A 115343-nucleotide genomic window follows, 5' to 3' on the forward strand; every position below is an offset into this window, starting at 1 on the left:
TAAAGTCTTGGTCCCGTTAATCACGTTCGTATTATTGACTATTCCAAGAAATCTCTTGGACCCGTCACTAAGCACATCTCCGATTCCTTCAATCTACTCAACAACCTCTCGGGTTGCTGTCCCTTGATCGCGGCTTACTTGGCTCTTCGCGTTTAGCGTTTCGTTTTCGGCCGTCCCTCTCAGGAACGACGCCAATTATAGAATTTTCAGAAACATTTGCAAGGGGGTTTTTGCAGAAAAATTCGCATTTTTTTCTTATTTTCGCAAAAAACGGGAATAACACGACTCTTGCGCAGGGAGTTACCCGAGAATTCACAAACTATTCACAACTTTCTTTAAGCGTTTTTTGAAATATTGGACAAAATCGCCTCAAAAGGGCCATTTTCCATATCAATAGAAGTACAGTTCATCTGGCCGCGGAACCAGGTGAGCTGTCTTTTGGCGTAATTGCGGGTCTTTTTCTTGACTTCTGCGACAATTTTCTCCATTTCGGAGGCACTTTGCGCCTGCAAGAGCTCGCGATAGCCCAAACTTTGCCATGCCGGAGCGCTAAGCGGCACCACTTTAGAAAGTTCCCGGGCTTCTTCGACCCAGCCGTCTTTAATCATCTGGTTGACGCGGGAATCGATTCGTTTGTACAAAACATCCCTTTCTCGCTGCAACCAAAAAACAGGCACCGTCCCAATTCCGCCTTCACGTTCCTTCTGGAATTCCGAAAGTTTGCGACCCGTCGCCTTGAACACCTCAACGATACGAATCAGGCGCTGAACGTTATTCGATTCAACGCTTTGCACAAGCTCCGGGTCCATTTCCATCGCCATTTTATACAAATTATCAGCACCTTGGATTTGCGCAAACTCTTCCAACTCACGACGCACACCTTCAGGCACCGCAGGAATCTTGGGAAGTCCAAGCATCAGACTTTGCAAATAAAGCCCTGTTCCGCCGACCAAGATGTATTTCTTGTCGGGATTTTCGGCCGTCAAGTTTTTAACCTGACGGCAGAATTCCCCCGCCGAAAATGTTTCGGTAGGAGGCAAAAAATCAACCAGGTGATGCTTGACGCGCTTAAGGCTAGCCTCGTCCGGCTGCGCCGTGCCTATGGAAAAGCCTTTGTACACCTGCCTGGAATCGACACCAATGATTTCGGCATCAAACGATTCCGCAAGCCGCAGGGACAATTCCGATTTTCCGATTCCGGTCGCACCGACCAAGGCAAATAAAATAGGCATACCGGCAATTTAGTTATATTAACACCTACCATGGGAAAAATGAAACACGTTGTCGCCATAATAATCGTTTTGGCAGTCTTAATCGGAGGCTTCGTCTATCTACTGCCCAAGCTTTCCGAGTTGCCGTTACTCAACGGCATCAAGGGTATCGGACAAACGACTAAAGACACGACCGACATTCAAGCTCCGGCACAAGATACGCTCTCCTTTGAAGAAAAAATGAAACTGGCTCTAGATCCATTGGAGGTCAGCTATTCCAAGCGCAAAAAGCGCCACATCTGGACCATGGGCGGTGGAGAAACCGTCATCACCTATCTTTTACAGATGCAGCGCTTTGTGAAAAAGGCGGGCGGAAAAGTCCTTTATATGGAAGAACTCTACAACAACAACGAAGTCTTCCAGGCCGCTAGAGTAGACTTACTCAAGGACAACGGCGATTCACTGAATATCGAAATTCAGGTTTCCCGCAACGAGTTCAAGTTGGGGGCGTCTTTACTGGCAGTCGCGTTCCAAGTCACCCAACTGACCCCCGAGTTAGTAACGGCCCTAAGGAAGTTGGAATATCCCTACGACTTACTGATTCCGCCTTTTGGCCTAAGCGATGACGAATACCGCTATTTGGATAAAATCTACAACAGGAACATCACGCTTTGGCTCACGCTTGAATCCACCAAGTTGAACAAGGCTCACAACAAATTAAGACCCTTGCGCATACACCATACCGAAGAACAAATCGAAGCCGTGATTGGCGATGCCCACGCCAAATTCCCTGAAGCACGCGGCATTGTTTCGCGCTATGGCGAACAGGCCGTAGAACACCGTCAGCTGTTGCAAGCTATTTTGAAACCCGCCAAAGACCATAAGCTTTGGTTTATGGACATTTCTGCAAACAAGCGTTCTATCGTTTCGCAGACTTGTAGAGAACTCGGCATGACCTGCAAAGACGCCGTAGCCTACAACCCCGAAAACAGTTCCCTCGACGATTACACCAAGGCAAAAATCAGGGAAGCCAAGCGCAACGGGCTTGCCGTCATGATACTTCCCCTCAACGCAACTTCAATCAACAAATTAAGCGATTTGCAGGAAAAAGTAAAGAGCCAGGGTACCACGCTCATAAATTTATCTACCTTTATGAAGAAATGACAAGGAGTCTTGTATGACCGTAAAACTTGGATTTAACGTTGACCATATCGCCACCATCCGTGAAGCTCGCAAGATTTGCGAACCGGATCCGATTGCCGCTGCCGTACTTGCAGAACTTGCAGGCGCCGCAGGCATTACGATGCACTTACGCGAAGACAAGCAACACATCCAAGACCGCGACGTACAGTTGTTGCGTAGAACGGTCACCACCAAGATGAACTTGGAAATCAGCCCTGTCCAGGAAATGGTCCAGGTAGCAATTAACAACCAACCCGACACCGTGACTCTGGTTCCCGAGACTCATACGGAACTTTCCACCGAAGACGGTCTGAATGTGGCAGCCAAGGCGGGCGACCTCATCAAGCCGATTATGACCCTCAAGAACAACGACATTTCGGTAGGCGTGTTCATTGACGCCGAAACCGAACAGGTCAAGGCAGCCAAGAAGATTGGTGCCGACTTTGTCGAGTTCAATACCGGCAAGTACGCCACCAGTTGCACTCTCGGAAGCGCCGAAGAAGTAGAGCGCGAAATTTCAGCCCTCGAAGACATGACGGTGCTCGCCCGCAAGTACGGACTCAAGGTGAAGGCCGGGCGTGGCCTCAACTACCGCAACGCAGCGGCTATCGCAGCAATCGAAGGCATCGATGAAATCATTGTCGGCCACAGCATCGTAAGCAAGGCCGTCATGGTAGGCATCGACCGCGCCGTGCGCGACATGGTAGACTTGATTAAAGGCTAAGTTTTTCTAGTTCCTTTTACCAGGATCTTTCAAACAATTGATTTAGAGGGGTATCTACATGAATCGCGGCTTTACGCTCGTTGAAGTTTTGGTTGTCATTGTCATTCTTGGCATATTGTCGGCCATCGGCATTCCGAAAGTTTTCGGACAAATTGCAAAAGCCAAGGCTAGCGAAATACCTATTGCCGCTGGGTCTTACATTAAGCTCCAGGACGCACACATCGCCCACAAAAATAAAATTGGAACTTGGACCAGCATCGGTTTTATAGCTCCGGGTGGCGGTACAACCAACAACTTTCAATATTCCGGATGCATATCAGACGACATGGATTTGGAATCCAACGAAAGCATCATCGGATTCAAGGCTTCAAACCTCACGAACTTGAACGAATGTCCTGCCGGAAACGTTTGGGCAGTCTCGATGACGCCTACAGGAAGTCACGTTGACTACCAACAGATTCTTTCGAATGCATCTTGTCAGCCCCTAACTGTTTCATGGGCCGTAGGTGAAATTACCGCTTGCAGCGCCGCCGCAACAAACACCAACACCAATAACGGTAAAGGACAGAAACAAGACTAATAGTCCTTATACTCCACATTCTGAAGTACAAGTCCTTGGGGCGGCGCCCACGTGCGTTCGCCCTTGAATTTTTTCTCGAAAATAGTCTGCACCGTTCCAAGAGGAAGCTTGCCGCGGCCCACATCAAACAAGGTCCCCACCATGGCTCGCACCTGGCGGTGCAAGAAACGGTTTCCCTTGATATGGAACATGCAACTCCAGTCGTTCAGGCGTTCTAGCCTGAATTCCGTAAGGATACAGTCCGTCGGCTTGCCGTCGTTTCGGGGAATACAGAAATCAATAAAGTCATGATGTCCCAAGAAGGATTCCGCCTCCTTGGCCATAGCATCTAGATCGAGATTCAAAGAACCGCACTCCCAGCCAAAGTCGCGCAACAAGGCCACGGGACGAGTATAAATGGTATACTGGTAATACCGGTTCAAGGCGTCGTAACGCGAATGGAAATCGGCCGCACAGGGTTCAAGATCGCGAATACGAATAAGTCTTTGAGTAAGACCGTTGATTGAACGGACCAACTTTCCGCAATCAATTTCACCGTCATAATCAAAATGCACACACTGGCCACGGGCATGCACTCCTGTATCGGTACGGCCGGACCCGGTAATACGCACCGGCACACGCAGTGCAACCGCAAAAGCCTCTTCGAGAGCAGACTGAACTGTAACGAATTTGGTCTTTCCGCCTTCGTTCTGGGCTTGCCAGCCATAAAAAGCCGACCCCAGGTATTCACAGCGGAATCGATAACGCATTAGCCCATGGCTTCCTTGATGACCGTTTCAACCTTTTCCTGAGAAATCTTCAGGCTGGAGGCTATAGCCGAGGCCGGGAAGCCACGACGGGACATCTGGAGAATCTTCACCTTTTCGTTGGACTCACGATCAAAGCGCGTGATTTCAAGCGGGCTTTTAAGGTTCGGGTCGCCCGTAAGGTTACGGCTCTGGGCACGCAGCTTCATGGTGCGTTCACGGGAAAGTCCGCGGGGAGCGCGCAACACATCGGAAAGGTTCTGCATGGCAGAAGTAATCCGTTCCTTGGCCGTAGGCCTGAGTGCAGGCTTGCTATCGGGAGTACCCGTCAAAATCTTGTTTTCGGGAACGCCATTTTCGTCTTCGAATTCCACCTTAGGGTTTTCGTCAGAAGGCGATTGCTTGGCTGCAGCGGCCTGAGCCATCGTTTCACGTTTCTGTGCCGCATATTCTTCGGCATCGGCAATAATGGAACGTTTTTCGCGGCGAGGACGAGGCGGAATGGTCGCGTCATCGAGAATTGCCTTAGGTTCCTTGAACCGTTCGGCCTTAATGGCTTCCATTCGGCGGGTAATGATTTCCTGACGCTTCCTGAGAACCAGGACCAGGATCGCCACGCAAACACCGATAGCCAAAATTCCACCCACAATCCACTTGACAATATCGGAGGTACTAGAGGGAGATTCGGCCGAAGCCCCATCTGCAGATTCCATTGCGGGAGCGACACGCATAGAGGAAAGCACTTCCCAAGCGGAGTCCAATTGCAAACGAATCGTTACCTGCTGATCGGGGTTAGCCTTCGCGTTCCAAAGCGCATGTTCCAGAGAATCAATTTTAGAGCGTGCTGTCAGATAGGCGTCGGCATCAAAGGAGTTCCGGGAACCGGAGAAATCCATCAACAGATATACAGCCAAAGCGGAAGCCAAGACGAGCAACACGACGGGAGCTAAAAATTTTTTCATAGCCTAAAAATAGTAAAAAAATGAAAATATGCCCAACGGGACTCGTTGAGAATGTTGAAGATTTCACAACGCTTTTCAAGAAAGATCGGCCAGCCACCCCTTTTTTCAAGCCATCCTTTTCTATCTTTGTACTCAAGAACTCTTTGTTCTCCTCCTAACCCCCAAAAAGCTCAGCTGACGCAAGTCAGCTGAGTTTTTTTCATAAAAGAAATCTGCAAAGCCCAGGACTTTGCAGATGAATTAACAAAAAAATCACTTAGGAACCTTGTTCTAATGCTTTTTGCCTAAAGCATCGGCGAGAATCACGCGGTTTGCTCCGGATTGGATTGCCATCTGCATGGATTCGCCGGCGGCCATCAGCAAACCACGGGCATCGCCTGCATGGACAGGCATTACGGCAACGCCAATGCTGAGGGTGGTTTCGAGAATCGTCTCGCCGTAGGCAATCTTGAGCTGGGAAATCTCATGACGGATACGTTCTGCGCGGTCCCTCGTAATCTTGAGGTCGGCACCCGGCAGAATCACGCAGAACACTTCGCCCTCGTAGCGGCACGGGATGTCTTCGTTGCGAACGTAGCCCGGCAGACGCTGTCCCAGTTCCCACAGGAGCTGTTCCACCGCATGGCGGCCACGCTGATCCTGAATCTGGCTCACGGCATCCGGATAAAGCATAATCAGACCGATAGGCGAACGATGTCTGGTCGCAGCCGACACTTCACGAACCAGGGATTCTTCCATGTAGCGGCGATTGAAAAGCCCCGTCAGGCTATCACGAATGCTGTGCTGTCTATAGCGAGCGCTCAGGTTCTGGTTGGCGACATAAAGTCCTAGCGTAGTAGCCACGGCGCTCACCTTGGCATGCCAGTCATCCATAGACTCGTTATCGGGCAAAACATCGGTCTGCAAAGAGAAAATACCGAAATGTTCTTCGCTACCTTCAATAGGAGCGCAGAAAGAGACTCCATGGGGATGAAGGTGTAAATGAGTACAGCCACCATTCACGCTCGGATTCGAATAATCCGTAATGACAATGTCACCGGCATCAAAACTGGCACATTCCACCGGGCGGATGACATCGTCGCTAATGACCGTTTCACCAAAAGAGAGCACCTTGTGCAGGTCCGTCTGGGTTCCGGCATACATGTACAAAATTCCAGAAGCGTTGGGGAACAGCTGCGGAAGTACCTGTTCAAGGGCCTTGATTACCTCGGGAACAGGACGGTCCTTCAAGAGACAGCGCGTATACTTTTTCCAGGCATCCAACGGGAACTTGACACAAATTTCGTCAACTTTTTTGGCTAGAGCTTCCTTGGAAGATATTGCTCCCGTCGGGAGAGGCATGTCTTCAGGTTCAGGCTGTGCGGCAAGGGGATCGGGAATTGTCGCCGGAAGTTCCGAAGTCATGGACAACTTGGAATCCTTGATGGAGTAAAGAGCTTCGTTAAAGTCTTCTTCGGCAATGTCAAGTTTTCGCTTGCACACATTGTAGAGAACCAGACCAAGGACTGCGCCCCAAGCCCCGATAAAGACGAACTTGCCTCCAACGGGAACCGTCGTTTCGGGCACAAAGAATGCGACGACGACACCCGCGACAAACGTAACCAACCAAAAGAAATATGTTAGCATGCTCATGTTCTTAAATGTAATTAAAAGGACGCCTTTGGCGCAATTAACTATTTCTAGTTTCTAGTATTTTTTTACTACAAAATGCTGATTACACAAGCTTTTCGAGTAACTTGGAACTCAGAACTAGCAACTCAACCTATTTAAGGCTCTATTTTCTACATTTTGACCTATGACCATCCTCGAAAAAATAGCTCTTGCCCTCCCCGCCGTCGAAAGTCCTGCTAGATACATGGGCGGCGAAGCCAACAGTGTCGTCAAAGACCACAGCCAGATGCTTTGCAACATGGCCTTCGTGTTCCCCGACAAGTACGAAATCGGCATGAGTAATAACGGAATCCGCATTCTGTACCATGTGATCAACCGTGAGCCGGACTTGCTGTGCGAAGTCTCTTTTGCCCCGTGGGAAGACATGGCGAAAGAAATGGAAAAATACGATATTCCGCTGTACAGCTACGCAAGCTACACGCCGGTACGCGATTTCGAGGTGGTGGGCATGACGCTCCAGACGGAGCTCAATTTTACGAACGTCCCCTACGTACTTGACATCGCCCGCATTCCCGTGTGGCAGAAAGACCGCAAGGAAGAAGACCCGATTATTGTGGCTGGCGGCCCCGCCATGGCAAACCCCGAACCGGTTGCCGACTTCTTTGACGCCTTCATGATCGGCGATGGTGAAGACATGATTGTGAAGTTTTTGCGTTGCGTTGGCGAAGGCCGAAAGGCGAAACTCCCCCGCGCAAAGATTCTAGAGAATTTGTCTGAAATCGACGGCGTGTACGTACCGAGCCTACGTCCCGTCATCACCAACGAATTTGGCGACATCGTTCCGGCTGAACCCGCCAAGGGCAGCTACCAGAATACCAACGGCGTTCGCAGGCAGTTCATTCCGGTGATGGACCCGAAGAACTACCCCATCAAGAACCTGATTGCAAACATGCAGTTGGTGCATAACCGATTCAGCGTAGAAGTCATGCGCGGTTGCGCCCAGAGTTGTAGGTTCTGCCAGGCAGGAATCTGGTACAGACCTTGCCGCGAGCTCGACCCCGATGATGTTTTGGATATCGCCAAGGCTGGCATCAAGGCGACCGGCGAACGCGAACTGGGACTCCTTTCGCTCTCCACCGCCGACTACAAGCCCGTGGAAGGTCTCACCGACTCCATTATCGATGACCCGTTCTTCGACACCGTGGACGTGAGCCTCCCGAGTATCCGCGTGAATGCCTTCGGTGAAACGCTCGCCCAGAAGATTTCAGCCCTCAAGGGCGGCCGCAGCGCGACCTTCGCTCCCGAAACAGGCTCCGAACGAATCCGCAAGATGATTAACAAGACCATCAGCGACCAGGACATGTACAACGCCGCCGAGCACGCCTTCAGTAGCGGATTCAACAAAATTAAGTTGTACACAATGATCGGTTTCCCGACAGAAAATGAGCAGGACATGGAAGCGTTCTGCAACCTAATCGAGAACCTCGTGAAAATCGGTCGCAAGTACCTGCGCGGATGCCAGATAGCCGTAAGCATGGGCATTCTGATTCCGAAGTCGTTTACGGGCCTGCAATGGGCGCCCTTCATGGACAAGGAAACCGCCCTCAAGCACATCCGTTATGTGCGCGAACGCTTCTTCCGTCACCCGAACGTGAAGGTCAACTGGGCCGGCTGGGAAACGAGTTTCCTCGAAGCCATTTACAGCCGCGGCGACCGCAGACTCGGTCCCGTGATTTATGCCGCCTACAAGAAGGGAATCATTTTCGAAAGCGACTCCTACCGTTTTGACTTCGAAAAATGGCAGCAAGTCTGGGAAGAATGCAACTACGACACCAGCTGGGTGTACCGCACGCGAGAAAAAGACGAAGTATTTCCCTGGGATTTCATTCACGCAGGAACCAGCAAGCAGTACCTGCGTGGCGAATGGGAAAAGGCCTTCAAGGAAGATTCCGCCCCGGTGCCGAACTGCAAATGGGGCGACTGCCAGAAATGCGGCATCCCCGGCTTTGGCGCTGAAATCAAACTCGCGGACGACCCGGTGCGCCACAAGGCCCCGAGCCGTACGCCCGAAGAAATCAAGAAACTTGTCGCCGAACGCCGCCCCACGCAAAAGAGCTGTCACAGCTACAAGATTACCTTCAAAAAAACTGGCCTCAGCCGATTCCTGCCGCACCAGAACATGCTCAGCTTCTTCGAGCGCACCTTCCTTTGCGCAGGAATCCCTATCAAGTTCAGCGAAGGCTTCAGCCCGAAGCCACGCATTTCGAACATGGGCGCACTCCCCTTGGGTCTTGAAACTTATTGCGAAGTCATCAGCGTTGATTTGCTGCAGCCGCTTGATATTTCCAAGGAAAACTTGCCGAAGATCATGGCCGAACTTTCGAGACCGTTCCCGCGCGGTATGGAAATCGTGAACATTGAGCCGCTCAAGGAAAAGCTGTCGAAGCACATGCCGACGGCGATGATTTATTCATTCACGCCCGAACAAATGCCCGAAGGCATCATGGAAAAGTTCGAAAAGAAGACGCTCCCCGTGGTATTAAATCACCGCGGCCAGGAAATCAATTTGAACGAACACTTGCTCGGAATCCAGATTGCAGGCGGCGCCATCATCACCAAGGTGAAATGCAATAACATGGGCACGACCGTGAGCCCGTTCAACATTTATGCAGCCTTGATGGGCGTGGAATTCGACCCGAAAAAACTTGACGAAAGCTCCCGCCGCTACCTCATCAAGAAAATCGCAATGGAATTTTAAAGGATTCCACTGAGTTTAGCGGTTCGGTCTTTATTCTGCAGGTAGGATGATTTCAATGTGGCGGGTACTCACGTTCAGGAAGTGAGTACGGAACAGGTCCTTTTCGCTCCTGTCACTCACGCGCACCTGCGTCACAGCGATAAAGTCCTTGTTTTCGCGGATGTAGTCCGTGAGACGTTCATCGCGGAGCGTATCGATTTCGCCCGTGATGATAAAGCTGTCGGTCCAAATTTTTACTAGCATGTTATAAATATAAAGTTTTTTTTGTTTGCAAGTAGAAAAAAAGCGTTTTTTTGTTGCTTTTTGGCATTTTGAGTGTATTTTAGGGATATAATACAGATGTTGGCGTACCCAACCAAGGAGTTTACCATGGCAACGAAAAAGGCAATCAAACTGACCCCCGGCAAAATGATTTACCACAATCTGGAATTTATCGATAGCGATGTCGGGCGCCCGATCAGAATTCTTTCCGAATTCATGGGTCCTTACCAGATTTTTGCGCAAGAAGGTATCAAGAACACCATCGTGTTCTTCGGTTCCGCCCGCATACTCCCCATGGCCGAACTCAAGAAACGCCAAAAGAGCTGCAAAAACAAGACCGAACTTGCGCGACTCAAACGACTGGAAGCCGTCGCCGAATACTATGACGCCGCACGCGAACTGGGCGCAAAACTCGGCCGCTGGGCAAACAAGCAACACGACCACGGTTTTGCGGTGATGACCGGTGGCGGTCCGGGCATTATGGAAGCGGGCAACCGTGGCGCAAACGACGTAGGAACCTCTTCGATCGGTTTAAACATCAAGCTTCCCTTTGAGCAGCACCCGAACCCCTACATCGATGACGATCTGAACCTGCAATTCCGTTACTTCTTTATCCGTAAGTACTGGTTCATGAAGATGGCAAGAGCACTCGTCGTATTCCCAGGAGGCTTCGGAACGCTCGACGAAATGTTTGAACTCCTGACGCTGATTCAGACTAAAAAATACGGCGACAAGATGCCCGTCGTGATTTACGGCAGCAAATACTGGAACAAAGTCATCAACTGGAACTACATCGCCGACACAGGAATGATCGACAAGGAAGACCTCAAGTTGTTCCATTTCTGCGACACCGTTGAAGATGCTTACAATGTCATTACGACGGCACTCGAAAAAACGATGGAATAAATAAACAAGCTACTTATATGCAAGGTGTCGCTCGGCGGCACCTTGTTTTGTTTTGGGGATTAGCTAAATTTGGGGCATGATTCGAAACATTCTGGCAGAAACTTTAGATCGAGTATCTAGAAATTTGGCTCTCCGCCCGAACTACACCATGGAAGAATACCAGCGGTGGTTCGACCAGAATCCCGAATACATGCACAACGGTGCCATGCAGCACATTCAACTGATAGAGCCCCTGACACTCGAAGGCACCAACAACCTGTACCGCGCCCAGTACTGGCTGGAACACCCGAACGACCCCAGCCGCTACGTGGAACAAGAAATTGTCGTCAAAATTTGCAAGTTCTGGGCAAGCCCCGGCAAGAACAGGCTCCACCGCCTGAACAGCCTCTTAAGCGCGTTCCAAGATGAAATCCGCATCAACAACCTGATTCACGCCACCAATATCGAAGGCGTGGTCCAGAGCATGGGCGGCGGCATTGCCGGCAGACACCCTTACCTCAAGATGGAGTTTATTAAGGGTTGCTCTCTGGATAGGCTATTCAAGAAAGAACTAAGTGACGACGAAATTTTGCACCGAGTCGCCCAACTCGCCTACCTGGCCAACACGATTAGCCAGCTGCATTACTACCAGGTGGTCCACAAGGATTTAAAGCCCAAGAACCTTTTGCTTTGCCAGAATCCGCAGCACAAGAACAATCACAAGATTCTCGTGTGCGACTTCGGTTACGCCCAGGCGAAAATGCGCGACACAATCACTGAATACGGTGGTCAAATGACGCCTTGCTACAGCGCGCCCGAACAGGCCATCATGGGCGAAAACCTGTCGGCATCGGTGGACTACTTCAGTTTCGGCATCATTGTGCACGAATACCTGACTGGCGAAAAACTGTTCCCGCACGCCATGGATATTTTCATTGAAGACGGTTACCGCATTACCGACCGCTACCTGGAATACCTGAAGACCGGCCGCGAAAATCGCTTTAGCGACCCACGATTCCCGGAACTTGCGCAGTGGATAGACAACCTCACCATTTTCGACAGCTTTGAACGCATGCAGAGCTGCCCGAACTTGTTTGATATTGCTCACAAATTGCGCGAACGTGTAAACGCCCAAGGCTACCGCGACGTGAACACGGACTTCTTGTGGAATCAGCTGCGCGAATACAACCGCTTTTAAGAAAAATAAAATTTTCATTTTCATATTCATTAGTATATATTCAAGATATGAATAAGTCCTCTATCTCGAATATTACTGCTCTTTTGAAGAAAATTAAGCCAATCCATTACTTGGTGGTTTTGGCAATTATAGGCATCGGCATTTTTAACGCCGTCACCGGAATCATGCCGCAAATCAAGCAAAGCAGCTACGAAAAGGGAATCGAAAAATCCTTTGACAAGTGGTGGGAAGAAGAGGGCGCAAACCAGTTCAAAATCGTCGGAATCGAACCGACCGAAAAAGTCCGTCAAGAAGAATTCGAACAATTCCGCAACAGGGCCTTTGCCTTGAAGCCGTCTTACATTGTCGAAGACCGCATCGAAATCATGAAAAAGGATTTCCGCGAGTGGTGGGAAATCAGGGGCGGCAAAGAAGAATTTATAGCAAAGCACAACCGCTACCCGGGCGAATCAGACTTTAGAAGCGAACTTGCCGAATGGATCGACAACTACACCGACAAATTCCCTCGCTACAACATGGCGTTTGTCCCCAAGAAAGAACAGTACGACCGACTGCTCACCAGCTGGATTCTGTTCCCGAGCACGTGGAGCTACATTCTGTTCGCGGTACTTTTCATGTTTACGCTTATACGTTTGGAAAAACGTTGGCAATGGTTTATTCTGTGGGGCTGCATTGTCGGCTGGACCCTCTGTGGCGGCATCTTGGTAAGCATCATGACCGGCACGAGTTTCTTTGACCACTACAGCGGTGAACGCTACATGGGCATGAGCCTGACGATTGCGTTCTTGCTCGGAGCGACTGCATTTGCCCCACGCAAGGAACTGACATCGCAGTCGGTTTCAGCCGTTTGTATTACCGGACTCTTGCTCGACATGGCAGTCAACTGGTTTATCAATCCGAACATTTTCGGGGCTGTCACAGTGCTTTCACCGATTGCCTTTGGCGCAGGCGCATTTGCCGGATTAAAAATCGAAACCCGCCGCAAGACCCGTTATGAACTCAAGCAAGAGGCTTTGCAAGAAAGAGCCCGTCGCATTGAAAAGCGCAACCCCATGGCCGAGTTGAAGAACAAGACTCGAACCATGATTCAGTCGGGCATTGAAAACGCCAAGGGCGGTCGCCCCGAACAGGCTTTCAGCCTACTCACGCAATCGATGGTCCAACTCTTGCAGGAACACCCTGTCGACAAGGCTACAGTACTTTCTCTGGCCGACAGCATGAACAAGCTCTACATCGAAATCTCGAGCAACCAGTGGCTTGAATGGGGCGAAATCGCCAAGGCGAAAAACGCGCCCGAAGCGGCAATCATGCTTTTGAAGAAAGGACTTTCGCTCGAGAAAGACAAGAACTTCGCAAGGCGCGCCCTTTATATTTTGGGCGAGACATGCGTAACGAACAAGATTGAGACTGAAGACGGAATCAAGCGCTTGCAGAAAGTAATTGAAATGAATTCGACCGACATTCTCGCAAAGCAGGCGCAAAGAATCTTGGACAACGTCAAGAAGCAATAATTACCGATTCTTTTCGTTGTTCGTTATTGTATATATCGGCGCTTGACGGCGCCATTCTTTGTATATTCCACCACCATCACATGCGCAGCAGGCATCTTGGCAGGCTTCTGGTAGCCCGAGAATAGCGGGCGGCCTTGCAAGTCGAAGATGCGGTAGAAGGCCGTTTCTGCCTCGTTGCCGAGATTCATGCGCTGGGCAATTGCGGTAGTCCCGCTGCTGGATTCTACGACTTCGGACGAGCTGGATTCAGGTTCCGCGCTCGACGAAGATTCTACACTCGACGACGATTCCGCGACTTCGGACGAAGACGATTCGGGCTCAACCGTTCCCTCGACCGTAAACGTGACGTATTCCGACATCCAGGTGAGCCCGGAGTTGTCCGTCACGACAGCAACGGCAGAATGCATACCCGGAGCAAGGCCCTCGGCATTTACCTGGTAAGGCGACGCCGTCGCAGAACCGACTAAAGTCGTTCCGACATAAAAATCAACCTTCTTGACAGAGCCGTCGTTATCCTTAGCAGTGGCACTCAAGGTGACAGCCTTGCCGGCATCGAACTTGGCCCCTGCAGAAGGTGCTGTCATAGAAACACTTGCCGCCTTGTTGCTCTGGCCAAAGCCCTGGTTGTATTCGGGCATCTTGCCGTAGCGGCCTCCCACACCTGCTAGGCTCGGGATTTCTTTCGGGAGATTTGCAACGGTGCGTTTTTCGAAACTGTAGCTCGGGTTGAAAGTTTGCGCCTGCGGAACGCCCTGCGTCACCGTACCGTTGTAGCGGTGCTGCTGTTTGGTTCCGCTCCCGAACGTGACTCCGCTAAAGTAAACGTAGCCGTTGTCGCCCCATTCGGCAAGGTAACCGTTGCCGTTATCGATATAGCTATTCTCGTAGCGTACGTAGGCCTTCGCGCTTGCACTATGGCCGTTTGCACCCGCCACAAAGAAGCGGTTGTAGTCCACATACTGGTTGTACAAATGCACCTGCGAACCGTTGCTTTCGCCCGTCACCTTCGGCACGCGGCCATAAGTATTGTGCCAGTAGTTATTTGCATAAGTCAGGTGGGCATCTTCGACAAGTGCCATGTAAGGATCGGTTCCCCAACAGTTGAAATCGTTTGCGCCGTCAAAATCCAGGTAACTGATGGTGGCGTCGTCCACGAATTCCATGTCCATACCGTCGCTAATCCACTTGTAGCTGATGTGGTCGGCCCAGAAGCCCTTCACATGCTTCGACGCGGTGCCTACCGTTTCAAGGCCGTCACCGCCTTCGATCAAGTGCGGGTTCACGTCGTAAATGCCGAGGTTACGATAAATGTGGTTGTAGGAGCCTTCGTTACTGCGCACCACTATGGATGCGCCACGCAGGTTCGCGCCGCGACCCATGCCCACGAGACTCTTGTTCGGCTTGGTGGTAATCCAGTTGCTCCACGCCTGCAGATTGTCCGACTCCTTCACGATTTCAAGTCCGGATTCGCCGAGGCTTGCGCAACTGTTCTTTTCGAAGGCGATGCGGTAAAACTTGTTCGTCTTGCCCGTCACGCGGTTCTTCTCGCTGCAAGTCGTGCGGCACCAGGTACGCCCCTGCTTGTTCGCCTCGGTTACCGCATTGCGCATCTGCCTAAAATCGTAAGTACCTTCGGGCACAAGGATTGTCACCGCATCGTTACTCTGCAGGTACTTGCGGATGCTTGCGGAATCGCTCGCGAAAACGATATTGCCGGCAGCACCGCCCGTCGTAGAAGCGCCAAATCCTTCGGCCTTCACGTTGAACGTGAACAGCAGAACGGCCGTCGGGTCGGTTTCGGCAGAAGTCCAAATCCACTTGGCCTGCGTATTCGCGGCAAAACCATTCAAGGTTGCACCGCTCGGGAGCTTGTTGCTTGCGTAGTTAAGGGTTGTCGCACCGCCCCACTGGCTAAGGTCGCGGCCCTTGTTTTTCCACGAGTTGTTGCTCACTGCAGGCTTTGATTTCCAACCACTGCCGGAATAGTAAGACTTGTCCAGGTCGTCAATCTGCACCATGACGCCCGGAGCACCCTTGCCGTTCACGCCCACGACCGAAATTGCATTTTCACCGGGAAGGAACGTCATCGGCACAAAGCGCACGCGGCCCGCCTGGTTGTCCTGCGCAAGGAGAGCGCCATTGTGGTAGAGCCTGTAGCCGCCATCGGCTACGATCCAGATACCCGGACCTTCGCCCGCATTATACGTCGCGGCCACCAGCTGCGAACCCACCTTGTCGCCGCCACCGTAAGCCACTTCAGAAGGGAGTTGAACCACTTCTGTCGCAGGGACAGCGGCATGCACCGCAGAAATTCCAAAAAGCGAGACAAAGCCCGCTAAAGCCAACCCAACATCCTTTTTTACTCCCATTTTTTCCTCTTTTTGTAATATTGCCTTTTATAATCTAATTTTGGCACTTTTGTTTTCAAAACGTTATCCACCAGGCCCATTAATATGTGTTTGGTCATTGACAACGATTGTAAAAGCTCCTTTTACGCAAAAAAATACACTCCTATCGGAGTGCTGGGTAGTTTTTTTGAAATTTAGGGTTGTCCGTAGACTACGGCCAAAAAACGCCGACATGTTTCCATTTTTAATGTATTTTATAAATTATAATAATAAAATTTTACTTTACATTTGCAAATATTTATCTAACTTTAGCAACATGAGCAATGTTTCCATAATTAGTGTATTTATGTACTTTGATTACCGGGATTATATCCGGGCCGTTGTGGAAGCATTGCAATCCAGAGGGCAGTCCATCCGTTCCATTCAAGAAAGCGCCGGAGTCTCGGGTTCCGCCTTTTTCAACCGCATTCTAGACGGATCCCGCCCGCTTTCTGCTGCAAACGCAAAGACTCTCGCCAAATCCTGGGGGCTTTCCGACGAAGAATCCGAATACTTTCTGACGCTAGTCCGCTTCGGCAACGAAAAAAACGTGGACGAGCGCGAAAACCTACTCAAGAAACTCCTCGCCGTACGTGCAAAAAATCAGGAATACGAGCTCCAGGATTCCGCCCTCAAGTTCTTTTCGAAGTGGTACTACCCCGTCTTGCGCGACCTGTTGCCGCTCCTCCCCGCAAACACCCCCGCCGAGAAAATCGGCCGGATGTTCACGCCCGCGCTTCGCGCCCCGCAAGTGCAAAGCGGAGTCAAGTACCTGAAGGATGCCGGATTCGTTTCTTTGAACGATAACGGAACCTACCATGTCGAGCAACCCACCATCTCGACGCCACCCCGCGTGCGCTCTACCATTCTGCGCAAATACCATTTAAAGAACCTCGAAGTCAATAGCGATGTTTACGACCTGTTCTCGAGCGATGACCGCAGCATCACCAGCGTAACCTGCAGCCTTTCCAAGGAAAGTTTCGAAAAGGTTCGCGAAGAAATCGCCAAGCTTCGCGAAAAAATTTTGGCCATGTCCCGCGAAGAAAAGAACCCCGACCGCGTCTGTCATGTCGGATTCCAGCTCGTGAATCGCGCCAAGGTGAAGGAGGGCAAATAATGAAGGTTATTCTCGCCCTTTCGCTTTTCGCAGCCAGCCTCGGCATCGCATTCACCGCCTGCAGCACAAGTGAAAATTCTGTCGCAAACGGCACAGGCAGCAACGCCGGCGAAACCGAAATTGCCGGCATCGTTACAGCCACCAATCACGGAATGCCCCTCAAAAACGCCGTCGCCCGTGTATGGATTTTAAACGAGGATTCCATGCTTGTCGCCTACGAAGACTCCCTTGACGACAACGGCATTCTCAAGATTAACTCCGCCGCCTTGAGCGAAAAGAAGGCCCCCGTCCAGTTGCTCGAAATGCGCTCCGGCGACTCGCTTTCCATTATGCGCTGGGTTGACTTCGAACGCAGTCCGGAGCAGAATCTCGCCATCGCCCAAAGCGAAAGCCTGAAAGGCATCATCACCAATAACGGTACCGCCGTCGAAAACGCAACCGTAAGCATTCTAGACCAAACCGTCACCACGGACGCACAAGGATACTTTGAATTCAGCGGCTTGCCTGCAGGCGTGCACTACGCCTTCGTTGAAGGGTATTTCGGCAAATTCTCTTACCAAATGGAAACCGGCCTAAGCGATGGCGCCACGACAAATCACATCAACATCGCCGACAGCATTTTCACCGTTGTCGAAGACTTTGAAAATTGGAAACACAGACAGACCTTTATCGGCAAGAGTTTTGGACAAGGTTGGTGGTTTATTTGCACCGACTCCTTGCAAGGCGGGAACAGCCGCGTCGCCGAAGGCATCGATAGCGACAAGATTCTCGTTACCGGCGACAGCGCCAAGAGCGGAAGCAGCCTGCACTTGATTTTCGATATCGATCAGGAAACTAAAGGCCATTACGGCGTCGCAGGGTTCTCTATCGGCGACGATTTTGACGAAGACGACATGTTCGCTTTCTACGACTTGCGAAGCGCCACCGCCATTTCGTTCGACGCCAAGGGCAGCGGAAAGATTTCGTTGCAAATCACCAAGCGCGGCAACGACGGCAAACGAGACTTCCACCAGACAGCCTTCGTGACGCTCAGCGACGAATGGGAACATTTCACTTTTACCGCCGACGATTTCGACACGGAACTTATCGCCGTCAACACCATCAACATCTTGGTGACCGAAGACGCAGAGATTTTCTTGGACAACATTCGCTTTGACGGCATTTCGCCGAGCATGTGGCCAAGCCTCGGAATGCGATTCTAGAATTTTCACATATAGGAGTGTGCTTTATGAAAAAGACAAATATAGGCATAGTAGCCTTGTGCGCCCTCGCTTTTACAAGCAGCGCGTTCGCCACCATTCAACCCATGCGCGTCGGCCCCGTTAGCCAATACGGCGCTTTGCAAAGCGGCAAGAATTCCGCTGGCGAAGGCCGCATTTACGGCAGCGTGCAAGGCGTCAAGGACGGCGCCGAAGTCCAGGTTCGCGGAATGAGCCTCACTTGGAGTCAGTACTGGCCGTACGGCAGCAGCTTTTACGGAAGTTCCTTTATCGATACTCTGGTCGGCTCCTGGAACGTTGAACTTGTCCGCTCTGCCATGGGCGTCGTGCCGCCTTGGGGACACGGAAGCTACATGACCCGCCCCGAATATTTCGAATCGCAGATGGACACCGTAGTTCAAGCCGCTATTCAAAACGACATTTACGTTTTGATTGACTGGCACAGCGAAGGCGGCTACTACAACTGCATCCATAAGGGAACAAAGCCAAAGTACGAATTCAACGACAACAAGACCTGCTTTACCGCAAACGATGCTGCCGCCTTCTTCGGGCGCATGGCCGAACGCTACGGCAAGTACCCGCATGTCATTTTCGAAATCTACAACGAACCCGTGAGTGAATCCTGGGCAGACCTGAAAGCCTACGCCGACACGGTCATCAGCGCTATCCGCAAACATTCGAAGAACCTGGTAATCGTCGGAACCCCGATGTGGTCTTCTATGGCAGGCGATGCCGTAGCTGCCCCCGTACAAGACGATAACGTCGCCTACACTTACCATTTCTACGCCAACCTGCATCAGACTTCTAGCCACTTGTCCAGTTCCAACAAGGCGATGGAAGCCGGCCTTAGCGTATTCGTAACGGAATGGGGCGGCATCGATGAAATCTTCACCAAGGAGGCCCACAAGACCGAACTTGAAAAATTCCTCGCATGGACCAACGAGAAGAAAATTTCTTGCGCCAAGTGGGATGTCGAAAAGCCCTTCCTCGAAAACAACGATGTCGACAATTATATCAAAGAAAACATTTTGCCCGCAAAGACCACTTACCAAAAAAATCTGAACTGGGAAACCGAAATCAGCGACAAGTTGCCCAACTTGATTACATACGGCGCCGGCACCGATATTCCGGGCAAGTGGAGCAGCACCAGCGACATTGACGACTACGGCGACGAACAGGGCGACAAGGGTAATTCCACCTTTACCGACAACTCTACCGAAACTACCGTGAAAATGGACAACATGAAGCTAGACACCGTCGGTACCGGCTTTGATTACGCCCCGTACATTCGCGCAGAATACACGTTCGACGGCGAGCCCGATTTGTCCAAGTGCAAAATGGTTAGCTACCGCTACAAAGGAGCAAACCACCAGTTTATCCTCTACTACGATTGGAACGCCAGTATCGATGTCTTTGGCGAAGGCGCCTGGGACTACCCCTTTGTCGAAATGCCGTACGCACCCGAATGGGAAACGGTCTACGTGGATTTAGGCTGGATGATGAGCAACGGCTGGCAGGCAGCACTCCCGCTGACCCCGGTTCTTTCGGCGGCGACCGCGTTCCGCTTTAATGTAACAAACGACTTTTTTGACACCTCGCTTTGGGTCGAAAACATCAAGTGCATCGAAAGCGTCGAAGGTTACACGCCTGTAAAAATCCCCACAAACACAGACGCCGTCCAAACGCAGACTGCAAAGGCAAATTACCGCATAAACACCAACGGTTTGAACATTGTCGCCACCGGCATCAAGAACGGCACGCATTACTCGCTTTCGAACATTCTCGGACAAACACTACGTTCCGGCATCGCAAACGCAAGCAGCATTAAGCTGAGCGCACCGCAGGCAGGCCGCTACATTCTCCGCCTCGGCAATTCCGTCCACCCGATTTCAATCAAGTAAGCAAAAGCCTTTCCCCGAAACAAAAGGGAGCATGAGCAAAAGCGCCTCGGCATCCGCCGAGGCATCTTTATTTGATTAATCGATAATTTGAATTCCTTCGAATACGATTTCGTCTATATCGAGGCGAGAGCCTTCGGATATGAAGACGCTGAATATGCCAATCTCTGTCGAAATTTCGTCCCAAGCGACCTGGTAATTTTTGTCGTCCAAAAGCTCGTCACCGGGCCGAAGGACCAATTCCGTCCATTCGTCGTTCGCCGTCGCAATCCACAACGCCTTGTTATAGTTGTTGTTTTCAAGTTGACGGTAATGTTCAAGCGCAACGGCAAACCGACAGTCCCCGCGAACCTTCATTCGAACCGCAGAAAGCGCACTCAAATCGTAGTAACCGGAATCAAGCCCAAGATGCGTCCCGAGCATGACATAGGCCGTATCTTGAATGGCATACTTTAACGAGAGATACTTCCCGCCGGCACCGTCATCTACAAGCGCGCCCGCAAAACCGCCGGCACTGTCAGGACTTTCAAAGGTCGCCCCCTTGTGCGGCATGTAGTACCAACCGTAATTCGGGTATTTCTTTGCCAAATTATTCAGGTTGTCGCCATCGTCGAAATCTTCGAAGACGTATTCGCGGGTAACATTTGAAATACGGATGAGCGTATCTACAGAAGCACCGGCATCAAGCGAAACATCGGCAACAGGCTGATCATCCGCAAGAAGCGTATATAGGCCCGCAGGAACATGCGAGAAGACAAACTCGCTTCCATCATTTTTTGCCCAATAGGGAGTCGCATCAAGCATCACGACACTGCGCGAAACTACAGAATCAGAGGCCGCAGCCCCGGTACGCACCGTAAGCGATACAGACGGCAAGAGTTCAATTTCGTCTGCCATGGAATCTACCGCATCGAGTTTTGACCACACCATGAGCGAGGAGTCCTCGCCGGCAATCCCTTCGACATAGCACCTTGCGTTCTGACACTGGTCAGGTTCAGTCTCGAACTGCACCATTCCGGAATCATCCGCAGTAGCGGTTTCCAACGCAGAAACATAGGACGGGAGGAACTGCGTCACATCCTGGATATTCACGTCTTCGGACGGACTTTCCGCAGGAGTGAAATCAGCACGCTGATACAAGGTGACGCGCGCCTGCGGTATAGGCATGTGCGCCCCATCGAATGCAACGATGGCGATTCCGTTTGTCGTCTCGCTCGTGGCTCCCGCAGTTTCGGGCCCACTGTCGGAACAGCCCGAAAACATCGTCAGAATTAGGCCGAGCGCGAAATAAAATAATTTTTGGATCCTAAACACCTGGAGCATTTTTACCGTTCTTCCTTTTTCATCATCGGGAACAACTGAAAATTTAATTGATAAACGCTATCGCATATTTGCGCGGGCATCGCATTGACCACATTTACGATGGATTTTCGCGTTTCGGCAAGAATATCGCGGATTTTTTGGATTTGATTCGAGTCAAGCGCCATGGTAAGCGTGCTTATATCGCGCTTTTCCTTCGGGGTATTGGCAATCGAATCGCGCGCCAATTCCGCGATACAGCCCTGGTAGTCGCTAATGGTTGCACTCAGCCAATGTTCCTGCGTACGGAGGTGCGCCTCGGTGGGTTCCACGCGGCCATCCTTGCGTTGGCGGGCAAGTCCCAACTGCAACAGCGCCTCAACGGCTTTCTCAACCTGAGAGGCGGTGAGTTTCGGAATGCATGCCTCGGCGAGTGCGGCGGCATTTTGCGGGCCACGATAATCAAAGACATCGAGCGCCGAACGGATCATCGGGTAGTACCACTGCTGAAAATAGCGGTAACGAGCCTCGTCTAGCTCACGGCAGACGGCCGGGCGCATTTTCTGGAGCGTCTCAAAATGCTTGCGGACATCTTCGTCGGTCTTCGCCTTGCCATAGACGACCATTTCGCGGAAGTATTCCGCCTTCGCCTCCTTGAAACGGAAAAATTCAACGAACGGTTCAATGCCTTTAGAAGACACATGGCGCTTTCCCTGTAAAATTTTTACAAGGAGACTTGCGTCAACGTCCACAGCAGCGGCAAAAACCCGATAGCTGAAGGTCGGATCAAGCGACTTTTCGAGTTCGTAAAAATCCTGCAGAAATTTACGGTAGTCGGTGTAGTCGTATATGTTGATTTTATTTCTTGCGAACATGGTTGGCCAGCCCCAATAATATAGATTCTATTATTGAAATATTCAATTTTTTTCAATCAATTTTTATCAAAATTTTAAAGACATGTTGACATTTTTGTCCACATACAGCCGAAAAAAAACTTACTGAAACTCTTTCATGAACATAAATTTAAGGCACAATGGTGTATCAAGGAGTTACTATGTTTAAAAGGAAATTGTCCGTCATTCTTGCGGCAACCCTCGCAACCACAGCCTTCGCAGCCAAATACGAAGCTGAATCGGCAACCGTATCTAGCGAAGCAAAAATTGTCAACAGCAGCGGCGTCTCTGGCACAGGGTACGCAAGCCTCCAAGAAGGCTCGATCACCTTCACGGGAGTCACCGCAGAAACCGCAGGCAAGTACACGCTCACCATCCATTACAAGGCGGGTGACTTCAAGGCAAATTACCTCAAGGTGAATGGCGCCACCGCAGGCACCATCGACTTCGCGGCAACGACCGGATGGGCAGACATCACAACGGCCGTCACGCTCAAGGCAGGTGCAAATACCGTCGCTATCGAAAAATACTGGGGATGGATCGACGTGGACTACATCGACATTTCTGCCTACGAATCAAAGCCCTTCAAGCTCTCCACAAGCCCGGTCACCCCGAACGCGACCGAAAGCGCAGTAAAGCTCTACAATTTCTTGCGCGAAAACTTCGGCAAGAAGACGATTAGCGGAATCATGACCGGCGACATGAGCGGCTACACACTGGGCGCCGATTTCAAGACTCACGACGATGTGAAGTACATCTACACGCGTACGGGCAAGTACCCGGCGCTCGTCGGTCTCGACTTCCTTTTCGCAACTGGCCCGAACGCGTCTCAAGGCTGGAACATGGAATACACCGACAAGGCGATTTCCATTGCAAAAGGCCTTTGGAAGGCTGGCGGCATCCCCGCATTCACCTGGCACTGGAAAGATCCGCTCGACAAGAAGGACGCCTTCTACATCCAGAGCGCAGCCAACGGCGGCGAATACACGGACTTCGACTTCTCTACGGGTTTCAAGCCCGGCACCACCGAATGGGACACCGAAAGTGCGGCCTACAAGGGAATTGTCGCCGACATTGACCATATTGCCGATTACTTCCTCGAACTGCAGAAAGAAGGCGTTGCAGGCATATTCCGCCCCCTGCACGAAGCGGGCGGCAAGTGGTTCTGGTGGAGTATCAATTCGGGCGACCAGTTTGCGGCCCTCTACCGCCTGGTATTTGACCGCATGGTGAAGGTCAAGGGAGTGAAGAACATGATCTGGGTATTCAACCCAGAAGGTTCTACCGTCACCTCCTGGGATCCGGGCAGCGAATACTACGACGTGCTTTCCATTGACATCTATAACAGCGCCAATGACCATTCCAGCAACGCAAGTTCTTTTGACAAGTTCAAGAGCGCATCGAACGGCACGAAGATTCTTGCACTCAGCGAAAACGGGCCCATTCCCGACGTGAACAACATGCACACCGACGAGGCCGTATGGAGCTGGTGGATGCCGTGGTACAGCACCTGGAGCGGAACCTGGCCCGGCCAGACGAAGGATGCCGTGTGGAAGAGCAACATGGGTGACGAACGTGTTATTTCGCTCGAGGACATGCCCGGCTGGGACAAATACAAGCCCAACCAGGATACCTCTACGACGCGTCTTGCAAAGGTATCGCCATTCTACGGTCCTGCAACAACAATCGGCATCTTTGACATGAACGGCCACTATGTGGGACTCACTACGCAGGGACTTCCGCAGGGGCGCTACATCGTGCGTCAAAGAATCCAGGGACGCAACTTGAATGCGGTATACATCAAAAAATAACTATTGAGTCGGTTTCAACGAATTTTAAAGGCGACGCGAAAAAAATGAATACACAACGGGGGTTGGAGTTTATTTTTTGAGCGTCGCTTTTTTAAATTGGAGTGTTTATGGGTTGTTTTACTTTAAAAATGGCGAACACAACCGCAGCTTTTTTGTTATGCGGAATGTGCGCCTCTTACGGGATTACCCCGAATAAGTTGGTTTCTGGCGGTTTGCCGGCTCATACAGGAGCCACAACGACAGATTACCTGACGGACGGTTACTTGACCAACTGGAAGAGTAGCAGCGCCAAGGAAATCGCGTTGAACGTGGGCGAAGGCCCCCAAAAGCTCTTGATCAACTGGGAATCGTTCGGCGATTGTGCCTGGGCGACCGATTTCACGAGCGGTTGTGGGCATAGCGGCGTCGCACTCTCGAATTTCAAGATTTTGACCTCCGCAAATTCCACTGACGGTAGCGACGGCGATTGGGAAATTGCAGCCACAATCGTGAATAACCCCGTAATGGCACGCGGTGTAACTATTGACTTTGCGGGCAAATCCTGGTTCAAGTTCGCAAGCGAAGGCGACGTGGGCCAGATTCTTGAAATTGAAGCCTTTGACATGAGCAATGGCGGCACCGACACTTGGTTCTTTATGGGCACGAGCATCAGCCAGATGGGAATCAAGCAGCAGGATACCGATTCCACCACAGCGCAGCTCATTCATGCAAGATTCCCCGAATACACGCCCGCCATGTTGCGCGGAGGCATCGGCTGCATCAACAGCACCGAGGTCGTCGAGCACTTGGGCGAATACCTGGAGTACGCAGGTAACGTGAAGTTCTGGGCAATCGAAATGGGCACGAACGACGCCTGGGGCGGTGGCGATTGGAACCTGAACACTTACGTGAGCAACATGCAGACGATTATCGACTCTGCAAAGGCTCACGGAATCACGCCCGTGATTGCACGGATTATAGCAACCGATTCCGCCAAGGCAGGTTGGCAGATCAATCCGGTATTTTTGAAGGCCGTAGACAAACTTGTCGAAGACAACAATCTGCCTGCAGGCCCCGATTTTTACGCCTACTTCAAAGAGCATCCGGAACAACTCGCCAGCGACGGTGTTCACCCGAATGGCGAAACGAAGGGTGGGCAAGCCATGCACCACTTGTGGGCCGAAGCGCTCGCTCCCTTGTACGCTGCAGGCGACACCGCAACCACAAAGCCAGACTCCACCACGGCTTTAAAAGTTGCAAGCAAGTTTGTCGCACCTCGAATTTACGCACAAGGCAAGAACATCGTCGTCGAGGGCAATTCCCATAACGCAACCTCCGTCACCCTTGTTTCTGCGACAGGGCAAATTGTTTCCCAAAAGGCTCTCTTGCAGAATTATGGACAAGTGCAATTCGAAAACCTTCCGACGGGTCAGTACATAGCCATCATCCGGGGCCAAAACGCAGTCCAGACAAGTACCGTACAGGTAAAGTAAAAACACAAATCTTCTTAAACCAAACAAAGAGGCTCTCCGAACGGAGTGCTTCTTTTTTAAAGCGCAGACATAGGTGTTGACATATTTGTCCACAGTAAAAGAATAAATACAGTCTTTTCCTTTTAGTTTAAGTTTATATTAGAACCGGTTAAGGATGTAGACTCGATGGGGGTGCGTATGCACAAGTTTTCCTCGGGTGTTATAGCGGTTACCATTATCGCTGGGATGTTTGGAGGTTGCTCGGAATCGCCCGAAAGTGGGTTAACTCCCCCCGCCGAGGGCGATTCCCCAGCAACGACTCTTCCGGATTCGTCAAACGCTGATTCTCTTCAGGAAATCAGCTCCGGAGCCATTGCTGGCGAAGTCAGCACCTATTCATCGAGCGGACTCACTGCAACAAGTTCATCGGACGTCTTGTTTATTAGCTCCTCCTCGTCCGGTGAACTTGTAGCCTCTCCAAGTTCTTCAAGCGGAACCGGATTTTCATATATTGCACCCGCAAATTTTACCGATACCGTAAACGGTGTCTTATTTGACATGGTTCATGTTCCGGGAGGTTCGTACACACGCGGGTGCGACAACTGCGCCGAACAAGACAAAATTTACGAGACTCCCGCGCACAAGGTAACCGTCAGCGACTACTTTATCGCCAAAACCGAAGTCACGGTCAGCCAATGGAACGCCGTCATGGGCGGCAAGAAAAACGCATGGGAATCAGAAAACGCCCCCAAAATAGGAGTAAGCTGGTTTGATGCGAACAATTTTGCTTGTAAATTAGGGCAATTGACAGGCAGGCAATACCGCCTGCTTACCGATGCCGAATGGGAATTTGCTGCTCGCGGAGGTAAGGATGGGATTGCCGACAGCTTCAAATTCTCAGGAGGCAACGCCATTGACGATGTCGCCTGGTACTCCGAAAACAGCGGCGGCACGGCACACGATGTTGCCACCAAAAAGCCTAACAAGCTCGGGCTTTACGACATGAGTGGCAATTCCTGGGAATGGGTGTACGACTGGCTCGTGGGCTATACCGCAGGCGACAAAGTCAACCCGGTACAACTCACGGGTTCTGGCAACAAGACGCGACGTGGCGGCAGTTACGGCGAACCTGCCGAATTCGCTCGGGTGAGCCGCAGGGCTATCCGTAGCCGCGATGGCGCCGCCGACATGGGATTTAGGCTAGGGGCCTCTACTGAACTTCCGCCGGGAATGATTAGCGCCTGCGAAGCGGCGAACCCGAGCGACGCGGTTTGTGCCGGAGACAAAAACCGCGACTGCCGCCTCATTACCGCAGCCGACGAAGCCTGGATCAGCGATGACTACACCGTTGTCATCGGCGAAGACGGAATTGCAGCCGTTTCAGGATTCCCGAACGTTTCTGGACAATGGTACACGCTCAACAACCGCAGCTTTAACGTGGTCACCAAAACCGGGACCAAGACGTACGCCTACTACGTATTCAGTCAAGATGAGCTCACCATGATCAGTGACGACGGCATTCCCTACCGACTGTACCGCCGTGCTGCAAGCGAAGCTAAGAACAAGGTAAGCCTTACGACCGTAAGCAACCCGAAAACATTGGAACAGTTGATCGCCGCCGTTGAGCCCGAGCGCCTCGTGACAGACGAACAGCTCGCCCACCCCGACACAAGCGTGCGCGACCCGCGTATTGCTGCCGCAAGTGGATACACCTGGTTCTTTGACGGGCGCTGTTGCGGAGGCAACCATAAGTACCGATTCCACCTCGACAAGAATGGTGATGCCGAATTCGTAGTCATGGATTACGACGATACGCACCACGAGAATATTCTCGCAAAAGGCCGCTGGTTCACTGTGGGTAACATCGGGCTACACATCGTGCTGAACGGGAAATACTTCAACTACCTCTACACCGCTGGCGAACGCACCATGAGCTACAGCGAATATATGCCCGCAGGCCCCATTTTCTGTCACATTTCATTCCAAAGTTATGAACGAGGCGACTTCCGCATATTCAACAAGACCCTTTACGATGACAAAATCAAACGTCCCCGCGGCTTCAACGGCGAAAATCCCGTTTACGAACCAGGAGATTATCAGTGGGGGTCATAATGCGCACGTACATTTTCATCTTTGCCACAGCATGTATTGCAGCACTCACGGCATGCAACGACAAAGTATCTAACCCCGATATTGAATCAAGCTCGTCCGACAAAGCCTCCAATCACTCCTGGATACCCGTGCAGTCGTCCGAGCAAGATTCCCCGGAATGGTCGTCCTCGGCAATGCCTTCTCTGGCAATGTCATCCTCGACCATTCCGGCATACTCTTCTAGCGAACATATTCCACACGCTCTGTCTTCGTCCGCAGAACCATATGTCGACTATTCCTCTTCAATCGAGGAATCTTCTTCGTCAGAAGTCATTGAACCCTCTCCGGAAATCGTTTTGGACAAAGACGGATTCGCTACCATCGCCGACGTCTACAAGAGTCTTGCCCCCGACGAAAAGGCCGTTTTTATCATCCGCCATTCCGAACGTGAAGACGACGTGGCTTTGGAAACTGAACTCACCGCAAACGGAATCCAGATGGCGCGGGATCTAGGGGCAACCCTCAAGAGCGAAGAAGAATTCTCGTACGTCACTTCGGGATTCGTGCGCACGAACGAAACCGCAAACCAAATCTCAAAAGGACGCGGCGAAGCGACGTCCCCGAAACTCATCACGAATTACGACATTACCGGCAATTGGTTTTTGAAAATTTCGGCCGACTCTCTCGCAAAGCAAGCGACCGCGCTCGGCCTAAAGGGCAGTTCAGTCGAACTGATGGCACGCTGGGCATACGAAGGCGGATACCCGGAAACATTTTACGAAATGGAGCCCCGCGCACAAGAATTCATGCAAGCGGTCATCCTGAAAAATTTATCCAAGTGGAAACGCATCACCATCATGGTATCGCACGACATCTTTGTGATGCCACTCGCCGTTTTCGGTTCGCAAAAGAACGTCGCTCTCAAATATTACGAAGATTACCACTGGATAAATTATATCGCAGGGCTCGCCATTATTGTAGACGCACAGAAAAACCTGCGGTATATTCCCGTAAAGGGCGCAGAATCCGGCGTCATTGACTACCTAGCTATCTATATGGCCGAGCATAAGATTTACACCAAATAGAACCTAGAACATTACCCTGTAGGGAATCTGCCTGTCGAAGCGGCGTCCCTTCAGGTCGCGGTATTCCTTATGCGTAGCCCCGCGCATGTCGGCAGGGCGTGCACGACGAAGGCCCCGTATCACGGTTGTCGAATCCGTCGCCGTAGAATCACCCGCGACAATAGACGTCGTGTCGGTCGCGGAGGTATCGCGCGCAGTCGTGTCCTGCGGCTGCACGGTTGAAGTATCTGCGCCGGCGGATTTTTCCACCAGCACCTCGACGCGGCCCGTATATTCGGTACCGTCGTTGCCCTTCACGGTGTACTTGAACGAGGCAAGCCCGCTGAAATTCGCCTTGGGCGCAAACTTTGCCGTATAGCCGTCACCCGCAAGTTCCACGGTTCCGTTCTCCGCAGCAGACACGCTGTAGGTCGGCGATACATCCTTGAACCCGCGCGTAATCGTGCGCAGGTCAAAATCGAGGGACTTGCCGCCCGCAGCCGTCGCATGCATGGCGCCCAGCCAGTTGATATATTTTTCGATGCGCACGTAGCCATCGCTTTCCTTGGTCATGGCATCGTCTTTTGACTTGTCATAACCAAGAGCCTCTTCGAAGTAATCCGGCATGCCGTCCTTGTCGGAATCGGTCGCGGCCTTCCCCGCAATCACCTCTCCCCAGCCGTTATTGGTTTTGATTCCCATGGCACCAACGCTTTTCACCAAGGCTCCTTCTTTCCCAAGTGTCCCCACCTGGCGCCATATCAGGGAATCAATATCGTCGTACGGGAGCACGCCGCTCTGCGACGTCACATAGCGCCACGCACTTGCTGCACTGAGCATCGGGCCCGATGTCGTAAGTTCGCTCCAGGGTTTCGCAAGTTCCTCGCCCACGCCCTGGTAGTAGTAAATACTCGAAGGCCCGCCATTCAGTTTTCCGTCGCGGTCCGTGTCGATCATGTTGCCACTCGCGTAGATACTCTGGTTCTTGTCCACCTGGAACCACGGGTTACTCCCCTTCGGACCATAGACAAAGTAATTATTCACGATATCGTGATTGAAATGCGTACTTGTATGCGTCGTGTAGCCCGCCTCGAAGTTGTAGAGGATGTTGTTCACGAACACATCGTTAATCTTGTCGAGCGGATTGCGGTTGTGCGTGTTCACAAAGGCATTGTAGTACCAGGCCCACGTGCCGTCCACCGATTCAATATGCGCACCGAACTGTTGCCCGATGGGGTTTGCAATCAGCGAGTTCTGCACCGTTATTCCCGTCACGCGATAGGAGGCATTGTCCGAGGAGCCGCCGAAATTATTCCACGGAGCAAGTTCCACCGAGCAGTGGTCCACAATCACGTTCTTGGAATCGTAAAGGTTGAGTGCGTCATCCTTCTCGGACGCGGTATTTTCGCCCGGACGGATTCGCAGGTAGCGGATGATGATGTTATTCTGCTTGCCGGTACTGAGCTTGCCGCCGTGAATGGCGATTCCCTCGCCCGGGGCCGTCTGCCCCGCGATGGTAATGTTACTCTTGATGGAAACTGCCGTCTTGATGTTGATGATGCCACCCACGTCAAAAACCACGATGCGGTTACCCTGGCTCACCGCATCGCGGAAAGAACCCGCACCGTCATCGTTCAGGTTCGTCACGTGATAAACGCTGCCGCCACGGCCACCCGTGACCTGCGCGCCAAAACCCAGCGCCTCCGGAAAAGCCAGCGGCTCGGCACCGGCCCCGATAAAACCAAACACTGTTAGGCAAAGCGCCGAAACTGTCGTTTTTGTACCAAACATTCCCATAATCGACCATCCTTTCATCTTATTATACTAAAAATTTATCGCGTCAGGTAAAAACCCCTATGTTTTCGCTGCTTCAAGAGGCGTCCCTGCGTGTCGTAAATGCGTCCAAGGCCATTTACATGCTTTCTCTGCGCACGCGGCCTTAACGATGTTGTCGTGGAATCTCCTGTCGCAGTCGAATCGCCCGCGACAATAGATGTCGTATCGTTTTCATCCTGTTCGCCCTGCGAGGCGTTCAAGGCTAGGCCCTGCGTCACGCCGATGTAGCGGCTAAAGGTATCGCCCGCGTTGTCCTTGAGCGTAAACTGCACGTAGCCCACACCTGCAAAGCTGTCGGCGAGTTTCACAGTCAACCTGGAACCGCTCACGGTCGCCGTCACGCCGCTCGGGGCCGACACGGTGTAGGTGCCGCCGTCGTAACCGCGGGTAAACTGCGAAAGGTCTATCACCTGGGTTTCGCCCTTCGCGAAGGTGTAGTGCGCGCGGGCCATCCATTCCAGGTAGCGTTCCAGTTCCGTCCAGCCGTCACCCAGGCGGTCCCTGTTCGCTTCGCTAAAGTCGCCGCTCTTCGACTTCGGATTGTACCCGTACATATTTTCCCACCAGTCCGGAAGCCCGTCCAAATCGCTGTCGTAATCGTCAGCCCGGATTTCGCTCGGGTAAGGCTCCCAGCCCTTGATGTTCGCCGAATCCTTCACGTCGGTTTCGCGGTCGGGAATGCCCGCCATGCCACCCACGGAACCCTTCATGCTGTAAGTTCCGTTCTTGGTCTCGTTTATCACGCGGGTGTCGTGATTGTCAAGTACCGGCATGCGCTGGCCCACATCGCTCAGCACATCCTTGTAGGCGGCCTTCGCGCTCTGGACAGTCGCATACGAGGCAAAGAAGGGCTTGCTGTTCCAGGGTTCCCAATCCAGCACCTGCCCGCCGGAAAGCGAATACTCGCGACCGCAATTGTCGTTGGTGCCGTCGCAGGTGAACTTGCCGCCCGCAGCCTCGAGAATATTGTTGTGGTAGTAATACGCCTGCGAGCCTTTGCCCGTACCTTCGAACTGCGCGCGCAATGTATAGCCGTGCAAGGTAGTGGCGGCGCCCTCCTTGTAGTAATTGCCCACGAAATTCACCTCGTGCGCACCGCCATCGGTCACGCGGCTCACCCAGTTATAGACAACGTTGTTGAATATGTCGAGGCGACCCGCATAGTAGCCGTTCCCGTCGAGGCCACCGCCCAGGCTCCAGTTGCGGCCCGCATTGTGCGCAAGCAGGTTGTGGTGGAAACTGCCGATATCGCCGCCGATGGTCGCCGCGTACCCGTGCCCCGTTCCCGCTGCATAGTTCTGGTGGTCCGCAATGTTCAAGGCTTCCGAAATCAGCGTGCGCTGCAGCGTAAGGTTCTTGCCGCCTCGGCTACTGAAGGCTTCGTCAATCGTCCAGCTGATGCTCGCATGGTCCAATATGCTGTGGTCGCCGCCGGTGAGCCCCATACCGTCGTAGGTGGCGCCGTAGCCCAGGCGCACGCGCATGAAGCGGATAACCATATCCTTGCCCGTGAACCCGATGGGGGCGCTCTTGATAGTTATTCCCTTGCCGGGAGCAGTCTGCCCCGCAATCGTCACGTAATCCTGATTGCAGACCAGGCGCGATTTCAGCTGGATCATTCCCGACACCTTGAACACGATGGTGCGCGGGCCAATTTCTGCCGTGCACGCCTCGCGCAAGGAGCCTGCACCGTCATCGTTCAGGTTCGTCACGTACACTACCTTGCCGCCGCGCCCGCCGACCGCATTGCGGCCATAACCTTCGGCACCCTCGAACGCGACGCGACCCGGCTTGAACGACCAGACATTCCCTGCCGTGACCGTTCCGTTCGCATCAACCTCATCTACGCGCCAGTAGTATGTCTGGAGCGGAGTCGTACCGCTCACCTTATACGAGTTTCCAGATTGTTCACCCTTGTAAACCGCAGTGCTCGAGGGCGTTGCCGCAAGCACAGCCGCCGAATCCGTCCCGAAATAGACGCGATGCTTTACGGCCGACTTCGCCGCCGTCCACGAAAGCGTCAGCGCTCCGTTTTCGTGCGGAGCGTGATAATCCAGATCCGCAGGCGAAGGCCCTGTCGCCTGTGCCGCCGCATTGGGCACGTTCAGTTCAAAGCCGTTCAGGGTAACCGTTCCCGTATTCAGCTTTATCGCGGTCGAGGCACCCGTACCGCTTACATTAAAAGTCACGTAGGCAATCGCCGCCTCGCCTGTCGAGAGCGCACGATTCGTGGGCTTGACCGACGCCTGCTTCGAGTTGTTCACATAGACATCGATGCTGTTGCTTACCGCCGTCCCATCGACATTGTTCAGGTACAAAAGGAGGCTGTGCGTCCCTGCCGCAAGATTCGAGAAGGTGAGCGTAATCGCCCCGCCGCCTTCGACCATCACGCCGTCGCACACAAGGCGCGCATAGCTCGGGGACTGCACCCCGGCCTTGTACCAGTTGGCCTTGAGGTTCGCGCTTCCGGCGACATTCACCTTCACGCCCGAAAGCGTCGTATCTTTCGAAGCGACACCCGAAACCACCCAGGGCACGTAATTCGGTTCCGTAACTTCGCTCGAATTGCGGCCGCTCATGTCAAAATCGACCTTGATGACGGGCGATGCGGCAAAGGCAAGCGCCGCCGAGAGGCCCAAAACGTGAACAGAGTTCAAACATCCCATACAAAGCTCCTTTCTGCCCACAAAAATACCCTCGAATTTGCTCCGGGGGTAGGGTAAAAGAAATTTCCAGTTGTCCGCGGACTACGGCGGGCACCTGCGGTGCAAAAAAAACGCCCCGGCTTCCGCCGTGACGTATCGTTTAGTTAGGAAACTACCGTTCTACTCTTACCTGCACCGCATTCTGCATCGTGCGACCATTGAACTTGACACGGACCATGTAGACGCCCTCGGGGAGAGCCCTGATTTCGCGGGACAAGTCAGACGCTCCTGCCGGAACATTTCTTGCAAGGCGCGCCACCTGGTGGCCAGTAATGTCAAAGAAATCCACCTGGGCATACCCCGATTCGCGGGCAATCAGCGTACCATCTGCAAGATTCAGGTGTATTCCGGCAGCAACGCGAATGTTACCTGCAAAGTCGTCTTCTGCGGTGTAATCGCCACGGGTAAGTCCCGTCGTTCCCGAAGAGTCTCCCGCGACTTCAGCGCTCAAGGTGTCTATCGCCGAGAGTTGCGTTGAATCCTCGAAAAGCACCACGCCTTCGACATCAAAACCGATCTGGTCGACGTTCGGTGCACCCGCCTCTTCCAGCGATTTCAGATAAAGCACATTCAACCCCTTCTGGAGCGAAACACCCACCGAGACGCTATCCCAGGTATCCCAATCGGCAGTGGGCTTGAACGTCAGCGAACCGACCAGGTCTTCATTCATCTTCACCATAATGCGACGCGTATCCGTTTTGCCGTGGGCGTAGCGCAGCACCATCGTTGCATTCTTGTATTCCTTCGGCGAAACCAGGTGGTAAATGCCGTAGCTATCGAGACTGTTTTCGAAATCGTAGAATCCCGTGCCGCGGAAATTCTCGTGGTTGTCGGCAAAGGCTCCCTTTGCATCGGTCGGTACCGCCGCCTCGATATCGCTCCGAACCATAAGAGGAGCAGGTCCCGATTCCACGACACTCAGGATGGTGAATTTTCCGTTGCGAGTCGCTTCGCCAAAGTCAGCATTCCCGCCTTTCGTCGTAATCGTATAGGTAAACTCGCCCTCGACAACGGGAGTCCCGCTAAAATAGAGCGATGATGTCGTCGCATTCCACACGGCCGTCACGCCTGCCGGGAGCCCGTCAACATTCGCCCCGTCCGCATGCTGGATCGCGAAGGTGAACGGGACAATCGAATCACCCTTCACAATCACCTGGCTCGAACTACCTGCGCCCTGCTTGACAATCGCGGCCGCCTTCGGCGTGTTGTCGCCTATCAGCACGATGTCCGGCTTCGGGAACTTGCCCTTGTTGCCATGCAGCCAAAAACCCAGATGCGGCGGCTGGTTGTAGGCAGTATTCTGCCAGCTCATGCCATTGCGATAAACCGGGTCGTGCGCAAGCGTGTACATGCGATGTTCGGTAGGCGTGGTCGTCGTGTAAACGTAAAGCTTGGAGGCTCCATCGTGCAAGATGACTTCCTCGCGCCAGTCGCCCAGAATGTCACCGCTGAAATTCGGTGTCGCCTTGGTGGTATTGCAACTGTTGCCCTGCATCTGGAAAAGCGTATTGCTCTGTTGCTTTGCATGGTCCCACTTGCTGATGGTCGTATTGTCCAACAATTCGTCAAGCAGGTCACCATCCCAGTAGATACGGAAATTGTAGGCGGGGCGCTTGTCGGCCTTCCAGATTTTCCCCTTAGCCGTATAGGTGTTCCAGTTTGCAGCAGACCAGAGTTCATGTCCGCGGCTGTTGGAATCAACATCGCCCGCGACACCGCGCCCGTTATCGCCCGAACTTGTTTCGTAGAAAAGCACCTTGCCAGTACGTGCGTCGTGCAAGTTGTAGCCGTAGGGCTTTTCCTCGTGGACCTGCCAAACCTCGAGGCCGTCGTTATCGGGGTCCAAATCGCCAAAGTGGATTGCATCACCGTGACCGTAACCTACACGGTACATGAACTTACCATCGTGATCGATAGCGCAGTTACCCTGCATTATTTCATCAAATCCGTCGCCATCCACGTCACCCGCCGAAAGGTTATGGTTCCCCTGCCCGTAGCATTCCTTGCCGCTCGTCGCCGAATTGTGGTACCAGCGCTGCGTCAGCGATTTTCCGTCCCAGTCGTAGGCCGTGAGCGCCATGCGCGTGTAATAGCCGCGCTGGAAAACCATGCTCGGCTTTTTGCCGTCGAGGTAGGCGTTTGTTGCGAGGAAGCGGTCGACGCGGTTCCCGTAACTGTCGCCCCAGTTCTTTACCGTACCGCGCCCTGGATTATAGGCGACGGTCGCCATTTCAAGTCCCGTTTCGCCGTTGAAAACCGTGAGGTATTCGTCACCGGTCAGAATGTATCCACTCGAATTGCGGTAATCGCTGGTATGTGCCGCATTGGCCGCTGCGCCCTTGCTCAGGTACTTTCCGCTGGCATCCTTCGTTCCCGGCGCTGTCTTTACGGCAAGTTCCGCCTTGCCGTCGCCATCGTAGTCACCCACGAGCATCTGCGTGTAGTGCGCCCCCGCACGGATGTTTACGCCTAGGTCGATGCGCCAAAGTTTTTTGCCGCTCATCTTGTAACAGTCAATGATGACGTTGCCCGTCTTTCCCTTCTGGGAATTGTCCTTGGAATTGCTCGGATCCCACTTGAGAACCAACTCGAACTCGCCATCACCATCCACATCGCCCACGGCAATATCGTTGGGACTGTAGGTGTAGTCGCTACCGCCTGCAGGCCTGTCCAGGTTCACCGTCAAGAACTGCTCGCCCCACACGGGTACGGCATCGTCAGATGCAAGTTCCTTGCCGTTTATGACAGCCTTTACGGAATACCTGCTCGAGGTTGTCCCTTTCGCGTCGGTATAGTTGCTCGCCTGTGTCCCGCTGAGGCTCGCGATTTTCTCGCCATCGCGGTACAGGTTAAAGCCCGTCTCGGAGCCCTCGGTCCCGAGGATGCGCCAGCTGAGGAACACGCGCCCGCCGGTCTTAACCGCCACAAGCCCGCGGTTCAGCCATTCCATCTGGCGAGCCGCCTGCGACATGCCCACTCCAAGCGCGAGCGAAAGCCCAAACATCCACAACTTTTTCATCATCCAATCCTTTTTTGAATTACAGGCCCCCGCACCACCGGGAACCTGCACCTATAATATATCTCCGGCACTCCAAATAGTACCTTCACCACCACACTTCCGGTTGTCCATAGACAACGGAGACAAAGGAGACAAGTTTCTTCGTGGGCACCTGCGGTGCTTTTGTTACTTCGCAAAAACGGGCTGTCGGACCTTGCGCAAACGCATTTCCTTTACCCGCGGGCTGTCCGCAGTTCCCAGAAGGCGACCGCGCACATCGTAAACCTTCGCACCACGCATATCCTGCAGGCTGCGTCCCGTTTCAACGCCATTGCGAACCGCAAACGACGTGGTCGAAGAATCAGGATCTTCCACCTGGATTTGCGTGCTGTCGCCCGCCACGCTATTCACGGAAACCGAAAGCAGGTCGACCACACTCTTCTCACAAGTAAACCCGAGCGACATCTCGGCAGTCGATGCGCCCCTGTTTACTGCCTTGTAGTGATATGCCTTGCCATCTTGCGCCGTGATGCGGGCCGAGTAGGTAACGACATCCTTTTCGCGCGAGACATCCATCACCACTTCGGCGTTGCGCATGATGCCAGCGAAATCGTCCCAGTTCCAGTCGAAATCGTAATCGAACGTCCCCGCGTTATCCATCGCAAAGGCATCGGCACGCAACAGTGTCGTCGCCCCGCCGGCAGTCGCACGCACAATGTAATTGTCCCAGTTGTTCACCTTGTTCGCATCAGCAAGCCCGTAAACCGGCTTGTTCCCGTAATTCATAAAGCGGAATGTTGCGCTAAAGTCGCCCGAGACCTTGTATTCAGCCGTCTTCTGCGCATTGAACGCTACATTGTATTCGCCACCGTCGTTTATCGTACCCGCCACGATGCGATTTTCAAGTGCTCCGTAGGCAACGCGGCTCAACTCGAGCGACGCCGCGTCGGCACCGAGCAAGATTTCGTAATCGCCAACCGGTGTCCCCGTAGCCGTAACCGCATACACTAGCGAGTCGGATCCATCCTTCGCCGCACCGCGCAAGAACGCATACACATTTATCAGGTAGCCGTCCTTTTCTGCACGCAGGCGGACTTTTGCTCCGTCGTACATCTTCTTGAAGGCATCCCAGTTTTCACCCCAGGCATTCCAGTAGTGCACCGTATTTTCGCCACCGAGCGTTTCCACGGAATAGCCGTCGGCACGCAGGTACCACATGTCGCCACCGTTCCTAAAGACGAGCACCCAGTTGTTCCAGTTTTCGGCTCCGCTCTTTACCTTGTTCCTGAATTCAAATTCCGCGACAAAGTTTCCGCTTACCTTCACGGACTCAAATTCGTCATAGGCATCCCATGCCGTGCTAAAGTCCTTTTTCCCAACGACCTTCACGCTGTCGCCGTAATAGCGGGCATCCTGCAGCACTTCGGTTTTCGGCACACGGTAACCCCAGAAGGCACGGTTCCCCGCCTTGTTCATCGCCGAGAACGTAAGCGTCCGCTTGCTCATATCGTTCTGCAACTGGTCAAGCACCACGCCCTCGTAGACAGTTCCACCCAGAGTAAGCGTCACGTAGCTCCGGCCCTTCGCATAGTCGTAATCCCAGGTTCCCGTGTAGGCGCCTGTCACCGTACCGTCGGCATTGAGCTGCATGTTCTGTTCCTGGTTCACCGCCACGGAATCTTCCCAGGTCTGCGGGTTGTTCCTGGGCGGGTTATGCATAATCACCTTGTACGGGCCCGCGATATCGCTGCGGCCGAGCGCACGCGCCGGTAGCCCGTAACCCTCGTGATACTCGAAAGGTGCCGCCACAATCCAGCCCATCCTGTTAAAGAACAGCTGGTGAGTCTCGACATTGTGCCAACCCGTATGGTTGTTGAACTTGCGGTGATAAACCAGGTACATACCGCCATCGTCGTCGCGCAACAGCGAATTGTGCCCGTCCGCAATTTCGGCACGGTCCTCGGCCCAGAAACTCCAGCGGTAATTCGCGACAATCGGGAATCCGCGGTCGGTATTGCCCCAATAGTTCAGGATAAACTTTTCAAAAATTGCAGGAGTCCCATCCACATCGACATAGGGTCCCTTCACGTCCTTGCTGCGGAACACGCGCATGGTGTAGCCGCCCTCGGGCGAATAGAACCCGTAACTCACGAACAGGTAGTAGTAGCCATTGCCGTCCGCATCCTTGAAATACTGGATGTACGAACCCTCGCCACTCACATAATAACCGCCACCCACGTGGATGCCCATGTAAGGGTCCTCGAGCATCGAAGTCCCGCTCCACTTGGCCGCGCCGTTGCTCCCGTACTTGTACGAATAGTCCCTGAGACCGGTAGACTCATCAAGCTTGACCAAGAAAAGCCCGCCGCTCCACGAACCGTACAGGAGCCACAGGTTTCCATCCTCGTCGTAGAACACGTTCGGGTCGATGCAGCTGGAACCATAGCCGCCATCCCACTTGCCCAAATTAGTGACACCGTTGTTCGCGATATAGTAACGCTCGTCAATTGTCGAAGAACCCGTCACCTTCGCGTAGTCGGCATTGGCGGCAGAACCCGCCGTCTGCTTGTCCATCCCGCCGTAGACGACCGCACCCTTGTACTCGTACGGCCCCTCGATTTTGTCGGATGTCAGGAGCACAATGGAACTTTTCCAGTCCTCGCCCGCCATCGAAAAGTACAGGCACCACTTTTTCAGCTTCTTGTTCCATACGATATCGGGCGCCCACAGGTTCCCCTTGGCGGTCGCGGAATTCGTATGTTCCGCATAGTCGGCTTCCGCCTTGAACACGCTGTAGTAATCGTCCCTGGCCTCGTTGCCAGTGACATACACCGTGCCGCCCCTCGAAAGCTGCGGCGTAAACGGGGTCCAGTCCAGCATATCGCGGGAATATGCCGCCCCGTTCATGGTCCCGAATATGTAATAATACTTCGTCCGCGACTTGGCCGCATCGTTTTCAGGATACGAATTCCCGCCCGCGTCCTTATAGACCACAATGACGGAAGGATCGTGAACGGCGACCGAGGCCGCAAATGCGGCAACAGCCGCGAGAGATAAGGCGACACACGCCGCCCTGAATGTTTCCAATACACCCATACCACACTCCTTTCCAGAGAATATATAAAAAATCTACACTTTTCGCAATTAAAAGTCAATAGTTTTTGCACTATTTAAGACAAAAAAGATGTTATTTCTACAATATTTCGCTAAAAAAAGTCCACATTTTACAAAAAAAGAAGCCTTTCAAAAAAAAGCTCTGTGCCTCGTCAATGTAAAAGCACCCCGGCATTCGCCGGGGCGCCTTTGTTTGGTATCATCGATTTATCGGAAAATGTTTATTGATTTCGCTTCGCGGTAGCTGCCGGTTGTCACCTTCACGATATAGGATCCCGCCGGCATTTGACTTAGGTCAAAAGAATGCGTATGCGCACCTGCGTTCTGCACGCCAACCATTTCTTGGGCAATTAAAGCACCAAATCCCGTAAACAGGCTGATTTTTACATTGTCACGCAGCGGAAGCGTGTAGCGAACCTCGATCTGTCCGCGACGAAGCGCAAGGTCGACATGATTCGAAAGCCCCTCGAGTCCATACATCAACGCCGTTGTCGCATCTCCACTCCCTTTTTCGTTGGTGATAGTCACATTTACCTTGAACAGCACCGACTTTCCGTTGTACGAAAGCCCCTGCGTAAAGCTGTACTTTTCGCCGTCCTTCACGCTGTTCGGATAATGTCCGACGGCAAGCGTCCCCTTCGACAAGTCGGCTTCGCTGAACACGTAGGCGGACTCACCCCATTCCACCACCTTGCCGTCTTTGCTGAACCAATGGCCCGGCGCAGTGGCGGTGCTGTTGGTCACCATGTTGCCGTCGCTTTCCTGGGCAAAGAAGGTCGCCTGGGAAAGAGTCGCCGCAGTAAGTCCAAGCTTTTGCGCGATTTCATTTACATCAAATTTTGCCGCAACCGTCGCATAATTGTCGTCAATCGGAAGCGTCACTGAGATAGAATATGTCGTGGCACCGTCCAAGACAATCTTTTCGGAACTGCTGGAAGCCACCACGCTGCTGGAGCTTGCGGGAGCGACAGAGCTGCTCGATGCCACAGAACTACTGGACGCAACCGGGGTTTCGCCGATTTCGGGCCACTTGTAATCCAATTTGAAGTCGTTGTAATACTTGATGTTTGCGGCCCCTGCGCCACTTACGCCCGTTTCCAGTTTCAACTTATAATCGTAATGCAGCTTGCGAATTCCCGTATTGCCGGTGTACTGGTAATCGGTATTCACGATGACCGCGAAAACCATCTGCGCACCGTTTGTCGAAGAAGGCGTCTTGTCCAGGCGAAGCGTCGCAGAGCCCTCGCCCGTAATGGGTTCGCTGTACACAGGTGTACCGTCAGTCGCGCGGTAGCACAGCAAGAAGTTCATGTTCTTGTTATTGGAATTTGCGCCGTTCGGGTAGAAGCTCACGGTTACTTCCTTTGCGCCGTTTTGCACCTTCAGCGGAACCACGTTCGAGCCAGACCAACCCGGAGTTGTTTCCTGATTCGGTACAAGGTAACCGTTGCTTTCCGTCACCGTCTGGTAGGGCGTCATGGTCCAGGTGTAGCTTTTCCTGTTATTGTCCCACATGTCCTGTTCCCAGTAGGTGTCGCTTCCAAAATGCTGGTTCAGCAAATTCTTGATTTCGCCGGACCATTTTTTCATGTCAAGCATTGCAAGCCTTGCGCGGAATTCGGTAATGAGCCTGCGTACGCCCGCATCGCCCAAGCCTTTTTCAAGGCCGTAGGTTTCGAGCAGGTATTTGGTCTTGCCGTAAGCGTTTCCGTAAATCCAGCGAACAGCCCCCGTTCCAATCCATGTGCCGATAAACGTCGGGAAGATGTTGCTGTACTGCGAGCCCCCCAGCAGGTAACGCTGATTCTTACCAGTCACGCCACCGTCATCGGCACCGCCGCCAGGGCCACCGAAAGTGCCGTCAATGAGCCAGCCCGAATAGCATTCGATCGGCATAAACGGCGCAATGACCGTTGCCGCATTCAAGAATCCCATGCCGCTGTAAACACCATCGCGATGACTGAACATATCCTGCTGAATCCAGGTGTTGCCCGCTTCTTGGAACCAGTGCGCATCCTTTGCACCGGGGTAACCGTTCGTCATCGAGTGGATTCCCTCGTGAATCATCGCATCCATCTGCGCCACGCGATCGCGGTAGGGGCAACTCGTGTTAAAACTGTAGAGCGGATAGAACGAAGCCGCCACCGCCGTGTAGCCCGCCACCCATGTCTGCCAACCACCCGTGGTATCGTCCTTCGCACCACCGGCACAAGTACCCGAGCCATAGTAATAAACGGCACTGTACTGGCCTTCTTGCGCCTGGGCATCCGGCGCCCATCCCATCTCATTGTACAGGTACTCGAAATCGGTATCGTACTTCTTGAGAATCGAATCAATCGTCACGTCGGTAATGCGGCTGTCGCGATCCTTGCCCCAGTAAAACGCCCACCATTTACCGGCCTTCTTTCCGGTAACGCCCGAACAATTGTTGTTGAACTTGGTCGGCGGCTGAATGTCGCCCAGATTAGACTTCGTGTCGTAATCCAGGTCGCTGCGGTAACCGGGCCATGTGTAAGCATCACCCGACACAGCGTATGTGTGAACACCTAAGGCAGCCGACAAAACGGCGCCTGGAATCAATCCCAAACAACTTTTTTGCATAACACACTCCAACTTTTATGCTGACATAAAAAATACTCCCTAGCAAGCTAAGGAGTGTCGAAAACTTTGTTTACGTGTTGTCTACAGACAACGATTGCTCCACTACCTTAAAGACGAGAGCATTTTCTTCGGGACTGGAATATTAATGTTTGGTGAAGCCCTCGCACAATGTAGTGGCCTTGCGGGAGGCTAGACTTCAATTGTTCCCATTCGCTGTAAAAGCCCTGCTTGATCAGTTTTCCTGTCAAGGAGAAAATTTGCACCTTGGTCATAGGCGAAATGGTGAACTCGACATCGGTTGCAATCAACCGCGTTGTGTTTTCGGAGCTACTTGAAGAACTCGTAACGCTACTAGAACTTACTTCGGCGACAGAACTTGAGCTAACAATCACCGGGTCGATTTTCGTTCCTTTTTCATATTCGCTGATATCAATTTTACCAATGCCAGAATAATTTGTCACCAAGCCCTTCACATCGCCTACGGGATCTGCACTATAGCTGTAGACGCTCTTGGGATTGAAAGTTCCCTTAGGGATTTCCGTATCGTAAGTGACCCATGCGGTATCCTTGGAAGTAAGCGAAGTACCGGGATTTACGGAAATCTTCATTTTTTTGCTGTTACAGCCACTACTCTGGAAGTTGGCGCAGCCTTCGTAATAGTTTCCAACAATGGTAGCCACGCCATCATCGCCAGCGAAAATCGCCTTGCTGAGGCCCGCATAGTGATTATTTTCAAAGTAGTCGTCAGAACCATAGCGAACATTCGGGCCGTTGCCTGTTCCCTGACCGAGAACATAGTTGTTATAAAGGTGAATTTTAGTATGGCGCATCATGGGAGTACGTGCATCCAGGTCCTTATAAAAGTTATGGTGGATAGTTATTTCATGACGAAGACTATCTCCGTTGCTATTGCCAATGAGGCTTCCCTTATGATGGTTGTGGAAATAATTCCAGCTAAAAGTCGCATTGTAAATGTTGTTCTTGGCATCCAGCAGACCATCGTAGCGGTCCTTGTTGCTGGTGTAGGCATTATAGAATTCGCAGTGATCGATCCAAATGTTATGGCTTCCCTGCTTATTCTTGTCAGCCCAGTTAGTGGCAGCAGAGTCCGCAGAAATCGCGATGCAGTCCGGGTCATTGAGGACAACTTCTGCCCCATTGCGGAAAGCGATCACCTTGTTTTCGTCGGTTTTGCTAATGGGAACATCGCTCATGGTGAACTTGATGTTACGAATGATGATGTTATGTTTATTCTGAATCATCAGGCCCACTCGATTAAGGAACGCCGATTCGCCTTTACCGATGATCGTCTTGTTATTGCCGACCAAGACCAATTCGCCATAAGTCGTTGCCGTACCCGAAGAGGCCACATGGCCATTTTCATCGATAAACGTCTTGATACCGGTATTGATTTCACCCTTCACGATAATGACGTAAGGAGTTTCCAAATCTTCGGCGTACTGCTTAAATTCTGCAAAGTTGGAGACTTCCACAACCTTGCCCCCGTTACCGCCGGTAGTGCCCCCTTCCAAAGTGGCATACCCCACCATATCGAAGTTAGGGGTAGCCGCAAAGAGCCCCACATTCATCAAGAGAATTGCCAAATATTTTGCTTTCATTTTCCACCTCTTTATTAAAACCAACTGACGCTCCAACGGAAAGGTTCCGCGGATTTTACCGAACGCCCCAACGCATTGAACCTCGGAGCATCTTTACGCCTGTCAGCAGGGGCCACCCTGCGGCGAATAACAGTCGTTGTAGCACTGCTAGAAGACACTTCCGAAGAACTGGATTCTGCTGCAATTTCGCCATATTCGTAAGGTCCAAGATCCGGTGCCGAGCCAACATAATCAAAGCCAATTTCCGTCCCCTTGTCAATCAAGACGCTCCCTTTTTTCAGGCGGAACAACTTTGTGTACGGGAGCAGTCCATCCGCATTTCGGGCAATCGTCGCAAGGCTCGTGTCCAACGACTCAAAGTCATCGTCACTCACAGTCACCGAAATGCTCCAGGAATTCGTTTCCTGTTCGCTAGACGAACCAAAAGAGTCGGCATTTTTGCCCTTATAAGAGATATTGTTCCGCAGGTGATGCTTTTGCCCCGCATTCAGCGCCCCACCCATTCCATAATTGGCGGCACCACTGCTTCCGTTGCGGTAAGCAAGGCTCTGTTCCACCGTAATGCCACCCGTATTGTTGTTCTGGTCAAAGCCCTTTACCGGATTATCAAACGCAATACAACGCGTGCAACGGTGATTCGCTTGGGCTTTATTGCCGCCCATCTTAAAGCCATTGCCGTTTCCATCAAAGAGCTCGGCCGCATAGCCAAAAACATTGACCCCATTCCGGAACGCCCAGGAATCATAGACAATGACACTGTCGGGCGAATCAAAAAAGTCAAAACCGTCGTCGGAATTTTCCCAAGCACGGCAGTTGATGAACACATTTCCTGCTCCCTGAGTCTGCTTGCTCGCAAAGCCGTCAGCCATGCCGCCCTTTTTCTTGGGGTCATAATTACGGTACGCATCTACATTGACCACCAGCGTATGATTCCCGCCCTTGTTAATTTCCAAACCGGAATTGCGGTTTTCGAAAAACGACATGTTGTAGAACTTGTTGTACGACCCTGTCACATAGGCTCCCTGGTATCCCGCACGGGTAATGGCGAGACCGTGAAGTTCGTAATAACTGCCGGTCATGCTCAGCCCCACGCCCTTGTCGACATAGGTGAGTTCCGGGAACTGGAAGTCTATCACGGCAGTCGCATGGCCCGCCGCATAGAACACAATGGGCTTGTCCGCCATTCCTGACTTAGAAAGTGTAATCGTATTCGCCTGACCCTCTGTATAGGGCACCTGGTATGTTCCCGCTTCAAAAAAGACGGTATCTCCGGCGGAGGCCTTAGTCATGGCCGAAATAAAATCGTCGCCAGGCTTTACATGGGTATTCCCGGCAAGCGCCAAAACGGCAAAAGCTGCCGTCAAAATTTCCACCAAGCGGATATTCTTCAAATAATTCATCCCAAGTACATCCTTTGATATTCCGACAAACATTCATTCCTGTTCTCAAAAATATTCTCAAAATATAAAAACAGAATATAAGTTATTCTTTTCGTAAAGTCAATAGATACAGCGATTTTTTTTGCAAAAATGTTCTCATTTTTACAAAAAAATAATTATTTATGGATTACGCCTAGCGGGCCGAAAGGGCTGGCCAGTAATTTTCGGGACGCTGGTTCAGGTAGGTAAGGCGAGTCCAGTCGTCATCGCGGTAACAGCTACCGAGCATGAGTTCGTCAATCGTACCGGTAAAGCCGCCGACTTCAAAGTCTGCGACATCACGAACGCCCGTCCAAGCGATTTGTTCCGGATCCGTTTCTATCTTACGGTCGTTCACGTAGAAATTGGACTGCGATATCGTATGGCGGCTAAAGGCGACATACACCCACTCGCCCGCCTTGATATCTGACATTCCCGACAACCAAGCATATTTCACAGAATCGGAACTTGAATCGGGAACCCAGAGGTCCACGACAAAGCCTTTCTCTGGAACATAGCGCAATGCATATTCCTTGGACTTTTTGAAAATGGTCTGCTCCGATTCAAGACTTTCGAGCTTTACCCATACAGAGAAGCAGAAATATCCGCTGCCGTCATAATTCAAGTTCACCTTGCGCGAGGAATCAGCCGCACTCGAATTCTCGACGACAATAACATCGCCTTCATCAAGTTCCACTCCCCTACCAACAACACCGTCGGCAGCCACGACCCCTGTCGGCAGACCTTCGAAGTAGCCCTTTTCTGCTCCATCGTCCACAGGTGCAAGGCCGCTATCGAAATGCCACACCAAAGAATAGCTGCGGTTCGTGGGGAACACATCCTTTGCGTACGCGGGGTTCATGGTGTTGTCAAAATGGAGTTCCAGGGAATCTGAAACATTCAGCGAATCGACACGCACCCAGAACACGGTCTCCTTGGCAGAAGCGTCAAAGTAAGTCTGCGTAATGGGGAGTTTCTTGCTGCGGTTTCCGTCCTGCGAAATGCGCACGGCCTCCCAGCGGCCGTTCACCACCTCCGCAGAATCGAAAGAAATTTCCTTATCCGTCAAGCGAATGGCCAGCGGGAAATCGCTCACGACGGTGCCGAGCGAATCGATTTCTTCGGGGAGTGCGAGCGGAGCTTTCAATGTGTACGTCACCGAATCGCCCCAGACTGTAGTCTCTTCAGGCTTTACAGAAACATCCTTAAATCCAAACGGACTCATGCCATCCATGTAAACAATAAGTTCAAACGTGTCTGCCGGGAGGCTATCGACCACGATTTTCCCGTTCTGCACGGAGACACTTCTGCGAATAGTCGTCCCAATGACAATCGCCTCGCCGCTTTGGTTTTCGCGGAAAGCGCCCGATACGAGAAGTTTGACCGTACCCGGACCTTGCAAAGTGTCATTTACAGCAAGGGGCTCGTCCTCTTCGGCATTCAGGTTCTGCAGCAGGAGCATCTGGCCAGATTCCTGGTGGAAAGCCTCCAAGGAGAAACTGCCCGACGGGATGGTGTCAAACTCATAATTTCCGTTTTCATCCGTTTCGGTTTCGAACGCGGAAGGCAGAACCTGTTCGGCCTTGCTTGCCGCAAGAATATTGTAGTCGCCCGGCACGCACTGTACACGCGCATGTGCGGCCGGCTTGCCGCCGTCCAACATCAAGATACCCGCGAGTTCCGGGGAACCCGTTTCGGCACTATTGCCCGCCACTTGGCTGTTCGAAGAACAACCCACAAAAAGGGCAACGAAACCCGCTAAAAAGTATTTCAAAGTATCCATCACCACTAATATAAATATAGTTTCGTCAAAAAGGAAAACAAATATTCACTATTATAACGCGTTGTTTCTAGACAACGGGAATATTGCACTATCACCCCTCTTCGCAACCATTTTTCTTACATTTAAGGCATGGGCGAAAAGAAACCGACAAAAAGAATCTTCGAATACCTGGATTACCGGGAATTTTTGAAAGATTACTACAACGCAAAGAAAGAGGCGAACCCCGCCTTTTCGCTTCGCGTGTTTTCGGACAAAATCGGTTTCAAGGCCAAGGACTTTATTAGCCGCGTCATGAACGGCGACAAAAACCTTTCGAGCCAGAGTATCCCCAAAGTAGCTTCGGGACTCCGCCTTGGCAAGCATGAAGCTGAATTTTTCGTGGCGCTTGTCAAGTTTAACCAGGCCGAAACCACCGACGAACGCAACGTCGCCTTCGAACAAATGCAGGCCGTGCTCAAAGTCGTACGATTCGCCGAAAAGCAGCACCTGCTCGGGCATGCACAGTACATGGTATATTCCGACTGGCGACATCTCACAATCCGTAGCCTGATTGGCATGTTCGGTTTTGACGGCAACTACGAGGCGCTCGCCAAGCAAGTTCGTCCAAACATCACTGTCGAACAGGCAAAACAGTCCGTAAAGCTACTCAAAGAATGTCAACTCATCAAGAAAGATGAATCGGGCAAGTACGTGCTGACCGAAAGCGCCATTACCACTGGCGATCGCACCTCGAAACTCGCACTCCGCGGCTATCACCAGAATTGCCTAAAGCTCGCTGCAGATTCCATTGACCGCGACGCTCCTGGCACGCGCCATGTTTCGGGCCTTACGCTTGGAATCAGCCAAGAAGGCTACGAACGCATTGTAGAGCGAATCAACGCCTTCCGTAAAGAAATCGCGCTCCTCGCCGAAGAAGACGAAGGGAGCGATAAAGTTTTCCAACTGGAATTTGCCCTGTTCCCCGTCGGCGGGAAATAACTTTCCATAATTTTTATACAAAAACGCCCCGACATTCGTCGGGACGCCTTGTTTGGTATTGAAAACTACTTTGCGAATGTGGGCTGCACTGCCTTGCGGTTACCTGCACGTAGCGCATTCACCGAGCGGCCGTTCACGTAGAACAGGCGGCCCGGCTGCTGCATATTCTGCCTACGTTGCGGAAGCGGGCGCACAAACGTCGTCGAATCACCCGCAGAAATTTCCGTAGAATCCGCAGTCGAATCGACCGGCGCAGCCGACGTATCGACCGGAACGACAATCGGCGTTACAGCGGTATCCTTCGGCGTGGTATCGACCGGCACTATAACAGGCGACACATAGCCGTATTCGTACGCACCCAAATCCGGAGCCTTGCCCTCGTACTTGAGCCCCACATTCACGCCCTTGTCAATCATCTGGCTATTTTTCGCGAGCTTCAGGAAGTCAATATCCGGAAGGCTACCGTCGGCCTGGCGCGGGCCGAACGCACCACCGAGAGGTCCGAGTTCCTTGCCCGTCACGGTCATGCTCGGGTCCGACACACTCACGAAATCCGATTCCTTCGGGGTGATGTTCAGGTTCCAGGTATTGTATTCACCCGCCGCATATTCGCCGCCAATGTAGGCCGTCTTGTTCGGGAAGGCGATATTGTTTTTCATCACGTGAGCCTTGCTCCCCTTGAGCACGACACCGTCGGTGCGGTTGTCATTTGCATCCCAGGTGCTCGCCCACATGTTGAACGCAGTACCGTTCATATAGGCCGTATTGTTGAACCAGTCGTTACCGCCGCTGCTGTGGTTTGCGTAAAAGCCCGATGCCTTGTTTTTCCAGGCGACGCAGTTGCGGATGGTGTGGCGCACACCCGTCTTGCTGCTCCCCGCCTTGAAACCGTTGCCGTTTCCGTCCTTCGGCTTGCCGGTCCCGTAGTTGCTGTAGCCGTGGCCCATTGCCCAGCTGTTCTCGATAACCACCGGGAACTCCTGGCTAATAAAATCCCAGCCGTCGTCGCTGTTCCACCAGGCACGACAACCGATGAACTTCGTCGTATCGCCACCCTGCTGGTAGTGCACGCCAAAGCCGTCGGCATTCTGGCCGTCGCCCTGGCGTCCGTTAGGGTCGTAGTTGTCGTGGCTGTCGCAGTTCAAGAACAAATGTCCGCCGCCGCTTCCCGAGCCCTTCTCGTTTACGAAGAATCCCGAGCCGCCGTTGTGGTGGCTATCGATCAACTCCAAGAAGATATGCTTGCTGCGGGACACGTACACGCCCACATTCGATTCGCCCTTCATAGGAACGTTCTTGACTTCGAGCCCCTTCAGGTGCAGGTACTGCGCCTGGATAAGGATACCCGAAGTGTACCTTACGTTGTTCGAACCGTCGGCAATCGGCATTTTGCTAAAGTCGATGACCGGCTTTTCGCCTGGGTACGCGAGGTAATGAATTCGCTTGTTGTCACTTGAACCGCTCTTGGTCAGGTGAATGCCCGCGAACATGTTGTCGTTTTTCACATACGACGTATCCGTATGCAAGTAGGTGCCGCCGCGAATCCAGACGGTATCGCCCGCGTTCACCACGGAATTCGCCTTGTTGAGGGTTGCAAACGGGCTATCCTTCGTTCCCTTGTTCGTATTCTTGCCATCGGGGGCCACGTAGTAGGTCGCCCCGAAAGTTTCCGCAGCAGCCAAGGCAATCACGGCCGCACACAACACGCGCTTCATTTTCATAAACACCTCATCCCGTTACTTTGAATATATCTTAATTTTCGACGCGCGGTTCTTCAATGCACCCACAGAACGTCCGTTCACCAGGAAGTTCCGGCCACCGTTACGGAGCGTATTGCTACGCACGGGGATCCTCTGGAGTACCGTCGTGCCGCTGTCGCCCACCGCCGAGTCGCCAGGATTGACAGGGACCACCGCGTTTTTATCCACGAACTCGATGCGGTCGATATTCGGGCCGCCATCCTTCGTGAGCGATGCGATGGTGATGGCGCTTGCACCCGCAGGCAACCTGAGCGTCACCACGCTAGAATCCCACGATTCCCAGGCACCCGTCGATCCGAAGTCCACCGATTCCACCTGCACCTTGCCATTCACCGCAACACTTACCGGGCGGTTTGCCGTAGAGCCGTTCGCAAAGACAATCTTCACGTCCTTATCGCCCTCGTCGGCAGCAACCACGGAAAGCGTCAGCGAAGAACCCACCTCGTTATCGAGATTCGCGTAGCCCTTGCCCGAAAAGCCCTCGTGCGTCGACTCGAGAACCGTCTTGTTGAACACGCCATTTTCCGCTTCGTACTTGAGCGAATCCTTGCCCACGAACTTGAAGGTCGCGCCCAGGTTCACATCCTTGCCGAGACTTGCCACCGTGTATTCCTTGCCGTTACCCGTATTGTCGCCGGTCCACGCCACAAATTCCCAGCCCTCCTGCGGAACGGCGGTAAAGGTCACCTTGCTGCCTTCCGAAATTTCACTGCCTTCAATGCTCTGCGCAATCGAGCCGCCGTAAGCGACAGTCGTCTTCACGTTGTACTTCTTTACGACCTTGCCGTTCTGCACCCAGTCCGGGAGCGTCGCGTTGTATTTTTTCGCAATATCGCGCAATTCCCTAAGGCGCGCGTTCGCCGTATATTTCTGGCCGTCGCGATCAAACATCGGCTTGTTGCTGTAGCGGGTCGGTTCCCACACGAAGGTCCCCCAGCCCAAGTCTCCAAATTCATAGAACACCGAGTTCACGAGGGCCGTACGTTCGCCCGTATATTCGCAGCTCAGCACCGCCTTCTTGTTCTTGACCACGAGCCCGAACATATCGCGCCAATCCTGCCCGTTGTTCGTGGTGCCGTAGGTGGAACCGCAAATGGCATCGTAGTCGATATTCGCGTGAATCTTGCTGTACCAATCCGCGAAGCCCTTCTCGGGGCGCGGCTGGCCATGCTGCATCACAATCTTGATGGAAGGATCCGTCTCGCGCACCGCACGCACACCCGAATTGATGATGTTCGCGAAGTCCGCCGTCTTGCTCAGCGAAACGCCCGCCACCCTCGAGTTGATTTCGTTACCCACCTGCACCATGTCGGGGCGCAGCCCCGCCTTCATGAGCGCATCCATGGTCGTCTTCACGTGATTATAGGCGAGCTTGCCCATCTCGGCATTGCTCTTGCCCGCCCAAGAGGCCGGAACATCCTGATGGCCGATGGAAGCCCACGTGTCGCTCATGTGGAAATCTAGGAAGAACCCCATGTTGTGCGCCTTGATGCGCTTGGCGAGCGCAATGGTATGTTCCAGGTCGCACCAGCACACGTTGGAATTTGCACCGGAGTAACTCTCCTTGGCGTAGCCGATGCACGAATTCACGAAGGTGCGCACGCGGATAAAGTTGATTCCATGATTTTGCAGGATATCAAAGAGATCCTGCTGCTTGCCGTTATCGTAGTACTTTGCCCCTAACGACTCGTCTTCGAGCACCCACGAGACATCGACACCCACGATATACGGGCGCGCAAGCGCCGCAACCGCCACGGCACCCAGAACCAGCGCCGTTTTCCTGATGATTTTTCCCAATCCAAACATCCTTCACTCCTTTGTTTTTTGTTAGCATCTTGTTGTACTATAAATTGTACTACAATTTTCTATAAATATAACTCTTTTTACTACAAAGCGTACTATATTTTTTGAAAAAATTTAAAATTGGCGATTTTGGGCGAAAAACGGGAAAAAACGACCCCCGCAGACACCTAATCTGCGTTGTCACCTTGTAATGCCTAGCTTTCTTTTTCTGCCTGAATCCTCTGCGATTCCTTCAACACTTCGTCCAACGTGAAATCTTCTTGCGTAAAGAAGAAGGTATTCTTGCCCAAATCCTTGAGCGAAGCCCCGAAGTGGTAGGCCGTATCGTCTATGAACAAGAATCGGTCGTGCATTCCGTAACTAGGCAGAACGTGCATCGGGCTATCGGGATATTGCTCGTTGTAAGTTGCCAGGTCTAACTCGAGAACCTTGCTCTTGTCATAGGTATAAATAGTCACGGAAACGCCTTTTTCCCGCTTGAGCATCATCGTCAAGGTTTTCTCGTTTACATATCTATCGATCAGCACAATTCTCTTTTTGGCTTGGCGAATCAGGTTGCAGACAAATACATAGGCATCGAACTCCTGGTTGTTGTAAAATAAACCCTTGGTTTTGAGCTCGCCACGGTCCATCGCCTCGAAAAGTGAGTCGATTTTATGATCATGATCTAAAAGACGGGCGTCTTGTTCCAAATCTTTTGCTTCGACATTAGAAAGACGATTGACGATTCCGCCATTTTGATATAAATACTGCCGCATGGCGACAAACGCATCCATGATTGCGATGGATACATTCACGGCAACCTTGCTTTTCAGGACGGATGAAAGCATGGCAAAGCCCTGTTCCGTAAAAACATAGGGCTTAAACCTGTCTCCGCCCCAACTTGAAATCACATTTTGTGATTTCAAGTTGTCTAATTCACTTTTTTCCAATTGGAAACAATATCTGTCGGGGAAACGTTCTATATTTCGCTTGACGGCCTGATTTATCGCCCTAGTTTCAACACCGTATAATGTTGCAATATCGCGGTCCAACAGCACCTGCTTGCCACGAACAACCCGAATCATCTTTTCTACATCCAACTCCATAAGCGGGTTAGGTGCGAGATTATCCGTTTTTTCGGTCTTTCTTCTAGCCATCTTCTACTCCAATCCGCCTACAAGCGAAAAAAGGCGGGGTAAAGTGTTCTCGATACAAATATACATTCCTCGTATGTCATATTATGACAATCGGCGATTTTCGCGGAAATTTTGGCAATTTTGAGGAAAATCGCCCCCTGTAGGCGGTTGAATTCTGCGTTTTTTTTGCTTTTTTTCTTGCCTTCCGGACGTGGCGTCACCTTTTGACACCGGAATAATTTATATTTTGGATGAAAATAGAGTTTTTGCTCTTGTTCTCCATCTGGAAACTAGACACTTTCATGAATACGGAGAATGAGGCGAACGCTCACGTCTGCGACCGGCTTAGGCCTGCCGCATCGTTTTGGTACATGCATATTTGATAAATCTGCCTGTAGGCAAGCGGCCATTATGGGGCGTGAGTTGTTTGCGCTTATTGTATTCGGGCAGTCTAGGCCTCCAGATGATAGGTGCATTCAACTCCACGCCTTTTTTGTATTCAGAAAAAGCTTGGAAGTGTCTGCAAGAATGAGAGTGAACGCTCGTTGAGTATCGCTCTTGTTCTTCATCTGGAAACTAGACACTTTCACGAATACGAGAATAAGGCAATGACTCGCCACCGCCCGTGAATTGCATGGGCGTAGTGTACCCTGGGCGTATTGTATCCGCTCGGGATTGTTTTGCAACGTCATTGCGAACCCTGAAAGGGTGAAGCAATCCATTGCAAGATTATGCGGGTGTATTGTATTCTTTTGAAAATGTCGCGCTTTTAGGCGAGGAGTGAGTCGGCTCCCCGCCGTTCTTTTTGCCCGCCCCCCGGCCAAGTGAATCGGCAAGAACCGCTCCCGCGAGAGTGAACTCGTTCACTTTCAACACGGAGCGAAAAGTGCCGAAGAATAACAATAAAGCAAGACGATTTACATCAATCGAATTGTTTGCTGGTGCTGGAGGACTTGCGATTGGTCTAGACAAGGCTGGTTTTGATCATATCGGTTTAGTCGAATTTAATAAAGCAGCCGCCGAAACGCTCAAAATCAATCGACCCGATTGGAATGTTTTATGTGAAGATGTTGCCAAAGTTGCACAGCGCAATTTAACTAAAGAATTTAAAATAAAGTCCGGCGAACTTGATTTGCTCTCTGGCGGAGCTCCATGCCAAAGTTTTAGTTATGCAGGAAAAAGACTTGGGCTTGAAGATGTTCGTGGAACAATGTTCTATCACTATGCAACTTTTTTGCACAAACTCCAACCAAAGATGTTCCTTTTTGAAAATGTAAAAGGATTGCTTTCTCACGATGGAGGCAAAACATATCAGACCATCTTGAACATTTTTGAAGATGAAGGATATGAAACATATCATCAAGTATTGAATGCATGGGATTATAACAATCCACAGAAGAGAGAACGACTGATAACCATTGGCGTTCGCAAAGATTTAGTTTCCAAAGTAAAATTCGAATTTCCGAAACCGCATAAGTATAAACCAGTTCTAAAAGATGTGAAACTGGATGTCAATCCTGACAAGGATCACTGCGCTCGATATTCCGAAGCGAAAGAAAAAGTTTTCGCTCTTGTCCCTCCAGGCGGATATTGGAGAGATATAGATCCAGAAATTGCCAAAACATATATGAAAACATGTTGGGATATGGAAGGCGGTCGTACGGGCATTCTGAGAAGAATAAGCCTTGATGAACCATCACTAGCTGTTTTAACCAATCCGGGAATGAAACAGACCGATAGATGCCATCCCTTGGAGGTTCGTCCATTTAGTGTTCGCGAAAATGCACGGTTTCAGTCTTTTCCAGAGAAATGGAAATTTGCAGGAAAATTGGCTGAACAATATAAGCAGGTCGGCAATGCAGTTCCAGTCAACTTGGCAAAAGATATTGGTGAGCAAATTGCAAAAGTGTTAAAAGAGGTCTAACCATGTGGGATTTGGAATTTATATCAGAAGAAGATTTTGAAAACCACGTTAGGAAAACTATCGAAAATTACAGAGAATCCTTAAAGTCTATGACTTTAAAGGATTTCAACAAGAACATAATTGACCCGGTAAAATTTGCTTTTGATAAAGCTTTGTATGGAATATCTTGGCAGGAATTAATCAATAACGAAATAACTCGTCAAAGAGACAAGACGAATAATAATTATATAGGTTATTTCCACCAATACATATTTAAGTATATTGATAAATGCATCGTTCCTCCGAATGGCAAGGATGGAGGCTGGGATGTTATCTATAAAAATCCTGATGGATTATATTTTGCCCCCAATGATGAATGTGACGAACTAGTACATACGATTTACGTGGAAATGAAAAACAAGCACAACACGATGAACAGTTCAAGCGCCGAAAGAACCTATAAAAAGATGCAACAACAGTTATGTAATGATGATGATTGTGCTTGCTACCTCGTGGAGGCTATTGCAAATGATTCTCAAAATATCGTTTGGGAAACAACTGTTGACAAGAAAAAAGTGCATCACAAAAGAATCCGTCGTGTGAGCATAGATCAATTCTACAACATTGTCACGGGGCAATCTGATGCATTCTATAAGGTTTGTATGAAACTACCCGAAATAATTGCAAAAGTCGCGCCTCAAATGACAAATGATAAAAATGTTGATGACACCGTGTATTCTGAATTAAAAAAAGAGGCAAAACATTACAAGGCTGGTGATGAGGATGTAAATTTAACCTTAGCGATGTATATGCTTGGCTTTAGTTCTTATCTTGGATTTAATGGAACTAACTAATCTTTGCACTCAAGAGAAAGAAATTCCATCTCGGCACAAAAACAGTCATGCAGAACTACGCAAATAATCCTTCCGCGCAAAGAGAACTCACGGGGTTGACAGCATTGTGATTTTGAAATCCAATGCACGCGTCTCGTTATGTAAGATTTTCTCTGTGTTTTCAATTTGACAATCAGTGATTGCCAAATCTCCAATCCCCCAAATTTCACGCTAAGTTGAAATCATTATCAGGTTCTCATGCGCATCAGGAATGCCGGCGAGCGGCGCTTTTACGAAATTGAGGCAACATCCGAGAGCAGCACTCACCCGTAAACAAGCCCTAGCGCGATGGCGAGCAGGCTGAGCACCGCAATCTGCTTGACGATGGCGAAATTTTCACGACTGAACATACTTTACCTCAGCTCGATTTTCTGGATGCGGCCGCCGAGCCTTACCACGTATGCGCCGGGAGCAAGATTCCTCACCGAAACTTGCGCGGCGTGCCCGCGGGCAACCACCATGCCGTGCAGGTTCATCAGGGCGTAATCCGCAGCCTGCGAGAAACGCAACCCATCCACGCGAGAAACCCCGACAATCCGCGCTCCAAGATTCCCAGGCGCCGCGACCAACGACGTAATTTCTGCGGAACTGCTCGACACGTCCTCGAAGCTGGAACTTTCGGGCGCGACCTCTACGCTGGAAGAACTATATGCAGATTCGTCGCCCATGTATTCAAACTTGAACGACTGATTCTGCGTCCCGGTCTGTTTCCACACGACAAGCGGCATGCCCGCCTCCGTAGAGATGTTCAGGACATCGCCCAGGTATTCACTTGCGGTATCCGCGTACAGGCGGTAACCGTCATCCACGTTAAAGTTCTCGATGACAATGCGGTTTTCGGTTTCGACGGTCCTTGCGGTATCCAGCAGATTTCCCTTTCCGAACGAAAGGTACTTTCCCGTCTCGAGGTTCCTGAGCGTGTAGGTGTAACCGTCGATTCTTTTGAGCGCCCACAACTGCGATTCACTTTCTTCGGAATCCATCTGGATTACCGCGGAAGCTGCATCTTCGAGACTCAGGCCGCTGTGCCGCGCCTTGATGCGGTAAACGCCATCCCTGATCGGCGCATGGTCAACCTTCTTTACGCCCGCGTCGGTCATGGTAATGTTCGCGATGGTCGAGTCGTTTTCGTAGTAGGCGTAGTCCACGCACAGCGCACGGCGGAAACTGCCGCCAATCGCGCCCGTATGGTATATGTAATACCACTGGTTATGGAATTCGACGAACGCCTGATGGCTCGTGTTGGAATTCTTGTTGTAGCCGACAATGACCTTGGAATTGGATACGGGCCCCGTCGGGCTTTTCATGGTCGCCTGGCCAATGCGTTCTTCCCAGCCGTAGGCATACGTCAAAAAGTAGTAGCCGTTCCTTTTATGAACGTACGGAGCCTCGGTAAAACTGGGCGGCGTCACGTTGAACATGTTGCCTTGCAGTTCGACCATATTTTCCTTGAGCCTGTAGCCCATCACGGCGCCGTTGCCCCAATAAATATAGGCCTGTCCGTCGTCATCGATAAAGACGGTCGGATCGATATCGTAATTCACGCCGCTATTCGCAGCAGTCATGTCGCTTGTAATGAGTGCCTTGCCGATGGCATCCTTGTACGGGCCTGCCGGATGGTCCGCAACGGCGACGCCAACCGCAAAGTCCCTGCCGTCGTGCACGGTCACGTACCAGTAGAACTTGCCGTTACGTTCGATAGTCTGGCTCGCCCAAGCACTGCCACGCGCCCACTTGAACGACTTGATAGAAAGCGCGGCCCCGCGATCCACCCAGGTATCCATATCTCCCGAAGAGAATATGTGCCAGTCGTTCATTATGTAACCTTCGTGACCGGCGGGCGCTTCGTCATGCCCCGTGAAGATATACATGGTATCGTTGTAAACGAGCCCTGCGGGGTCTGCCGTGAACATGTTCGTGACAACGGGATTGCTTGCGGCAAATGCACCAACAGCAAGCGACAACCCGGCACCTATAAAACCACCCCGAAGGGCGTTTCCCAATCCATACATCCAAACACTCCTGTTTTTAGAATAAGTTAATTCCGCTAGAACATCACCCGATACGGAATCCGGCTGTCAAAACTGCGGCCCTTGAGGTCACGGTAACCCTTGCGAGCAAGCACCTGCATTCCCTGGCGAGCTGCGCGCGGAGCAATCGCGGTAGTTCCACTGCTGGAACTTTCGGGCGCGACTTCGCTGCTGGAAGATTCCTTGATGCTAGAAGACGATTCCGGTTCAATGGCCGGCGGGGTCGCCTTCGCGAGTTTCACCTTCTGGTTGTCCGCACCGGTGCGCACCCAGGTAATCACAGGCATGCCCGCGTCCTTCGAGACATTCAGCACGTCGCCCACAAAGTCGCTGTCGTAATCGCCATACAGGTAGTAGCCCTTCGCGGCAGAGGCATTCTCGATGCGGATTTCGCAGGCAGTCGCCGACGTCTTGACGGTATCGAGCAGCGTCTTGGGCGGGCAATAGTAGCGGCCGGTACCGTAATTCTTGAGCGTGTAATGGCGGGCATTTTTCGCGCTGCGTTCCACGGTCCAGAACTGATTCGCATCCCTTTCGCTTTCGGGGCGCTGCACCACGATTCCGCTCTCTTCGACCAGCGAAAGCGCGCTGTGCGAAACGGTCAGGCGGTACGTGCCGTTTTCCACGAGTGCGTTATTTACTTTGTCTACACCCGTGGTGGTACGCTTGATTTTCTGGATATTCGCATTCTCGTCATAATACAGGTAGTCGATATTCACAGAACGGCGGTAAGTCCAGCCGCCCGGAGCGTTCGCACCATGATACATAAAGTACCAGTGACCGAGATACTTGAAAATCGCCTGGTGGTTCGTCTCGGAATTGTCGAGCTTGTCGTTCAGCACCCCCTTCTGCGTCCACGGGCCATTCAGGCTCGTGGCCATGGAGTAGTTTGTCGTAGACGGGTAGCCCGAGGCGTAACTGAAGTAGTAGTTGCCGCGGTATTTGTGCATCCAGGGAGCTTCGAAAAAGTCCCTTATCTTGATGTCCTCGGGCGTACTCGCGAGCTCAATCATGTTTTCCTTGAGTTTCACGCGACGGCCCGCGTTCCACGAGCCCCAATACATCCAGATATCGTTCCCATCGTAGAAAATTGCGGGGTCGATATTCAGCGCGACATCGTTCGGGGTATCGTCGGTCACGAGCGCCTTGCCAATGGCATCTTTCCACGGGCCCGAGGGGTGATCGGCCACCGCGACGCCAATCGCGAAGCCTTCATCACGCACGACAGTCGCATGATGCACCGCCACGTACCAATAGAACTTGCCGTTACGGTATTCGCAGTGGCCCGCAAAGGCGTTGCCGCTTGCCCACTTGAAGGTCCGCCACGAAAGTACCGCACCGTAGTCATGGTAGTTTTCCATGTCGTCGGTCACCAGCACGTGCCAGTCGTTCATCAAGAAGAACTTGTTGTTATTCCCCTGAGCACCCTGCTCGTCGTGGCCCGCAAAAATAAACAAGCTGTCGTTGTGCACGAGCGCCGCGGCATCGGCAGAGTAGAATTTTGTAGTGAGGGGGTTTGCCGCAAAACAGGTCGCAGCTAGAAGCAGAGCAATTGAAGAAATTTTATGCATAATAAAGCCTACCTTAAGGGAGATCCCCGCCTACGCGGGGATGACATAAAGGGTTACAATTCATCGTTAGAACATCACCCTGTACGGAATCTGCTTGTCAAAACTACGGCCCTTGAGGTCACGGTAACCCTTGCGTGCAGGAGTCTGCATATCGTTGCGGATTACGCGTGGAACAATCGCGGTCGTTCCGCTGCTGGAACTAGATTCTTCCGGAGCCGCGCTAGAACTGGATGCCGGCGGAACCACGCTGGAGCTCGATGCAGGCGGTTCAGCAATTTTTCCGAAGCGGATGTTGCCCACCAGCACTTCGCCGCTCATGCCGCTACCCGTGAGGTAGAAGTCCTTGACGCCCGAAAGCTTCTTGGTGGCAGAGCAGTTCAATTCGGTCCAGGCGCCGTTTGCGCAGCTCGAAGGAACGGTGCACTTGGAAAGTTCCGTACCCGAGGCAGAACCCTCGCGGATGCTGAGCGTTCCGCCGCTGCACTGCTGCAGTTCGACCTTGACTTCGGTGCTCTTGATAGAATCCGTCACCACGTTTTCGAAGATGGCGTAGCCGCCGTTCTTGACGGCAAGCTTGTCGTCCTTGGTGAGACGCACCTTGATTCCGTTATCGAATCCGTTGCCCGGAATGGTATCGCGAATCACGCGCAAGAAGTCGATGCGGTCCAGTTCCGCAAAATTCTGGTCGGGCTCCACCTCAATAAAGTTGCCGCCGCGCTTGAGCTTTGCAGGCACCATCGCCACGGACTTTTCGGGGAAACTGCCCCAGGCGCCCGTCTTCGGGAGCTTTACCGTCTGCGCCTTTCCATTCACCGTTACTTTATGTGTAGCATCATTATCGCCGCCGTTCGCGTAGCGGTAACGCATAATGTAGTCGCCTGCCTGCATAATGTTCATCGGCAAGCGAATCTTGGAACCCTTCGTATTGATGTAGCCCACGTATTCGCCGTTCGAGGCTTCCTTCGTGTAATTGAAGGTCAGGTCATCCGTCGCACCGCGTGTCATAATGCCGTGTTCCGCCTCGGCACTCAGGTAGCGCCCGAGGAAGGGCTGCCCCATTTCGGGCCAGTTGTCGTCGGTAAAAACCAGGTCGCGAATGTGGATGTGGTTGTACTTGTCGCCGGTCAGGTCGTAGTAATGATGCACAAAGCGGATGCGGTTCAGGTCCTTGAAGGCTTCGCCGCCGCCCGGGCCCACGTAACGGCTGTAACGCTGCATCAGGATGGTTCCGCCACCCTTGTTGAGTTCCTTGCCGCTGCGGTCCTTGTAGGTTCCGTTCACCTTGTCGGCGCGGCCCATGGCCGTCTTGTAAGTGGTCTGTTCGATTTCGTTACCTTGTTTGCAACATACATCCCAAGCCGTGAACAAGAAATACTGCCCGCCGTGCTCGATGAGGCTCGGACCTTCGATACCCGTACCTCCGCGCGTCGCAATCATGTAGTTCGTCTTGTCGTCGCTCGCCTGCTTGCCCGTCTTGGGGTCCAGCTTGATCAAGCGGATACCGCCCGCATTCCAGGAGCCGTAAGTCATCCAGTACTGGCCATCGGGAGTCACCACCACGTCGGCATCAATCGCGTTGTAGTTGTTGCTGTTCGTGGTGCGCGTCACTTCGCCCTGGTCCGTCCAACCTTTCGCCGGATTCAAGAAATCCAGGTTCGCGTTCGTCGCGACACCGATTGCAGACGTGCGCTGGCCAAAAACGGAGCCGCAGTAGAACACGCCGTACTGGTTATTGAAATGGAACAGGTCCGGAGCCCAGATGCCGTCGGTCTTGCCGCCTACGGCGTTCTTGAGCCACTGCGGGCTATCGTTGAAGATTTGCCCCTTCGAACTCCACTTGACCATGTCCGTCGAGGTCCACATCGCCAGATTGTTATTCGTGGACATAAGGATGTAGCCATTCTCGTCCCTGTACATGGAAGGGTCATGGCCCCCTTGGCGCACGTCAGTTGCATACCACGACTGAGCGAACGCACCTTGGCCCGCAAAAGCGAGCGTGAAAATTGCCGCGGACACCACTCCGCGAGAATTCAATCCCATCACACCAAACATTTTATCTCCCTTTTTACTATAAGGTTTGCTACTTTAAATATACGCTAATTTTTATTAAAAGTCAATAGTTTTTACGCAATTTCAAACTAGATGATGTAATTTTTACAACACTTTATTTAAAAAAAGTCTACATTTCGCAAAACAAGCCCCGAAAGGGGCCTTAAACACCCGTTTATTCCTTTATAACCGCATATTGCAGGGCGTAGAACAGTCGCATCCAGTTGTTGGACTGCGTACCGTCGAAGAAGAACACCTCGTCGATACCGCCGCGAAGCCCGCCGTAGCCGATCGAGGGGTTGAATGCAGCCGCAAAGCCCTCGCCCGAATCGAACTGCCTGGATTCCAGCAGCGCTCCGTCGATGAACGTGGTCACGCTATCGCCGTGAATTTTGAACGAATAGTTATGCCACGTGCCGTCGAGCACCCCGTTCGCACGCCCCACGACCGTGTTGTAGACACCCGTACGCGTATCGAGTCTGAGGTTCACCGCACCCGATGTTCCGCGCTTCTGCAGAGTGAAGCCCACGCTATCCTTCTTGGCCGAAATAATTTGTGCGTACTCGCCCACCTGCATGGAATCGATATTGAACCAGATGGAAAGCCCCATGTAGTAGCCGTCTTCGGAGAAGGGCTTGAAATCGGGAATGTAGAACCAGTTGTCGGTAGAATCCACCCAGCGGGAATTGCCGAGCACAGACACAAGCTCGTTGCCGGTGGCGAGCGCCGCTTCGGAAGGAACTATCGAATCAAAATGCTCCACATACCGAGCCAGAGCCAAGTCAATGTGGTCGCTGGACTGGCACGATTCTACGATGTCAAGGGAAATCGCGCCATTCCCGTCGAAGGCGACCTGCGGAAGCACACCCCAATAAACAGCGGAATCAGAAGTCTTTGCCGTGGGGACATCCGCAAGTTCGGCACGACTGAGGCGCACCATGTTGCCGTCAGCATCCAGCAGGCAGGGATTTTTTACATTCGGGAGCCGGACCGCGAAAGGCATATCTTCGAACACTTCATCCGACGAGGCCAAATCCACAAAACCCTCGGGAAGCACGAGCGCGACAGCGCCCTTGAATTCCGCATCCAGCGCACGGTCGACATTCGTGGATTTTTCCTCAACGTTCCAGGAAACAGCTACCGTACGCACGGCACCGTCCACAGGGTGCACCGAAACGGATTCGTAATCGCCCACGGGCAGGCTGTCAAGCGACATCACGCCCGACGCGCACTCAATCGAGGTCGCCACATGCCTGTAGTCCACCGTATCTACATACAAAGTATCGCCTACGGTATCGGCGCTGGCCTTGAACACCACGACAGTATCGCCCGCGACAACATCCAGATTTTCGGTAGAAACAAGAATCCGCGCAAGCCCCTTGTTGCCCGTATTCGTCTCGATAAGGATTCCTGCGGAATCCGTAGAAGACGTATTGCTGCAGCCCGCAAAGAAGGCGAGCACGCACACCGCGGCAAAAGCGAACGCAAGACGCTCCGCACCAAAGATATTCCTAAAGCATCCCATAAACACTTCCCTCCCTACGCCTCGCCCGCACCGGACGGTTTATTATTTTCGCGAATGTTGCTGAACACGTGCAGGTTCACATGTTCCACGACGGTCGGCATCTCGTTATCGGCCATCACGATCTGGCGCACCTGCGCCTTGAACTTTTCGGCAGCCTTCTCGACCTTCGCCTGCGCGGATTTCGACACCGCAAACGTGAACGTGGTCATATCGCGGGATTCGCTCCCTTCGGATTCCAGTGCCTGCTTCGAGAGTTCCAGGCACTGCTTCTGGAACTGGAGCACCATCTGGCTCTTGCTCTGCTGCACCGTGGCAAGGCTATCCTTCGTCGGCTTCCAGAACCCGCGTTCGTCCTTGCGCACGAGCGACATCTTCTGCATAAGTTCAAGGCTTGCCTTCAAGCGCTTCTCGGACACGGGCGGGAAAATCTTCGCCGCAAGTTCCGACACGTCGTCGCCCACATCCATCACCTCGAGAATCGCGTAAACCGTGCTGTTGTACCAGTTGCCAAAGAACTCGTAGCTGTCCGGGTCCACAATCGCCTGCGGGTTCTTGTTCAGGCGCATCATGGCATCGAACGCCGCTTCGCGCACCTGGGCTGTCTTCCCCTGGTCAAAATCGACCATCGCCTCGAAATACCTCGCCTCGTTCCCCTTGAGCCCGATAACATTTATAAAGCGCTCGCGCATGTTGTCGGTCACGCGCTTGCCCTGCACCACGTCGTTGAAATAGCTGCGGGTATTCGGGAGCCCCAGCAAGCTGCAGAACTCGGTACGCGAAAACGAAGGCTCCGCCGCCTGACGGCGCTCCTGGTATTCGGCCAGGAACTTGCGGAACTTGGTAAACTCGAAAATGTTTACGAAGGTATTCATGATATTAAATATACATAAAAATGTAGTACATGGTATAGTAATTATTAACTTTTTGTACATCCGCACTCTTCGCTCGACATTCGATGAAAGCCGTTGACTTTTAGAAAAGGCCTCAAAACGGCGAAAACGGAACTTTTTTCAGCAATTTTTCCAAAAATGTAGACATTTTACAACAACAAACAACTAACAATCTTTGTAAATTAAGGTAAATTATTGAGAAAATGTAGACTTTTAATAAAAATTTAGATTATATTAAAAATCGGTACGATAAGTACCTGTTTGGTATAACTTCGACCCTTTTGGGGAGGAAAATATGGTGTATTGTGGAAAGAAAACGCCGCTTGCGGCGTGTGTAGCGTTGTCCTTTGGACTCGCCATCCCGTCTTTCGCGGCCCCGCGTCAGATGGAAAAACTGAGCCGCGGTCTCGTGGCTTCTAACGTCGGAAAAGGCATGCTGGTCAGCTGGCGCCTGCTCGGGAGCGACGCCCCGAATACCGAGTTCAACCTCTACCGCGACGGGACAAAAATTGCGACCATCGCAGGGAACGGCGCGACAAACTACCTCGACGCTTCGGGTAAGGCGACCTCCAAGTATACGGTCGCCGCAGTCGTGGACGGCAAGGAAGGCGCGCAGGCCGGGCTCTCGTTCGTGTTCGACAAGTCGGCCAATTCCGACGGCAAGAACATCCCGTATGCAACTCTCAAGCTTGACCGCCCGGGCGACCTCAAGATGCCCGACGGTTCCAGCTGCAGCTACACCTCAAACGACATGAGCGTGGGCGACCTGGACGGCGACGGTGAACTCGAGCTTGTCGTAAAGTGGGATCCGAGCAACCAGAAGGACAACTCGCAGAGCGGCTACACGGGCAACGTGTACATCGACGGCTACAAGATGAACGGCAAAAAGCTGTGGCGCATCGACCTGGGCCGAAACATCCGCGCGGGCGCTCACTACACGCAGTTCATGGTCTACGACCTGGACGGCGACGGCATCGCCGAAGTCGCCATGAAGACAAGCGACGGCACGGTCGACGGTACGGGCAAGGTCATCGGCGACAAGAGCAAGGATTACCGCACAAAGACCGGTACCATCATGAGCGGGAACGAGTTCCTGACCGTGTTCAACGGCAAGACGGGTGCAGCCATCACGACCATCGACTACGTGCCGGGCCGTAATATCACCAAGAACTGGGGCGACAACTACGGCAACCGCAGCGAACGCATGCTCGCGGCCATCGCCTACCTCGACGGTGTACACCCGAGCCTCGTGATGATGCGCGGCTACTACACCTACGCCTACGCGGTCGCCTACGACTTCGACGGCAAGCAGCTCAAGCAGCGCTGGTACCACAAGTCCGAAACGAGGGGCCAGGGCATCTTTGGCGAAGGCAACCACAACGTTTCCGTGGGCGACATCAACGGCGACGGCAAAGACGAAATCGTGTTCGGTTCCGCGGCGCTCAAGTCCGACGGCACGCTCCTTTACCGCACAGGGCTCGGACACGGCGACGCACTCCACCTCTCTGACATGGACCCCGACCGCCCGGGCCTTGAATCGTGGGACGTTCACGAAGAAAAGTCCGCCACCTACACCGACGACTTCCGCGGCCCCGACGGTAAGATTATCTGGGGCACCAAGCAGCCGAACCCGGGCGTAGACAACGGCCGAGGCCTCGCCGCAGACATTGACGCGGACCATCGCGGATTCGAAATGTGGAGCAGCGCGGGCGACGGCGTGAAGAACGTGAAGGGCCAGAAGATTTCGGGCAGCAAGCCCTCGGTAAACTTCCGCATCTATTTCGACGGAGACCTGCAAGACGAACTGCTTGACGGCGCAATAGACAAGTGGAGCACCAAGGACAAGAAGGCGAACCGCTACTTTACCTACGGCAACGTGAACAAGTCCACTACGAACAACGGAACAAAGAAGAACCCGAGCCTCGTGGCCGATTTATTCGGCGACTGGCGCGAAGAACTTATCCTGCGTTCGGGCAGCGACGCCTCCATGATTACGATTTTCGGCACTCCGGTCACGACGGATTACCGCGTGTACACCCTGATGCACGACCCGCATTACCGCGTGAGCATTGCCTGGCAGAACGTGGCCTACAACCAGCCGCCGCACCTGGGCTACTACCTGCCCGACGCGGTAAAGAACCTGAAGCAGCCTTCCATTTATCTCGCAGGTGACGGTACTACCCCCGTCGTTATTGACCCGGTGATTACGGACCCGGTGATTGTCGACCCACCCGACACGTCGGCGACCCCGGTGGATACGCTCAATAACAACAACGGCACGACCGTCCTTGCGACAGGCGTGCAGAAACTTGCCCGTGGCGGATATGCCGAAATCGAGATTTACAACATGAGCGGCCGCATCGTAGGGACCATCGCGAAGTTTGTCGCCGCGGGCGAGCCCGCCGTGGACCTCTCGCAGGAACCGCTCCCGAAGGGGAGTTATCTCGTGCGCGTAAAAATCGACGGCAAGTACATCTCCAAGGGAATCTTTAAGAAATAGAACCCCCATAAGCTCCCCGTCTAGCGCCCTTTCTCGGAAGGGCGTTAGGCGGCTTTTAACATTAACGGATTTTACAAAAAGGGATTGGTTTAAAATGAACGGATTTTATTCAATGATTTGGCAAAGCCTCGTGGCAATTTCCATGGTCATTGCCCCGGCAGCCGTATGGGCGAAAGTAACCATCTACATGTGCGGCGATTCCACCATGCAGGACTGGAACGCAGGCTATTATCCCAAACAGGGCATCGGCCAGAATTTCGGATACTTCTTCGATTCCGGGCTCGCGACCGTCAAAAACCACGGTGCGGGCGGTACCGCCGCAGAAACTTATTACAACGGCGGGAAATGGGCCCCGGTCAAGAATGCCCTCCAGAAGGGCGACTATGTATTCATCAAGTTCGGAATCAACGACCGCAACTACAGTTCCGAAGCCGGTTACCGCACCTACATGACCAAGATGATCAACGAGGCGAAGGCCAAGGGAGCCTACCCCATCATCGTGAATCCGGTACGCCGCAGCGATTTCCGCGGAACAAAGCAGGATTCAATTTACGAATCCTACCACAACTACCCGATTATCGCACGCGAACTTTCGAAAACGCTCAACACGCCCATCATCGACATGGACACACTGAGCCGCAACTACCTGCTTTCCGTAGGCCAGTTCTACGCTCACCATTACCTGAACGTGGTGCTCGACAAGGGCGAATACAGCAACTACGCGAACGGGAACAATGACAACCTTCATTTCCAGCAGAATGGAGCCATCGCTTTCGGACGTATCATTACCGAGCAGCTGCGCGTTCACCCGGACGCTCAGGTGAAAAAACTCGCCGACTACTTGGCGCCCATGTACAAAGTAGACGTGAAAGTCAGCCCCGCAGGTTCTGACCAGGCAACGACAATCAGCTCCTATTATCCCAAGGGCATGACGGTGACGCTCAAGACCACCCCGAAATCCGGCAAGAAATTTCTTGGCTGGTATGACGGCAACGGCAAAAAGGTAAGCGGAAACGCAAACGCCTCGGTAAAATCAGACAAGATATACACCTTCGTCATGGGTTCCGCCAGCACGCAATACACCGCTGTTTACGAAGGCGGCACCGCAGAAAAATACACCGGCGACGGCAAGGCTTTGACAAGTTTCCCGACAGGGACGCCGAAAAAGCTTTCCGATGTAGCATACTCCGTAGAGACTACCGCGAAAGACACCGTCCAGGAAGAAGAAAAGCATATAAGCCTAGACATCAAGAACTTTATCGACGCCGCCAATCCCGATACGGGAAACGGCGCCACCGAGGCAAACCACGAAGGCTATACAGGCAACGGTTTCTTCAATTTCGAAAACGCGCTGAATTCTACCGCCGAATACAAGATGAAGTTTCCCTCTGCAGGCTACGTGACTATGGGAATCCGCTATTCCTTTGCCGGCACCGAAGAGCGCTCGCTGAACGTGTACCTCGACCACGATTATATCGTGAAGTTCAAGCCCACGGCAGATTGGGACACCTGGGATACCGCCTACGTGGATCTGGACCTCATCAACGGCGAAGGAATCCTCAAGTTCATTTCCATGACCGAAAACGGAGGGCCGAACATAGATGCTTTTGGATTCAGCGTTGACGGCGTGGAACGAATCGTCCCCGAAGTCGAGACAACGTCCCTGAAAGGCGACATTCTTTCTGTCTCGAAAAACAAAAACACGAGGATAGATGTTTTCGACATGTCGGGCCGTCTGGTCGCCCGCAAGCTCTCCGGCAGCGACAACATAGACCTGTCCGACATCGTCCAGGCAAGCGGAATCTACCGCATCATCGTCCGCAACGGGAAACACAAATTTAGCGCCACCTGGGCCAACATAAAATAAGGAGTCTGCATGAAGAGTCTTTTCAAATACGCCATCGTGGCCGGCCTGTTTACAAGCCTTGCCGTGAGCGACACCACATCCTTCACCATCCATGTCATCGGCGATTCTACGGTCTGCAACTACAAGGATTCCGCATACCCGCAAAAAGGTTGGGGCCAGGTGCTGAACAACTTCTTCGACGCCTCCCGCGTGAAAGTAAACAATGTGGCTATTGGCGGGCGCAGTTCCAAGAGTTTCATCGTTGACGGGCGTCTAAAAAGCCTCGAGCCAAACATCCAGAAAGGGGATTTCGTATTCGTGCAGTTCGGGCATAACGACCGCACCGCAAACAAGCCGGAACGCTACGTTCCCCAGGATTCCTTCCCGTATTACATGAAGCAGTACATCACGACGGCGCAAAAGCGCGGGGCAACCCCGGTGTTGGTTTCAACCGTCACCATGAGCGGTTCGCGCAACGTATTTTCTACCGGAAGCAACAACTACGATTCCCGCGGCATGATGCTAAAGCTTGCGAAGGATTACAAGATTCCCTTCGTAGACCTGAACATGAAATCCTACAATACCTATAACAATACATACAAAGGAATGATGGATTCGTATGTCAAGAAATTCCTTTATATGCAACTGGATGCAGGACTTTACCCCAACTACCCCAACGGCAGTAACGACGGGAATACGCACTTCCAAGAAATGGGCTCCATGGGCCACGGCACCATGATTGCAGAAGAACTGGAAAGGGGCGTAAACGACACCTTCCTTTCGCCCGAATCAAAGGCAGAACTCACAAAGCTCGTTTCGGCGTTACGCCCCCGCTACAAGGTGACCGTAAAGGCGAACATCGCGACAAAGGGCGCTATCACGCAGAATCAGAGTTTCCCGGGAGGTTCCCCCATGACCCTTCGGGTGGCACCCGCAAGCGGCGAGACCTTTGAATACTGGGCAGACGAAAACTGCAAGAAGATTTCGTCCAACAAGCTCTACTACGGTTTCAAGACGCCTAATCACAACACGACCTACACCGCCATGTTCAAGGGCGGCTCCGCCTGTGTCGCCAATTCAGCCACAGAAAACGAAAGTTCCAGTTCTGTAGCGCCCGAATCTTCCAGTTCCGAAATTCCGCAATTCAGTTCTGCCGTCGTAGAATGTTCCAACCTCAAGGGAATCAAGGCTTGGCCTTCACCCATCGACATGGCAAACCCGGACAAGGGAGACGGCACCACCGACACGAACCACGAAGGCTACGTAGGCAAGGGATTCTTCAACCTTACCAACGACATTTCCAGCACAGCTACGTACAAGCTCACTTCCGACAGGTCAGCCACCAACGCACGGGTTATGGTGCGCTACGCTTTTGACGGGACCGAAAACCGCGACATGAAAATCAAGATCGATGCCGTCACCTACGATATAAAGCTCCCGCCTACCGGTGGCTGGGATATCTGGGACACCGCCTACGTGGAAGACGTTTGGCTAGACGCCGTAGATTTTGACATGGTCCTCTATTCCACAACAAATAACGGAGGCCCCAACGTTGACATGGTGTCCTTTACCAACGAGGCCGTACACCGGGTCGGTTGTCCCGTCGCCGAAGTACTCAGGGACTCTAGCGGCACGCAGGACCCCGAAAAGGGCACCACCATCGCCGCCACCATGCAAAAGAACCAAATGGTTTTCAACCCCCGAGATTTCACTTTCCGTTCCGCAGGCGGTTTGGCACGCATACAAATCATGAATGCACTCGGCAAGACGGTTCTCGACGAGACCCGCATGGTTTCAGCCGGCAACAAAGCAATCCTGCAAGGAGGCGCTCAGCTTTCGGCCGGTCGCTACTACTTGCGCATAGAACTTGACGGGAAAAACGCCATTTTTGCGCATTTTGCGGTATCGGGGGAATGAATTTACAAAAAAAATTAAAATTTTTCTTGCTTTTCTAAAAATTTTATAGTACATTTTGTAGTACAAGCACGAACGCGTGTAAAAGGGATGTTATTATGGATTACAAAACTGAAATCAAGGGCTACGACACCCTTGTCAAAACAGCCACGATGGTGACTGTCGCAGCGCTTCTGGCCGCATTCTCCATGGCCGAAGCCGCCGAAAACTACAAGTTTGACTTTGGCGAGGGCCCGGTTGCCGCGGGCTACACGCAGGTCAAGGCCAACACCAAGTACAGCGACTCGCAGGGCTACGGCTTCGAGAGCGGGACGGTTTCTTCGGTAGACCGCCTGTGGGACGACGACCTCACCACGGATTTCTTGACGGCGAAGGGCGACATGGTTTTCTCGGTGGCGCTCCCGCAAGGCAATTACGAGGTAACGTTCATTCTCGGTGACGGCGAGAATGAAAGCGAAACCACCGTATGGGCCGAAAACCGCAAGCTCATGCTCGACCGCGTCACCCTCGCCGGCGGCGTGTTCAGCAGGCAGACCGTTTCGCTCAGGCGCATGGAAACAAAAAGTATGGACGGCTCGGTGACCATGAGCATCAAGGACCGCGAAAAGGATTACCGCACCTGGGACAAGAAGCTCACCTTCGTCATCAGCGGCAAGGCGCCCGCCGTCGCAGGAATCGAAATCAAGCGAAACGACAACGTGACCACGCTCTGGCTCTGCGGAAACTCCACCGTGGTTGACCAGATTATGGCACCGTGGGCGGGCTGGGGCCAGATGGCCCCGGGATTTTTCAAATCCAGCCTTGCCATCGCGAACTACGCCGAATCGGGCCTTACCGCCAGCGGGTTCTACAGCATGAAGCGCCTCGCAAAGATTCTCTCCGAGGTCAAGAAGGGCGACTTCGTGACCGTGCAGTTCGCGCATAACGACCAAAAGAACCAAAACGACGTAAACAACTACGAAGCGACCCTCACCAAGTACGCAAACGAAATCAAGGCGAAGGGGGCCACTCCGCTATTCGTGACATCCACCGCAAGGCAGAACGAGACCGACCCGAAAACAGCCGTGGGCGGGCTCCCCGAACGCATGCGCGCCCTCGGCAAAAAGCTCGGCGTCACCGTGCTCGACCTGAACCAGCACAGCATCACGCTCGGCAAGGCCCTCGGAGGCAACAAGGAAAAAATGTACATGTACACCGCGAGCGACAAGACGCACTTCTGCGAATACGGCGCCTACGAACTTGCCCGCGCAAACATCGAAGAAATCAAGGCGAAAGTGCCCGAACTCGCCAAGCACCTGCGCGACGATCATGAAGCGTTCGATTCCAGCAAGCCCGACCCGCTCGACGTCCTCACACGGGCAAAGACGCCCATCACCGATGGTGGCTTGATTCAGGTGGAGCCGGAATCCAGCAGTTCCGAAGAGCCGGAATCCTCGTCAAGTGCAGAAATCGCCGGTCCGGAATCGTCCAGCGCAACAGAAGGCGCTTCCTCCGGCACAGAAGATACCGAGGGCATCACCGCCGCCGAATCCATGATGCAAAGCAATGCAATCAGCGGGCGAATCAACGGTAGCAATCTCCGTCTCGAAGGCATCGACGGCGGCGCGCACGACATCAGCGTCTTCGACATGCAAGGCCACCGCATCGCGGAATTCCGCGCCATGCAGGGGAACGAACTCCACATCACCCTGCGGCAAGGCGCCTACCTCGTCAAGGTCGCGCAAGGCAACAGGACCCTCGGGATTTTCAAGGCCACAAGGCGCTAACTCTCTCGCAACAACACACCTCCAAAAAAATCCCCGGTCATCTCGGCTGGGGATTTTTTCTTAAAGTTCAATTCAGTTGCGACGTAATCAGTCTTTTCGGACCAGTTTATTTACAATCCGGCCATTCACCTTCTGGCGGACCATGTAGCGGCCTTGCGGAAGTCCCTGCGTAGTCACGCCCACATATCGGCCGTTCATGTCAAAGACGCCTACCGTAACAACTTCTGCACGAAGATAATACTTGTCAGCGAGGCGCGTAGTAGTCGAATCCGCTTCAGCCGATTTTTCCACCAGGGTTCCTTCTTTCCCAAGTGTCCCCACCTGGTGCCATATCAGGGAATCAATATCGTCGTACGGGAGCACGCCGCTCTGCGACGTCACATAGCGCCAAGCGCTAGCCGCACTGAGCATCGGGCCGCTCGTCGTAAGTTCGCTCCAAGGTTTCGAAAGTTCCTCGCCCACGCCCTGATAATAATAAATACTAGAAGGCCCGCCGTTCAGTTTTCCGTCGCGGTCCGTATCGATCATGTTCCCGCTGGCGTAGATACTCTGGTTCTTGTCTACCTGGAACCACGGGTTACTCCCCTTCGGGCCATAGACAAAGTAATTATTCACGAACACGTCGTTAATCTTGTCCAGCGGATTTCATTTGCACCAAAACCGAGCGCCTCCGGGAAAGCCAGCGGCTCGGCGCCTGCCCCAATTACACCAAACACTGTTAGGCAGAGCGCCGATACCGTCCCCTTCTTTTTTAAACCAAATCCCATAAAACATCCTTTTTTGCCTAATATATATCAAAAACGGCAAAAATTCCATAAATAACGGAATAAAAGGTTGTCCACGGACTACAGCATGAAAGATGTGGACATATTTGTCCACAGCATAAACAATTTGAACACCATATCTATGCAATTCAAGCATATATTTAAAGTACCCATTATAATTAAGGTTGTTTAACACAATGGGTTTGGGTTTCTGTTTGGCGAAAGGAGTGAAACATGAAAAAGGGCCTCCACACGGCGCTTCTTTTTGGTTTATGTTCCATGGTATTTGCAGAAATACCGCTCAATTTCGACCTCGAAAACCGCGGCAAGGATCTTGGCGCCAAGGCGGGCGAACTCAAAAGCAATAAGAAACTCCCGAACCCATTCGAATTCCACGACGGCTCCAAGGTCACCAAGTATGGCGACTGGAGCAAGCGTCGTAACGAAATCAAGGCCGATATCGAAAAGTACGAAATCGGCGACAAGCCGATTCCTTCCGACGTAAGCGCCACTTACAGCGGCGGCACCCTCACGGTCACCGTCAAGGAAGGCGGCAAGACAATGACGATTACGTCGAAGTTCAGCATTCCGTCTGGCAACGGCCCGCACCCGATTATCATCGGCATGAATAGCGGTACGGGGTCGCTTTCCTCTAGCCTGTTCAGCGGCTTTGTGCAGGTGCCCTTCAATCACGACCAGGTCGCGAAATACTCCATGAACGGCCAGAAGGACACGAACGTGGGCTTCTACAAGTTCTACGGCAACAAGAACCAGAACGGTGACTATTCCGCATGGTCTTGGGGTGTAAGCCGCCTGATTGACGGTCTTGCGCAAATTGCCGACCAGTACCACCTGGACATGAGCAAGATTGCTGTCACAGGTTGTTCCTATGCGGGCAAGATGGCACTCTTCGCAGGCGCCTTCGACGAACGCGTGACGCTCACCATCGCCCAGGAATCGGGTGGCGGCGGCATCAACTCCTGGCGCACTTCCGCAGACTTCGCGAGCCGCGGCACGAACATCGAAAAAATTGACAACACAAACTACAGCTGGTTCATGCAGAGCCTCAAGAGCCAGGACCCGTACAAGCTCCCGCACGACCATCACGAACTCATCGCCATGATCGCCCCGCGCGCAGTGATTGCACTCGGCAACCCACCCTACGAATGGCTTGGCGACGAATCGGGCTACAAGTCCATCATGGCAGCGACCGAGGTGTGGAAGGCCATGGGCATCGAAGACCGTATCGGTTTCGACTTTACCGGCGGCCATGAGCATTGCCAGGCAGCGCCGAACCAGAACAATTCCGTGACAGCGTTCGTGGACAAGTTCATGCGCGGCAAGAACGCCAATACCGATATCCACGTCAAGCCCACGAACGGCAAGGGTTTCAAGATTGATAACTATGCCGACTGGATTGACTGGGAAACGCCTTCGCTCCCGTACGAAGAATCCAAGCCGGACACTTCCAAGCAGGACACGACCGTGCAGGATACTTCCAAACAGGACACTTCGAAGACCTCCCTGAAGATGGCACACCTCGCTCCGTCAATGAACATGTTCGTATCAAACGGCTTCTTGCATGTACAAGGCGCACCCGAGGGCACCAAAGTCCGCTTATTCGACTTGCAGGGTAACCTCGTCCGTGAATTTGGCGAAAAAGGCGGAAATCTTGCAGGCATTCGCGTCGGTAAGTTGACCGCTGTATTTGTCAGCAGTTGTGGCCAAAAGCTCGGCCATAAATCGTTCAGCTACACTGGACTCTAGTAGCCAACCAGAGCTTATTCCAAATTATTATTCCTTATTGATTCGAAAAAACTCCCCGACGAACGCCGGGGAGTTTTCGTTGCAACAAAGAGCCTTAGCGCAGACTCACTTTCAACTGACGATTACCGCTTTTGGCGATATAGACGCCTTGGCGCAAGCCCTGCAACGAAAGCTCGGAAGTTCCTCTGCGGAGCATGTTGCCATTCATATCGAACAGCTTGATGGCTCCACTAGCATAAAGCATCGCTCCTTCGCGGCGGAGATTAACGCGACCAAAAGAACTCGTAACGCCGCCATTCCGCACGGCAATCGTTCCGGTACCGCCTTCCACGAAGTTTTCAACATGAGTAATTCCCGTATTCACATAGTCGCCAAGACCATACGCTTTCCGCATAATGTCTAGCACATCTTTGTCAAAAATGGAGCCATCGGGCTCACTCTGCCTGCGGATAATGGTCATGTTGTTTTCACCTTCGTGACCCGTATCCCAAGCAATCGGCACCACCTGATTCGCCTTGCAGGAACTCATGAACGCCTGGTAATATTCAAGGCGACCTTTGCGGTGCTTGTCGTAGTTGCTGCCCGTAAGCACGCCTACGCGGTCATTTGCGCCAAATTCACCGATAATCACCGGCACACCCTTGTCCACGTAATTTTTCTTCATCTTGCCAAGCGATGCATCCATCTGGCTCTTGGTGCAAGGATCTCCCATGCCGCCACCCCAAGCGTTGTAACCGCAATTATGGACGATATCGTCACCCGTAGCAAGATTGTCGCCCGTACCCCAATAATACTGCGGTTCCACAATGGCGCCCCAGTTGGCAGGTTCATTCATCAGCGTATAGGTGTACGGATCGTAGTAGTGAACCTCAAACATCAAACGGTTCCCGATCACGTCTTTCGGGAGCTTATCCACCGTATAGACTTCAACCGAGCGGTCAATACTTGTAGAAGGCCCTTGAATCACAAGCGTACGGCTTGCGTTGTTACCACCCGTGGCACGCACGGCGTCCACGAAAGTCTGGTGGTATGTTGCCAAGATTTCGGTTTCATGCTTGTAATTATCGTCAGTCGTAGCAGGCTCGTTTGCGCTCGCGAAAAGCAGGCGTTCGTTGTAGTTCTTGAAGCGTGTGGCAATCTGGGTCCAGTACGCCTTCTGCTTGGCGTTCACTTCGTCCTTCTTGTCGTCACTCAAGTTCCCTTCGAGCCAGCCGCCATCCCAATGAATGTTGAGAACCGTCACTAACCCTGCGCGCATGCACATGTCCACCACCGTCTGCACGGAATCCATCCAACTTTCGTTAATGACTCCGTCTTTGGCGTGGCTATCCCAGGCGCAAGGAATGCGAATCGTGCTGAATCCGGCCGCCTTTACCGAATCGATGTAGGCCTCTGTCGGGAACTTGTTGCCCCACCCGGTCGGATTGCCCGGCACTTCCATCGTGTTACCGATGTTGATGCCGAAGCCCATTTTATTGAAGATTTCGGTCGCAGTCGGAAGCGTAGCGCCCCACGACATCGAAACCAAAGACACGGAAACGGCCATTGCCGCAGTCCTGAGGATGCGTCTTTTCATAACAACCCTTTAGCGCCTCTAACTCCAGAGGCACTTATTTAAACAACCTTGCCCTAAATATAATATCAAAAGGGGACGCTCACGGCATCCCCAAAATATTCTTTTTTGACAAAAAATCCACATCGGCAAGCGCGTTGCCGAATGGGGTTTAAGGGCAAGACAACTTGCGTTGCGAAGTAAAGTTCCCCGCCGTCAGGCGCACCACGAATGCGCCGTGGCTCATGCCCGCAAGATCAAGCGCCAGCGCACTGCCGGAGAACTTCTCCGAATAGAGCAGGTGGCCTTGCATATCGAACAGGCGCACATCCTTAAGGCCTGGCACATCGGCAAGCACATGGAGCATTCGGCCTTCCAGCGAGTACCGCACCTGCGGCACTGCAGCGCCGACATCGACGACACTCATAAACGCCGACGAGCTGGATCTCATTTCGCTAGACGAAGACACAATCTTCATGCTGGAGCTAGAAGCGACACTGCTTGACGATTTCTGCTCACTGCTAGAGCTGCGTACGCTGCTAGAACTTTTGGCCAAACTACTGGAACTTGCCACACTGCTAGAGCTTGCAACAGACGAGCTTGATTCTTCGGGGCAAGCCGAAAGCGACATTCCCTGCGAAGTCGTAAAGCACGCTCTTTCGTCGCCATCAAGCACAATATTGTAAACACCAGGCACAGAGGCCCTGCCACTCTTGTTCACAAAGCTAAAGTCCGCATAATAACCCTTGGCCGCCTGCACCGCCTTGATCGCCACGCGTTGGTGATTAATATCGCCATTTGCATTATTATTTGTCACACAAATCGTTTTATCGTAATCGATATACCACACATATACACCATTACCACGTTGATTCCAACTGATCACATTCTTTATATACGAATCATAAGATTCTGCCGGGCGATACTCAACAATGTAGTATTCATCATTTTGATTCGGATTCGAGACTGAATACGCCTGCATATTACTCAATTTTTTGAGGGAATAAACCTTGTCCGCTTCCAGTTCGGTCAACTTCATCCAGCCCATAATTTCTTTTTCGTAAGCGGAATACCCCATAGGAGCATTACCTTCGTTAAAAGAAGAACCATTGTACATGCCTAGCGACATAATGTCATAAACACCCGGACCATCGACCTGATTGTCATTCGCATCTCTGCCGTAATGGTCATTCAAGCCCATCACATGACTAAATTCGTGGGCAAAAATTCCCAATTTATTGATTTTACCATTTCGAGACCCATCGGCATATTGAGCTATAAACAAGTACTTGTCAAAGGTGTAGCCGCCCGCCTTGTACGCCGATGGGAACCAGCCCGTCGAAGACCCGTTGCTCTGCATCCAGAACTGGTGTCCCCAAAAAATTTCACTCTGCTTGAGCGCGTCTTCCTCCATACCGGGGAACAGGAATATAAATCCATCGACATTAGAATTTCTCATGCAGTACTTTTTCGCATTCGCCAAGAAATCAGCGCGCTTTGCAAGAACATCCAATCCATCTGCAATAAACTTACCCTCGCGGAAATTGTCACCGCTACCATAACTTTCAAGTGTCGAATTGAGTTCTATCGGGTACACGTCAAAATGCGGATCAAAAAGGCTATCTGACACATACAAGAAGTAATCGCGCAAGCTACCCACATTCCTGTTCTTATTGTATCCGGGTTTGTTCAAGAAATCATAGAATTCCGCAGAATCCCCATGAGCCTTGCCATTTGTTCCGACCAAAAGTACCGGGAACCAGCGTTCCCCTACAGTCCATCTTTCAGAAGTGGGGCGACGAAGCATCATAGCAGACACACCATCCTGATTATACGACATCAGGGGTACATGGCTAAAATTTTCGTTTTCGATTAGTCCTTCTTCCTCGGGAAATCGGTCACCATTCAGTTCTTGGTGTTTTTGATGAACCGCCTCCTGATTTAAACCGTTCAAAAAGGATTTTTCTTCAGCGGTGCGATCCACCGCATTTTTAGCTATAAAATCGCTTGCAGAACCATCTTGGTCCACATACACATAGCTACCATCTCCGTTGCCCATCACTAAAATTCCGTCGGACGTTTCAGTATAGTGGTAATGTTCATCACCGAAATGACGAATCGAAACGGAGCTACCGTCTTTGTTGGAAACAGTCTGGAAACCCGGAGCAGCCGGACGCGCACTCACTTGCGAAACCAGAGTGCATACCGCCGCCATCATGTATACAAATAACACCTTTTTCATTTCCCAAAATCCTCATCTATAAAATAACCCCTTTTTTCCGAAATATTCCAACTTGTTGTAGTAAAAATGTGTTAGCATCGTGTAATAAAAGCTTAAAAAAAGCTCATTTTGACGAATTCGGTGTAAAAATTCCCATTTCTTAGCCGTTTCCCGCCATTTTGTGACCTGCGTAACATGTTCTCAAAAATTTCAAAAAAAAATATACAATATTCGCGTAAAAAATCTATATTAAAACCGTGAATCGTTTTTTAGACATATACCAGTTTACTCACTTCCGCAAGTTCTTGGAAGAATACCAGGTTGCCCGCGCCAAAGAGGAGCCCAGTTTTACCCGTACTGAAATTTGCAACCTGCTCGGCCTCGAAAAGAGCCGCAGTTACTTTGCAGATGTTGTCAGGGGCAAAAAGGTTAGCCCCCGCATGGTGCAAAAATTTATTGAAATCCTGGAACTCGACAAAAAAGAAGCCAAATACTTCGAAACCCTGGTCGAACTGGACCAGGCCAAAAACGAATCTATTCGTAACGCCGCGATGCAGGAGCTCTTGAAGCAGCACCCGAACCCGCAGCACATTTTAAACGAAGACGCCTACGACTACTACAGCCACTGGTACAACAGCGCCCTTTTCGCAATCCTCGACGCCATGGACGTGGACGACGACATGACTCCGGTGCAAAAGCGTATATTCCCCAAGGTTCCGCTCGGAAAGCTCAAGGACTCGCTTGCACTCCTGGAGCGTCTCGGACTTGCACGCAAGAACGAAAACGGCTTCTGGAAGCCCACCAAAGAAAGTATCAGCAGCGGCCCCTACAACAACGCCGAACTCATCAAGCAATACCAACTGCAATGCTTCGAACTTTCGAAACAGGCCCTGATGACGCCGCCCAAGCAGCCGACCGTCATGAGCACGCTCACCTTCAGCATTTCAAGTGACGCCTACAAGAAACTCGAGGCGGAGCTACAGGAATTCAAGGCGAAGGCAAGGCGCATTATTGGCGAAGACAAGGAACAAGCCGACGGCGTGTACCAAATGAATATTCACCTGTTCTCAAATTTGGAGTAAACCATGACAAGACGAGAAATGACAAAATTTGCAACGCTCGCCTTCTCCATGGCGACACTTTTCAGCGCATGCGCAATGCCCGAAGACAACGGGACCTCTACCGCAGGCGTGCTCACCGAAACCGAATCCGGACACACCGTGGCTTTCGCCATTGAAGAAGATCTTGACCATGTCATGGTCCCCATGTCCGCCAAAAAATCGGGAACAGTCCAGTTTGCCCTGACAAAGATTGTAGACGGGAAAACCAAGTTAATGGATTCCGCCACTGTCGAATACGGGGATTACGCCGTATTCGAAGACATAACGGGCGCATACAGCGTTGTAGCAACCGTAACCGGAATGGACGGCGAAAAAGACACGCTCTACGGCGTCGACATTTTGAAAAGGAACGATATCGACACCGTCGTGGTCGGAGTTCGAAAGCCAGCCACATTACAGATTTCAACCGATTACAAGATTTGGGAAAATTCCGATTCTGTCAGTGTATTCGCCAAAGGCGACACGCTCTGCATTACAGGCACACTCGCTTGCAAGCAAATCACCAAAGAAGACATTAAACAAGGCTATATCACCCTCGGAAACATTCCGCTTTTCAACAATGGCGATGTTGCAAAGCAAATTGAGATTTCTAACGACGAAGATTTCCGCGCTGTCGGAGTCACGCTGAACCTGAACGCCGGCGACACTCTGTTCGTTGACAACGTCTTGAGCATCAAACATCTCTACGACATCGAGCTTACCTTGCCGAAGTCAGACCTGTTCGATTCCCTGGGTGAATACTCGCTAGATTCGCTTATAGTGCCGATCCATTTCTGGTACGACAGCAAATCTTACATAAGAAGCGCCAGTTACTACACAGATAAATTTATTGATGCTCAGAATAACATTCTTCTTGGACCAAGATACAGCAGAGTGTTCGCAGAAGACTCCTTTTACGCCTGGTATGTGATTCCCAAGATGGATTCCACAACCACTTTGACCGCATTCGAAGGAGATATCAACTGGGACAACGTTCCTAGTTCGTATGACCGCATTCGCGAGTTCGTTTCTGAGCCCGTAACCGATTCTCTCCTTACGACCCGCAAGGTATTTACCGACAGCAGTTTCGCACTTTCGTTCTGGTTCGAACTGGATAGTCTTGAAAAAGACGGTCGTCTGTTCTACTCGGGCACCGACAGCCTGGGCTTTGAAATCCGCCGCTGTGAAAAGGATTCCACCGCACTCTGCGCAAGAATCTACAATGGCATCGATACGGTATCGACCGACTCTATCGAATACGGCAAGGCAAGCGTCATTGACGGCAAACGCCACCACTATTCATTCGTCATTCACAAAAAGCACCTGACGATTGCCATAGACGGCGAAACCGTTCGCGACACCGACCTCAAGCTTTCAACGGAATTCTTCAAACTCGAAGAAATCTACACCGGTAGCGCACCAGCGCAAGACGTAATGCTCTACTCCTTCGGCGATTTCATCAAGTACAAGAGCGACAAGAACTGGACCCGCCTCAAGGCCTGGCTCTACGCCTTCTACGAAATGCAGAAATAAATTACTCGCCCACGACGAGTTTCAAATAAAGTTCCTTCAATGCGTCGCCCCACAAATACATAAACGGGGCGGTCACAGCAAGGAACGGGCCAAAGGGAATCTGTCCGGCACCTTCGTCTTCCGCGTCATCTGCGGAAGCTTTTTTATTTTGTGAAGCCTTTTTAGCAGCCCTGCGTTCGGAAATCTTTGCGTACGGCACCATAATGAGAATGCCAAGAATCGAAGCGACCACCAAGACTTCGACCGCGCGGGTCACACCCATAATCGCGCCAAAGCCGGCCAGCAACTTGACATCGCCGAAGCCCATGGCGGCCTTGTTCAGCACCTTGGTCGCCACCCAGCCGAGCAGGTAAAGTCCACCGCCCGCCGCGACGGCGCCCACGATACTTTCAACCGGAGTCAATCCACCCGGAATAAACGAAATCACGAGACCCGCCACAATGCCGCCCACCGAAATGGAATCAGGAATTAATTTGTACTTAAAGTCAACCGCACTCACCGGATAAATGCCCAGCAGCAACCAGAAGAGCGCCAAGGCATCGGCCCAGACTTCAAGGTTCTGTACCGGGGCAGTAAAATTCGTGGTAAAGCCGGTAGCCGCATAAAGGGCGAGCGCCCCCAAAAGGCCACACAGGGATTCCCCGATGGGGTAAATGATACTGATAGGCTGCTTACAGCAAGCGCTTTTTCCTCTTAGAATAATCCAACCAATAATAGGCAAGTTGTAATACAGCGGAATATGCTTTTTGCACAAAGGACAGTGCGACGGCGGATTAATCAAGGAAATTCCGCGGGGCATGCGATACACAATCACGTTGTAAAAACTACCGACACAGGCTCCCAGCACAAAAAATACGGCTAGACTGTACCAAAGAGGGATTTCTTCCATAAAACAAGCTCCATCGGTGTAAATAATCACACACGCTTTTCAAATAAAAAAGATAGATTTAAAGTGTAAAAATTGTTTAGTATTTCATTGAGGATGTGCTATGCGTGTACCCCATTTTTTAACGTTTACCCTCGGCCTTAGCGTCATGCTAGCCTTTTTCGGCTGTTCCAGGGAATCTTCCGTCAAGGAAAACGTGAACCTGAAGAACAACCACTCCCGCGTATTCGCCTTCGACAAGCCCATTCCAGAGACTTTTATCGACTCCTTGGCAAACGCCCCGGTAAACGAAGCGGATTCCATCCCGGACACGCTGACCGTAACCGTGAACGACACCGTGTACCTGATTGGCGTACTCCCCTACTTCGAAGACAAAATTTCAAGATACCAGTGGACACTTACCAAAAAAGACGGCAAGGACACCAACATTATCGGCAGCAATGCAAAGCTGCAAACTTGGGCATACGCCAAGGCTGGACTTTACGAGCCTAAGTTCGTAGTCATCGACTACAACAACGCAACCGACACCGCAGGTACAGCCACCCGCAAAGCCTGGGTCAAGGTCATCGACACCAAGCCCGAGCTAGTTGTTCCCAAGGACACCCTTTGGACCAAGCATGACGGCGACATCACATTCCCCATTCTCGCAAGCGATTCCTTTGGAACCATTACAAGCGTCAAAGTCGATCTAGACGGCAGCGGTAAAGATTCTGCCAAGACATGGAAATACGAAACACGCGAAGACAGCGATTCACTCTATATCACCATCAAGAATAAAGACGCGAAAATCGATTCTCTCGGGAACCAGAAGATTTACGTAATCATCACCGATGACGACGACAACACCACTAAAGACAGCGTGTACTTGCATTTCAACCGCATTCCGCGACTCAAAATCATTTACCCGCAAGACGGCGCACGCCACAACATTCATGACCGCTTCTACTTCTACTACGAAGGCGAAGACGAAGACAACCCGCAAGACCTCAAGTACTTCATTTACGCACAGGAGGGCAAGAACGGACAGCCCCCGCAAAAAGCGTTTACCGACGACGACTTGATCGCAAAGGCTTTTACCTCGAACATTTTTGAACCCCGCGACAAGAACGACAGCAACATCATCACCTTAGTTAACTCAGGCAAGCAACTGACCGGCCGTATTTACTGGGACATGTACGCCACCGACGGCTACGACATCGTAAGGCTCACCCGTATTTCGACAGGCGAAAACACCAGTCGTCCATGGATGTTCTACATCGGGGACCTGAGTTCCACTCAGGGAATATTCACCGGTACAGCCAAGTACCAGAGTCGCGACAACCACTCGGGAATCCGTATCGAATTCAGCAACGGCAACAAAACCTTTGAAGCAACCACCAACGAAAAGGGAAACTACACCGTTAAAGTTGATGCGGGCAGGTACACAGCCACCGCCTCTAGCAACCTCAAGGAATACAACCACGTCAAGCTCGATTCGCTGGTTGTAGAAGAAGGCGGCACAAACCGCATGAACGAGATTGTACTGAAGGACACTGTAGCACCTTACCTGATTGTAAAGAACATCGACACGCTTACGACACGCCAATTCACCCAGAGCATTTACGCTCGCGACCTGGGTTCTAGGCTCGACACGGTGACAGCGACCATTGACGGAAAAGCACAACAACTCAGTTGCAACAAGACCGACAGCAACTCCATATTCAACTGCCCGCTGAACCTGAACGATTTGCTTGACGGCGACCACAAGTTCGTTTACAGCGCAAAAGACATCGCAGGCAACACCACGAAACTGGAACAAACCGTCACCATTAAGGCAACGAAGATTGCTCTGACCGTTAACGACGAAAAGAACGCCCGAATTGGTGTAAGCGAATCGCTCGTATTTACGGCGACTATCACCGAAGCTATTCCTGCGCCCAAGAAGGTCGAATGGTCCTGGAACATTGACAATACCAAGAAAACAGTCGATGTCGATGAAAACGGCAAAGCAACTATCACATACACTTACGATCAACTCAAAGATATCGCAACGGCAGGTAGCGAATACGTAATGACCGTATCTTACACCGAAAACGGCGCAAACGTGAGCACTCAGGTCAAATTCGGTATTCTAGGCGATGATCCCTCCATCATCTTTACGGAACCTGCATTCGATGACACCGTAAGCCTTAACGACGCAATCGCATTCAAAATTAAGACCTACCCGGGCAAGGCCAGCACAAGCATGGTTGTCAAGTGGAACTGCTCCAATAGCAATAAACTGGCTGCCGGTTACGCCTGTCCTGCAGACGACACCAAGGAAGCAAACTTGGCTTACAATGCTGTAGGCACCTACATGATTACCGCAATCGTTACAGATCAAGACGGCAAAGAGGGGTCGGCCACCACCAAGATAATTGTAATCAGCGACCCGCCGACAATTAATGCAACCACAGACAGCAAGACGAACGAATACAAGATCAACAGCATCGTCAACGTGAAGGCGTCTGCAAGCGACAAGTTCGGCACCATCAACAAGATTGAATGGGGCTGCAGCAACGGAATGGTCAGCTTCGATTACAAGAAGGATATTGACCCGCCCACAGCATCGGTCAGCGACATCAGCCTGCAGCTGACACTTCCGAGCGTCGAAGTCAATAACCACCGCTGCATCTTTAGGGCAACCGACGATGACGGAGAACAAGGTTTCGACACACTCACGTTCAAGACTCTGCTCGACTTGCCCACAGTACGCCTTGCTACTAAAAAAGACACCGTAAAGATTAACAGCGTTCAAAAAATCAAGGCAATCGCAAATGACAAGCTGGGCTACATTGCTGAATACGCTTACGCCTGTAGCGACAACAAGTCCGAGCTTGCTAACCCCGATTGGAGTCTGATGAATGGTTCCGAAACGGAATTGCGCATGCCCTCGACCGCAACCAAGGCTTACTACTGCGTCGTTCAAGTCAAGGATGATGACGGCAATACAGCAAGGGACACCGCCGAATACACGATTCTTTTAGGGCTTCCCACCGTAACAGCATACGCCAATTACACCAAGGTCACCATCAAGGACGTGATTGAACTGAACGCTCACGCCCAAGACTCCCTGGGTTCGCTGGTCAAGTACGAATGGGGCTGTGGCGGCGCAGAGGCTGCAAACATCGCCTTCAGCTATTCTTCTGCAACGACACCGCGCACAACCATGACTATGCCAGCAACCGCCCAAAACGGCTACCGCTGCATTGCCCGCGTCACCGATGACGACGGCAACACCGCCAAGGACACCGTCATCATCGACATTGTCCAGGCACCGCCAAAGGTAACTGTCGCAAGCAAGAATCTGACCGTTCGCGCCAACTTCAACATTACGCTGAACGCAACCGCGACTGACGACAACAAGTTGCCTTCTGACCCAGGCGAAATCGTGAAACGTGAATGGAGTTGCGGATCCTTCGAAGGGGTCGAAAACAACTGGAAAACCGTCAGCTCTTTCGACACCGTTTGGAAAGCTCCGGCAGAACAGCAGCTTATCTGTATCGCCCAGGCAACTGACAATGACGGCAACACCGCAAGAGACACCATCAATATCGGCTACACCACTGAAATTCCGATGCTTTGGGTCAAGGCCGATTCTATCTACGTGAACCCAGGTGACGAATTCCTTTTGGATGCAACGGTCAATTCCGCCTGGCAGGGTATTGACTGGTTCTCTTGGGAATGCGTTGACGCCTCTACTGGAAAAACCATGGAAAAGAGCGTACCCCAATACGACTACGAAGCTAACGGCAAGTCCTTCGCTATCGGAAAAGACTCCAGCTATTCCGAAAAGGGCAAGGATATGTACTGCATTATTTCTGCCCGCGAAACAAGCGGCAAGGACATTTTGAAAGACACCACCAAAGTAAAGATTCTCCAGCAACATCCGAAGGGAGTCATCACAGCCGCTGACACCGTTTACCTATGGAGCGGCGACGAATCGGTCGATGACGAAGCCCTGTACTTCTACACCGAAGAATGGGGCGGATTCAATTCCGTACTCGGTGAACTGGGCAAGAAAGATGCTCAAGACTTCTGGTGGCGATTCAGCAACGTTGACGGCAACTTCTACCAAGGCAACAAGGACGGTTCTCTCGATACAAATATTGCCGAATTCAACGCAGCCTTCCTCCGCAGCACGCACGAAGGCTCCATGACGATTTACCTTGATTACCGCGACAGTTCTACGACGACGCCTTCTACCGGGTTCTACAACCGTCACCGCGCTCCGGAAGTCAGCCGCAAGGTCTACTTCAGCAAGGCCTGGAGGAACCAAGGTAAAGACACCGTTATCGAGAAAACTTCTTCTACCGTGGCTCCGTCGCTTACAGTCGTAAACGATGTTCCCATGATTGCCTACGCTAACAACGACACCAAGGTGACTATCGCAAAACTCAGCAACAACACCTGGACAAGCGTCGGCACGATCAATACGGACAGTAAGATCAAGAAGGTTGGAACCGTCGCCCATGGCAACGATCTCTATATCGGCGTCCTCGAAAGCAGCGGATCCCTGACCATTTACAGGTCCGCTAGCGGAACATCCGCTCCTGCCACGGTGGGTTCCGCTATCGCCAACGTGCTAGATGTCAAACTTGTGAGCAAGGCATCCGAGACAGCCCCCCACGCCGTGCTTATCAGTAAAGACCAAAAAATCTCCATGTACGACTACAATGGCACTGCCTGGGCAAAGAACGGCAACTTCAAAACGATTGACGGCGACTATAAATACAATAACCTGGACGCCGCCTTCAGCAGTGACGGAAAGCTTATCGTTATCGGCGTCACCACGACTTACGTTGTGTACTACGGTTACTACGCCGCAAACGACTACAGGCCTCTCGCCCGCGACGGATTCCGCGCCACCGATGTCGGACTTGCAAAAATCGCTATTAACGGAAGCAAAATCCACATGGTGTTCAACAGCCGCGATGTGAACAATTACGGTCCGCGTATTACGACAGGCACTCTTGAAACAAGCCGTATCAACTGGCCCAAGACCGGAGACAAGCTCACAAGCTACCCCATTGTGGAAGGTATTTTCGCCAACAACATTAACCTCGCGATCAATAACGGAGTCCTTTACGCAGCGCTCGACGACCGCGCCATCATTTCGCAGGTCAACGTTTACCGCTACGAAAACAACAAGTGGCATCTGCACGGTGAAAACCAGCTGCCTTACTTCAACACCGTCTTCTACGAAGACAACGGATACTACCTGCGCGGTCTGACTCCGGAACTTGCCTTTGACAAGAACGGAAAACTTTACCTATCGATGCTTGCCCACGAAAACGCGGGCGGCGCAAATAACAACAACGGTCCGCTCGTCATGAAGTATGTGGCCGACAACTGGGAGATTAAATAATGAATATTGAAATTGCTTCTATCTGTGACGCCGCTACCGCAAACGGAGCCGGCGGACGCTTGAATATTCTTGGAGCTTTTGACCGTATATTTGCAAAATTTCCGCTGGTGATTCCGCAGTGTTCTACGGCGTTCCGCATTCGCTACGCCCGCAGCGAAGCCGGACTGCACGATCTGACACTCGTGTTCGAAGACGTTTGCGGCAAGCCGATCGTGCCGCCCATGCAATCCAAAATTCCGCTGGAACCGGTGGCACAGGGCTTTGACACTGCCGCAGTGAACATGGTCCTTAACCTGCAGCGCTTCCAAATCGCGCGCCCCGACAAGTACATGATCCGTCTGCTCGTCGATGGCGAAGAACTCGTGAGCTTGCCGCTTTACGCACTCGAAGCCCCGCAGCAGGGCGGCCAGGCTCCGGACGCCCCAATCGCCCAAGGCGAACAGGACCTGCCGAACTAGAACGCAGAGACGGCCACGCAGAGTGCGGCGGAAATCGGGCAGTCGACGACGGCCGCATCCAAGTCCGCAAAATGAACCTCGATCTGTTTTGAATCCGGTGCATCGACAAGCACCGGATTTTTTTGCATATTGCGACGGAGAGTTCCTTCAAAGAATTCTCCACCCACGCACTTATAAAAGGCCTCTTTGCGGCACCATAGCTTAAAGAATTCCTGCATCGCGCACGCTTCATCGAGGCACGCAAGCATTGCCGATTCCTCTTTGCTAAAGAACCTTTCGGCAAGGTGTAAACGCTTCGGCGAATACCGCTCCAAATCGACTCCGATTCGCAGACTCCCCCGCGAGCCGCGTTCACCAAAGGCGCACACACAAAACCCACCGGAATGAGTCCAGTTCACGTCAAAGTCAAGTTTCGGGAACTCGGGGCGTGTATTTTCCTTGGATTCCACCAAGTCCGCCGCCGTTACAGATTCGCCGCAGAACTCCGACAAAATCCCGAAAATCACCGGGCGGTGTTCTGGCTTTTGGGCAAAGCCAGCCAAGTGAACCACCCCCAATGGAGTTTCCACATCGAGCCTATGGATTTTATTTTCGTTCATGGTCTGCCTAGCACAAAGATAATTTCTAGTTTAGGAGTATGAATTTGACTTTCTGCAAAAAAATCGCCCTCGGCGCAGTCGCCCTAATGCTCGGAGCCTGCGGCGACATCAACAGCAGCTGGGAAGTCAAAGGTGGCGGTTATATCAAGTACAAGTTGGGCGACGAAGATTCTCACACCATAGAGCTAGCCCGTGAAGACGTCCATGTTCCCAATATAAACCGTCACTATATCCAAATCCAAACCCGTTTAGACGAAAGCAAACGCGGCGACCAGATTTCGCTTATGATCAACAATCCTAAAATAGGTACAAAGCTCACTCCCGTGAGCAGGGCAAGCCTGAACGGGCGTTTCCAGCCCGTCTCGTGGATGCGAGAACAATTCTCGCCCGAAGCCCCCCTTGTTCCAGACAGCAGCACCATCAAATTCGACGAAAGAAGCGATTCGCTCTGGTCCGCCGATTTGGACCTGTATTTTAAGGATTGCCGTAGCGGATCCTGCAGCGATAGCCTTCCCCCGCTCCATTTGACCGGTCGACTACGCTATTGGGTCGCCGAAGACGATAGATAATTTACCCCTTGACAAAAGAAAAAGCCTTTTCTATATTTGGTCTCACCTCGGTCGATTAGCTCAGTTGGTTAGAGCGCTACCTTGACATGGTAGAGGTCACAGATTCGAGTTCTGTATCGACCACTCGAAAAAGCTCCGCAAAAGCGGAGCTTTTTTGTGTTCCTACGAAAGCAAGGACCTAAAGCAAAAGCCGTCCCCCCAAAGGGACGGCTTTCACGTTTTAAGGAGCAATCTCTAGATTATCCGAAGAAGTGAACCTTCGCAAGGACAATCATCATCACCCAAGAAAGCACCAAGCCACCGAGGCCCATGACGACACCGGTAATGGCCATGCCGCGCGTATCGGTGTAACCCGTTGCGTGGGCAAGTGCGTTGGGAGGAGTAGAAATCGGGAGGCTCATGCCCAGAGAGCTTGCAAACGCAACGGACACGAGGAGAGCGGTCACGCCACCGAGGCCAGTCAGGTTGCCCTGGCAAGCGATACCCACGGCGCAAAGAATCGGCACTAGCAAGGTAGCGGTAGAAGTGTGGCTCATGAAGTTAGCCATGAACAAGCAGATGATACCGCAACCCACCATAAGAGCAATCGGAGACCAGCTTGCAAACGGAATCGTCTTGATCAAGTGAGCGGCAAGGCCAGTAGCGTTGAGGCCAACACCCAGAGCAAAACCGCCAGCCACGAGCCAGAGCACGTCCCAGCTCATTGCGTTCAGGTCTTTCTTAGTGATCACGCCAGTGAGAGCAAACACAGCCATCGGGATCATAGCAATTGCGTTATCGTTAATGCCGTGGACACCCTTACCGGTCACCCACAGGAGCACACACACGACAAAGGTAATGTACACGATAATGGCCTTGGGGCTGGTATCGAACTTGCCGGCACCTTCAATGTTCAGGACCATTTCCTTCATCTTGATCGGGTAGATCTTGAGGAGGAGGATCCAGGCAAGCACCATCAAAACAATCACGTACGGAATACCGAAGGCCATCCACTGACCGAAACTCACCGGGTTAGCAACGAGGTCGCCACGGGCAATAGCGTCGTTCAAGGCACCAAGGGCGATAGCGTTCGGGGGAGTACCGATCGGGGTGCCCATACCACCGATGTTGGCACCCAGCGGAATAGCGAGGGCAAAGGCTGCTTTACCGCGGTCATCTTCGTCGAAGAGTTTGAGCACCGGGGCGAGAATGGCAAGCATCATGGCGGCGGTTGCGGTGTTGCTCATGAACATGGAGAACACGGCCGTAATAAGCATGAGACCGAGAAGCACGAACTTCGGGTTCTTGCCGAAGGGCTTCAGGAGCACGCGGGCGAGGTTCAAGTCCATCTTGTACTTGGTAGCGGCTGCAGCGAGGAAGAAGCCGCCCAAGAAGAGCATGATAATCGGGTTTGCAAACGTTGCCATAATGGACTTATGGCTGATCATGGTCACGCCGTCCACGCGGAAAGGCGTCAGGGACGAATCGGACATCGTCACGATCATGAGCACAATGACGAGCATCGAGGTCGACCAGATCGGGAACGGTTGCAGAATCCAGAACAGAGCCGCCATCACGAAAACGCCAATAACGCGAATTTCGAGCGGATTCAGGATTCCCATGGGGCTTGCGGCATCGAATCCGAGGGATTCGTAGGGCAAGAAGAGGGCGACGATGGCGAGCACCGACGCGATGATGAACTTGATGAATTTAGCCTTTGTCATAGTGCGGCCAAATTTAGAAAAATGCCGCACTTATGGCAAGATTAGCGGTAAATTGCCACCTTGCGGACAGCATGGTGGCGGCCGAGGGTCACGCGGAGCAGGTACAGGCCCGGTTTCGGGGCTGTAAGTGCGAGCGTGTTGTGGCCTGCGGTCGATTTGGCGCTATAGGTGGCGGCAACCCGGCCCTTAAAGTCCACCAGCTGCACACGGTAGCCGGCACCAGCCAAGTCGCTGGACACGTCGAACCCGACCTGGAGGGCGCCCGGGACACGGGCAAAACGCAGATTTTCGAGCTTCGAGGCGACGGTCGTGACTGCAGACGAGGTTACCTGGACGGTCGCCATCGAGCCTGCGGCCTTAAGCAACACCTTCAAGGAGTCCCCGGCACCCATTTCGGTCGTCTTGCCGTCAATAGTCACATAGACCTTCAGACCCATCTCGTTCAGGGCCTTTACGCCCTCAAACTTGAGGTAGCCCACGCGGTCAGTCGTCGCACTCAAGGCCAAATTCCATTCATGTCGGTCGTCTTCGGCCCCCTTGATAGACTTGAGCAAAGCCTTCTTGCCCTCGACCACCGACAGATTCACAAAGTCACCCATGCCTGCAGGCGGTTCCAGCCTTTCATTGGCCTCGCCCACGCCAAGCACGTTCCAGGAATCACGGTGCCCCTTAGCATCGCTAAGAACTGCCTGCAAGGTCCAGCTTTCGCGAGTAGCCTTCGCCAAGGCGGCCTTCTGCAAAGCGCCAGTATTCACAGGATTATCGAACGAAGGTTCCGCCGCAAAGCCAATCGGGGTCTTGGTATCGGAAAGCAGCCACACGGCCTCGTAAGGTTCCAATTCAGTCACTGGAGCAAATCCAGACTCGGCAGTCCACTTGCACATTTCAAAAGTGCTCAAAACATTCTCAGGCAGCACCACTCTCCAGCCGTAGGGGTTTGCCACCATGTTCCAGCCAGCGTTCACTTCCCAAACGATTTGAGGAGCACCCTGTACATTGCTGCCTGTTGCCACATCACGACGCAACGGGAGCGCCCTACCTTCCAAGGAATTGTACCAAATGCCCTGCTGCGCCTTCACAGCGCCGCCATTATACCTCTGGTACTTCCAGACAACGCCATATTCGGCAGATTCGTCCCAGTAATAGAACGCCGGATCGGCATCCCACATGATTGCGCTTTGGTCTACATCCGAAAGCGAAACCATTTGCCAGGTATCCGGGGCAACGGTTATTTCGGGACTCACCGTAAACACTTCCGTTACATACGACACAGAGTCAACACTGCCGCTCTTCATTTTCACGTTGACACGATAGACACCCGGCAACAGCGGGAACACATCCCAGTTGAGAGAGCCATTGCCAGCAACACTATCCACCAACGGTTTAACCTCTACACCCAAAGCATCTAGAAGCGTCGCACGCAATTCTGCAACGGCACCTTGTTCCACATGCCATTCAATAGGCAGACGCATTGCATTTCCATTTCTAGTCCCAGACAACACCACCTGACGAGGAGTTAACGAAACAACACCATTAGGACTGACCACCGGCTCCCTGTATTCCGAGAAGTAAGCCTTCATCGGCAAATAGCCCTGAATTGAATCAGCCAATTCATCTCCCTCGACAAGCTTAATGCGTCCGTCAATCACAACGGAATCAAGCTTATACCCCTTCTGAGGCACCCCACGGACCACCCACTTGGACCGTGCATAATCCTGCGGCAAAAGGATTGTAGAATCGCCCGCAAAAGAATGCTTTATTTCGGAGCCATCAACCGTGTTCACTTCAATAATTTCCACAGTCCCGTGTTCCGTTTCCAGTTTAAAACGACGGTAATCTGCACTTGCCACGCAAGCATCTGCATCGCCCCACACCGCATACACAGCCTTTTCACTCGTCACCTTGGCAGTCAAGTCATCGCTTGCGATCGAATCACGGTCATAATCGACACCATCAGGCGATACAGACCACCCGAGCACGCACTCAGCCGGAGTATACACCCACTTAGGCAAATACGTGGTGCCGCGTTCTACCACATGAAGCGTCTTCTTATCAGACTCATAGCCATAAATAACATCGTCGCGGTTCACTTTAACATCGACATCGATATAACCTGCAAACATAGCGTAAAGCGTGTACGATTCACCCACCCTAGGTTCAAGTTTGAACGACGTGTCACCGGGTGTAAGCGAAATCGGCATGTCGTTTCCATTAGGAGCCTTCAGCGTGAGCTGTGCAAGATCGTAATCCTTATTGGTTTGAGTAGATGTCACATGCAGAGTCATCGGTTCGGCAGAGGTCGGAACTTCAAGTCTTCCATCGACAAAGTCGTGTTTTAAAATCACCTTTTCTTTTCCTGGGTTACGGTAAGACTGGCTCAACGTAACCGTACCAAAATTACCTTCGGCACCCGTTTTGTCAACCACTTTCAAAAGCACTTCGGCTTTTTCAACCGTACAGCCAGCATCCCAGGCTCCATACAGGTCGAACGTGCCTGCATCTTTCGGGTTTGCGACTTCAAGTAGCGTGCCATCCATTTTTAGCGACGGCGTCAACACTGGATTTTCAGCATTTTCAATCCAGCCGGTAAAGCAGGCATCCGTTGCAAGCAGACCTTCGGGGAGTTTTGCCGTTTCGTCATTTTCGCGGGAATAAGAATCCTTAATCACAAATTCATCCGTCAGGAATACGTTCTTGCCACCCACGTCCACATCGAAATTGACTGTATAAGAGACCACCTGCAAGTCAGGCACAACACCAATGAGCACCGAAGCTTTCGGGGCATATGTCGGAATAGCAACAGCCATGGCATAAATCATCGAATCCAAGCTCAACGAATCGTTGGGATCAATAACCGTTGACCACATAGACAACCTAGGCTTATTTTGGATTAAGCCATTCAACGCAGCATTCAAAACATTTTCAATTTTATTTTCACTAGCAAAGTATTTTTCAGAAAGATCTGTATACTTATTTGCCTCGGCGCACTTTGCAGTCAGACTTCCTTCGTTATAGCATTGAGTAATCGCGTCAATAGGTTTTCCTTCCAAATCAACCCAAAAATCAACCTTCCATGCATTTACATTAAAGCCCCGTTCCGCCAGGCTGAACTGATACCTCGAAACCATATCAACACCAGACTGCGTCACAATTCCATCACCGAGCACACGGGAATCCACTTCTTTAAGAGCGCCCGTTCCATTATAAGCATACGTAGTCATATTGATTTTGGCTTTGGTTTTAAACAAACCAACATCTATATGCGGCAGGGTACCATTACCTTGACTTAATTCTATCGGCAAATATAGCAGCACAATTTTATTTTGATGAATGTCATCGTAACGTTTTCTAACCACCTTAAGAACTTCTTCGAAAGTCCCCATTTTCTTCGAAGTAGTTTCTACATAAAAGTTACCACCATTCTCATCACATTCACTTAAACTCATGCCAGCTTTACAAGGATTATAAGCAACATTACAATCCAATTGATATTCGGGTGCATTTCCGTTAGCATCATCAGTATTTAGCATCATCACCGGAACAGCGCCCTTTCCAGAAATCAAGCGAATCTTATCCACCTTCGGCATAACAAATGTCATATTATCAGCATATTTATCCACCGACACATAGTTGTTAGCCCCTACCAAATCCTTCATGATATATTCCACTTCGATTTCGCGGTCCGTCAAGCCATTAACTGTTTTATCTTTAGTGAACTTTTGATTATAGTCAAACCTACCGGAAACGTCAGTAGAGAGTTTATCAATCAACATAAAGCCGGCTTTCAATCCATCAAAAGTAGATTTCAAGTCCGATTTTAACATTAAATCGTTTTCTGTGTAGACATACAAAGAACAAATCCCCGTTCTCGCTTCGCATTGTTCTGCGGGCAAATAATCCCTTAATGCGGCCGTATCGGCAGGGGTCAATTGAATGTAATCTTCATCCAAAAGGCTTATCGCAAGCCTATAAGCAGTTCTCTTTTCTGAAATAACAGGCAAAAATGACGGTTTGTTGTCCCAAGTGACAGTGGAACCACTAGGTTGCGTTGCGTTCATTACATAGGTAAATAAGCGGGATTTCATGACATCCGCATCGATAACGCCGTTATACCAAGAATCACCCGTATTCTTGTTCACAATAATTTCACCAGAGCCATTCTTTTTCAGCGAGCCATCGGCGGCCAACGCCGAATCGCCTTTCAATGCATTTCGGTAATTGTAACGCACATCTACCGACGACGAATACGTTTTATTCCAAGTCGAAGCATTATGGGCTTGGCCGGCGATTTTCAACGTGTCAACCGCACGAGAAACGCCCATATCACTTGTGCCATAATGAATATTGTTACCTAATTTGAATTTTGAGTCAGGATCCTCACCCGTAAGCCGCCCTGCAACATACCCCTGGGTAATCCTTAAACTCATAGTATTCCCGATCACTTTTTTTACAAGTAAATTACCCACAGAGGTATTGTTGTATATATATGCACCACTAGACCACCCTAAACCTATTTCGGCGCCCACGGCCCCTGAACCAGACAACTTGTCGTTTTTGATGTTGATAGTTCCTTCGGCATGGTTTCGCAGGATTTCGATTTTCCCTCCCAGACTCACCGCATTACCCACCAAATAGCTCGCATTGACCGTCATTATTTCACTTGCAGTAGTCGTAATCAAATTCGATTTTTTAGCTTTAACGTTTGATTTTAAAATACGAAGAGAGCCGCTACCGATGATATCATCTTTTTCAAGATTCACTCTTCCCAAAATTCCGCCTGCATAGACATTTCTCGAAGATGTCAACATTTCAGCCGTTACCGTATTGTTTTCTGCCAAAACATCAACAAGGGAAACGCCGTCTTCTTTACCTGTAATAAATCCTGCAAGTCCTCCCATATAGGACACTCCTGCAAGATCCTTATCCCCACGCCAATCCGCCGAGACATCGACTGTATCATTCGACAAAACAACTTTTCCCCTTAGCCAAATCCATTCGCCAACAAGTCCACCAAAATAACGATTCCTGTTACCGCCAGTATTTCCCAAATATACAGGCGAGTTCAACGTCACCTTCGCGTTCGTTACATTAAAATTAGACGAACCTAAAAGATTATCATTATCAATAGAAACCCTTCCAAACAAACCGCCTACCCAAAGGCCGCTCAAATCAGCAGATACTTCTATACTATCCAAAGTAAAATCAGTATCCTCTGCCGAAGGAGAAAAAATACCTGCAATGCCACCGACATAACGATTCCCAACATATTCTTTATTCGTAACATCCTTAAAGACTTTTGAAATAGAATCAGGAGCACTCAAATTCAGCACTTTGAGGCTATCATCCATTTTAAAATGACCTCTGAGATTAGCGACAACGCCGCCACTCGCCGATTGCGAATCATAACGATATTCTGCATCCGAATATTCGGCAATAACATCCCGAGTCATGGATAAATTCACATCCTGAATGGTAACATGAGAAAGCGAAACCGCAGGCGTATTCAAGTTAGTAGACCCTGCTTTAGCAGTTATCGCCAAGGTCGAAGTTTGCCAACCATATACTGCAGCACCTTTTACCGCCACATTCTCAAAGGCAACGTGTTCCGCAGTATCGGTTACAACCGATGCATCACAGAAAGACCCGCAACGATTCCCTGCGGATACCGTTTTCGCCTTGACATAAGCATTAAGGAATGTGATATCCTTGACCGTCGAATTGCTCAGACTCGAAAAGAACGAAGCATTTTCATCTTTGGCAATGTAGCAGAAATTCTTGATTGTTTTATTTTGACCATCAATCGTCGGCTGAATCATGACCGATTCAAAATTCATGGGAGCAAAAGTATTATCCCTACAAGTGACAACACCATTTGTTTTTTGGTACCCACCGAGGTCGATATCGGACTCAAAAATTATTTCAAACCCATTATATTCAGTTTTTGCAGACGGATCGCCCAAGTCCATTTCGATTCTATTCTGGAAAACCTGTAAAAATTCTCCCCATTTCGTATACTGAGGCTGCAATGTCGATTTTGTGGATTCGAGCTGTCTAATATTGCAGGCATAGACACCATCATCTGTCCTCTTTCCGCAACTAAAATAAAGCGGACGCGTTAAATCTGCAAAAGACTCCCCTACCAAAAGCAGGGTGCAAATCAAAAAAAGCTTCGCTATTTTTCCCATCATAGCCTCCAACAACGTTTATCCCAAACGCCACAAGTTAATAATAATTTTTTATGCAACAAAAAAGTAAGAACGAGTGCAAAAAAGGCGGGCACCAGGCCCGCCTTTTGAGTAGCGTCACATTTCTGCTTAAATTTCCGTGAGTTATCTCACAAGCACCTTGCCCGAGAGCTGCTGGCTGCCGACCTTGATTCTCACAAAGTACACGCCAGACTTCGGTGCATTCAGGCTAAACCGGTTCGTACCGGCGGTCGCCTTGAACTGGCCTGCGGCCACTTTCTTGCCATCGACACCGACCACGGCGTAGCTTGCGCGCGCCCCGGCCAGAGCTTCGGGCGCCGTAAAGCCAAGCTGCAGCGCGCCACCCGCAAGGGTAGAGCCAAAGCCGCTGATCTTGGAAGAGGCCACCACCGCATTGCTTGCGGCCACGCGGACTTCCACCTGCTTGGCGGACTTGGCGAGCGCCACATTCATAGCCTTTTCGTCCGTAACTTCCGTCGTCACGCCCTCTGCGGTCACAAACAACTTGAGTCCCTTGCCGTTCAGTTCCTTGACGCCTTCGAACTTGAGTTTGCCATCGCGGGCAGTGTTTGCACTCACATCGAGAACCCAGCGGTATTCGTTTGCCACAGCCTTGATGCTCTTTGCAAGTTTAGCGCCCTTTTCGCTATTACGGATAGCGAGCGACACACGGCTACCCATGCCTGCAGGCGGTTCATCGAGGCTTTCTTCGGTGCCGGCACCAATCACGTTCCAGGAATCCTGTCTGCCATAATCGTCGGCAAGAGAAACCATCAGGCTCCAAGCACCCTTGACGCCTGCGGCATCCTTATGCATCGCCTTCTTTGTCTCGTCAGCAGTTCTTGTTTCGATTTCGAAATCCGGAGCAGCAGGCATGCGCCAGGTGGTAGACTTGGAAACCTTAGCCCACACGGCTTCGTAGGGCCCAATCACATCGTGCACCAATTCGTAACCGCCCTTAGACGGGATCCAGCGCCAGAATGCAACCTTGGTTCCATTATCGGAAGAACCCTTCTTGATGTTCACATTCCAGCCATACGGGTTAGCCACCAGGTTCCAGCCGCTGTACAGGCTATCGAGTTCCCACACGATTTCGCTATCCCTAGAGCCGGTCGATTCGCGAATCACCAGAGGATTACCGTCAGTCGTACCGTACCAGAAACCGCGAGTGGCATCGACGCTACCACCATCATAAGCGCGGTACTGCCAGTAGTCACCCACCGGGTTCTTTTCATCCCACCAGTAGAACGCGGCATCGTCAACAGAGACCTTCATTCGGTCGAATGCGGCCAGCGAGACCATCTGCCAGCTACCCGGAGTAGTCTTGATTTCAGAGGCGACTTCGAAAGAACCCGTGTACGTCGCATCGGAGCGTACCTTGTCGCCCACCGTCAACGTTACCGTGAACTTGCCAATCGGTGCAGGCGCAAATTCCCACTGTCCGCCGTTAACAACCGACTCCGGAATAGTGTCTTCCAGAAGCACGCCGTTTTCGCCACGCACCACCACGTAGGCCTTTGCAGATTCGTCCACGTTTTCGGTGCTGAAGGTCAAGAGCACAGCGTTGTTGCCGGACATTTTAATAGTCGGCGCCACGATCTTGATATCGCCCATCATGCTAGAACTGGAGACCACCTGCACGCTGCTGGAGCTTTCGGGTTCGCTCGAGCTAGAAACTTCGACAGAACTCGAAGATTCTTCGGCACTGCTGGAACTTTCGGGTTCGCTTGAGCTAGAAACTTCGACAGAGCTCGAGGATTCCGGTTCGCTGCTGGAGCTTTCGGGCTCGCTCGAGCTAGAAACTTCGACAGAACTCGAAGATTCCGGAAGTTTTTCGTAGGTGGCCTTTACTTCGACACTCTTGGTAATCACATCGAATTTACGGTCCCAGCCAGTGAACTTATAACCATCGCGAGTCGGGTCGGCAGGCGCAACGGCTGCAGAACCGTATTCCACCCAAACTGTATCACCAATCGGGGTGTCATCATAGTCCACAAAGTTCACCGCATACACCCGCTTGGTAGAATCGTAGACCGCCGTATACACCGCATCGCCATTCACCTTGACTACTTCAGGATCCCAGCCCTTAAATTCATAAGTGTATTCGGCAGTAGGAGCTCGCGACAAATCGACCGGCTGCGGCACAACAGCACCATATTGAATAGAATCGGGAGGAGTGACTTCAGAACCGTCATAATTCCTGAACACGATCCAGTACTTTTTCGGAACATAGGTCGCATGAACATCAAGATTCTTAGTCACGCTGAGATAAGTCGAATCATCCCAACCAGCAAAGGCATAGCCCACACGTTCCGGAGAATCCGGAGCGTTTGCGGATTCTTGATACGGCACCTTCTGATCCGTTCCAAATTGCGTATTATCATAGTCAAAGAATCGGACCGTATACGAATTCTTGGTATAAACAGCCTTTACCGTCAGATCACTTAAAACATTGTCAAAATCTTTATCCCACGTATTCGTAAAGGTGTAACCTTCGATTACAGGCACATTGGCTGGTGCTGTTGCGGCACCACCATGCGCAACAACCTGTTGATCAATAAGGCTATCGTTCTTATCGACAAAGCTTACGAGGTGTTTGACTTCGCTTGGAGAAGGTTTTACAGCGTTGTACGCTCCATACTTCAAGAACGGGAGGCTGCCGTTATTATCCTTTACAAAAGCCCATTCGTAATCGTCTGCATCGGTATAAGCGGCATTCAAGAAGCCCGCAAACTGAGAAGATTTCATGTTCTTCGTCGTTTCGGTACCGTTCTTTCGCGGGTCCGAATACTGCGTTGCAGAACCGTTTCTCACCACATAAGATATGGAGTCGCTGTTAAGCCAACCATTTGTCAGCATTTCCGTATTCAAGACACCTATCGGCAATGTTACGGTTTCTTCGTCATCTTCACCAAAATGGTAACTAGACTTTATTTCATAGCCCTTGTTCAATTGGGCCCTACCAATCAGATAACCAACCTTTTTCTCGTAACCGACGGACGCATTATTGGCCGTGACCGAAATATCGCCCACACTGAAGGTATTCCGAACAACGGTCTTGACTTCGTTTGCTTCTGTATTGCCAACCAAGCCACCCACATAAAGGTAGTTGCCCGCATGCTTTCCGACAACACTGATATTGCCCTGCACAGAGACTCGGTTCATGCCGCTAATTTCGTTACATACACCGCACAAACCACCAATATTTGCAATTTGAATATTCGAGGTCGTTACGGATCCTGCTTCTTTTGCCGTATACTTGATTAGAACATCGGCACTGCGAGCGTAAACGTCTTCAAGCACCAAGGATTTTGCGCCCTCGGTCTTGGTAAAGCCACCGAGAACACCGCCCACAAACACGTTGTTAAGGCTATCCTCGACCACAATCGAACCGTCGTAATACAATTGAGACATAGTTGCAGCCTCATTCGCAATCATGATGCTTGCAAAACCGATTATGCCGCCCACATACACGCTGTCACGAGCATGAGCTCCATTGAAAGGCTTACCTCCGTCAACAGAAGTTTTCACCTTCGAAGTAATCTGGACAAGCGACGTATCGTTCGTAAGTCCCAAACCCTTTGTCTGGGCAATGCATGCTGAACCCACGACACCGCCTAAGTAGGTATCGGTATGGAGTCCGGCAACCTCGGCCCCCGATGCCGAAAGAGCAATCGAGCCCGCGGTTTTTACGCCCGAAACACTCAAGAAATCATCGCCATTCGCACCACCTTGGATACAGGTCGCTCCGTAACCCACAATACCACCGGCATAGTATTGGTAAGAGCCAGGCACCTTCAAGGAATCCTTGACATCTATGCTAGACACGCTGTTTTTTACATGGACCGACGTTCCCGATTCCGTAGAATCAAGCCCGAGAATGCCACCCACCGCAATCATGTTCGGAGATGCAGCGTCGTAGATTTTACCATCGAACTTGTTGTCCGTAGCAACAAAATGGCCCGCAGTCGGCACATTGTAATCACGCGGTACATACAAAACACCAAACAAGCCACCCATGGAGGCGCCACCAGAAATTTTTGTGGGAATAGTCTCGCCTCCCTCTTTACGCTTGGTATAGACATTCAATTTTTCTGCTGTACCACCAATGGTCTGGTAAAGTCCTGCAATACCGCCCAAAGTAGACTTGTGCCCAGTTGCATAGTCATGAACATCGACCTTAATGGAATCGCTGACAAAGGTGGCATCTTCTTCGCTTTGAGAACGGATTGCAACACCCGCAATACCGCCTAAGAATACATTATGACCTGCCGACTGCAAAATTTCCTTGGAACCGGCATGCCCTGTAGTAATAGATACAATGTTCGAAATGTTGATATCGTCGTCACCCGTAATGTTTGAAATCGTAGAGTTCTTGACAAGTCCCACAAGGCCGCCCGCAAAAGGCGCTTGGATTGAATCATTCACAAGAATCACGCTATCGATAGTCACCAAATTCACGGCACCCACAAAAGCGCCCACCGGGTAATAATCGCTACCGTCAGTACTTTCGCCATCAATATAAATGCGAACGCCATTCAACCTGACATTCATTAGCATTACATTCTCTGCCGTCTTGAAAAACCCTACCGGCGATTCCATCGGATTTTCGCTAGTAACGCTTGCCGCATAGCAGAGGTGGCTGATGGTAAAACCATTTCCGTTAAACGAGGTGCTATCCATCATAGGAAGCGGGACGTGGTTTACAGCGCATTTGCCTACACCCGTATTGGCGGCAAATTCCTTAAGATCGATATCGGACCACAATTCGAGCGGCACCTTTCTCATAGATGCGCCACCATTGATCCATTTTTGTTCAAGCATGGTGGCCAAATTTGCCGGAGTATCTTCGACAGAGGCTATACATTCACCTTCGTTTGAAAACATCGTCACGCCGCCGCCAGGCATCCCCGGGAACGCAGAGCCACTGGTATAGTAATGGCCGATATACGCTCCATTACGCTTATATTCAGTGCCATTATAAGACAAAGACCAGTCCGTACTTGTACACGGCACAGGACCTTGGCTCAATACCAAGGTCGTTGTTCCCCCTCCCATGCCATAACCCCATCCTCCCGACTGAACAACATGGGTAATCAAGTTATAATAGGACTTCGGCGTATCTGCCACCGCCCCAGGAGCGGCAAAACCCATGCCGGTCATCACCAGTATGGTAAACAAAAATAAACCGATTTTTGTTTTCATAAAACCCTCAACTATCTTCTTCTATATGTAAAAATACCTTAAAATTTTCAAAAAAGATAGGGGGGCGCCTCCAAAAACCCCGTGTCTGTGACATGGAACAAAAACCGCTCACATATCACACTCCACTAAAAAAAAGGCGATTTTCGCAACTCATTGTCTGACAAGCACATATTTTACACACTTTGTTGTGAAAAATGTCACACTTCACATAAAAACCATTGACGTTGGCACGCATTTATGTTACATTTAGGTTACAAACATTTTATAAGGAGACTACACATGTTTAAGAAAATCGCTCTTGCAGCTGCTCTTACGGCAACCGCTTCTTTCGCAACCTGGGACTACTTCCCGGTTCAGGAAGCCCATAAGGGTCAGGCCGAAATCCACTTTGACTACATGATGCAGGACGATTGGAGCCGTGGCGCCCTCTCTGCAGGCGCTCGTTACACTATCGTTCAGAATTTTGAAGCAGGCTTGATCGTTCCGTTCGTTCTCTTCACCAGCTTCGATGGCGAAGACTTGAAGCAAGACGGTCTTTCTGACCTCCAGCTCTTGCTGCGCTACCAGTTCATGCCGATCATGAACGCCTTCTTGGACGTTAGTCTCCCCACCTGCAACGAAGACCTCTGCGGTGAAGACGGCCCGATCGGTTTCCACTTTGGTGTGCAGTATTCTCAGAAGTTCGGCATGGTTGACTTCGGTTCCGAACTCGGCCTCGCTCTCGAAACCAAGGGTGACGACAAGACTACGCCGCCTTGGGATCTGAACCTCGGTCTTGAAGCCGACTTCGCTGTTAGCGAAATGATCACCCCGTACGTCGGTATCGACATCAATATGCTCCTCGGTAAGGTTACCGTTGACGGCGACAATGTAGGCGAAAGCCACACTGGCGACATGGGCTTTGCTCCGTACCTCGGCCTCACCTTCAACATCAACCCGATGTTCTATGCTGGCGCCCAGGCTCAGTTCTGCTTCGGCGACGACTACTATGGCGAAGAAACTATCACCATCCTTACCGCCAAGGTCGGTGTAAACTTCTAATTCGCTACAAGACAGCAATTAAAAGCACTCCTGATTCCATCGGGAGTGTTTTTTTATTAGATTATTCCATAAATTCTAAATATAAGGAGACACTCAATGCTTAAGAAGATCGCTCTCGTTGCAGCAGTCGCTGCAAGCGCATCCTTTGCAACCTACAACTTCTTCCCGGTTGGTGACGCAAACAAGGGTCAAGTCGAAATCGGCGACACCTACGCCTGGCACGATCACTGGTCCATGAACCAGGTCAAGATCAATGCCAAGTACAACATCATGCAGAACTTCGAACTTTCTCTCCAAAATATCGGTTACCAGATCTGGAACGAAGATGACCGCTGCGACGACACCAAGTCCTGCCCGGATAACGACGGCTTCAAGGCATTGACCGTGGGCGCCCGTTACCAGTTCATGCCGATTTTGATTGGCGCCTTGGACATTCAGCTTCCGCTGAACTCCGAAGATGTCGTCGGCGACTACGACCCGTTTGGCCTGTATGCCGCTATCCAGTACACCCAGGAATTCGTTCCCAACCTGTGGTTCGGTTCCGAACTCGGTTTTGACTGGAAGTTCGAAGACGAAAAGTTTGAAGAAGGTCTCAAGATGACCATCCAGGCCGAAATTGACTACACCATCGCCTCTATCGGTCTTACCCCGTGGTTCGGTTTTGAATTCGACAAGAAGCTCACCGAAAACAAGGACGACGGACACGACGTTGGCGGCGACGACAACCAGATTACCTTCTGGATTGGTGCCGGCTACGATATCAACCCGATGTTCACCGTAAAGGCAAACATCATTATCTCTAACGGTGACCTCGACGGCGACTACACCGCCCTTAACGGCAAGCTCGCCATCAACTTCTAATAGGTTTTGCAAACTTTTGCAAACCGATACCCCAGATTCCTGGGGTATCTTTTTTTTACACCCCTGGCCTAACGACTTTTACTAGATTTTAAGCCAAAACTTATCCAAGGAGTCTGGAATGTTCAAAAAAATCGCACTCGCAGCGGCCCTCGTCTCTAGCGCCGCTTTCGCAACTTGGGACTTCTACCCCGTTCTCGACGGCGGCAAGGGTTCTGTAAAGGGAGGCCTCTATTACGATTGGGATCACCAGTGGTCACAAGCCGGTTTGGAACTGGGAATTCGTTACAGCGTCGTCCAGAACCTCGAACTTTCCTTGCAGGGCTGGGGCTACCAATTCTGGGGCGAATGGGACTGTAAAGGCTGCGTCGAAGGCGGCGACGGCCTTCGCGACATGACTGTGGGAATCCGCTATCAGTTCGACCCCATGGTGAACATGTTCTTGGATCTCCGTCTGCCGATTGGTAACGACGACAAGGACTACAACGCTCTGCCCAGCGAAACAACTCCTCCTTCTAGCGACGAAGTCGCCATCTATTTGGGTGCACAATTCAGCATGAAGGTGAAAGAAGCTCCGGGCCTCAAGTTCGGTACCGAAGGTGGCCTTGACTGGGGCTTTGAACACGACAAGTATGAACGCGGCCTGGACCTCCATATCGGCGGCGAAATCGGCTATACTGTCCCGAACACCGAAATTACCCCGTTCTTCGGTCTTCAGGTCAAGTATCGTCTCTCCAACAGTTCCTACGACGGCAGCAATCAGGGCGACCGCGGCGACAAGCAGGTTAACCTCTGGCTCGGTGCCGATGCCTTCGTGATTCCGAACCAGCTTGACCTTGTGGGTAAGCTGATCGTACGTAGCGGCCGAATCGGCGGCGATGCTACCGGAATCTACGCTGGCGCTGAATTCTTCTTCTAAGTCTGATTTGTCATCCCCGGCACGCCTTTTGTCATGCCGGGCTTGACCCGGCATCTCCTTTGTATTTGAAAAAAAAGCGAGCTTTTCAGCCCGCCTTTTTTTGTTTTGCCGTCTTCTAAGTTCTACCAATTACTTAACATCGTATTCTGGAATCGGCAGATTTTCGCCAGCCTTCATGGCCTTGTCAAGTGCCGCAGACTTCGTGGGGTCTAGCCACCAGTAAACGGGGATAGCGTCTTCGCGGTTAAAGCGGTCAAAGACTTTTTCCGGAGTGCCGTAGCGGTTCCAGTAAAGAATACGGTGATGGTCGCATTGCCACATGAGCACGTAAGGCACGATTTCAGCCAGGCGGTTGTCGAGCGCCTTCAGGATTTCGTTACGCTTCGCGAGGTCGAATTCCGTCTTCTGCAGGTTGATGAGGCTATCCACCACCTTGTCCTGCACGCCGGCCAAGTTGTTCGTGCCCTTCTGCAGTGCGGTTGTCGAATTCCAGCTAGCTTCCGGATCGCGCAATCTGCCCGCGCCCCAGTTCACCCAGTACAAATCAAAGTCGGCATCGTCCAAGCGCTTGCGGAGCGTGCTCTGCGACATCTGTTCGATGGTTGCAACAACGCCCACCTTCTTCAAGTCTTCCTGGAACAGCGTGAGGTGACGCAGGTCTTCCTGGCTAGTAATGAAGTTAATGGCGAACGGCTTGCCGTCTTTTTCGAGCACACCCTGTGCATTCACTTTGTAGCCCGCTTCTGCAAAGAGGGCGCGGGCGCTATCCGGGTTGAACTTGTAGAGCGGCGCCGTCGGATTCTGGTTGCCTTCCCACAAGTCGGGGTAGTAGCTGTTGAGCAAGAAGTACTGGTTGTACATGTACTTTTCATTCATGGCTTCGCGATTCAGGAGCATGTTGAGGGCACGGCGCACGCGAACATCTTGGAACTGCGGCTTGCGCAAGTTGATAGCCATCCCCTGGAAACCAATCGGTTCCTTGTTGAAGATACGCTGCTTCACGGCCCAGCCTTTCTGAATGGCGTCGAAGTCAGTCTGTTTCATCCAGATGCTGCTGGTGTAAATCGCGTAGGCGTTGATGTCTTGCTTTTTGAACGCTTCAAGAGCCTTCGTCTGATCGTTCATGAAGCGGTAGCGAATCTTTTCGAAGTTGTACTTGCCGCGGTTCCAGTTCTTCTTGAAGCCCCACCAGTCGGCGCGGCGAGCAAGTTCCACGTAGCGGTCTTCGCGGAAGGTCTTGATCTTGTACGGGCCTGACACCACCGGGAATTCATAACGAATCTGGTTGAAGTCCTTACCTGCCCACACATGCTTCGGGAAGGCGAGCATGCCAGCAGCTTCCCAGAAGTTGCCCCAATGCGATTCCTTGGCGGTCATCTTGACCGTAAGGCTATCGACGACTTCGGGGCGGTCAAAGCGGCTGAGCCCCACCTTGAAAATCGGCGTGAGGTTTTTATCGTCCATGATGACGTCGTAGTAGAACTGCACATCTTCGGCGGTCACCGATTTACCGTCGCTCCACTTGGCACGCGGATCCACATGGAAAGTGAATGTCTTGCCGTCTTCGGACACACTCCAGCTGTCTGCGAGAATTCCCACTTCGCGGTCTTCGGTGCTATGCAGGCTCACGAGCGGTTCAAACATCATGCCCATGAGTTCAGCCGAGAAGCTATTGTAGTCTTCCCACATATTGAAGGACTTCGGCATCGCGGAGCCCCACAAGGTAATTGCACCGCAAGGGCGGGCATCCTTCGAGGCAATCGGGTCGAACTCGCCCGTTGCTTCAGAGTCTTGCGGGAGTTCGGGGCAGTTGAGTTCGGCGGATTTCGCAGACTTGGAGCCCGAGGCGCCCTGCTCGTTGCAAGCGGTCAAGGCAATTGCCGACAACATCAGGGTGCCGGATATGAGCGCCGCGCCCCAGAAACCCATTTTCAATTTTTCGTTTTTCATTTTAAATCTCGTAAATAAATACTTTTCAAATATATAAAATCCGATTCCGGGTCAAGCCCGGAATGACATGCATAATCAAGTCTGTAATGACGAGCGTCAAATTACTTTATCGGTAACGACACGCCACTCGCCCGGTTTTAAATCACCCAAGGGTATATTACCGATTTGTACACGAATCAGGCGTAACGTCGGGAACCCCACCGCTGCCGTCATATGGCGAACCTGGCGGTTTTTGCCCTCGATGAGCGTGAGGCGCACCCAGCTCGTGGGGATATTCGCCCTAAAACGCACCGGCGGATTTCGGGGCCAAAGCCAATCCGGTTCTTCCGCCATTTCTGCCTTGCAGGGCTTGGTATGGTACCCCTTGATATCGACCCCCTTGGCAAGCTTGTGCACCGCCTCTTCGGTAATTTGACCATCCACTTGCGCCAAGTAGGTTCGCGGGTGCTCAAACTTCGGATCCAGCAGTTTCTTAATCAGCTTGCCATTATCCGTCAGCAAGAGCGCGCCTTCGCTGTCGTGGTCCAGGCGCCCCGCCGCATAAACACCCGGCGGGAACCCGAACGTATCGAGCGCCGCATGGCCCGACTCCGGCGTAAATTGGCTCAAAACACCAAAAGGCTTGTTAAAGAGAATAACCGAGGACATCACAACGAAAGGTAGAAAAATCCCCCTCTGTCATTCTGGTCTCCAAGCATGAACGCGAATCACTTTCAACGGTCTACTTCCTACTGCCTACCGTCTACTTCCGACTATTTTATCTATCTTTCCTCTCATGAAAATTCTTGTTACAGGTGCAGCAGGTTTTATTGGCTCCAAGCTCATGTTCATGCTTGCGGAACGCGGCGATGAAGTGGTGGGCCTCGACAATATTAATGACTATTACGATGTACGCCTCAAGTACGGTCGACTCCGCGAAGGCGGCATTGAGCAGCCCGGCGACAACTTCGCCTACGGCGCCATGGTCCAAAGTACCAAGTACAAGAACTGCCGTTTCGTAAAGATGGGCATCGACGACAAGGAACCCCTGGACAAGCTCTTTGCCGAAGAAAAGTTCGACAAGGTTGTGAACCTCGCCGCTCAGGCTGGCGTTCGTTACTCCATCACGAACCCATACGCCTACCTGCAAAGCAACCTGGTCGGATTCCTGAACATTCTGGAAGCCTGCCGCCATAACGAAGTCAAGTATCTCGTTTTCGCCTCGTCCAGTTCCGTGTACGGCCTCAATAGTAAGGTTCCCTACAACGAAGACGACAAGGTTGACAATCCGGTGAGCTTGTACGCCGCCAGCAAAAAGAGCAACGAGCTCATGGCCCACAGCTACAGCAAGCTTTACAACCTGCCCGTCGCGGGTCTACGGTTCTTCACCGTATACGGTCCGTGGGGACGTCCCGACATGTCGCCCATGCTCTTTGCCCGCGCTATTTCCAAGGGCGAACCAATCAAGGTATTCAACAACGGCGACATGATCCGCGACTTTACCTACATCGATGACATCGCCGAAGGCACCATTCACACGCTGGACCATGTACCCGATGCAGCCAAGTGCGCCAACAACGTGCCCTACAAGATTTACAACATCGGCTGCAGCCACCCCGTAAAGCTCATGGACTTTATCGCCGAAATCGAAAACGCTTACGGCGAGCCCGCCAAGAAGAACTTCTTGCCCATGCAGCCCGGCGACGTGTACCAGACCAACGCCGACACCACCAAGCTCGAAACTGAGTGCGGCTACAAGCCCCACTGGAGCCTGCACGACGGCATCGGCGAATTCATGAAGTGGTACAAAAGCGACAAGAACCCGTTGAGGTAAACATTTTCGGAGGAAACAACATGAAAGCAATCTCCCGCACTATTGCAGGCGCACTGTTCGCAACCGGTCTAGCCTCTGCTCAAGTCCAAATGGGCGGACGCGCCGCCGTAAACTTCAGCACGCTCTGGGGCGACGGAGCTTCTGAAAAGGAAATCCCCTGGAGCCTTGGCCTTACAGCCGGTGCCGCTGCCAAAGTCGCTGTAAACGAAAAAGTCAACATTGTACCAGAACTCGATGTGGATTGGCGCCGTCAAAAAAACGACGAATACACATGGAACACATGGGCAATCGAATTACCCGTTCTCGCCCGTTACAACGTGATGCCTCAAATGTACTTTGAAGCGGGTCCGCGATTCGCGCTGCTCCTGTCCTCTGAACTGGAACAAGACTTAGACAACTATGTCGAAACCACCAACTTCAGCAAGATTGACGCGCTCAATCTCTTTGAATTCGGCATCGACGTCGGCATCGGCTACTCGGTCACGCCCGTTTTTGACATGAGCATTCGCTATGGCGTAGGCCTGACCTCTATTATCGACGGCAAAAAGTTCGAAGCCGAAGACCAGGCCTTCAAGAACATGCAAATCCAAGTCGGCGGAACTTACTGGTTTATGTAGCCTAGATGAGAATCATCTAAACAAGATTTGCCCTGCTTACGCAGGGCTTTTTTTTGATTGCTTGAGAGCGTATACGAAAACACCGACCCCAAATGGGGTCGGTGTTTTTTACAGAAAGTTCTTTACTTATCAAATTTACATTTTACTGAAGCGCCGTTATCTGTAGAATAAACACAAACATTTTCAACAAATGTTGTTGAAGTTGTTGTATAATGCGGATGCACCCCTAAATATTCTTTAAGATTATCAGTCGCATTCCACGTTGAATTTCCATAAGTAACTCGAATATTACGATATCCACCTTGCATTGCCTCGCATGCTATGGCAATATTCGGCAAATAATTTGGATTACTCCATGTTCCTTTTAACGTTAGGCATGATCCCGAAGCAACCGTTTGCTGACTTGAGAAATTTTCCCCTTCACTCGTCATTACAACAACATTGTTGTCGCCATTACCTTCACCACCATTTTCATTGCCATTTCCGTTGCCGCCTTCTCCGGAATTCCCATTGCCAGATTCTTCGCTACAAACCGGCGTAGACGATCCAGTAGTAATAACACGTATCCATTCGCAATTTTCATTGTTACGATTAGGATTACGGCAGCCTATCGTTCTCGGAATTTCAATGTAATATCCACCATCTATCTTTTCTACACCGGCAGCGGTAAGTGCGGCCTCACAAGAAGCTTCACCTTCGCAATATTGAGGTCTTACCCCATTAACGAGAATCGTATTCATTCCGTAGTTTTCGTTAATTTCAGTAATCTTCGTACCGAACAAGCAAACCGTTGCAGACTGGCCGTTTTCAACTGTTCCCGACTTCAAATCATCGCAGCCCGAGCTGCATGTACAGCCACAATTATTAACGCTTTCTACAAACGCAAATGTACCCGAACAAGAAGCAGTCCTTGTATTGTCGCTATGATCAGTCACAGTGAAAGTATAGGGGACATTACTATTCGTGGCATCTTGAGCAGTCCAAGTGATAGCCGTACTTGCAGAGGTATACGATCCCGTATTAGACGAAGCAAACGCTGTACCCGTTGTAGGAGCAAGTACATAATCACACCCGTCACCGCAATTCAGAAGGGTCGTCGGATTAAACGTCGCCGTTTGTCCCACTGCATACTCCTTCTTCGCGGGGCAACTTACAGAAATCGCATTCTGAGCAACGGTCACGTTTTGCGAGCAGACCTCCACATCCGCAACCTTCACAGAATAGGTAAACGAACCCGTTTCGTTCATCGTGAATTCCTGAGAATAGTTGTTGCTAGACCAATAACTCTGTTGCAAATCCTTAGAGGTCACATCGGTACCCTTCTGCTCCAGAACCTGCAATTTCACATTCGTAGCCACAGGATTTATATTTCTCACCTGGAGACCTAGCTTTTCTCCAACCGACAACGACGTATAAGAGAATGTACACGTAGCCGAAGGCGGATTCACCGTCAACGTCGCTGTACAAGATACACCGCCATTTATAACGAACGTGTAAACGTTTGAACCCACCTTAGTCGGCTGCAAGTTATACGCACCAAACGAGCTTCCTTCTCCCGTCCACAGAGCGTTCGTAGAAGAGACTGTCTGTCCATCATCATCTAGCAGCGATGCCGACACAGATTGCGGGGTTCCCGTAAACTGAGAAGCAAAGAAGTTAACAGTCTGTCCAAGCGTAATCGTCGAACTACTAAACGAACACTGTCCAGCCTGTATTTCTGATTGTTGAGAATTAACATCGTTAACCACGAACGTTCCACACGTCTCTTCCTTAAACGGACGGTTTGTATTCTTTTGACGCATCTTTACAGTGTACGATTGCCCAACAGTCAAAGGAGCTGCCGTCGTATTCGCCCTATTTGTCGGCGTAGTATAACTTGTAAAATCGGCCGTAGCACTATTTTCGGCCAAAATCGTGCCTTCATCAATATAAATTTCGTAACCGCAATGTTCATCGGGACAACCCGCAAGAGAATACGTCACCACCGGGGTTCCCGCTCCAACAAGAACAGATTCCTTATTTATAGAACAAGATGCATTAATGGACGAAATAGCATAAGCATCCGTAACACAAGGTTCCACGGCCACCGGCGTTTGATCATTCGACCACATTTCCAATTTGAATTGATAGGACAATCCAACATTATTTTCGAACGGATTATCCGCCAAGTTGAATACAACCGACGAGCCACCATTCGCATTTGAAATGTTACACGCATCCGTTTCTCCATCTTTAACGCATTCATCCGTCAAACCATCCATAGTCGCGGTTGCGTTTGTACTAGGAGATACCAATATTCGCCCTGCACGTGCAGAATTATTAATTTGGCCCTGCACATTCCACGACCCATTAGTCATGTTATAATTCGCATAACAGCCAACGAAGCCAAGAACATTCGGGCAAGAAGACATGATGCTAACAACTTCAGCACGGCTTCCCAAAGTAAGGTTTTGCACATAAATGCCGCCTACGTGTTCCGGGTCAAAGCCTACTTCATCCGAGAACTCAGACACGGCAATAGATATCACGCCGTTAGCATTCGTCTTAAAGGACTTGCTATAAACCGCATCAGTACCATAAGTATAATCCGTTTCAGGGGACCGGCTAAACAGCGAAATTTCAATTTCATCTGCGTTATGATTATCCAACTCAATTTTTAAGGTAGCACCACGTAAGTTAACCAATGACGCACCCATCCCATTCGGATACCAATACCCATTGTCTGCATTAAGTTTATCAAATGTAGGCGACGTCGTACAAAGATTTAAATCACCGACCCAAAACTCACCGCATTCCGCCGAGGAACTTGCCCATTGCCGTTCTTCTTCAGAGGTGTATCCACATCCTTGTACAGCCGCCTTAGCGATTTTATTTCCAGAGCCATGGGGACCGCCCGGAGTATCATCAAATTTATAATAACTGGAACACTCTCCAAAGCCGTCCGAATCTCTAGACGAAGAACAGGTAGTACCAGCATCATTACCATTGTAATAATAATGAGGCGCGCAATCATATCCTTTATTAAACCAAGCCGAAAGTCCCACCCAAGGAAGGACTTTAGTTTTTGCCGGGACAACGCCACCCGCATAGGCGCCCTTAAAGGAACATTTTACGCTTGGGAACGATTCCCAACAGTCCTCATCGAAATCTTCACTATGCCAACCGATACCGTACAGGTCAACATTCGGATCGCTCAAACGATAACCAATAGACTGGTTGGCGGCTTCGTTCCGCAGATTTTCGACGCCTGCAATGTTATCATTCTTCAAGGCAAAAGTCGCCGAATAGGTACGATCGCTCCAAGTGCTAGGAATGATAGACACCGTCAACACATCGTCATGAGTGAGGTACCCACTCAAGGTTGCCGTAAGCAATACAATAGAACCGTCTGTAGTATAGGCAGCCGTTCCATTATCATACAAGGGCGATTCCATACACGACGTACCATTAAGGCACACCCTTGCCACAATACCATTATATTCATTCAGATAGACATTTACAAACAAATATGAAGATGCCGTAAGCGTAGACCTCAAAAGGAATCCCGTATTTTCAGCCGCAGTACGAGCGATATTGTTATTTCGAGAATCAATCTTCGGAATCTTGAATTGCGCCTTTAAAGTACCATACAACCCGCCAACAACTGTGCTCATGACAGTCACCTTTGGAATTTCAGATTCCTTTTTATTTCTTGCAACAGATCTCTTGATTCTGACCTTGTCCGCACTTGCATCGAGTTCCAAGTCGCTGACGTTGCCTTCAACAAGGTTCCACTTTACATTCGACCCACATTCTCCAGCAACAGAGCAGATGCAATATGCCTCATTAGTCACATTTTCTCCCGTGTTGCACTGCAGATTGCCCACCTTGAATTGATCAAAGAAGCAGTGAGAATCAGTCTGATTAAAGTGAGCGTAAATTGTTGCCGGACCCGCAGCCGTAAATGATATAGACGGATTATCCGCATTGGTGATAAAGCCACATTCACCAGCATCACAAGACCAGCGTTTAAAATCAGACGGCGTTCCAGGAACAGTCATAATGATCCTTGAGCCCTGATAAACCGTAATGGAGCAAAGTCCACCTTCGGGCCGGTTCGAATACTGGCAGAGGCCATTACGGACCTGGCCATTCAAATCCTGGACTTCAACTTCTATTTCCATTTCAGAAACATTTTCCGCCACTCCAGAAAAGCCGTATTGAAGAGTCATAGGTTTGGCTTTCAATCCTGCATACAACTTATACCCTGTAGCGGCATTCAATGGCGCCGAATAACTGTTATGTTCTTCAGGAATAACCACTTCACATTTAGTGGCGTCTACCGAGCCCGCAGTCAAATGAATATTGCCATCAATAGCACAACTCCACAAATGGTTCGGATCAAGCGTTCTACAACCATCAGAACTTGTCGTATTGATATTCACCCAAGTTGCATTCGAAACGCAATTAGGCACCACATTTGTATTGGCCTTTTCTTGCAATTCTTCACTACAAGAATAAATGTTACAATATTCCGCCAAGGAACCCAATTGAACATTCACCGAGGACGAAACAAATATCAATTCCGTATTGCTTCCATTTGCAGGAAGATAGCCCTCGCCACCAGTAATCTGCAATCTTAACGTTCCAGAAGAAACGCCATCATTTCTAACAGTGAAAAGGCTCTTATCCTGTTGTCCGGCATGCACGACCACCTGGCATGTTCCAGAAGCATTTGGATGGCATTCGCCTTCTCCTGCAATTTCAGTAATTACCCATCCCGGATGATCCGCTGGCGTAACGGTAATATTGATTGTATAATCTTGCGTGGGAGTTCCATTCATAAAGCGAAGTTTCGGAGTCGTCGTCGCACCGTTTCCTAATTCGACAGAGGTCTCAACAAAACCCACTTCGGTTGTATTTTGCAAAGTACCCTTAACCACCACATAGAACGGAACATCATCCGTTTCATCCCCAATCGAAGCGGTCACATTACACCTAAAATAACCTTCTCTAATAGGAGATCCCGCTTCGTAAAGAGGTCCAGATGTTTTTATCGTACTTTCATTACATGTAACGGAGGCCCCCGTCACATTGGATTTACTATTCAACGGAATTATACCATAATAATCCTGCAAGCTACCCTTGGCATCCTTTGTCATATATACAACACGAGGTAGCACGATAAAAGAAGGCTTTAACACATCCGGGTTCTGCGGAACTGTTTTCATTTCACGATTTTTGTACTGAGATTCCAAAGAAACTTTCAGCTGCGGGGCACCTGCTATATAATAGACATCCGTCGATCCCGCAATAGAAACTTCACTCGAACCACTTGTTACCGACGAAGACGAGCCTGGATCTGTCGTAGGCAAAACCGTTCCACAATCACTTTGACCACTGGGGCAAAGAATTCCATTTTCAAGCAAATCACTCAACAATTCTTGGTTGGTCGTGATTTTCGAAATCGTCAAATTATTAACTTTCGCACAATTTTCAGCTCTAGCATATACAGAGCCATGCAAATCTGCGGTATTGTTAAACAAAATTTTAGAAACATTCGCATCGGTATAAATAAAGTAATTATAAATGCCCGCACCCTTCGGCTGTAATTCACCTGTAGAGCCTTTTCTCAGATAAAGGAACACATAAGAATCTTCTGTTGTCGGCGGGAAGGCATTCTGTCCTGGATTATTTTCAAAAATAATCACGAACTTACCATCCAACGTTCCTGTAGGATTCTTCATTGAAGATGCGCTTACGCTTACCACCAGGTAATCATTAAATTTAACACTAGACTCAGAGTCATAGCAATTATTTAGTTTTTCAACAATATCATCAGTCCATTCCGTAATACCTGCAGAACAGCCTTCATTTGCATAGGACTTGAACACATCATATGCATTATCCAACATATCGTCTACTTTATATTTAGCACCATCGCAACCAGGCTGAACAGGTCCCAAAAGTTCGTCGCAAGTATCCTTGATTGCAACGCCACAGTTAAGATCGGTAGGATCCGTATTATGGAACGAGCCTGTTACCTGGAACCATGATGGAACCGAGCAGAACGGCCGATAATCATTTCCACTACCAATAGCATCTCTACTGCAATACGGAGAGCCCGTAAAAGCCTTCTTTTCATAGTCACAGTTTGCACCATTACAATTAAAATGATAATAACTATATTCCGGATGCAGTTCCACTTTAGCTCCGGCAGGGCCAACAGGACCAATAGGACCCATAGGACCAATAGGACCCATAGGACCAGCAGGACCCGTTTCCAGGCGCTGATAATAAAATTTTTGTCCGCCTACATAATACCCCCACACCGTAGAGGGAGTCGGCCAACCCATTGACTGCGGGACATACAAATCGTTTCTCACATAGCTCTTGTACTGAACATCATCGACACCTGGTTCCGTATAGAACAAGTAATATTTATCAGCGGCACTTGTACGGGCCCATTTATATGGAGTATATTCATCCGCCTCCCAAGTTTTCCATTTACTTTCGTAGCCACCTCCCATCATCAATCCTGGTTTCTGCTCAGCACAATAGATTGTTGTTCCATAAACACGGACCGCATGGTCACATTTTTTATTCGTGCTTGTACTTTGTGCAAAAGTCGTATTTTCACGCAAAGATTCATAATCGCTAAAAGGATGTCCATACTTCGCATAGACATCTGCAAAGCTGATTTTCGAATATCTCGTATCAATACTTGCAGCATCCTC

Annotated in this window: 68 protein-coding genes and 1 tRNA gene (1 of these 69 running past the window's edge); 33 read left to right on the plus strand and 36 right to left on the minus strand. The window is 51.3% G+C overall.

The window, feature by feature from the left end:
* Nucleotides 1-335 precede the first annotated feature (335 nt).
* The gene (gene miaA, locus B9Y58_RS07580; RefSeq protein ID WP_073057640.1) at nucleotides 336-1232 is read right to left on the minus strand and encodes a tRNA (adenosine(37)-N6)-dimethylallyltransferase MiaA; all 897 of its coding nucleotides are present in this window, start codon (nucleotides 1230-1232) and stop codon (nucleotides 336-338) included.
* Nucleotides 1233-1262: 30 nt separating this feature from the next.
* Here miaA and B9Y58_RS07585 point away from each other — a divergent pair, with 30 nt between their 5' ends.
* From B9Y58_RS07585 to B9Y58_RS07595, 3 genes are read left to right on the plus strand one after another with little or no spacing between them, the layout of a single operon-like run.
* Nucleotides 1263-2375, plus strand: a complete 1113-nt coding sequence (locus B9Y58_RS07585) for a divergent polysaccharide deacetylase family protein (RefSeq protein ID WP_073057638.1) — start codon at nucleotides 1263-1265, stop codon at nucleotides 2373-2375.
* A 13-nt stretch (nucleotides 2376-2388) separates the two neighbouring features.
* Complete coding sequence (locus B9Y58_RS07590; protein ID WP_073057636.1) at nucleotides 2389-3117, plus strand: pyridoxine 5'-phosphate synthase; 729 nt, start codon at nucleotides 2389-2391, stop codon at nucleotides 3115-3117.
* Nucleotides 3118-3175: 58 nt separating this feature from the next.
* Nucleotides 3176-3697 carry a prepilin-type N-terminal cleavage/methylation domain-containing protein gene (locus B9Y58_RS07595; protein ID WP_073057634.1) on the plus strand — a complete coding sequence of 174 codons (522 nt, stop codon included), beginning with the start codon at nucleotides 3176-3178 and terminating at the stop codon, nucleotides 3695-3697.
* Here the strand turns inward: B9Y58_RS07595 and truA are convergent.
* The 3 genes from truA to B9Y58_RS07610 all read right to left on the minus strand — a co-directional run bounded on the left by truA (nucleotide 3694) and on the right by B9Y58_RS07610 (nucleotide 7037).
* Nucleotides 3694-4446: a tRNA pseudouridine(38-40) synthase TruA gene (gene truA, locus B9Y58_RS07600; RefSeq protein ID WP_073057632.1), complete on the minus strand. Its 753-nt coding sequence runs from the start codon at nucleotides 4444-4446 to the stop codon at nucleotides 3694-3696. The genes B9Y58_RS07595 and truA overlap by 4 nt on opposite strands.
* Nucleotides 4446-5405: a hypothetical protein gene (locus B9Y58_RS07605; protein ID WP_073057629.1), complete on the minus strand. Its 960-nt coding sequence runs from the start codon at nucleotides 5403-5405 to the stop codon at nucleotides 4446-4448. Before B9Y58_RS07605 ends, truA begins: the two co-directional genes overlap by 1 nt.
* 270 nt (nucleotides 5406-5675) lie before the next feature.
* On the minus strand, nucleotides 5676-7037 hold the full coding sequence (locus tag B9Y58_RS07610) for a GGDEF domain-containing protein (protein WP_073057627.1): 1362 nt from the start codon (nucleotides 7035-7037) through the stop codon (nucleotides 5676-5678).
* A gap of 163 nt (nucleotides 7038-7200) precedes the next feature.
* On the opposite strand from B9Y58_RS07610, the gene B9Y58_RS07615 reads away from it, so the two are divergent.
* A complete protein-coding gene (locus B9Y58_RS07615) occupies nucleotides 7201-9774 on the plus strand; it encodes a TIGR03960 family B12-binding radical SAM protein (protein ID WP_073057625.1) in 2574 nt (857 codons plus the stop codon).
* Nucleotides 9775-9804: 30 nt separating this feature from the next.
* On the opposite strand, the gene B9Y58_RS07620 is transcribed toward B9Y58_RS07615, so the two are convergent.
* The gene (locus B9Y58_RS07620; RefSeq protein WP_073057624.1) at nucleotides 9805-10017 is read right to left on the minus strand and encodes a DUF6812 domain-containing protein; all 213 of its coding nucleotides are present in this window, start codon (nucleotides 10015-10017) and stop codon (nucleotides 9805-9807) included.
* 126 nt (nucleotides 10018-10143) lie between these two features.
* On the opposite strand from B9Y58_RS07620, the gene B9Y58_RS07625 reads away from it, so the two are divergent.
* The 3 genes from B9Y58_RS07625 (at nucleotide 10144) to B9Y58_RS07635 (ending at nucleotide 13629) form a co-directional block, all read left to right on the plus strand.
* Nucleotides 10144-10941, plus strand: a complete 798-nt coding sequence (locus B9Y58_RS07625; protein ID WP_073057652.1) for an LOG family protein — start codon at nucleotides 10144-10146, stop codon at nucleotides 10939-10941.
* Nucleotides 10942-11017: 76 nt separating this feature from the next.
* The gene (locus tag B9Y58_RS07630) at nucleotides 11018-12118 is read left to right on the plus strand and encodes a protein kinase domain-containing protein (RefSeq protein ID WP_073057622.1); all 1101 of its coding nucleotides are present in this window, start codon (nucleotides 11018-11020) and stop codon (nucleotides 12116-12118) included.
* A gap of 47 nt (nucleotides 12119-12165) precedes the next feature.
* Nucleotides 12166-13629 carry a hypothetical protein gene (locus B9Y58_RS07635; RefSeq protein WP_073057620.1) on the plus strand — a complete coding sequence of 488 codons (1464 nt, stop codon included), beginning with the start codon at nucleotides 12166-12168 and terminating at the stop codon, nucleotides 13627-13629.
* A gap of 23 nt (nucleotides 13630-13652) precedes the next feature.
* Here B9Y58_RS07635 and B9Y58_RS07640 read toward each other — a convergent pair whose 3' ends face one another.
* On the minus strand, nucleotides 13653-15998 hold the full coding sequence (locus B9Y58_RS07640; RefSeq protein ID WP_073057618.1) for an Ig-like domain-containing protein: 2346 nt from the start codon (nucleotides 15996-15998) through the stop codon (nucleotides 13653-13655).
* Nucleotides 15999-16323: 325 nt separating this feature from the next.
* Here B9Y58_RS07640 and B9Y58_RS07645 point away from each other — a divergent pair, with 325 nt between their 5' ends.
* Genes B9Y58_RS07645 through B9Y58_RS07655 form a run of 3 tightly spaced genes read left to right on the plus strand, consistent with a single transcriptional unit; the run spans nucleotide 16324 to nucleotide 20254 of the window.
* Entirely contained in the window at nucleotides 16324-17133 is an 810-nt protein-coding gene (locus B9Y58_RS07645; RefSeq protein WP_255396661.1) for a TIGR02147 family protein, read from the plus strand.
* Nucleotides 17133-18335, plus strand: a complete 1203-nt coding sequence (locus B9Y58_RS07650; protein WP_073057614.1) for a carboxypeptidase-like regulatory domain-containing protein — start codon at nucleotides 17133-17135, stop codon at nucleotides 18333-18335. The genes B9Y58_RS07645 and B9Y58_RS07650 overlap by 1 nt, the downstream gene beginning before the upstream one ends.
* A gap of 26 nt (nucleotides 18336-18361) precedes the next feature.
* Entirely contained in the window at nucleotides 18362-20254 is a 1893-nt protein-coding gene (locus tag B9Y58_RS07655; RefSeq protein ID WP_073057612.1) for a glycoside hydrolase family 5 protein, read from the plus strand.
* A gap of 75 nt (nucleotides 20255-20329) precedes the next feature.
* Here B9Y58_RS07655 and B9Y58_RS07660 read toward each other — a convergent pair whose 3' ends face one another.
* Nucleotides 20330-21514 carry a CIA30 family protein gene (locus B9Y58_RS07660; RefSeq protein WP_233247967.1) on the minus strand — a complete coding sequence of 395 codons (1185 nt, stop codon included), beginning with the start codon at nucleotides 21512-21514 and terminating at the stop codon, nucleotides 20330-20332.
* Nucleotides 21515-21576: 62 nt separating this feature from the next.
* Nucleotides 21577-22425, minus strand: coding sequence for a TIGR02147 family protein (locus B9Y58_RS07665; RefSeq protein ID WP_073057608.1), 849 nt, complete (start codon nucleotides 22423-22425; stop codon nucleotides 21577-21579).
* 179 nt (nucleotides 22426-22604) lie between these two features.
* Here B9Y58_RS07665 and B9Y58_RS07670 point away from each other — a divergent pair, with 179 nt between their 5' ends.
* From B9Y58_RS07670 to B9Y58_RS07685, 4 genes are all read left to right on the plus strand, one after another.
* A complete protein-coding gene (locus tag B9Y58_RS07670; RefSeq protein WP_073057606.1) occupies nucleotides 22605-24254 on the plus strand; it encodes a glycosyl hydrolase in 1650 nt (549 codons plus the stop codon).
* Nucleotides 24255-24361: 107 nt separating this feature from the next.
* Nucleotides 24362-25726 (plus strand): T9SS type A sorting domain-containing protein, encoded by a 1365-nt coding sequence (locus tag B9Y58_RS07675; protein ID WP_233247966.1) that lies wholly within the window; start codon nucleotides 24362-24364, stop codon nucleotides 25724-25726.
* Between the two features lie 177 nt (nucleotides 25727-25903).
* On the plus strand, nucleotides 25904-27817 hold the full coding sequence (locus tag B9Y58_RS07680; protein WP_073057650.1) for a formylglycine-generating enzyme family protein: 1914 nt from the start codon (nucleotides 25904-25906) through the stop codon (nucleotides 27815-27817).
* Nucleotides 27817-28881 carry a histidine phosphatase family protein gene (locus B9Y58_RS07685; protein ID WP_073057603.1) on the plus strand — a complete coding sequence of 355 codons (1065 nt, stop codon included), beginning with the start codon at nucleotides 27817-27819 and terminating at the stop codon, nucleotides 28879-28881. The genes B9Y58_RS07680 and B9Y58_RS07685 overlap by 1 nt, the downstream gene beginning before the upstream one ends.
* A gap of 3 nt (nucleotides 28882-28884) precedes the next feature.
* On the opposite strand, the gene B9Y58_RS07690 is transcribed toward B9Y58_RS07685, so the two are convergent.
* The 8 genes from B9Y58_RS07690 to B9Y58_RS07725 all read right to left on the minus strand — a co-directional run bounded on the left by B9Y58_RS07690 (nucleotide 28885) and on the right by B9Y58_RS07725 (nucleotide 46934).
* The gene (locus B9Y58_RS07690; RefSeq protein WP_073057601.1) at nucleotides 28885-30657 is read right to left on the minus strand and encodes an Ig-like domain-containing protein; all 1773 of its coding nucleotides are present in this window, start codon (nucleotides 30655-30657) and stop codon (nucleotides 28885-28887) included.
* A 35-nt stretch (nucleotides 30658-30692) separates the two neighbouring features.
* The gene (locus tag B9Y58_RS07695; protein ID WP_073057596.1) at nucleotides 30693-33362 is read right to left on the minus strand and encodes a hypothetical protein; all 2670 of its coding nucleotides are present in this window, start codon (nucleotides 33360-33362) and stop codon (nucleotides 30693-30695) included.
* 151 nt (nucleotides 33363-33513) lie between these two features.
* Nucleotides 33514-36423, minus strand: a complete 2910-nt coding sequence (locus B9Y58_RS07700; RefSeq protein ID WP_143154713.1) for a rhamnogalacturonan lyase family protein — start codon at nucleotides 36421-36423, stop codon at nucleotides 33514-33516.
* A 162-nt stretch (nucleotides 36424-36585) separates the two neighbouring features.
* Entirely contained in the window at nucleotides 36586-39495 is a 2910-nt protein-coding gene (locus B9Y58_RS07705; protein ID WP_073057594.1) for a glycoside hydrolase family 43 protein, read from the minus strand.
* A 225-nt stretch (nucleotides 39496-39720) separates the two neighbouring features.
* The gene (locus tag B9Y58_RS07710) at nucleotides 39721-42114 is read right to left on the minus strand and encodes a DUF4859 domain-containing protein (RefSeq protein ID WP_073057592.1); all 2394 of its coding nucleotides are present in this window, start codon (nucleotides 42112-42114) and stop codon (nucleotides 39721-39723) included.
* Nucleotides 42115-42221: 107 nt separating this feature from the next.
* Nucleotides 42222-43733 carry a pectate lyase family protein gene (locus tag B9Y58_RS07715; RefSeq protein WP_072976513.1) on the minus strand — a complete coding sequence of 504 codons (1512 nt, stop codon included), beginning with the start codon at nucleotides 43731-43733 and terminating at the stop codon, nucleotides 42222-42224.
* A gap of 14 nt (nucleotides 43734-43747) precedes the next feature.
* A complete protein-coding gene (locus B9Y58_RS07720; protein WP_199220980.1) occupies nucleotides 43748-45133 on the minus strand; it encodes a right-handed parallel beta-helix repeat-containing protein in 1386 nt (461 codons plus the stop codon).
* A gap of 172 nt (nucleotides 45134-45305) precedes the next feature.
* Complete coding sequence (locus B9Y58_RS07725; protein WP_073057587.1) at nucleotides 45306-46934, minus strand: LamG-like jellyroll fold domain-containing protein; 1629 nt, start codon at nucleotides 46932-46934, stop codon at nucleotides 45306-45308.
* A gap of 129 nt (nucleotides 46935-47063) precedes the next feature.
* Here B9Y58_RS07725 and B9Y58_RS07730 point away from each other — a divergent pair, with 129 nt between their 5' ends.
* Nucleotides 47064-47912: a TIGR02147 family protein gene (locus B9Y58_RS07730; RefSeq protein ID WP_073057585.1), complete on the plus strand. Its 849-nt coding sequence runs from the start codon at nucleotides 47064-47066 to the stop codon at nucleotides 47910-47912.
* Nucleotides 47913-47977: 65 nt separating this feature from the next.
* On the opposite strand, the gene B9Y58_RS07735 is transcribed toward B9Y58_RS07730, so the two are convergent.
* The 3 genes from B9Y58_RS07735 to B9Y58_RS07745 all read right to left on the minus strand — a co-directional run bounded on the left by B9Y58_RS07735 (nucleotide 47978) and on the right by B9Y58_RS07745 (nucleotide 52614).
* Nucleotides 47978-49633, minus strand: a complete 1656-nt coding sequence (locus B9Y58_RS07735) for a right-handed parallel beta-helix repeat-containing protein (RefSeq protein WP_085534898.1) — start codon at nucleotides 49631-49633, stop codon at nucleotides 47978-47980.
* A gap of 15 nt (nucleotides 49634-49648) precedes the next feature.
* On the minus strand, nucleotides 49649-51478 hold the full coding sequence (locus B9Y58_RS07740) for a glycosyl hydrolase 53 family protein (protein ID WP_085534899.1): 1830 nt from the start codon (nucleotides 51476-51478) through the stop codon (nucleotides 49649-49651).
* Nucleotides 51479-51669: 191 nt separating this feature from the next.
* Nucleotides 51670-52614: an ORF6N domain-containing protein gene (locus tag B9Y58_RS07745; protein WP_073057581.1), complete on the minus strand. Its 945-nt coding sequence runs from the start codon at nucleotides 52612-52614 to the stop codon at nucleotides 51670-51672.
* An 865-nt stretch (nucleotides 52615-53479) separates the two neighbouring features.
* Here B9Y58_RS07745 and B9Y58_RS07760 point away from each other — a divergent pair.
* Together B9Y58_RS07760 and B9Y58_RS07765 are read left to right on the plus strand one after the other, a co-directional pair.
* Entirely contained in the window at nucleotides 53480-54517 is a 1038-nt protein-coding gene (locus tag B9Y58_RS07760) for a DNA cytosine methyltransferase (protein ID WP_073057648.1), read from the plus strand.
* A 2-nt stretch (nucleotides 54518-54519) separates the two neighbouring features.
* Nucleotides 54520-55350 (plus strand): Eco47II family restriction endonuclease, encoded by an 831-nt coding sequence (locus B9Y58_RS07765; protein ID WP_073057573.1) that lies wholly within the window; start codon nucleotides 54520-54522, stop codon nucleotides 55348-55350.
* A gap of 392 nt (nucleotides 55351-55742) precedes the next feature.
* On the opposite strand, the gene B9Y58_RS07770 is transcribed toward B9Y58_RS07765, so the two are convergent.
* From B9Y58_RS07770 to B9Y58_RS07790, 5 genes are all read right to left on the minus strand, one after another.
* Nucleotides 55743-57401, minus strand: coding sequence for a family 43 glycosylhydrolase (locus B9Y58_RS07770; RefSeq protein WP_073057570.1), 1659 nt, complete (start codon nucleotides 57399-57401; stop codon nucleotides 55743-55745).
* A gap of 35 nt (nucleotides 57402-57436) precedes the next feature.
* Complete coding sequence (locus B9Y58_RS07775) at nucleotides 57437-58990, minus strand: glycoside hydrolase family 43 protein (RefSeq protein ID WP_073057568.1); 1554 nt, start codon at nucleotides 58988-58990, stop codon at nucleotides 57437-57439.
* A 66-nt stretch (nucleotides 58991-59056) separates the two neighbouring features.
* Nucleotides 59057-61042: a family 43 glycosylhydrolase gene (locus B9Y58_RS07780; RefSeq protein WP_233247965.1), complete on the minus strand. Its 1986-nt coding sequence runs from the start codon at nucleotides 61040-61042 to the stop codon at nucleotides 59057-59059.
* Between the two features lie 172 nt (nucleotides 61043-61214).
* Nucleotides 61215-62564, minus strand: a complete 1350-nt coding sequence (locus B9Y58_RS07785; RefSeq protein WP_083532349.1) for a LamG-like jellyroll fold domain-containing protein — start codon at nucleotides 62562-62564, stop codon at nucleotides 61215-61217.
* 14 nt (nucleotides 62565-62578) lie between these two features.
* A complete protein-coding gene (locus B9Y58_RS07790) occupies nucleotides 62579-63436 on the minus strand; it encodes a TIGR02147 family protein (RefSeq protein ID WP_073057564.1) in 858 nt (285 codons plus the stop codon).
* 313 nt (nucleotides 63437-63749) lie between these two features.
* On the opposite strand from B9Y58_RS07790, the gene B9Y58_RS07795 reads away from it, so the two are divergent.
* From B9Y58_RS07795 to B9Y58_RS07810, 4 genes are all read left to right on the plus strand, one after another.
* On the plus strand, nucleotides 63750-65954 hold the full coding sequence (locus B9Y58_RS07795) for a rhamnogalacturonan lyase family protein (RefSeq protein WP_073057562.1): 2205 nt from the start codon (nucleotides 63750-63752) through the stop codon (nucleotides 65952-65954).
* A gap of 112 nt (nucleotides 65955-66066) precedes the next feature.
* Nucleotides 66067-67821 carry an InlB B-repeat-containing protein gene (locus tag B9Y58_RS07800; RefSeq protein ID WP_233247964.1) on the plus strand — a complete coding sequence of 585 codons (1755 nt, stop codon included), beginning with the start codon at nucleotides 66067-66069 and terminating at the stop codon, nucleotides 67819-67821.
* A 9-nt stretch (nucleotides 67822-67830) separates the two neighbouring features.
* Nucleotides 67831-69717, plus strand: coding sequence for a GDSL-type esterase/lipase family protein (locus tag B9Y58_RS07805; RefSeq protein ID WP_085534900.1), 1887 nt, complete (start codon nucleotides 67831-67833; stop codon nucleotides 69715-69717).
* A gap of 95 nt (nucleotides 69718-69812) precedes the next feature.
* Entirely contained in the window at nucleotides 69813-71480 is a 1668-nt protein-coding gene (locus B9Y58_RS07810) for an SGNH/GDSL hydrolase family protein (RefSeq protein ID WP_233247963.1), read from the plus strand.
* Nucleotides 71481-71567: 87 nt separating this feature from the next.
* Here B9Y58_RS07810 and B9Y58_RS14890 read toward each other — a convergent pair whose 3' ends face one another.
* Together B9Y58_RS14890 and B9Y58_RS14590 are read right to left on the minus strand one after the other, a co-directional pair.
* Nucleotides 71568-72095, minus strand: a complete 528-nt coding sequence (locus tag B9Y58_RS14890) for a hypothetical protein (protein WP_233247962.1) — start codon at nucleotides 72093-72095, stop codon at nucleotides 71568-71570.
* A complete protein-coding gene (locus tag B9Y58_RS14590) occupies nucleotides 72092-72247 on the minus strand; it encodes a hypothetical protein (protein ID WP_158278364.1) in 156 nt (51 codons plus the stop codon). The genes B9Y58_RS14890 and B9Y58_RS14590 overlap by 4 nt, the downstream gene beginning before the upstream one ends.
* A gap of 231 nt (nucleotides 72248-72478) precedes the next feature.
* On the opposite strand from B9Y58_RS14590, the gene B9Y58_RS07825 reads away from it, so the two are divergent.
* Nucleotides 72479-74011 carry a glucuronyl esterase domain-containing protein gene (locus B9Y58_RS07825; protein WP_143154712.1) on the plus strand — a complete coding sequence of 511 codons (1533 nt, stop codon included), beginning with the start codon at nucleotides 72479-72481 and terminating at the stop codon, nucleotides 74009-74011.
* Between the two features lie 94 nt (nucleotides 74012-74105).
* On the opposite strand, the gene B9Y58_RS07830 is transcribed toward B9Y58_RS07825, so the two are convergent.
* Entirely contained in the window at nucleotides 74106-75587 is a 1482-nt protein-coding gene (locus B9Y58_RS07830; protein WP_073057551.1) for a glycoside hydrolase family 5 protein, read from the minus strand.
* A 148-nt stretch (nucleotides 75588-75735) separates the two neighbouring features.
* Nucleotides 75736-77805, minus strand: a complete 2070-nt coding sequence (locus B9Y58_RS07835; RefSeq protein ID WP_073057548.1) for an immune inhibitor A domain-containing protein — start codon at nucleotides 77803-77805, stop codon at nucleotides 75736-75738.
* Nucleotides 77806-78041: 236 nt separating this feature from the next.
* Here B9Y58_RS07835 and B9Y58_RS07840 point away from each other — a divergent pair, with 236 nt between their 5' ends.
* Both B9Y58_RS07840 and B9Y58_RS07845 read left to right on the plus strand, forming a co-directional pair.
* Nucleotides 78042-78866: a TIGR02147 family protein gene (locus B9Y58_RS07840; protein ID WP_073057546.1), complete on the plus strand. Its 825-nt coding sequence runs from the start codon at nucleotides 78042-78044 to the stop codon at nucleotides 78864-78866.
* Nucleotides 78867-78869: 3 nt separating this feature from the next.
* Entirely contained in the window at nucleotides 78870-80417 is a 1548-nt protein-coding gene (locus tag B9Y58_RS07845; RefSeq protein WP_109639801.1) for a LamG-like jellyroll fold domain-containing protein, read from the plus strand.
* A 1-nt stretch (nucleotide 80418) separates the two neighbouring features.
* Here B9Y58_RS07845 and B9Y58_RS07850 read toward each other — a convergent pair whose 3' ends face one another.
* Nucleotides 80419-81306 (minus strand): prepilin peptidase, encoded by an 888-nt coding sequence (locus B9Y58_RS07850; protein WP_073057543.1) that lies wholly within the window; start codon nucleotides 81304-81306, stop codon nucleotides 80419-80421.
* 100 nt (nucleotides 81307-81406) lie between these two features.
* Here B9Y58_RS07850 and B9Y58_RS07855 point away from each other — a divergent pair, with 100 nt between their 5' ends.
* Nucleotides 81407-86689 carry a hypothetical protein gene (locus tag B9Y58_RS07855; RefSeq protein WP_143154711.1) on the plus strand — a complete coding sequence of 1761 codons (5283 nt, stop codon included), beginning with the start codon at nucleotides 81407-81409 and terminating at the stop codon, nucleotides 86687-86689.
* Nucleotides 86689-87147, plus strand: coding sequence for a DUF6941 family protein (locus tag B9Y58_RS07860; RefSeq protein WP_073057540.1), 459 nt, complete (start codon nucleotides 86689-86691; stop codon nucleotides 87145-87147). Before B9Y58_RS07855 ends, B9Y58_RS07860 begins: the two co-directional genes overlap by 1 nt.
* Here the strand turns inward: B9Y58_RS07860 and B9Y58_RS07865 are convergent.
* Nucleotides 87144-87746, minus strand: coding sequence for a 4'-phosphopantetheinyl transferase family protein (locus B9Y58_RS07865; protein WP_073057538.1), 603 nt, complete (start codon nucleotides 87744-87746; stop codon nucleotides 87144-87146). The genes B9Y58_RS07860 and B9Y58_RS07865 overlap by 4 nt on opposite strands.
* 38 nt (nucleotides 87747-87784) lie before the next feature.
* Here B9Y58_RS07865 and B9Y58_RS07870 point away from each other — a divergent pair, with 38 nt between their 5' ends.
* Both B9Y58_RS07870 and B9Y58_RS07875 read left to right on the plus strand, forming a co-directional pair.
* A complete protein-coding gene (locus tag B9Y58_RS07870; RefSeq protein ID WP_073057536.1) occupies nucleotides 87785-88315 on the plus strand; it encodes a hypothetical protein in 531 nt (176 codons plus the stop codon).
* Between the two features lie 49 nt (nucleotides 88316-88364).
* Nucleotides 88365-88438: transfer RNA gene (locus B9Y58_RS07875), tRNA-Val, on the plus strand.
* A 116-nt stretch (nucleotides 88439-88554) separates the two neighbouring features.
* On the opposite strand, the gene B9Y58_RS07880 is transcribed toward B9Y58_RS07875, so the two are convergent.
* The 3 genes from B9Y58_RS07880 to B9Y58_RS07890 form a co-directional block, all read right to left on the minus strand.
* Entirely contained in the window at nucleotides 88555-90018 is a 1464-nt protein-coding gene (locus B9Y58_RS07880; RefSeq protein ID WP_073057535.1) for an SLC13 family permease, read from the minus strand.
* Nucleotides 90019-90059: 41 nt separating this feature from the next.
* Complete coding sequence (locus B9Y58_RS07885) at nucleotides 90060-95852, minus strand: autotransporter outer membrane beta-barrel domain-containing protein (protein ID WP_143154710.1); 5793 nt, start codon at nucleotides 95850-95852, stop codon at nucleotides 90060-90062.
* Between the two features lie 495 nt (nucleotides 95853-96347).
* Nucleotides 96348-101429 (minus strand): InlB B-repeat-containing protein, encoded by a 5082-nt coding sequence (locus tag B9Y58_RS07890; protein ID WP_083532347.1) that lies wholly within the window; start codon nucleotides 101427-101429, stop codon nucleotides 96348-96350.
* A 279-nt stretch (nucleotides 101430-101708) separates the two neighbouring features.
* Here B9Y58_RS07890 and B9Y58_RS07895 point away from each other — a divergent pair, with 279 nt between their 5' ends.
* The 3 genes from B9Y58_RS07895 to B9Y58_RS07905 all read left to right on the plus strand — a co-directional run bounded on the left by B9Y58_RS07895 (nucleotide 101709) and on the right by B9Y58_RS07905 (nucleotide 104247).
* Complete coding sequence (locus tag B9Y58_RS07895) at nucleotides 101709-102470, plus strand: hypothetical protein (RefSeq protein ID WP_073057532.1); 762 nt, start codon at nucleotides 101709-101711, stop codon at nucleotides 102468-102470.
* Nucleotides 102471-102566: 96 nt separating this feature from the next.
* Nucleotides 102567-103331 (plus strand): hypothetical protein, encoded by a 765-nt coding sequence (locus tag B9Y58_RS07900; protein ID WP_085534902.1) that lies wholly within the window; start codon nucleotides 102567-102569, stop codon nucleotides 103329-103331.
* A gap of 118 nt (nucleotides 103332-103449) precedes the next feature.
* On the plus strand, nucleotides 103450-104247 hold the full coding sequence (locus tag B9Y58_RS07905) for a hypothetical protein (RefSeq protein ID WP_085534903.1): 798 nt from the start codon (nucleotides 103450-103452) through the stop codon (nucleotides 104245-104247).
* A gap of 129 nt (nucleotides 104248-104376) precedes the next feature.
* Here the strand turns inward: B9Y58_RS07905 and B9Y58_RS07910 are convergent, their stop codons facing one another.
* Nucleotides 104377-106197, minus strand: coding sequence for an extracellular solute-binding protein (locus B9Y58_RS07910; protein WP_233247922.1), 1821 nt, complete (start codon nucleotides 106195-106197; stop codon nucleotides 104377-104379).
* 96 nt (nucleotides 106198-106293) lie between these two features.
* Nucleotides 106294-106845 carry a pseudouridine synthase gene (locus tag B9Y58_RS07915; RefSeq protein ID WP_073056303.1) on the minus strand — a complete coding sequence of 184 codons (552 nt, stop codon included), beginning with the start codon at nucleotides 106843-106845 and terminating at the stop codon, nucleotides 106294-106296.
* Between the two features lie 127 nt (nucleotides 106846-106972).
* Here B9Y58_RS07915 and B9Y58_RS07920 point away from each other — a divergent pair, with 127 nt between their 5' ends.
* A complete protein-coding gene (locus B9Y58_RS07920; protein WP_073056302.1) occupies nucleotides 106973-108010 on the plus strand; it encodes an NAD-dependent epimerase/dehydratase family protein in 1038 nt (345 codons plus the stop codon).
* Nucleotides 108011-108030: 20 nt separating this feature from the next.
* Nucleotides 108031-108627 (plus strand): porin family protein, encoded by a 597-nt coding sequence (locus B9Y58_RS07925; protein WP_073056301.1) that lies wholly within the window; start codon nucleotides 108031-108033, stop codon nucleotides 108625-108627.
* 122 nt (nucleotides 108628-108749) lie between these two features.
* Here the strand turns inward: B9Y58_RS07925 and B9Y58_RS07930 are convergent, their stop codons facing one another.
* Nucleotides 108750-115343 carry the 3' portion of a pilus assembly PilX N-terminal domain-containing protein gene (locus tag B9Y58_RS07930; protein WP_143154683.1) on the minus strand. It continues 1020 nt past the right edge of the window, so 6594 of the gene's 7614 nt are visible here — the last part of the coding sequence; its start codon lies off the right edge, out of view — the gene reads right to left on this strand; it ends in the stop codon at nucleotides 108750-108752.

Source organism: Fibrobacter sp. UWB15, from assembly GCF_900177705.1.
GTDB lineage: Bacteria > Fibrobacterota > Fibrobacteria > Fibrobacterales > Fibrobacteraceae > Fibrobacter.

Excerpts from the sequence above, each read along its gene's own strand:
- B9Y58_RS07590 (WP_073057636.1), top strand. The coding sequence starts at position 2,389 with ATGACCGTAAAACTTGGATTTAACGTTGACCATATCGCCACCATCCGT.
- B9Y58_RS07630 (WP_073057622.1), top strand. The coding sequence starts at position 11,018 with ATGATTCGAAACATTCTGGCAGAAACTTTAGATCGAGTATCTAGAAAT.
- B9Y58_RS07715 (WP_072976513.1), bottom strand. The coding sequence starts at position 43,733 with ATGAAAGCAAAATATTTGGCAATTCTCTTGATGAATGTGGGGCTCTTT.
- B9Y58_RS07710 (WP_073057592.1), bottom strand. The coding sequence starts at position 42,114 with ATGCAAAAAAGTTGTTTGGGATTGATTCCAGGCGCCGTTTTGTCGGCT.
- B9Y58_RS07765 (WP_073057573.1), top strand. The coding sequence starts at position 54,520 with ATGTGGGATTTGGAATTTATATCAGAAGAAGATTTTGAAAACCACGTT.
- B9Y58_RS07855 (WP_143154711.1), top strand. The coding sequence starts at position 81,407 with ATGCGTGTACCCCATTTTTTAACGTTTACCCTCGGCCTTAGCGTCATG.
- B9Y58_RS07695 (WP_073057596.1), bottom strand. The coding sequence starts at position 33,362 with ATGGGATGTTTGAACTCTGTTCACGTTTTGGGCCTCTCGGCGGCGCTT.
- B9Y58_RS07780 (WP_233247965.1), bottom strand. The coding sequence starts at position 61,042 with ATGTTTGGTGTGATGGGATTGAATTCTCGCGGAGTGGTGTCCGCGGCA.
- B9Y58_RS07830 (WP_073057551.1), bottom strand. The coding sequence starts at position 75,587 with ATGAAAAGACGCATCCTCAGGACTGCGGCAATGGCCGTTTCCGTGTCT.
- B9Y58_RS07725 (WP_073057587.1), bottom strand. The coding sequence starts at position 46,934 with ATGGATACTTTGAAATACTTTTTAGCGGGTTTCGTTGCCCTTTTTGTG.
- B9Y58_RS07720 (WP_199220980.1), bottom strand. The coding sequence starts at position 45,133 with ATGAATTATTTGAAGAATATCCGCTTGGTGGAAATTTTGACGGCAGCT.
- B9Y58_RS07735 (WP_085534898.1), bottom strand. The coding sequence starts at position 49,633 with ATGAAAATGAAGCGCGTGTTGTGTGCGGCCGTGATTGCCTTGGCTGCT.
- B9Y58_RS07655 (WP_073057612.1), top strand. The coding sequence starts at position 18,362 with ATGAAAAAGACAAATATAGGCATAGTAGCCTTGTGCGCCCTCGCTTTT.
- B9Y58_RS07665 (WP_073057608.1), bottom strand. The coding sequence starts at position 22,425 with ATGTTCGCAAGAAATAAAATCAACATATACGACTACACCGACTACCGT.
- B9Y58_RS07660 (WP_233247967.1), bottom strand. The coding sequence starts at position 21,514 with ATGTTTTCGGGCTGTTCCGACAGTGGGCCCGAAACTGCGGGAGCCACG.
- B9Y58_RS07685 (WP_073057603.1), top strand. The coding sequence starts at position 27,817 with ATGCGCACGTACATTTTCATCTTTGCCACAGCATGTATTGCAGCACTC.
- B9Y58_RS07850 (WP_073057543.1), bottom strand. The coding sequence starts at position 81,306 with ATGGAAGAAATCCCTCTTTGGTACAGTCTAGCCGTATTTTTTGTGCTG.
- B9Y58_RS07905 (WP_085534903.1), top strand. The coding sequence starts at position 103,450 with ATGTTCAAAAAAATCGCACTCGCAGCGGCCCTCGTCTCTAGCGCCGCT.
- B9Y58_RS07670 (WP_073057606.1), top strand. The coding sequence starts at position 22,605 with ATGTTTAAAAGGAAATTGTCCGTCATTCTTGCGGCAACCCTCGCAACC.
- B9Y58_RS07635 (WP_073057620.1), top strand. The coding sequence starts at position 12,166 with ATGAATAAGTCCTCTATCTCGAATATTACTGCTCTTTTGAAGAAAATT.
- B9Y58_RS07810 (WP_233247963.1), top strand. The coding sequence starts at position 69,813 with ATGGATTACAAAACTGAAATCAAGGGCTACGACACCCTTGTCAAAACA.
- B9Y58_RS07880 (WP_073057535.1), bottom strand. The coding sequence starts at position 90,018 with ATGACAAAGGCTAAATTCATCAAGTTCATCATCGCGTCGGTGCTCGCC.
- B9Y58_RS07910 (WP_233247922.1), bottom strand. The coding sequence starts at position 106,197 with ATGAAAAACGAAAAATTGAAAATGGGTTTCTGGGGCGCGGCGCTCATA.
- B9Y58_RS07890 (WP_083532347.1), bottom strand. The coding sequence starts at position 101,429 with ATGAAAACAAAAATCGGTTTATTTTTGTTTACCATACTGGTGATGACC.
- B9Y58_RS07770 (WP_073057570.1), bottom strand. The coding sequence starts at position 57,401 with ATGTATGGATTGGGAAACGCCCTTCGGGGTGGTTTTATAGGTGCCGGG.
- B9Y58_RS07675 (WP_233247966.1), top strand. The coding sequence starts at position 24,362 with ATGGGTTGTTTTACTTTAAAAATGGCGAACACAACCGCAGCTTTTTTG.
- B9Y58_RS07785 (WP_083532349.1), bottom strand. The coding sequence starts at position 62,564 with ATGGGATGCTTTAGGAATATCTTTGGTGCGGAGCGTCTTGCGTTCGCT.
- B9Y58_RS07585 (WP_073057638.1), top strand. The coding sequence starts at position 1,263 with ATGGGAAAAATGAAACACGTTGTCGCCATAATAATCGTTTTGGCAGTC.
- B9Y58_RS07650 (WP_073057614.1), top strand. The coding sequence starts at position 17,133 with ATGAAGGTTATTCTCGCCCTTTCGCTTTTCGCAGCCAGCCTCGGCATC.
- B9Y58_RS07865 (WP_073057538.1), bottom strand. The coding sequence starts at position 87,746 with ATGAACGAAAATAAAATCCATAGGCTCGATGTGGAAACTCCATTGGGG.
- miaA (WP_073057640.1), bottom strand. The coding sequence starts at position 1,232 with ATGCCTATTTTATTTGCCTTGGTCGGTGCGACCGGAATCGGAAAATCG.
- B9Y58_RS07605 (WP_073057629.1), bottom strand. The coding sequence starts at position 5,405 with ATGAAAAAATTTTTAGCTCCCGTCGTGTTGCTCGTCTTGGCTTCCGCT.
- B9Y58_RS07645 (WP_255396661.1), top strand. The coding sequence starts at position 16,324 with ATGTACTTTGATTACCGGGATTATATCCGGGCCGTTGTGGAAGCATTG.
- B9Y58_RS07595 (WP_073057634.1), top strand. The coding sequence starts at position 3,176 with ATGAATCGCGGCTTTACGCTCGTTGAAGTTTTGGTTGTCATTGTCATT.
- B9Y58_RS14590 (WP_158278364.1), bottom strand. The coding sequence starts at position 72,247 with ATGGGATTTGGTTTAAAAAAGAAGGGGACGGTATCGGCGCTCTGCCTA.
- B9Y58_RS07625 (WP_073057652.1), top strand. The coding sequence starts at position 10,144 with ATGGCAACGAAAAAGGCAATCAAACTGACCCCCGGCAAAATGATTTAC.
- B9Y58_RS07680 (WP_073057650.1), top strand. The coding sequence starts at position 25,904 with ATGCACAAGTTTTCCTCGGGTGTTATAGCGGTTACCATTATCGCTGGG.
- B9Y58_RS07775 (WP_073057568.1), bottom strand. The coding sequence starts at position 58,990 with ATGCATAAAATTTCTTCAATTGCTCTGCTTCTAGCTGCGACCTGTTTT.
- B9Y58_RS07745 (WP_073057581.1), bottom strand. The coding sequence starts at position 52,614 with ATGGCTAGAAGAAAGACCGAAAAAACGGATAATCTCGCACCTAACCCG.
- B9Y58_RS07860 (WP_073057540.1), top strand. The coding sequence starts at position 86,689 with ATGAATATTGAAATTGCTTCTATCTGTGACGCCGCTACCGCAAACGGA.
- B9Y58_RS07610 (WP_073057627.1), bottom strand. The coding sequence starts at position 7,037 with ATGAGCATGCTAACATATTTCTTTTGGTTGGTTACGTTTGTCGCGGGT.
- B9Y58_RS07870 (WP_073057536.1), top strand. The coding sequence starts at position 87,785 with ATGAATTTGACTTTCTGCAAAAAAATCGCCCTCGGCGCAGTCGCCCTA.
- B9Y58_RS07925 (WP_073056301.1), top strand. The coding sequence starts at position 108,031 with ATGAAAGCAATCTCCCGCACTATTGCAGGCGCACTGTTCGCAACCGGT.
- B9Y58_RS07920 (WP_073056302.1), top strand. The coding sequence starts at position 106,973 with ATGAAAATTCTTGTTACAGGTGCAGCAGGTTTTATTGGCTCCAAGCTC.
- B9Y58_RS07790 (WP_073057564.1), bottom strand. The coding sequence starts at position 63,436 with ATGAATACCTTCGTAAACATTTTCGAGTTTACCAAGTTCCGCAAGTTC.
- B9Y58_RS07705 (WP_073057594.1), bottom strand. The coding sequence starts at position 39,495 with ATGGGTGTATTGGAAACATTCAGGGCGGCGTGTGTCGCCTTATCTCTC.
- B9Y58_RS07730 (WP_073057585.1), top strand. The coding sequence starts at position 47,064 with ATGGGCGAAAAGAAACCGACAAAAAGAATCTTCGAATACCTGGATTAC.
- B9Y58_RS07690 (WP_073057601.1), bottom strand. The coding sequence starts at position 30,657 with ATGGGAATGTTTGGTACAAAAACGACAGTTTCGGCGCTTTGCCTAACA.
- B9Y58_RS07885 (WP_143154710.1), bottom strand. The coding sequence starts at position 95,852 with ATGAATTTTGAATCGGTCATGATTCAGCCGACGATTGATGGTCAAAAT.
- B9Y58_RS07700 (WP_143154713.1), bottom strand. The coding sequence starts at position 36,423 with ATGATGAAAAAGTTGTGGATGTTTGGGCTTTCGCTCGCGCTTGGAGTG.
- B9Y58_RS07620 (WP_073057624.1), bottom strand. The coding sequence starts at position 10,017 with ATGCTAGTAAAAATTTGGACCGACAGCTTTATCATCACGGGCGAAATC.
- B9Y58_RS07915 (WP_073056303.1), bottom strand. The coding sequence starts at position 106,845 with ATGTCCTCGGTTATTCTCTTTAACAAGCCTTTTGGTGTTTTGAGCCAA.
- B9Y58_RS07740 (WP_085534899.1), bottom strand. The coding sequence starts at position 51,478 with ATGTTTGGATTGGGAAAAATCATCAGGAAAACGGCGCTGGTTCTGGGT.
- B9Y58_RS07800 (WP_233247964.1), top strand. The coding sequence starts at position 66,067 with ATGATTTGGCAAAGCCTCGTGGCAATTTCCATGGTCATTGCCCCGGCA.
- B9Y58_RS07805 (WP_085534900.1), top strand. The coding sequence starts at position 67,831 with ATGAAGAGTCTTTTCAAATACGCCATCGTGGCCGGCCTGTTTACAAGC.
- B9Y58_RS07615 (WP_073057625.1), top strand. The coding sequence starts at position 7,201 with ATGACCATCCTCGAAAAAATAGCTCTTGCCCTCCCCGCCGTCGAAAGT.
- B9Y58_RS07900 (WP_085534902.1), top strand. The coding sequence starts at position 102,567 with ATGCTTAAGAAGATCGCTCTCGTTGCAGCAGTCGCTGCAAGCGCATCC.
- B9Y58_RS07835 (WP_073057548.1), bottom strand. The coding sequence starts at position 77,805 with ATGAAAAAGGTGTTATTTGTATACATGATGGCGGCGGTATGCACTCTG.
- B9Y58_RS07895 (WP_073057532.1), top strand. The coding sequence starts at position 101,709 with ATGTTTAAGAAAATCGCTCTTGCAGCTGCTCTTACGGCAACCGCTTCT.
- B9Y58_RS07845 (WP_109639801.1), top strand. The coding sequence starts at position 78,870 with ATGACAAGACGAGAAATGACAAAATTTGCAACGCTCGCCTTCTCCATG.
- B9Y58_RS07795 (WP_073057562.1), top strand. The coding sequence starts at position 63,750 with ATGGTGTATTGTGGAAAGAAAACGCCGCTTGCGGCGTGTGTAGCGTTG.
- truA (WP_073057632.1), bottom strand. The coding sequence starts at position 4,446 with ATGCGTTATCGATTCCGCTGTGAATACCTGGGGTCGGCTTTTTATGGC.
- B9Y58_RS07640 (WP_073057618.1), bottom strand. The coding sequence starts at position 15,998 with ATGGGAGTAAAAAAGGATGTTGGGTTGGCTTTAGCGGGCTTTGTCTCG.
- B9Y58_RS07825 (WP_143154712.1), top strand. The coding sequence starts at position 72,479 with ATGAAAAAGGGCCTCCACACGGCGCTTCTTTTTGGTTTATGTTCCATG.